Here is a 98,511-nt window from a genome sequence, read left to right as displayed (position 1 = left end):
GTTCAAGGATGACGCGGACATGCAGAGTGTGGCCGCTCTGTACGCGTCCGATCATCTGGGGAAGCGGGACCTGCCGTTGGCGAAGGTGCTGGCCGAGGTTGTCGCGGACGAGCACGTGCCTTTTCTTGCGGCGCTTCGGTACAAGGACACGGGGCTGCGCAAGCGTGAGGAGTGGGAGCAGGTCTGGGAAGTCCAGCGCGAGGAGGACCGGACGGGCAAGCGGCTCGACATCGCGGTTCCGCCGAAGTACGCGCCGAAGGACTTCCAGAAGACGTCGTATTGGTCGCAGCGCGGGAAGCTTGATGTGCCGAAGGAGCGGTTCATTTCGTATCCGGGGGCTAGTCCGGATGCGGATGATTCGTTGCTGCTCGGGTGGGCCGGCTGGGATCACAAGGATCAGGCGCAGGCGCTTGCCAACCTTGTGAATGATCGGGCTGAGGTTGGGGCCTGGGATGCGGAGAAGCTGACGCCGTTGCTGGCCGGGCTTCTTGAAGTGTTGCCGTGGGTGAAGCAGTGGCATGGCGAAGAGGACCCCGAGTGGGGCGGTGTTCCGGCCGACGAGTTCGAGGCGTTTCTTCGTGAGCAGCTCGGGCGGTATGAGCTGTCGGAGCAAGACCTCAAGGGGTGGCGTCCGCCTGCTAAGGGGCGTGGACGCAAGAAGGCGTGAGGCCCGGCAGACGGGAGCCGCGTGGCCCGGAGGTGCGAGGAAGTCTCCAGGCCGCGCGGCGGGTTTGAGTTATCGGTAGTTGCGGGCCTTGAGGATCTGTTGGACGAGGGTGTCCGGGTCTTCGGCGTTGACGATCTTCCACTGTGTGCCGCCGGGGACGATCGCCCACCATTCGTAGGTGTAGATGCCCCACCAGCAGACGACACCGGCGAACCGTTCCTGAAGTCCGGCGATCGTCGCCGCATGGGAAGGGTCCGGCACGGCCGGGGGAGTAGGGCGCCGTGGTTTGGTTGTCTGCGTCTGGTGCGACCGGGCGGCTCGTACGGCCGTCACGTACGGGATGAGGATGCGGGTTATCTGCTTGGCCGCCTGGATCGGCTTGGTGTGCGGTGCGAGATCCTCGCCGGTGCTCGATCTGAACCACCACACGTCCGGGGTCGGGCCGGGGACGAGCCTGACGCTCTCGCCGAGTTCCGGGATGTCGCGGTCGAAGACGTGGATGAGCGGGTGCGGCTCGTCGTATCGCTGGGTGACCTGCCATCCTTCCCGGGCAACCTCCTCGGTGAGTCGGTCGAGATGGGCCATTTTGGACGAAGCGTGAACGTCGATGTTCCAAGGCTTCGGATCGATCCACCTAATCACCAGCGCACCCACTTGATGGGTTCGGACATTGCGTTGTGGGTTGCGCGATTGAGTTCGACGGTCAGCGCCGTGTGTAGCTCTTCTGCGGTGTTACGTACAACGGTCGCTTCTACACCGGCCTTTGGGTCGTGCAGAGTGGCGACCCAGTCGCCGAGCATTCCGTCGTGGCGTGTCGCGCGCCAGATGCGGTGTCCATGAAACTCCTTGCGGAGCCGAGCCAACGCCTGGTCAGCAGAGTTGTCGGACGTGTCCATGATCAATTGAGCTTCCGTTGCGGTTTCTCTCCGTTACCGCTTCCCACCTTCCTGTAATCGGGTTATCTTCGGGAAGAGCAAGAGCGCCGTCGAAAGAAAGCCTCGGGTGCGATTAGAAAGTCGCGCCAGTTTCGGATCTTGGAGTTCCCATGCCTCGCCGCCCTCGCGACCCCGGTGTCCCGTCCTCGCCATCTGAATACTTCGGTACTGAGTTGCGCGCTAGGCGGGAATTGTCCAAGTTGTCGCGCCCACAGCTCTCGGAGAGGCTCGGCTATTCACCTCAGTGGATCGGGCAAATCGAGTCGGGTGTTGGCGCCCCGTCCGAGGACTTCGCCAACGACTGCGACGCCTTCTTTCAAACGAGTGGGGCCTTTTACCGCATCTGGGAGTGGATGCAGGAACTCGGCAAGGTGCAGATCCTACCGCCGGGCTTCCCCGACTTCATCGAACGGGAGCGGGAGGCCGAGGTGATCTACATCTTCGAGACCATGCTCGTCACTGGCCTGTTCCAGACGCCCGAGTATGCGTACGAGGTGCTCAAGCTGGGGAAGACGCCCGACGCGGTGGAGCCGCTCGTCGCGACTCGGATGGAGCGGCAGGAGATCCTCAAGGAGGAAGACCCACCTCACGTGGTCGCAGTCTTCGACGAAGGCGCCATCCGCCGTCCGATCGGAAACCAGGAGGTGATGAAGGGGCAGATCCAACACCTCATCGATCTGTCGGAGCTGCCTCACGTCACGGTCCAGATCGTTCCTGCCGCCACGGGAGCCTATGTGGGATTGGCTGGCGCATTCACGATCTTGAGTTCTCACGACGAGGCAGATGCCGTGCGCGTCGAAGGTCACGTGGGTGGACAGCTAGTCGATCAGTCTGCGGTCGTCCGGAAGTATGGAGTAAGTTTCGATTTGATCAGGGCTTCGGCGATGAGCGCCGAAGACTCCCTGAACTTCCGGACGATCTTGGAGAGCCTATGAGTACGCAGGACCCGTGGGCTGTGCAATGGCGCAAGAGCCACCGCAGTACCAACACTGGCGGACAGTGTGAGGTCGCGTTGGTGCCGTCACGGTGGCGGAAGAGCAGGTACAGCACTCACACCGGTGACCAGTGCGTTGAGGTGGCGCCGATGGTGCCGATGGCCATCGCCGAATGGAAGAAGAGCAGCCGGAGCACCGACACCGGCGATCAATGCGTCGAGGTGGCGGACCTGGTGTCAGCGGTAGCCTTCCGGGATTCCAAGGACCCGGACGGGCCGAAGTTGGTGTTCGGTCCAGCCGCTTGGGAGGCGTTCGCAGCCGAGGCCAAGTCAGGCGCCCTCGACCTGGGCTGAGACCAGTAAACCGAGAGCCCCGGCCCGTCGAGCAGACGGGCCGGGGCTCTCGGTGTGTGTCCGTCCCGGCTGCGTGCGGTTCCTCCCGGCGCTGCCGGGCGAGGGATTGCGGCCCGGCGTGTCACCGGTCGCGCGTCGAAGCGCCAGGTAGGGAAAGCGTTCGGCGCTGATCAAGGGCGGGTCCGCAACCTGGCCTGAGTCGAATCGGCCGAGAGTCCCGGCCGTCAGGTTGACGGCGGGGCTCTGCATGTTCCGGCGCTGTATCGCTGCGACCCGACGCAGCCCGTCCGGCCGCTGATCATGGCGCGTCGGAGCGTCCACTCATGGCCTGGACCGGGCACCGCATGTGACGCCACCTTGTTTCGTCGGCTTGCTGCCTGTCGGTGTCCTTGCGAGCCGCCAGAATCTCGGACGTGCCGCAGGTCAACGATGGTCGTGCCGCCGGACGTGGTCGGCGTTCGCGACTCGCGTCGGAGGCCCGCGCGCTCAGTTCAGCTTGAACTGATGGCGCGGACGGGCACGCTCGTCCGCCCGCAACGGAGGAGCGACTCCACTCATGGCGGGGAACTCGGCCCGGGAGGATCAGCCTCTTCCGATGCGTGTGGGATGGGCCCGTCGCTCAGCACGGACGCCACGTCTTCCCGCCCGGCGCATAGCAACGCGGTCCTGTATAGCCCGGGTAGCCTCCGCCTCCGCCGTTGCCACTGCCGTCCGACCTCGACGGGGGGTTCGGTGCCTTCACCGGGCGCTTGGGCTTCGGCTTCGGCTTGGGCTTCGGAATCCCGACCTTCCATTTCTTCTTGCCGTGGTGAAGGACCACCCTGCTCCCGCTCGCGATGCCGGCCGCGCAGAAGCTGATGCTCCCGGTCCCTTCGTCACCGGGAAGGATGCGCCCGTCGACCGTTAGGGACTTCACTACTGAACGAACCTTCTTCCCCTTGGCGTTCACCAGGCTGAATGGGGTAGGGAAGCTGTGGTGCGGCCCGAAGCCAAGGGTGGTGACCCTGTTGTTGGTCACCACGACTTGCGCGATCACGCAGTTGTCGCCGTCCACCCGCTTGCCCTTCACAGAGGTGACGGCGTACACGAGAGGCTCCGGCCACGAGCTGGGCGACGCGGTCGGTGTCGTCACCGCGCTCACACCATCGCCCGACGAGCCGTCGCCCATGCTCGCCACGCAGCTCGCGAGAAGAACGAAAACACCGATGAGCGAAGCGATCAGTGCGAATCGCTCCTTCTTGGAATTCACAGCGGGAGCGTAGCGGTCGGCGGTGGGCCCGTCCCGCCGGAAACCGGGTCCTGAACTGGCCAAATTGTGCCTCGCCGCACAAGAGTGGAGCTCCGCGGCAACACAGAGGACTTCGAGCAGACGCGCGCGTTCGCCGACCGTCCCGGCGGCTCCTTCGTGGACGTCGGGGCGGGCGAACCCGTCAGCGGCTCGCTCACCAAGAACCTGGTCGACCCCCAGGGGCGCGTGCGCGGGCCGCGAGTGGACACCGCAAGCCCTACTGAGTCGCGATGGTTCTGGAGATGACGTCCGGCCGCCGGTGGGACCGCAAGGGCGCCGAACGCGACCGCGGGCCCAAGCGCCGGGGCCACGCCGCGGCCGACATTCCGCTGTACCTGCTGCTCGATCGGCTGGACGGCAAGGCCAAAGTCTTCTCCGAGCCGCGCGGCGACGACTACGCGCCGCACGCGCACAGCGAGCCTTTCCATCTTGATCGGACTGGTCACAGCATCGTTGCGGTAGGCGGATTCGGCCGGTGACACAGCGAGGCCCCTGGTGAATGCGAAGTCGACCAGAACAACCGCCTTGCCAGGAGCTGTCGCCCGCGACCCCTGCCTTCGTGGCCGACCTCATCACCGGCCACCGCCGCCGGAACGGTTCGCGGTGGCGAGTGCTGCCGCCGGGCCGTCAGGCCCTGCCGGTGCTGGTGCGCCCTGCGCTGCAACGAGACCTTCGAGCGCCTGGCCGCCGCGTTCGAGGTCGGTACGGCGACCGCGCACCGCCATGTCAGCGAGGTCGTCGCCCTGCTCACCGAACCGGCGCCCGACCTGCGCGAGGCGATGCGGACCGCATAGCGCAAGGCGTTGGTCATCCTGGACCGTCACTGGTGCAGTCGATAGCGGCCGTTGCAGCCGATGGCGAAATCACCGGTAACCAGCGCATCAACACCTTCACGACCGAGCAGGCCCCGGCGGCTTCAGGGGTTGGGGAACGGCCAGTCATTCCCCCTCGACAGCGTCGGCGGGACGGTGACGGCGGCCAAGAAGCGCGTCGCCCGTCTCGGAGCCATCGACAACTACAATATTGGGATCTGGGCCGCGGAGAAGGCGCCTACGGAGGAGCACGAAGCCAACCCGGACTGCACCAACTTCATTTCCAAAGCGATGCACCGCGGCGGAGGCGTTCCGGAGAGGGATGGGGACAGGAAGAGCGACAAGGCCTGGTGGGAGAACAGAAGAACCAAGGTTTTCTGGTGGAAAGACTCCTACACCTGGTCTGCGGTGATCAACCACCACCGCCCATTTCAATGGCCAAGGCCGCGTCTACTGGGAGAAATCTTACAGTGAGGTGAGTGTCGGCGACTCGATGTACTGGGAGAGCAAGGCGGAGGGGTATCTCACTCACGCGTCCATCGTCTCCCAGGTCACGGGCCCTGATCAGTACTCGATCTACTACGCTCAGCACAACTCACCTGACCACGACACCTACAAACCTCGGTGGAAAGGGCTGGCTCCTATCGGGCATGTGAGGTGAATCCGTCATCGGCGCGGTGGACAAAAGGGTATCCTTTCATAGTTCCAGTGTGCTCGCTGTTCCTGGCCCTCTTCTTGCTCACTCCGGCCATTTGGCAAGTACAGGAGTACGACGATTATCCCGGCACGGATATCTCGACACTCAACGCTCCGTGCGGCGGGTGATCGGCGCCATGAGCTGCGGTGGTGTCGGTCCCCGAGGGAGCCATCGTATTGACGCTTGCCCTCCTGCTGGGTTCTTTGGCCGGGATGGTCGTCGCCGTGATGCGGTCGCGCGCGGCATCGTGGCGGTGGTTCGGCATGGACGGCGTGCGCGAGCCGGGCTGCTATGCCACCTCGACGGTGTCCGGATCGTGAACCCGGTCGCGGGACTGCTCGGCGGAGCGGGGACCGTGGGCGTCGTCGCGTCGGCGGTGGTCGCAGAACGGCGGCCCCGCAGGTCCGAGGACCGGGTCAGCGCCGAAAACACGGCATGAGCTCCCGGCCGACGAGCACCATTTCGGGTCACCCTGCCGAGGTCATTCATGTCCTCTAGAACCACGAGCTCCGCGCACACTTAAGGGCTTCAATGGGTGCGAGCTGCAAACTCGCCTTTCTGGCCGGATTCGGCTACTCGCAGGAGTGGACACGCGTGACGGCGCGGCTACCGTTGATGCACCTGCCGGAAGGAGCGGATATGAGCAGGCTGCCCTTGGGGCCCTATCCAGGGATCGGGTACGGGCATTTACTGTCCACCAATCCCGGTGTCGTCGTCACCAGGCACGAGTGGCTCGTTCATCCCATCCCCGTCGAGCGGCCAGAGCGTGGCTATGAGGACGTGCGGATGGAGTGCCCCGTCTGCGGCAGAACGTTTACCGTGCGAGTGTCCTCGTTAGCGAGGGCCAGGCAGCGGCAACAGATGTTGGAGTGGGGGTGGAAGGTGAGCCTGGCGATCACCGTGCTCTGCGGGCTGCTGATAATCCCCGCTGGAGAAGGGCTGCGGGCTCTCTTGTACCTTCTCCTGGGGCTCGGGGGCACCCTCGCGTTATTCATGTACATGCGCTTGGGCCTGACGGACGGGGTGTTCATACGCTGGCCGACGTGGACTCGCATGCGCGGTCACATGCTCCGCTGGCCTCCCGGGACCCCCAGGCGGTGGCAGCGCTGAATCGGGCGGCCGAAAACCGCGGGCCCGGTCGACCGTAGGGCGGCGGATAACGGTTCGGTGTTGCATACTCCCTTTCCGTAGGCCCCGTTCGGGCCATTCCCTCTAAATTCCGTGGTTAACGGGAGAAGGGGCGTATGGCTTTGATGGAGGGTCCGGAATGGTCGCAGCGTGGGATCGAGCAACGGGCGGGACGGTATCCGCTGCGAGTGGAGGCGCCGGTCCTGCGTGCGATCGAACTGCTGGTCCCGGGGATCTCGTCGGTGACCCGGTACGTCCGCTACTACGCCCTGTACGCCGCACTCGGCGCCCACGCGGCCGAGCATGACCTGGACGGCGCGGCGAGCCTGCGGCTGTTGCGGCGCAGCGAGGTCGTCCTTGCCGGAGTCTCGCGCCTGCACGACGCCCCGGACGCCTGGCCGGGCATGGCGCACGCCGTCGACGAGGTCAGGCACTCGCTTCACGCCGACGTCCTCCACGTCGGCGCGGCGGCGAGGATGGACGGCGACCAGCCGTACTCGCCGCGGCGCTCGGGGTTCTGGTCCCAGTACCTCGGCCCCAGCACGGTCCTCGGCACGGCCGTCAACGAGGACGACGCGCCGCGCCCCGGCAGGCACGCCTGCCCTCCAGATGTCGCGGCGCTGTTCGCGCCGCTGTGGAGCGACGCCGGCGCGGACGTCCTTGACGGTGCCCGGCTGGAGGCGCTCGCACCGCTCGCGATGCAGGCCGCCGAACGCCCGGAGGTCCGCTGGATGCGCGGGTTGTTCACCGCGACCCGGAACGGGCGCCACGACCCGGAGGAGTGGGGGCCCGACGACCACCGGCGCCGGGCGACGTTCCGGATGCTCGCTCGTGCCGTGCACCTCCACGGGGGCGACGCGGCCCTCGGCTGGGAGGTGTGCGCCCGGTCCGCCGTGGCCTTCGGGCCCGAGGCCGAGACCGATCCGGTGCTCAGGCACGTGGACAACGTCCTCGGGTGGCGCGGACTGCTGCTGCGGAACTACTCGGTCAGCGCATGGCGGCGGCTGTGGGCGGCGCTCGTCCGGTCGATCGGCTCGCAGGACGGCGACGCCGACCGGAGTCTGGACGAGCTGCGCGCATGGCTGGCCGACCCGATGCCCGCCACGTCCCTGCGGGCCTGCATCGGCGAACTGCCCGACACGATGGGCGGCGGGCAACCGGCACCGGCCGAACGCCAGATCATGCAGGACGCCGACCGGCGCGATCCTCTCGTGAACGTGAAACTGCTGCTGGTCGGCGGGCGCCGCACCGGCGAGCTGTCCGGCGAGGCGCGGACCACATTCCTGGGGACGCAGCACGACATCCTCAACCCGCTGTGGGTCGCCCGGCTGATCGACGACTTCGCGGACCGGCCGATGCGGGACCTGGCCGTCCGGCTCGTGGACGACATGCTCGCGCAGGCCCGCCGCGTCGCGCTGGCCAAGACCCATCCCGACGCCAACGGGCGGATGAAGGTGTTCTCCCGCGTCCACGAACGCGGCGGCCGTTACTACAAGACCGGCGACGAGGGCGACGGCGACATCGGCACCCGCCTCCACCAGGCCGGGGACTTCGCCCAGCAACTCGGCCTCCTCGACCATCGCGCCGAGGACGGAACCGCGTCGCTCACGCCCCTCGGCGCCGACCTGCTGGAGGTGGGCGAGTGACCTGGGAGTTCACCTCGCCGCTCACGCTGCTCGGCGAATGGCGCGACCGCACCGACGAGGCCGAGCTCCACGAGCTCCTCCTGCTGGGCTTCACGGTCGACCTGCCGTTCCTGGAGAAGACGCTGATCCCGACCGCGCGTGCGCTCGGCGCCCGCATCACGGTGATCGGTGACGCCGGGCAGGGCCTGTACGACCCGGTCGACGTGCGGATGGCCGGACGGTCCTACTTCCATGGCCTCGCCGCCTGCCGCGGCTCGTTCCACCCGAAGCTCGCCCTGCTGATCGGCGCGCACGAGGCCGTCGCGGCGGTCGGCTCGGGCAATCCGACCATGGCCGGGTGGGGGTACAACGACGAGTTGTGGACCGTCCTGCGCGGTCACGAGACCGGCGCCCCCGAGCCGTTCCGCGAGCTGAGCCGGTGGCTGGCCGCGCTGGGCGGCCCGGTGGCGGTGCCGCATTACGCGACGGAGCTGCTGAAGGAGATCGCGACCCGGCTCGCGGAGTTCCCCATCGCCTCGCGTCCGGCGCGGGTGCTGCACAACCTCGACACCGGGCTGGTCGACCAGCTGCCCGCCGGGCCCGTCGAGGAACTGCACCTCTACGCGCCGTTCATCGACCAGAACGGCCGCGCTCTGGCCCGGATCGTCGAGCGGCTCGCACCGTCCCGGGTCGTCCTCGGTGTCCAGGAACGCTGGAGCAGTTACGACGGGGACGCCATCCTCGAAGCGCTCGCCGGTTCGGACGCTGAGCTGCGGCTGCTAGCGGAGCAGCGACCACGCCACGGCAAGCTGCTGGAGTGGCGGACCGGCGGCCGATGGACGGCCCTGACGGGCAGCTCCAACCTCACCGCCACCGCGCTGCTGGACACCGTCATGAACGGTGGAAACTGCGAACTGGGCGTCCTCACCGAGGTCCCCTCACCGCTCCTGCCGGAGGGCACCGCCACCTCCGTCACGCACCTGCGAGGGCGGCGCACCGTCCGGCCGGTGGAGGGACGCCCGGGCCTGCTCGTCCTCGGCGCGCTGCTCACCGGCGCGGGCCTGCTCCAGGTCACCCTGGCGCATCCCTATGACGTGGACGTCGCCGTCGAAGTGTCGCCGGACGGCTCGCCCGGGTCGTGGACCAGGATCGGCACCGTCCCCGCCGGGCGCACCGCGCAGGAGTTCGCCGTACCCGAGTTCGCGGGCGCGGTGGTGCGGATCGTCGACCCGCGCGCCGGTGGCCGGACCGAATCGCCGCCCGTCTTCGTCGTCCACCCCGCGCGCTGCGCCCGCCGCCAGGCGGACGAGAACCGCCCGCGCCTCCGCCACGGGTACACGGAAGAAGAGATCTTCACGGATGAGGAACTGGGCCGCCGGTTCCGCTATGACCTGCTCCGGCTGTCCGACCTCGTCGCCGAACATCGCACCGCGCTACCCGCCCGGTCCGTGGCGCCGTCCGCGCAGGCGTCCGCCGTCCACGACCGCTACGCGGCCTACCTGGACGAATGCGAGCGGACCATCGGACGGCCCCTCACCCTGAAACTGTTCGGCGGGGCCGGCGCCCCTGATCTTGCCCTGGGGCCGCGCTGGGGGCTGACCGCCGACGCCGCCGTCGACGACGACCCTGACGGCCCGGACGGCGACGCCGAGGACACCGGGCCGGGGGAGATACCGCCCGACCGCAAGCGCGAGTGGCGGCAGTGGGCCATCCGGGCCGTGGACCGGACCGTCCCCGGCGGACGGGAGCCGGCGCCGATGATGTTGCGCGTCCTCGTGGCCCGCCTGTTCGTCCAACTCCTCGGGCACGGCGTCTGGGAACTCGACGACGACACCTGGCGCGCGCCGCTCGCCCGGCTGGCGGAGGGCCTGGCGCCCCGTCCCGAGGACGACGTGCCGGACGAGGCCGTCCAGCACGTGACGGCGGTCACCGCGGTCTGCATGGGCCTGCTGCTCGGAGGAGCCTCGCTCACCGGCGGAACTCTCCACGACCTGCTCGCGGCCCGTACCTGGCAGGCCGTCAAGGACCGGGTCTCGGTCGCGGAGACCGACGTGGTGGGCGATCTGCTCATCCCGCCCCGGCTGGCGCATGCCAACGTGCTGAGCCGCTCGGGGTGGGAGCGCCTGCTCGACCTGGCCCGTTCCGACGACCCGGTGGCCCTGATCACCGCGGAACTCGCAGCGGACGAGCTGATCCTGGAATCCGATCGCGGGATCTACCGGGTCACCGGGAGGTTCACCAACCCCGTCCCTGTGGCGGCACGCGTCGCGACGCTCCTCGGACGGCATCTGGAGACCGTCCTCGTCCACGCCGTCACCGGCGACCGGTGGACCTTGGTCGCCTGGCGCCGGCCCCACCTCGTCGTCGCCGGTTCCCGGGCCATGTGGCCGGGATGGCGTGTGTACCGCGTCCCGCCGTCGGGCACCCCGGAGTCGCGCCTGACCGGGGGCGAAGGTCCGCCGCGGGCCGGTCTCGTCGCCGGGCCGGTGCCCCTCGGCCGGACGCCGCCGCCGGGCGCGCTGGACGTCCTGGAACTGGCCGGAGCCGACCCCGCCGACCTTCTGCGGAGGCTCCGCGACCACGGAACGTGACCGGCTTCGGCCAGCCGAGCCCGGCGGGCCCGGAACGGCACGGGAATCGGGCGCGCGGGGTCCGGGAGAATCCCGCACGGGCACTATCTTTGAAGCTCGCGGCAAGGGCGTGCGCGCAGGTGAGGCGAGGGGAGTCGACGGGTGACGGAGCGGGCGGCGGAACTGTACCTGCGAGACGTCCTGGACATCCCGGAGGAGGTCCTCGCCGGCGACTACAAGGTCGAGCTGACCGGCGGATTCGACGAGGCCGACCAGCGCATCGACGAATACGTCGTCACCGACCAGCTCAAGAAGGCGTTCCGCGACTCGCTGAACCTGGTGAAGGCGTCGGTGCGGGGCGGCAAGTCGAACGCCGCCTACCTGCACGGGTCGTTCGGCTCCGGCAAGAGCCACTTCATGACCGTGCTGCACGCGCTCCTGGAGAACCATCCGGCGGCGCGGCGCAAGGCGGAGTTCCAGGACCTCGTCGCCGAGCACGACGAATGGCTCCGCGACCAGAAATTCATGATGGTGCCGTTCCACCTGGTCGGCGTCACCGACCTCGACTCGGCGATCCTCGGCGGCTACGCGGCCGAGGCGCGGCGGCTCGGCCTGTCCAGCCCGCCCGTCCACCGGTCCGACGCGATGCTTCGGGACGCGCGCAGGCAACGCGAGTTCCTCGCCGACGACGCCAAGTTCGCCCAGTGGCTCGGCGGTTCCGCACCGGCCCGGCCCGAACCCGACGACGACCTCCCGAACCTCGACCTGGGCGGTGCGTCCGGCTCCCGGTGGGGCAGCGCCGAACTCGACCGGGCGCTCGAAGCGCCGCCCGGCGACCCGCTGCGCGCGGCGCTGGAATCCGCGCTGCTCGACGGCCCCTTCTCGACCTACGCCTACGGCGCGCGCGGCGCCGCCGAGACCTACCTGCCGCTGGAGAACGGCCTCGCGGTGATGAGCCGGCACGCCCGGCAGCACGGCTATACCGGGCTGATTCTTTTCCTGGACGAGCTGATCCTGTGGCTGCAGGCGCACATGTCCAACCAGGAGAAGGTGAACAACGAGGTCGGCAAGCTCGTCAAGCTGATCGAGTCCGGCGACGCCGACCGGCCGGTGCCGATCGTGTCGTTCATCTCCCGGCAGCGGAACCTGTCCCAGCTCGTCGGCGATGACGTGGTCGGCGCCGACGTCAAGAACCTCGAGGCGGCCGTGCAGTACCTCGCCGGGCGGTTCAAGGTCGTCACCCTGGAGGACACCAACCTCCCCGAGATCATCAAGAAGCGGATCCTGCGCCCCAGGACCGGCATGGAGTCCGCCCTTGCCGAGGCGTTCGCCAAGGTCGAGTCATACAACGCGGCCGTCAAGGACGCGCTGCTCGACGCGCACGGCGCCACCCAGGCCGACTGGAACGACTTCCGCGACGTCTACCCGCTGTCACCGGCACTGCTGAACGTCCTCGTCGCTCTGGCGGGGGCGCTGCAGCGGGAACGCACCGGGCTGAAACTGCTCAACACGATCCTGTCGCGGCGCCGCGACGACCTGCGGCTCGGCGACCTCATCCCGCTCGGCGACCTCTGGGACGTCCTCGGCCGCGACGTCGGCGAGGCGTTCACCGACCACCTCAAGCAGGAGGCCGAGACCGCCCGGCACTTCCACGCCAAGGTCCGCGCGCACCTGCGGGAGAAGTACGGCTCGGAGGAGCACAAGGACTTCCGCGCCGACGACCGGATCGTCAAGACGCTGATCCTGTCCGCGCTGGCGCCCGACGTCTCCGCGCTCAGCAGGCTCACCGGCGCCCGGCTCGCCGCCCTCAACCAGGGCTCGATCCAGTCCCGGCTGTCCACGCCCGGCAGCGTCGTCGGCACCCGGCTCCGTGAGCTGATCGCCGCCGGGTTCGGCGAGATCCGCGCGGACGGCGACCGCGACCCCGTGTTCACGCTGCACCTGTCCGACCTGGACGTCGAGCCGCTGCTGGAGCAGGTCGGCGAGCAGGACAACCTCGGTGCCCGCCGCATCTGGGTGAAGAACCGGCTCTGGGACCTGCTCGGCGTCAGCGACACCGGCGCGTTCGTCTCCGAACGCGACATCGTGTGGCGGGGCAGCAGGCGTACGGTCGAGTTCGTCTTCGAGAACGTCCGTGACCCGGCCGCGCTGCCCGCCGAGCAGTTCAGGCCGTCCGTGGAGGGGCGGATCCGGTTCGTCGTGGACTATCCGTTCGACGTGCACGGCCAGTACCCGAGCGACGACGCCGGGCGGGTCGACGAGCTGCGCCGCGGCGGCTTGGAGGCCGACTCCCTCGTCTGGCTGCCCGACCATCTGTCCACGCAGAAGGCCAACCAGCTCGGACGGCTCCTGAAGATCCGGTACCTGCTGGAGCGCGACCGGCTCGACGACTACGCCTCGCACCTGGCGTCCGACCAGCGCATCCGCGTCCGCCACCAGCTCCAAGCGCAGGCGGACAACCTCGCCTCGCAGCTCACCGCCCTCCTCCAGCAGCTCTACGGCATCTCCGGGGGCGACGACGGCAACGTTTCCGCCGAGGTCAGGGACGGGCAGCACATCCTGCCGCTGCAACCCGGCCACGACCGGCCGCGCCTGCAGGGGGGTGCCGGGTTCGAGTACAACATGCTCGCCTTGGCGGACGGCCTGTACTCCAGGATCTATCCCAAGCACCCCGACCTCGACCTGACGCACACGCGCAAGGCCGTCACCGCGGGCGAGCTCAAGATCGTCCTTTCCTGGATCGCCAAGGCGATGGAGGACCGCTCCGGCCGGACGGTCGTCGACCGCGACCGGCTCGGCCTGCTCAAGCGCATCGTCCACCCCCTGGAACTCGGCGAGGTCCACGACGGGCCGCTGAACGTCTCCTTCGAGTGGCGGCGGCGGATCGACCAGCTCGCCGCCCGTCACGGCCGCAACGGTGGCGACTACCCCGTCGAAGAGATCCGGCAGTGGATCGCCGAGTATGGCTGGACCGGGCTCGACAAGTCCGTTTCCAGCCTCATCATCGCCGTCTACGCGCTCCTCGCCGACCGTGACTGGGTGCTCAACGGAGGCAGGCCCGAGCAGTTCCCCGGGCTGGAGGCGGTCGGCAGCGGCTGGGCCCTGCGCGACCAGCCCAAGCCGTCCGAACAGCAGTACGCCAAGGCCCGTGCGCGTGCCGCCGCCCTCTTCGGTGTCAGCGTTCCCGAGATCCTGTCCAGCCGGAACGTGCGCAACCTCGCCGAGCAGATCCGGGAAAAGGCCAGGGAACTGGAAGCGCCCGTCAACGACGTGCGCAGGGCGCTGGAGGTCCACGCCCCGTCCCTGGGCATCCAGGACCCGGACACACCGCGCCGCCGCTCCGCCCGGAACGCCGCCGACCTGCTCGCCCGGCTCTCCGCCGTCCGCGACCAGAGCACCCCGCTCGTCCAGGCGCTCGCGGACGCCGACTACGACATCTCCGACCAGGTGCTCGGGTCCGCCCTGGTCTCCGCCCCGGCCGTGCACCACGCCCTTGACGGCGTCCAGTGGAGCGTGCTGGACGGCGTCGCCGCCTTCGCCGGCCGTGGCGACACCGTCGGCGCCCGAGCCGAACGGCTCGTCCAGGACCTCACCGAGACCGCGCGGACGGACGAGTTCGTCCGGAGCCTTCCACCCGTGCTGGAGGCCGCGAACGAGAGGGCCGTCGCACTGCTCACCGAGGCGAGCAGGCAGGCCCGGCCGGAGCCCGAGCCGCCCCGCCCGCCTGGCGGCGTCCCCGTCCCCGTCCCCGGGCCTGGTGACGCCGGCCGGGTCAGCCTGACCGACCACGGCGACCCGGCGATCCCGTCCGGCCCCACCGGCGGCGGGGAGGCGGCCGGGGTGCCGGATCCGCGGATGCCCGGCGCGGGCACTCCCAGTCACGGCCGCAGGCGTGTCGAGTCCGCTCACCTCGAACAGGCGCTCACCGAAGCCGTCGCGGGCATCGAAGCGGAAGTACGGGCCTTCGCAGCGGCCAACCCGGGCGTTCCCATCGACATCGCCTGGCAGCCCGCCGACGATCCTGACGGCGTCGACGGAGGGCCCGGCAGATGAGCACGCCCCCCGTTATCGACCGGCGGGTGCTGGAAGCACTGCTCGACATCGAACTGCCCAGACGGAACGCCCGCGACACCGCCCGGCTCGTCGTCGTCCACGGCCGGTACAGGGACGGCGCGCCCACCGAGTTCAGCATCCGGTTCGGTGAGCGGCAGCGCCGCGTCCGGGTGAGCGACCAGACGTCCGTTCTCGGGGCCGTCGACGCGTGGGAGACGCACAATTCCGCCACCGAGCCGGGCGCCATCCTGGTCATCACCACGGGCGTGGACGACCACGACCTCGGCGCGGACCTGCGCGCCCACGCCCTCGGCCGCCGCGCGCTCAGCGTCGACCGGGCGGAGATCGTGAAGCAGCGGTTCGGCGCGGCGGACCTCGACCCGCGCATCCGCCAGGAACCATGGCTGATCGACGCTCTGCTCGAAGCCGAGCCGTCCGACGGCTGGCGGGCGCACCCCGCCGGGGCGCCTTGGCGGCGCAGCGGCGGCTCCGTCCTGACGCGAGACGCCGCCGTCCACGCCCTCGTGAATGCCCGGCTCGACCTGTCCGGCGAGCTGCCGGGCCTCGGTGACGGCTCCGGTCACCGCGACCTGGACGTCGACTCCCTCCTCGCCTGGTCCCGCACGCCTGGCGCCGCCGTCCGCTACGCCGGACTGGCGGCCGGTGAGCGTGCGGGCATCGCCGCGTGGCTGCGGGAGAAGGTCGGGGACGCCGCCGCCGTCCTGCTCGCACTCGTGGAAGCGGGCAAAGGCGAGGACGCGATGGCCCTCGGCGTCGTCGCCGCCATCCTCACCGACTCGGCACGCACACCCGAGGCGGCGCTCGCCGTCGGCGGCCTGTTCGCCGGCGTCACTCACGACACCGGCGAACTCGGCGCGTTCGCGTCGGCCGTCCAGGGCACCCTCGCGCGCTGGATCGGCGAGGCCGGCCCGGAACGGCGCGGGCACCAGGCCGCCCGCGAGCGGGTAATGGCCGTGTTGGACCGTGCCGACGAACTGGCCGCGGACGCAGGGCTCGGACACGCCGTCGCCGGTCACCCGTTCCTGCCCTCCGGACTCGGCGCCAGGCTTCGCGCCTTCGCCGCCGCGCTCGCCGAATCGCCGCAGGCCGCCGGTGATGCGCTGAACGCCGTCATGGACCACCGTCTCGCCGACCTGTTCGCGGACCGCTGCGGCGTCGCGGCGATGGCCGCCCGCCTGTCCCGCTGGCTCGACGCGCCCGGCCCGGCCGAGATCCCCTCCGTCGGTGCCGGTGTGGCCGGGCAGATGCGGGACTGGGGATGGGTCGACCGAGCCCTCAACGTGCTCTGGGGAGGCGACCCCGGGAACGACCCCGTCCTTGGCCGGGCCTACCGGGAGATCCACGAGGCCGCGGTGAGCCGCCGTGCGGCGCTCGACGAGATCTTCGCCTCCCGGTTGCGCGAATGGACCACCACGGCGAGCGCCGAAGCGCCCGGCGGCGCCCTCCTCGTGGAGTCCGTGCTGGACGAACTCGTGCGGCCGCTCGCCCGCGAGGCCGCGCCACTCGTCCTCGTCCTCGACGGCATGAGCGCCTCCGTCGCCGCCCAGTTGGGCGAGGAACTCGCGCGGGGTGGCCGCTGGCTGGAGGTTTCCGTAACTCCCGGCGCACGCCGCGGTGCGGTCTCGATGATCCCGTCGGTGACCAGGACGAGCCGCGCCTCCCTGCTGTGCGGGGCACCGGCCTCCGGGGGGCAGGCCGCCGAGAGCGCGGGCTTCAGCGCCTTCTGGAAACGCCGCCGCATGCAGGCGGCGGTGTTCCACAAGGCCGATATCCCGGGCGGACCCGGTCAGCGGCTCGCCCGGCCGCTCCTCGACGCACTCGCGGGCGAAGCCGTCGTCTGCGCCGTCCTCAACACCATCGACGATGCCCTCGACCACGACAGGGAAGGCGACCGGACAGGCTGGCGGACGTCCGACATCACCTTCCTGACCGACCTGCTGAACGCCGCCCGCGACTACAGGCGCCCCGTCGTCCTCGTCTCCGACCATGGACACGTCCTGGAACGCGGCGGAAGGGAGTTGACCCCGGGCTCCGACGCCGGATCGGTGCGCTGGCGGACCGGCGAGCCGGGGGAGGGCGAGATCGAACTCGCCGGGCCCCGTGTCCTGGAGGGCGGCGGCCGGGTCGTCGTCCCCTGGCGCGAGGACATCCGGTACCTGCCGCGCAGGGCCGGCTACCACGGCGGTGCGAGCCTCGCCGAGATGACCGTTCCCGTGCTCGTCCTCGTTCCGTCCGTCGACCTGGTGCCCCAAGGCTGGTCGATCCTGCCGCCCGAGAAGACGGTCCCCTGGTGGTGGGCGAACCAGGAAGCGCCGGACGTCCTGCCGGAGACCACGACCCCGAAGAGCAGAACGCGCCGCACGTCGACGCAGAAGGAGGCCCTCTTCACGGTCGGTGAGGTCGCTCCCGCTGCGGCGGATCCGGCGGCCCCCGAGACACTCGGGGCCCGTGTCACCCGCTCGCCCGTGTACGCCGACCAGAGGAAATACCTGCGCAAAGCCCCGGAGAGCCGCCAGGTCGCCGCGGTCATCGATGCCCTCGCCGACGCCGGAGGCCGGCTGTCGGCCGCCGCGGTCGGCGCCGCGGCGGCGTCGGCCGGCGGACGGGCGCCGCGCAATGCCGACCTGTTCGTCACCGCCCTGCAGCGCCTGCTCAACGTCGAGGGCTACCCCGTCCTCGGACTGATCGACTCCGGTGCCACCGTCACCCTGGAGACGGCACTGCTGCGCGAACAGTTCGGAGTGGACCGGTGACGGACCCACGGACGCAGGTCAGCGCCGTCCGCCGCCGCGAGGTCATCGACGCCCTGCGGCGCGGCACCGTCCCGCGCGCCGGACTCGACCTGTTCGCCGTCGGGCTGGACCGGTTCGCGGGCGCTCTGGACGAGGAGATCGCCGCGGTCGGCACGGGAAGCTCGGCCTTCCACGCCATCCGCGGCGAATACGGCTCTGGCAAGACGTTCTTCGCACGCTGGCTGGGGGAGCGGGCCAAACGTGCCGGGCTGGCCGTCGCCGAGATCCAGATCTCCGAGACCGAGACACCGCTCCACCGGCTCGAAACCGTCTACCGGCGCCTCACCGAGCGCCTCACCACCGCCAGCCACCCGGCCGGCGCGCTGCGGCCCGTGGTCGACCTGTGGTTCTACACCCTCGAAGAGGAGGTCCTGGACGCCGGGCAGGCCGCCGAGGACGACGCCGAGGGGCTCGCCCGCGCCGTCGACACCCTGATGGAGCAGCGGCTCGCCGACGTCGCCCGCACCACCCCGGCCTTCGCCGCCGCGCTCCGCGGCTACCGCAAGGCGAGCGAGACCGGCGACACCGCCACGGCCGAGGCGCTGATCGCCTGGCTCGGCGGGCAACGTTCGGTCGCGGCGTCCGCCCGCCGCGCCGCCGGTGTCCGCGGAGACCTCGACCACTTCGGCGCCCTCGGCTTCCTTCAGGGCCTGCTCATCGTCCTGCGCGACTGCGGCCATCCCGGTCTCCTGGTCGTCCTGGACGAGATCGAGACGTTGCAGCGCGTCCGCGGCGACGTCCGGGAGAAGGGCCTGAACGCGCTGCGGCAACTGCTGGACGAGATCGACGGCGGGCGGTTCCCCGGCCTGTTCCTCGTCATCACCGGTACGCCCGCCTTCTTCGACGGCCGGCAGGGAGTCCAGCGGCTCGCGCCGCTCGCCCAGCGTCTGGCCACCGACTTCGCCACCGACGCGCGCTTCGACTCGCCCCGCGCCGTCCAGCTCCGCCTGACCGGCTTCGACCTGCCGAAACTGGAGGAACTCGGACGCAACGTCCGCGACCTGTACGCGGCCGGCGGCTCCGCGCGGATCACGGCCCGCGTCGACGACGCCTACGTCGCCGACCTCGCCGCCGCGGTCACCGGCGGCCTCGGCGGCAAGGTCGGCGTCGCGCCCCGCGTCTTCCTGCGCAAGCTCGTCGCCGACGTCCTCGACCGCGTGGACGAGTTCCCCGACTTCGACCCGCGCCGTGACTACGCGCTCACCGTCTCCGCGTCCGAGCTGAACGAGACCGAGCGCAACGCCGCGGGAGACGTGCCCCTGGACCTGCCGTGACCGCGCCTGCCGACCGGCTCTCACCGGCGCTGATGCACCACATCGTCAACACCCTCGGCTGGCGGTCGCTGCGGCCTCTGCAAGAAGAGTCCGTGGGGCCGGTGCTCGACGGGGACGACGCGGTCCTGCTCGCCCCGACGGCGGGCGGAAAGACCGAGGCCGCCGTGTTCCCGCTGCTGTCCGCGATGGACGCGGGCAACTGGACCGGGCTGTCGGTCATCTACGTCTGTCCGCTGAAGGCACTGCTCAACAACCTGCTGCCACGCCTTGAGAGCTACGCCGGCTGGATCGGCCGCCGCGCCGCGCTCTGGCACGGCGACGTCCCGGAGACGGCCCGCCGCCGGATCCTCACCGACCCACCCGACATCCTGCTCACGACCCCCGAATCGCTGGAGGCGATGCTCCTCAGCGTGAAGGTCGACCAGCGACGGCTCTTCGCCGACCTCCGCGCGGTCGTCGTCGACGAGGTCCACGCCTTCGCCGGCGACGACCGCGGCTGGCACCTGCTGGCCGTCCTCGAACGCCTCACCCGCCTCGCCGGGCGCCCCATCCAGCGCATCGGGCTGTCCGCCACGGTGGGCAACCCGGCCGAACTCCTGACCTGGCTCCAAGGCTCCAACCGCGGACCGGCGCGCGTCGTCGCGCCAGAGGCGGCGACCGCCCAGGACAACGCCATCGAACTCGACTACGTCGGCTCGGTCCCCAACGCAGCGACCGTCATCGCCGCGCTTCACCGCGGGGAGAAACGCCTTGTCTTCTGCGACTCCCGCCAGCTCGTCGAGGAACTCGGCGCCGCCCTGCGCGCTCGCGGCGTCACCACTTTCCTGTCACACGCGTCCCTCTCCCTCGACGAGCGCCGCCGCGCCGAAGAGGCGTTCGCCGACGCCCGCGACTGCGTCATCGTCTCGACCAGCACTCTCGAACTCGGCATCGACGTCGGCGACCTCGACCGCGTCATCCAGCTCAACACCCCGTCCACCGTCGCCGCGTTCCTCCAGCGTCTCGGCCGCAGCGGAAGACGTCCGGGAACCACTCGCAACTGCCTTTTCCTGGCCCTCGACCAAGACTCGCTCGTCTCTGCGGCCGCCCTGACCCTGCTGTGGAGCCGCGGGTACGTCGAACCGGTGCAGGCGCCTCCGGAACCCCGCCACATCGTCGCCCAGCAGTTCCTTGCTCTCTGCCTGCAGGAGCACAAGGTCGGAAACCGGCTGTGGGCCGAACACTGGAACGGGCTGCCGCCCTTCGACCGCAGCGCCGAGCCGATCGTCCGCCACCTCGTCGAGCACGGATACGTCGAGCAGGACGGCGAGTTCCTCTTCATCGGCCCTGCCGCCGAGGAGAAGTTCGGCCGCCGCCACTTCATGGGCATGACCGCCGTCTTCACGGCGCCCCCTGAGTTCACCGTCCTGTCCGGCCGGCAGGAGATCGGCCGGACCGACCCGATGCTCCTCACCGAACGTGTCGAAGGCCCGCGCGTCCTGCTCCTCGGCGGGCGCAGCTGGCAGGTCACCTGGATCGACTGGAAACGCCGCCGCTGCTTCGTCGAACCGTCCGACCGTCCCGGAAAGGCCCGCTGGTACGGGACGGCCTTCACCGGCTCCGGTTTCGCGCTCACCCGTGCGTGCCGGGAGGTCCTCCTCGGCGCCGACCCGCCCGTGACCATGACGGAACGGGCCGTCCGCTACCTTGCCAAGACCCGTGACGCGGCCACCCCCACGGTGCATCCCGGTGGCACCGTCATCGCCCGCGACGGCGACGACGTCCGCTGGTGGAACTGGGCCGGCTACCGGGCCAACGCCGCCCTCACCGCGACCCTCTCCGGCCTGACCGACGAGAAGCAGCGCTTTGAGGACGAATGGGTGCGCCTCCGCCCCGACCTCACCCGCGACATGTGGAGGTCCGGCACGGCCGACGCCGCCGACCGGCTCTGCCTCCCCGACATCGACGAACGCGCACTGCGCGGCCTCAAGTTCAACGAGGCCCTACCGACCCGCCTCGCCCTCGCCACCCTCGCCGCCCGCCTCGCCGACCCGGACGGCGCCCTGACGGCTCTCACCGACCCCGTCCGATTCACCACGACATAGCGCCCTGCCGTAATGAAGCCGGACGCCCTCAGCATTGAGCCGACTTCCGGCGCATGACGCGGCGTTCCAGCAGCCGGTCATCGCGGGGCACCCGCGCCCCTTGGCCACCAGGTAGCTGAACGTGAAATAGGCACTTTCCGGCCCGGAATGCCCGGTTGAGCACCCCGCGGGTGAGGTCGCGGAACCGCCGCAACAACGCATTCGCTGACAATCTTGGGGAGGTGTCAGTATTCGGTTCCAGACGATGAGCCGAGGGCTGCGGCGCAGGCCGAGATCACGAAGAAGAGCAGCAGCAGGACGACGCACCCGATTCCGATCGAGCGTGCTAGGACCAGATCGGACTTCTGCCGAACGAACGGGACATGTCCCGGGGGTCGCATGCCGGGCCTCGGCCCCGCGTACGGTGGCAGCCCGCGGGGCGGCCCGCCGGGTACCCAAGGTGGCGCCATAGGTCGCAGGGGCGGGCCCGCCGGCGGGAAGAACACCTCCCCGGCGGCTCCATTGGGACCGCTCGACGCGGCTGGATATGGGCCCGTGCCTGCCGGGTGGGGCGCGGGTGAGCCGGCCGCGTGTGCCGGGACCCATGGGACGTCGGGACGGGAACCCGGCCGGACGCCCGGCCATGTCGGGCTCGGCGGGATACGCGGAGCGGGCGCGGACGGCGGATGTCCACGCGGGTTCGGTGTCGGCCCGCGCCGTTCGGTACCCGAGGCCCGCGCATCCGGGATGAGCGGCACGAGCGCGGACGCGTCGGTGGCCGTGGTGCGGTCGGTTTCGCAGACCATGCAGCTGTTGTCGTCCGGCGCGTTCCAGACATCGCACCGCAGGCAGCGCCAGTTCGGTGCGGCGATCTCCTCAGCGACCGTCATGGGCCGTCACCTCCGCGGCCGCGGCGCGCAGGCGGTCGTGCAGGACCTCCAGCAGCGCCTCGGTGTCGGGCCGGGGCCGGAAACTGATCCAGTCGGTGCCGTCGGTTCGGGGCCCGGCGCCCTTCTCCGCCGCGGCGGCGTCCGGCAGCCCACCGCGCCGTCGGCGTCGTATGATCACAGGCTGTTCACAATGGTGTTGACGATCTCGTCCATCTCGAACTCCTCCAGTCCCGCGCCGGCGGCGGACGGGAACAGCAGCGTCTGGTTCCACTCCTCGACCAGGTCGGCCCAGGGCTCGCAGTCGGGCGCGAACAGTACGAGGCGCTTGGCGCTGTTCTCCATGGTCGCGGTGGTGCTGCTCGCGTAACCCCACCGCTCGAACAGGTCGTCCAGGTTCGCCGGAACCTCCGGCGGGTAGGTGTGGGCGGCGCGCGACCGGGGATCGCCCAGCGGGTGCGCCGGGGCATCGGTGAACATGACGATGATGTGCCGCCTGCGGTCGAGGCCGCGCTCCCACGGTGAGGCGATGGCGAGAGCGAGCGCTTCGAGCCCGGATTCGGGAACGTCCCCGCCGCCCAGGGGCAGCAGCCGCCGCACGAAGGCGTCGAACTCGGGGGCCTGGTCGGGGAAGACCAGGAACCCGGTCTGCTCGATGGCGCTCTCGGGATGGTCGCCGAAGTCGCGGAAGGCGATGACACGGAGCCGGAGTTGGCTGATGGCCTTCCCCTTGTCGGCCATGACGCTGTCGAGCCGCTGGTGGAACGACATCGCGCTCTTCTTCACCGCGTCGAGCACCGGCCACATGCTGTCGGTGACGTCGATGCACAGGACGATGTCGACCGCGTACTGCAGGTTTCCCGCGCTGCTATAGGTCATGGAAGGGTCCCTTCTGTATGTCTTGAGAGCCCGTGCCTCCCTGCCCGGACGAGCCGGCCTCGTCTGGGCGCCGGCCGGGCTCCGCACCGCCCCGGTCGTGAGCGCCGACCCGGATCCGGGAAGGGCGCGCGACGGTGGTCCGGCGGTCCAACAGGCAGATGTTCGGGTCCCGCAGCGCCTCGAAGAACGCGCCGGTACCGGGCCGCTGCTCCGGGTCGCCCGTCGTCATGGCCTCGATCAGCTCCCGCATGACCGGGGCCAGACGCTCGTCGGCGCGCAGCGGGGCGCCCGCGTCCACGGCCTCGGCCGGCGAAGCGTGGGCGCCGGTGTCGTACGCGGGCAGCGCGCCGGTGAGGTAGAGGTGGGTGATCAGGCCTAGCGAGAACACGTCGCAGCCGGTCGTCAGCTCGGCCGGGTCGGTCGCCGTGTCCGAGCGCAGGTAGCGCAGCCATTCGGGCGCTCCGTACATCGAGTCGCCCGCGATGACGCCGGGCGCCGGCGGGCTCCCCGACAGGTATGCGTCGTCGAAGTCGATCAGCTTGGCGGTGTGGAACGCGTTCGCCGCACGCTGCTGCACCAGGACGTTGGCGGGTTTGAGGTCGCCGTGGACGATTCCGAGGTCGTGCAGCAGCCGCAGGCTGAGCGCCAGCGTGCGCAGCAGGACACTCTTGTTGCGGGTGTCGAGTGCGTGCGGCTTGGTCATGGACGCGGTGTCCACCCGCTCGGTCACCTTGTAGTAGCTCGACCGCTCGTGGAAGAAGTCGACCGCCAGTACCAGGTTCCCGGCACCAACCGCGTCAGGCGTCAGGCGCTCCATGATCGATCGGTGCCGGTCCTCGAACTCCGCGCATTCCCGCATGCGGGCCCGCCTGCTCGCTTCGCTCCCCCCGCCGCCTCCCCGCGGCCGCTTCGGTTCCAGGAAGCGTTTGACGAAGTACACCCGGCCCTCGCGCTCGGCGAACGCCCAGACGCATTTGCCGCCGCCCTCGTTCGTCGGCTCGGTGGTGATGTGGTAGCCGTGCATGACATCGCCCGCCTTCATCGGCGACCTCCGTCCGGCCGCGCGCCCGGCAGGGCCGGCATCAACCGCTCGTAGCCGGGCCGATACTCGTGCCAGGACCGGGACCGCCACGAGCGGAACTGCGGTTCCGTGAGCCGCGGGCCGTCCGGCCAGTGGGCGCGCAGGACATCGTTCGTGCGGCGCGAGAAGGCATCGCGTAGATGCTCGAAGTCGCGGTAGCCGATGGCCACCAGGCTCAGCGACGCGTCGTCGGCGGTGTAGCCGGTGACGCGTGCGGAGAGCAGGTCGGCCCAGTCGGCGGCGTCCCTGGCGTCACGGAGTTCGCGCAGCAGATGGCACTCGAAGTGAGCGGGCGTGTCGACGTAGCCGAAGAAGCCGTCGGTGGCGCAGACAAGGACGGACGGCAGGGGGATTTCGCTGTCCGCCTGGTCGAGGCGGAACGGCCGGTCGGCGCAGATCACGTTGGTCATCGGCGGGTCCTGGAGGAGTTGCTCCAGCGCGTCGGCCTCGTCGGTGTGGTCGCGGGTGAGCGCCTGGAGTCCAGCCTCAGGGGTCAGCAGGTAGGCGCGCGAGTCGCCCGCCCACAGCGCCCGGCACTCCAGAGTCCCGCCGCGCCGCCGGTAGCGGAGCGCGGCCATGGTGGTCGGCAGTTCCCGGCGGACCCGGCCGACCAGCCGGGGCGCCCGGGTGGGACGCATGAGGGATAGCGACCGCGCCAGCCGGTTGGTCAGTGCGGTGGCGTCGCGGTCCAGCCCGCGACCGGCCGCCGTCTCACCGAACCAGGTCTCGAACGCGGCCCGCGCGACCCGCGAGCCGACCCAGGCGCCCGTCCTCGGCATCCCCGCCGCGGACTCGTGGGCGATCGCGGCTCCCGAACCGCCGGAACCGTCGAAGACGGCGATGAGGCCGGTTTCCGTCGGCCTGTGGTGCATGAGGAGCGGCTCGGCGTCCTCGCCGGCGTCGGCACGGCGCTCCGTCCAGACGCCGACCGCCGTTAAGGCCGCGTCCTGGTGGTACCAGACTGCATGACCGGGCCCGGCCCCCGTGCTGGACGCTATTCTCATCGGTTCCTCCTCGTCACTCCGTCGGCCGTGCGCCCCGGACGCGCGAACGGGGCGGGCCCGCGTCCTCTCGGGGCGGTTCGAGCGGCTCGTCCTCGGGGGGCCCGGGCGGCTGCGATGGGCCGGCCGGGTACCTGCTCTGCGGTGAGGCGGGCGCCTTGGCCGCGTCCACCGGCCCGGTCCGCGGCGTCTCCGGTGGCCGGGGCGGCAGGCTGCCGCGGACCCGACTCACCCGCCGCGTCCCGCCGAACGCCACACTGGACCCGCCGGTCAGCCGGTCCACGACCTGGCGCTCGGCCTCAAGATGGTCGAACGGCTCGCGGTCGACTCCGGCGCGGTTCATCATCTGCTGGAAGAGCCTGAGCAGTTCGGCGCGCTCGGTCGCCTCCGCATGCGCGATCCAGTCCAGCACCTTGGACGGCCCCTCGCGCTCGAAGATCTCGGCCAGCATCCCCTCGGTGCCCTCACGGCGCATCATGTCCAGATGGCGGTCGCGGCGCATTGCGCCAAGCCGGGTCTCGCGGGTGACCTCGCGGTAGGAACGGGCGGAGTTGGCGACCTCGTCCTCATCGGGCAGTAGCTCGACGGTGGCGTTGCGCAGGCGCAGCGCCGAGTCGCCGTGGAAGTCGCCGAGCACGGTGTTCAGCGCTTCGTCCGCCTGGTGGAACTCGGCGATGTCGAAGTTCCGTGCGACGGGCCGCAGCATGTGCTTGATCGGCTCGTAGAGAGTGGCGCCGACGTCGCGTATGCCGCGCGACACGACCAAGGCGGGTTCCCCGACGTGGACATGGACGATGACCCGGCTGCGGAAGACGAACCCCGGGTCGCGGCTGACCAGCGCGATCTCGAACGCCAGCGCGTGCTCGGCGAGCGTGACCAGGCAGCTGTACTGGTGGACGCCGTAATGGGCGGCGGGCACCGGCTCGCCGTGCCGGACGGTGATCGGCGCCCCCTCCCGGGGGACGAGTACGAGCGCGGTGCCGGGCGCCGGAGCGCGCAGCGGGCTCAGCAGCCTGAGCATCGAGACCGGCTTGTGCTCGATGAGGGGGTCGAAGGTCGAGTATCTCGGTTGGTACACGGGACGTCCTTAGAGTCGGCCGTTGAAGTCGTGGGCGGGGCGGCGATGATCGGGCCGGGCGGTCAGGGCGCGGCGCAAGGTCGCGGCGGAGCGCGACGGCCGGTCGGGATCGCTCTCCCAGCGGCCGAGGTACCACTCGAGCCGCCGGTGGTGCCGTTCCCCCCGGGCGGCGACGCCGACGAGGACGGTCCGCATCGCCGCCAGGGCGTCCGGCTCCCGATCCGCGTGCTCGTCGAGAAAGTCGCGGAGCGCGTCGAGCGCGTGCGTCTGGGCGGGTTTGCGGGCGAGCGCGCGGGCCCAGAGCTCCTCGATGTGACGGTGGTGCCGCCTGTTGTCGGCGATCAGCAGCGGGCGCCCCGGTACCCCTCCGGGGACGTGTGTCCACGGGACGGGCGCAAGCAGGGTGAACACGGACACTGAGAGCGCCTGCGCCACCATGGCCGAGTCGTCCTGGGGATGCGACCACTCCAGCAGGGCGCCCAGAACCTCGTCCTCGCGCCCGAGTTCGGTCAGCCGCAGCACGCTGAGGCCGACAGCGGCCAGGCCGCGCCACTCCGGGTCACCGAGCACGCGGGCTAGCAAACCCAGGGACCGCTCTGGCCGGACGGCGCCAAAGGGGCTGCCGACGGTGTCGGCGGCGGTAAGTCGCAACCGGTTCTGGAAGCCGGAGCCCCCTTCGCGCGACCAGGACTCCAGCAGCTCCCACACCGGCTCGTACAGCTCCGGCTCACTCGCCACGATGCCGAGCGCGGCGGCCGCGGCCTCGCGCGTCTTCCGCTTCTCGTCCCCGGCCCAGCTCCGCAGGAACCGGTGCATGGCGTGGTCGAAGTCATCGCGTGCGATCAGCCCGGCGCTGACGGCCGCGCGGGCCCGGACACCGATGTCGCGATGGTCGGTCAGAGCGCGCAGCCAGCGCAGCAGCGCTGTTCGGCCGCCGTCCAGGAAGGACCAGGCGTGGGTGAGCACGGCCGCCTGGAGCAGATCACTGGTGAAGCGGACGCTCGGCCCCGACGGGCGTCCCGGATCGGTTCCGCCGCCGCCGGGTACCAGTTCGATCCAGGCGTGGTCAGTCCTGAGGCGCTCACGGAACCTGAGGTCGAGCGGGTACACGGCTTCCGGCTCCAGCAACCGATAGAGATCGACTGCGGCGTCGGAGACGGTCAGGTAGCCGGCGCCTTCCAGCGCCGCTGTGGCCAGCGCGAAGCAGATCGTCTCCGCGGCCCGGTGCTTCTCGAACCAGGCGTGCACCTGCCCGGTCGGGTCGCGTAACGCCTGCACCGCCGCCGCCAGGTCGCCCTTGGACGCGTACGCGGAGGCGAGCCGGACGGCGGTGCGCGGCCCTGGGTGTTCGGCGAGCAGCTGCGGCGCGCCCGCGCCATCGAGTTCGGCGCGCAGCCCTGCCAGGGCCGCCGCGTCGGGTTCTGGACCGAGCACCCGGCGGATCAGCACCGCCACGGGGTCGAGGTCGCCGAGTGAGACCATCACGTGCGGTGAGTGGGCCGCGGTTTCGATGAGCGCGCCGCGGGGCGGCCCGGTCAGCACGACCAGGAAGCCGCCGGCGGCGGTGACACGCGCGGCCGTCGCCTCGATCCAGGACTCGTCGATGCCGCCCGCGGCGAGCGCTCCCCCTCCCTTGGCCAGGACGTCGAGATCGACGAGGTACCCGGCGCCGGGATCCGGTGGCGTCCAGTCGCCCGAGTGCACGACGCCGAGGTCGGTGATCTTGTAGCAGCGTGGTGCGCCGGCGTCGGTGAGCAGGTTGATCGCCGCCGCGTTACGTCCGGTGCCCGCCGGGCAGGCCAGGACGAGCAGGTGCAGGTCGGTGAGCCGCCGCACCGCGTCCGCGTAGTTCGCGGGCCGGACGTAGTGGTCGAGATGCGTCCGGAGCGTCATCTCGTCGAGCTTGACCAGCTTCCGCTCGGTCCCGGACCTGGCCTCGGGGCCTGAACCGATGCTGAAGCCGCCATCGACGCCCACTTGGCCGTTGAACATCGTGAGCTTGTCGATGTAGAGGTCACCGCGCTCGCGGAAACGCTCCAACCGTTCCCACGCTTCGGCGAGGATCTCGCCCCGCCGGGCGTTGTCTGCGCGTGCCTCCGCCTCCTCCGCGCCGTGCAGTTCGCGGGCGGCCTCGGACACCGGATCGCGCCGCTCCTCTCCTTTCCCGGCCGCGGCCTTGCCCGCGTCGCGGTCCCCGTCGCCCTCGAACGCCGGTCCGTGCTCCGGGCCCGGTCTTGGCCGTTCGCCCTTCTCGGCTGCTCCGGGGCGCGGCCCGGGCGGTACTCGGGGGTCGGCCTCGTCGGACCTGCCGTCCGCGCGATCGGTCATCGCTGTCTTCCTCCGTGCCGGGGACGCCGGCGGTCGCGTCAGTTGATGACGAAGTCGCCAGAAATGTGGACATCGCTGGTGAAGACGCTGGACTTGCTGATCGACTGGGCCTGGATCGAGACCGAGCCGCGCTCGTCTCGTACGGGCGTGGGCGTGGCGAGAGCCCGAAGCTCCGCCGCGAACTCGGCGTCTCGAGCGATCGCGGCGAGCAGGGCTCTCTCCAGCGCGGCGAGAGCGTCGGCGTTGTACGGTTCCCGCACCAGCCAGGCCAGCGCCGCCTCGGCCGGGGTGTCCTGCTCGAAGCGCTCCCGCAGCCTGCCGATGAGCACCGTCCCGGACGAACCTGTCCCGCCGCTCCTGCTCGCTTCGGCGACGAGGCGCGCGACGGTTCCGGCGAGCTCGTGCCCGGTCTCCTCACCTGGCTGGTCGTCGTGGTCGGGGGTGGTGGTGGAGGGCATCGGTGCTCCCAAAGGTGCAGGTCGGGGATCGTTGAGCGTGGGGTCATCGTTCAGGACACGCTGGTGCATCCGGGTGAGCTCGGGGGCAGGGTCCTGGCCCAGCTCGTCGAGGAGGCGACGGCGCGTCAGGCCGAAGACTTCGAGTGCGTCACCGCGCCGTCCGGCCCGGACGAGGGCGTGCATGAGCAGTCCGGCGACCCGCTCGTCCAGCGGCGCCGCGCGGAGCAGGCGGTCCAGTTCGGGGATGAGCCTCTGCTCGTGGCCGCCGACCCGGATCTCGATCTCAGCGCAGGTCGTCAGGGCCTCGCGGTGCCGGTTGCACAGGGCGGTACGTTCGATCTCGGCCCACGGACCGGGCAGCCCGGCCAGCGGCTCTACGACCCAGGGGCCGGACGCGTCGGACGGCCACTCGGCAAGGGCGGCTCGGTACAGCTCGGCGGCCCGCGCGGGCTCCCTCGTGACATGCTGCTGAGCCTGGTCCGCCGTGTCGAGGAACCGGTGGGCGTCCACCCGGTGGCGCGGGACGAGCATCCGGTAGCCGCCATCGTGGGGAGGCAGGAGCGCGCCGGCCCCCGGCACCGCGGTGTTCAGATGCCGGCGTAGCTTCTTGAGGTAGTCGCGGGCCAGATCCGGGGCGGTCTCAGGCGGCTCCTCCCAGAGGCGTCCGGCGAGTTCCCCAGGCGTCAGCGATCCGCCGGGGGCGAGCAACAGCGCCGCGAGCGCCAGCCGGTCCATCGGTCTGCCCAGGGCAGCGGGGCGCCCTCGCACCAATGCTTCGACCTTGCCGAGCAGGCGGAATTCCATATCGTCGCCAGGCATCCCCATCGCGCTCACCCCCACGAATCAGCTCACGAGCGTTCCGGCACGCGATAACGGTGCACCGGCCGCACTTACCGGAGGCCGTACCGGGAACCGGCCCCCTTCCTTTACCGCCTTTCTTACCGGGTCCGCTTTCCATGCTTGAAGCAGAAGAAGCAAGACACCGTCAATCGGAGAGAGGACGACAATGAACGCGCTGCACAAGCTCATCAAGGAGGCCGGCTGGACCAAGAGCTCGCTCAGCGAGGGCGCCGACGACTGCGTCGAGGCGAGCCTGCTGACGGCCGTGGTCCTGCGCGACTCCAAGGACCCGGAGGGTCCGTGGCTGGTGTTCACCGTCGCGGAGTGGGTCGCGTTCCTCGCGGGCGCCCGGCTGGGCGAGTTCGACATCGCCCGGCTCGGCGACGCCATGAGCTGACCCATCGGAATGGAGGGCGCCGGGACGTGCGGTCCCGGCGCTCCCCACGGCCACGCGCTGGAAGCCCCCGTCATGCCTCCTCCCGCATCGTGTTCGCGAGCCGGGCAAGGAAGGCGCGGGCGTCGTCGCCGAACAAGGCCATCCGCGACAACAAGGCCCAGCGGCGCCGGTAGAGCTCGACGTCCTCGGGCCCGGTGATGCTGAGCTTGGCGTGGGCCGCCTCGACCGTGACCTGCGCCTCGTTCTCCGCACCGCCATAGGCGATGACGAACCCGTGCGAGAGGTAGGTGAGCGCCTCGGCATCACTCGGTACGACCCCGATGCGCACGTTCTCCAGCGTGCTCAGCGAGGCGATGCGGTCGATCTGCGCCCGCAGCAGAAGTGCAGGACCGGGCCGCCAGCGCAACGCCGCCTCGGTGATCACGAATTCGAATCGCCGTTCTTCCTGGTAGAGGGCGAGTTGGCGGTTCAGCCGGCTGGCGACGGCGGCAGCCAGTTCCTCCTCGCCATAGGGGACCTCGTCGAAGAGGGCGAAGACCCGGCGGGCGTATTCGGCGGTCTGCAGGAGACCCGGCACCACGGACGGCTGGAATGTCTGCGATCTGCTGGTCCGGTTCTCCCTGTCGAGCACCTGGTCCTGAAGGTGTGGCCGGTCGCGCAGTGCGGTGCGCCAGGCGCTCACCTCGGTGAAGGCGGCCTCGGTGAGGGCCACCAGCCGCCGCGCGGTCTCCTCCGTGGAGTCCATTGCCGCCGCCCACCCGGTGACCTCTGGGAGCGAGGGCATCGTTGCGCCCGACTCGATCCGGGAGACCTTCGACTGGCTGATGCCGAGCCGCTGGGCGAGGTCGCGTCCGGACAGTCCCGACAGGGCGCGCATCCGCCGCAGCTCGGAGGCGAGTCGCTCGCGGGTGCTCCGCGCCTCGTCCTGGTGATCGCTGGCCATGACCATCCAGTGATCCTCCTCGCGCCCGGAGATCCGCAGGTGTGATGCAAAATGATTCAGAATGACCTAGAATGATGCCAGGCGCTCACGAGGCGCGTCAAGTCGTTCCGGCCGGCCGCATCTTCAAGATCGAAAATAGGCCGCGCCGGGTGTTCTTCACCGGCCGGGTCAGAGAATGTCAGGGAATTGCGGCGCTCACTCCGATTTCCAGGGAAAAGGTAGCGGTCGCCAACAGGAGAGGTGATCTTCAGTGCGCGATGCCCGGGTCTCCGCGCGCCCGGCTGGCCAGCGCGCCATCCTCGCGTGCGACATCGTCGCCTTCGGCGCACGTCGCGGGCACGTCCAGCGGTATCTCCGTGAGCAGCTCTACTCGCGGACGCGTGCGGCTCTCGACTCGACCGGCATCCCTTTCGACGAGTGCTATCACGAGGACCGCGGCGACGGCCTGTTCCTCGTCCCACCGCCCCGCTCCTCAGTGGAGGGCCTGGTGACGAGTACGGTCGATCGGCTGGAAGACGAGATTCGGCGCCAGCACGACCTGGCCCGTCCCGGCGCGCGCCTGCGGTTACGCGTGGCGCTCGATTTCGGCCTAATCCTCTCCGACGAATACGGCGTGCTCGGCGACACCGTGATCCGGGCCTTCCGGCTGTTGGATGCACCCCTCTTCAAGCGGCGTGTACAGCAGTCGGGCGCGCGCCTCTCGGTGATCCTCTCGGACCGGCTCTACGAGGACGTCGTACGGCCTGACCTGGGAGGTCCGGACCCGTCCGATTACGAGCGGCTCCGCATCCGGTCGAAGGAGACACGGACCCGGGCCTGGGTTCGCCTCCTTGGCGTCCCGCCGGACCGCGCGCCCCGGTCGGGCGTCGCCTTCGAGGACGTCTCGGCCGTCGCCGCGCACCTGCTCGGTGCCTCCCCACTCGATACCGCCGAGGGACGCGACGCACTCGTGGCCGCCCTCCCTTTCGATCTCCGCGCCGTTATCCTGCGCCAGCCGGACGCGATGATGGACGCCTACTGCATCCTTCGTCCCTGCGTGGACGACGACCGCGGCCGATCCGCTCTTCTGTACGCCCTGGGCGGACTATCCCTCCCTCATCCGGCATTCGACGACCTTCAAGAGGCCATTTCCGAACTGCCATGACTTCCCTCAACAGCAGGGGCCAAAGGCGGCCAAGTCTTGGATCTCCGTACCTAGCGAGGACGCAACTGGCAAGCACTCCATGCACTGGTGCTTAGCCTGCCCGAACAGTGGTCCGCTGCCTGCACTCGGCAACTCCGGAGAGCGTCACGACCACTCGGCTGTACGCCATCGTGATCTACAGGCTGCGCTACCGCCTCATTGTGGATATCCGAACTGCGGGAAGAGCTGAGCGAACTGTAGGAGTTCAGCCAGGTTCCGACCCGATTCGGCCGCATCTCGAGGCGGGACAGATAGCGGTTCGGTTTGGTAGGTCCGACGTTGCGGGTGCCTTCTGACCTTTCCGTCTGAGTTGCCTTGCAGGACGGAGATGGGGAGCGAATGGTTTCTGTGGAGGGAGCCTGCTGAACCCAGCAGGGATCGAGTAGCGATCGGGACGGTACCCGCTACGGGCGGAGTCGCCCGTCCTGCGGGTGGCTACTGCTGCTGCCGACTATCTCCTCGGTGACTCGGTACGTCCGCTCATGCGCCCGCTACGCGACCCCGCGGCCGCGCGGCGGAGCACGCGCACCTGAGAAGCCGGTTCTGGTCGGGTGTGGTGCCGTTGCCAGGGCGTGAACGCGATCGGGCGGCTGGCGGAATGTCCAGGTGACACGGTTCGCGGGGTGTGTCACTATTGTCCGCGCTCGGCGGCCGGTACCGGCGCCTTTTGGCCGGGCGGCGGGGGATGGGGAGGTCAATGCACCGGACGGTCGTCGCGGGTGTGCGTGGGAGAGGACGGGCCTACTGATGGCCCATGCGCGTCCTCCCTCTGGATCTTCTGCGCGGCGGCGGTACGTTGTGCTCGGCGTCGTCCTTGCGATCGTGCTCTTCGTGGCCGTTGGATATGCGGCCGCTCGGCCGTCCGATTCCTCGGGGCCGTCTGCTGCTCCGGCGACGACCGGTGTGGATCCGGATGTCGGGAGTCGGTCGCAGAGCCCGGCGCCTCCGGATTCGGTCGGGGTGGGGCGGAACAGTACCGCTACGCCGTCCGAGACGCCGTCGACGTCATCGCCAACGCCGTCGACTGCCACGCCGACGGCGTCCACTACCGGACGTGTCACGCCGACGCCGCCGCCGAGGAGAAGGCCCGGCGCTGCCGCATGGACGCCCGGCGTCTACTACCGTCCCGGCGACGCGGTGACCCACCGCGGCGCGGACTATGTCTGCCGGCAAGCGCACACCTCACAGGCCGACTGGCAACCCCAGGACACCCCCACGCTCTGGCGCGCGACGTAACCGCCCCTCGACAGGTCCTCAGGGGCCGGAGCTCAATGATTCGGCTGAGCGCAGGTGGGGTGGAGGGCTATATTGCCGTTCAGGCAGATCACGCCTGCCGGTCTGAGCATCGAGTGCCTACGCCGCTGGTGTGCCGACGACAAAGCGTCTCGGACGACGCGTGACACCCCCGGTTCGCGTCGTCCGACGGTGTGCGTAGGACTCCGTCCAAGGACGCCATGACCGCAGAGCCCCGCCGTCGCCCATCCCGTCATCAGCAACGTCGTATTCGTCGCCGCCAGGACGCGACCGGCGAGCCCTATCTGGTCGCGGCCGCGGCCGTCGAGGAGGAGTGGGCACGAGGGCAGCGCTACCTCGCCGACCCGTCGGTGCCCGCCGAAGTGGCCGCCGCCGTCCGCCGGGCCGGGCTCATTCCTCTTGAGGCGCTGGACCTGTCGATCCACTGGGAATGGTGGTGTCGTTGCCGGTGGTGCGGCCAGGTCGTCGAAGTGCGTCCCAAGGGGCACGGGTATCAGAGTCCTGGACGCTGCCCGTACTTCCTGCACGAGTACAAGCACAAAGCCGGTCGCTGTACGCGGCCTACCCCCGACCTGGTGGTGTGGGAAGGGTCGTTGAGCACCGAACGTCTCGAACAGCTGTGGCCGCAGAGGGCACATCGTGTGGACCCGAGGTCGGAACCTCCAACCTCAGATTCTCGACCCAGCCGGTAAGGGATGAGGCCGGCTGCTACGGCATTTCCCACCCTCGCGCGGGGGGCGATTCTTGCTCTGGCGTGGCGATGCCGTGACCATCTCATGAAATGGCGGGGGTTCTGTAAGGGTTGGCTTTGTTTATTGCCGTGGTCGTGGCAATGGGGAGATCTCCCGGCAAGCGTGTGCTCAGATTGGGGCGGCAGAAGAGGTCGCTTCAAATCTGTGTGGGGGAGCAGCGGTATGAGGCATCGGTGGGCTCGTGTTGCGGTGGCGGTCGGGGTCGGTGCTGTCGCCGTCGCGTCTGTCGGGCAGGCGTTGGCTTCGGAGCGCGCTGCGGGGGCGATTCTGGTCGAGGAGGCGTTCACTCTGGGCACCGCGGATGCGCGCTTCATCGGGTACGGGGCGGCCTGCCTGACGGGGGCGCCGCGAGGAGAGGCGGAGGCGGAGGCCACGAATCACCCGCTCAGAGGGTGTCGTCGGGATCCGGTGGGTCCTGTGCCGCCGGGCGACGCGGCGCCGCATGGGTACCTTCAGCTCACGGACGCCCGCGATGAGGTGACCGGCGCTGTGTTGTTCGACTCGCCGGTTCCGGCGCGGGGTGGGCTGGAGGTGGTCTTCGAGCAGTGGCAGTACGGGAACACGACGCGGAGGCCCGCGGACGGGATCTCGTTCTTCCTGACGGACGGCGCCCGTCGGCTCACCACGCCGGGTGCCTTCGGCGGGAGCCTCGGTTATGCGCAGAGGAGGCCGGGTGGCGCACCCGGCGCCCAGTTCGTTCCCGGTGTGGACGGTGGCTATCTCGGCATCGGGCTCGATGTGCTGGGCGAATACTTCGGTGACGGAGAAGGGCGCGGGAATGGTTGCGTGCGGCGGTCTCCGGCCGGGACGGCGTTTCGTTCGCCTGCCCCTGGCCCAAACGTCGTCACCGCCCGCGGCCCTGGGGACGGTGTCACCGGGTACTGCCTGCTCGACGCCACGACCACCGACGAAAGGAAGAACGGGCCCTGGCCCTCGTCGCTTCCCGGACGGCTGCACGGGAAGCTGAAGAAGATGCCCGCCAATGTCACGCCTCGTCGGGCCGAACGGCGGCTGGAACCGGTGAAAAGGGTCGTCAGGGTGGCGGTGTCGGCTGGACGGGATCCCGTTGTGACGGTCGACATCGACTTCCGGGACGACGAGGGCTTCCAGCGGGTTCTGAGGTTTCCCGCTCCCGAGCCCATGCCGGACACCTTCAAGTTCGGCTTCGCCGCGTCCACGGGGCCTCTCACCGATGTGCATCTCATCCGCAGGGTCGTCCTGCGTTCCAAGCAGACGGTGGAAGAGTGATGGCCGATCAGGTGCGGCCGGTGTCTATTACGCAGAAGCGGTTGCCTTCGGGGTCGGCCAGGACGATGAAGTCGGGGTCCTCGGGATAGAGGTCCCAGTCGACGTGGGCAGCGCCCAGGGAGACGAGGCGTTCCACCTCGGCCGCTTGGTCGGCCGCGTTCTCCGCGTACAGATCCAGGTGGACTCGGGGATGCCTTTGTACGGGACTCTCGCTCAGGCCGAGCGCCAGGCCGGGGCCGTTCCCGTCCGGCGGGACCAGGACCGTCCAACGGGGATCTATTTCGTCGCGTGGGACGTATCCCAGGGCCTCCATCCAGAACGCGGCCGCACGTCGGACGTCCGACGCACCTAGAACTATGGATCCGATGCTGAGCATGCGCTAAGCCAAGCAGATCTGGTCGTCACAGGGGCGAGGGGACTGGACGGATCGTGAGGGTGTTGACGTCGACGCCGTGCGGCTGATTGATCGCCCACACGATGGCGGCCGCGATCTGGTCGGCGGTCATCATCGCGCGGTCCGGCGGGCCGCCGCCGGCGTCGAAGAAGTTGGTCTCGGTGGCTCCGGGGTTGACCAGGGTCACGCCGATGCCGTCGTCCGTCACCATGCGCCTGGTGTTCTCGGCGAGGCCGGTCACCGCCCATTTGGTCGCGCCGTAGATGTTGCCCGGGCTGTAGACGACGCCCGCGACGCTCCCGATGAGCACGATCCGTCCGCGGGTTTCGCGCAGGGCCGGGAGGGCGGCCCTGATCAGCAGTGCGGGGCCGAGGACGTTGGTCAGCACCATGTCGCGCCACCCGGCGGGGTCCCCGTCGGTGACGTGGTCGAAGGAGGCGAAGCCGGCGTTGGCCACGACGGTGTTCAGCCGTCCGAACTCCTCGATGGTGGCGCTGACGGCCGCCTGGACGTCCTGGTAATCGGCCGCGTCCCCGACGACCCTGAGCAGGCCCGCAGGCTCGCCCAGTTCTTCGGCGAACCGGCGCAGGCGGTCGGCGCCGCGTCCGGTAACGGTCACCCGATGCCCCTGGTCCAGCAGGTGCCGGGCGGTCGCCGCCCCGATGCCGCTTCCGCCCCCGGTGATGAGGGCGACAGGAGAGTCGGTCACGTGCGGCCTCCCAGAGTCGCGTGATCCGTGCAGGTCTCGATCAACTCACGGACAGGCTACGCATGGACGGACGGCGGCGTCCGCCCCAAGTCGACCCAGCGCGTCACCCGTCGGCGCCGTTCTGAGCGTGTTCGGTTTTTGTTCGTCGGCGTCCAGGTCGAGTACGAAGTCATTCCCGAACGAGTACGGACGCCCCTAATGCAGGAATTGGTCAGTTCTTGTTGCAGCCCGAGTGCTGCTTGAAGTACACCGGTTCGCCGAGCGGGTCGTCCAGGTGGATCTGGTGGTTCTAGAATGGGGACGACAACCACATCGTCGACATTGCGGGCGATGGCGAGCAAACTGAACACCTGGGTGGTCGACGGCCGACGTCCGCATGGTCGGTCGGCGTCGGACACCGGGGTCCGCGTCGCAGAGGTCACGGAGGCCGCGTCGTGAGCATCGTCGGCGTGACGGCCGCCCATCGGGCGCGGGTCTCCGGCCGGACGGGCGGTGCCTGACATGGCCGCGCCGGTGCTGGAGTTGCGCGGGGTGTGCAAGACGTTCGGCGGGGCCCATGCGCTGACCGACGTCGATTTCACGTTATCGGCGGGTGAGGTCCACGCAGTTGTCGGTATGAATGGCGCTGGAAAAACCACGCTTGTGGAGACGATGTGCGGTGCCATTGTTCCCGATCGGGGTGCCGTCCATGTCGCCGGACGCCGCCACACCGCCTTAACACCGAGGCGTGCCCATGCGTCCGGAGTGAGCATTGTTCATCAGAAGCGGTCGCTGGTCCCGGGGCTGACCATCACCGAGAATCTGCTTCTCGGACGCCTTCCCACTCGGTTCGGTGCGGTGTCGTGGGGAGAGGCGCGGCGCAAAGCGGCTCGGGCGCTCGGGGAACTCGGTATCGAGATCGACGTTGAGCGGGTCGCCGCCACCCTTGGTCCGGCCGAGCAGACTCTGGTGGAGATCGCGCGGGAAGTGCACCGGGGCCGGCGCATTCTCATTCTGGACGAACCCACCGCGTCACTGAGCGCCGCCGACGCCCAGCGAATTCACCGGCTCGTGCGCACTCTGCGCTCTCGCCGCACCGGTGTCGTCTATATCTCCCACGACCTGGACGAGGTCCTCGATCTCGCCGACCGGATCACGGTGCTGCGGGACGGCAAGCGGGTCGTCACCGTCCCGGCCGCGGACGTCGACCTGCCCGCCCTCGTCCGGGCCATGGCCGGCGACGACAGGCTCCGCACGATGGACCATGACACCGCCCGAATCGCCGGTGAGCCGGTGCTGGAGCTCACGGGACTGACCGCCGGACGCCTCCAGGGGTTCGATCTGGTGGTCCGAGCCGGTGAGATCACCGCGGTGCTGGGACCGTCCGGGGACGGGCAGACCGAGCTGTTCCCGCTGCTCAGCGGGCTCCGCGGGCTGCGCCGGGCCGAGGCCGGACGGGTGCGGATCGGCGGCCGCGACGTCCCGTCCGGCAGTGTCGGCGCGGCGCTGGCGGCGGGGATGCGGTGCGTGACCGGCGACCGGCTCGGCCGCGGTCTGGTCCCGGGGCTCGGCGTGGACGAGAACCTCGGCCTGGTCCGCCGCGGGCTCGGCCGCCCCTGGCTGGTGCGGTGGAGCAGGACGCGCGAGCACGCGCGCGCCGTCCGCGACCGGTACGGCATCACGGCCATCCACGCGGACCCGCCCGTCGCCGCGCTCTCCGGCGGCAACCAGCAGAAGGTGCTGCTCGCCGCCTGGCTCGACACCGAGGTGACCGCGTGCCTGCTGGAAGAGCCGACGGGCGGGGTGGACGTTGCGGCGAAGGACGACGTCCGGCGGCTGGTCCGCGGGCTGGCGGCGCGCGGGGCCGCGGTCCTGCTCGCGTCCAGCGACGTCGACGAGGTCGTCGGGCTCGCCGACCGGGTCGTGGTCGTCCGCAACGGCCGGACGGTCGCGGACCGCCCCATCGCCCAGGTCACCCGCGACGAGCTCGTCGCACTCACCGCGGGAGGACGGACGACGCCATGACCGCCCTCGGCATCCTCCGCGACCGCGTCGGCGTGAACCTTCCCGCCGGGCTGACCCGGCATCTCGGGCTGCTGTCCGTCCTGCTGCTCATCGGCCTGATCACCGCGCTGAACAGCTCCGCGTTCCTGACCGGGGCGAACCTGCTCAACGTGTCGCAGCAGGTCGCCGTCACCGCCGTCCTGGCCGCCGGGCTCACCCTCCTCATGACCGCGGGCGGGATCGACTTCTCGCTCGGCTCCATCGCGGCCGTGACCGCCGGCGTCGTCGCCCGGCTGATCGCGTCCGGGACGGGGGAGTGGACGGCGGTGCTCGCGGGCCTGGCGGTCGGCGCGGGGATCGGCCTCGTCAACGGCACGGTCGTGACGGTGTTCCGCGTCGCGCCGTTCGTGGCGACGCTCGCGACGTCCACCGTCCTCGGCGGCGCGGCGCTGCTGATCATCGACGGGCAGAGCGTGTCGATCGGCGACCACCTGGCGGGGCTCGGGTTCGGCGAGGTGCTCGGCCTCGTCCCGGCCACGGTCGTCGTCGCGGCGCTCGTCTGCCTGGCCGCCGGGCTGATCATGCGCTGGACGGCGTTCGGCCGCAACGCCTTCGCCATCGGCGGCAACGAGAACGCGGCGCGGCTGGCGGGCATCCCGGTCGCGCGTACCAAGCTGCTCCTCTACACGCTCGCCGGTCTGCTCGCCGGGCTCGGCGGCGTCATGCTCGTGGCCCGGCTCGGCGCGGCGAGCCCCGGGACCGGCGGGCTGCAGCTGGAGCTGACCGTCGTCGCCGCCGTCGTGATCGGCGGGACCGCGCTGCACGGCGGGAGCGGCACCGTCGTCGGGACGGTCCTCGGGGTCGTGCTGCTCGGCGTCGTCGCCAACTCCCTCAACCTCCTCCAGGTGGACGCGCATTTCCAGGACGTCGCGGTCGGCGGCGTCCTGCTGATCGCGGCCATCACCAACCATCTGCGCGGCCGATTTCGCTGAAAGGGTCCTCATGCTGGAGTTCTCACGCGGACATCTCCGCTCGGCGGTCCCGGCCGCCGCGCTCGCCGTCTCCCTCGGAGCCGCGGGCTGCTCGGTGGACGACGGTGCTGAGAAGAACGCCGTCCCGTCCGGCGAAAAGATCACGATCGGGTTCGTCAACGGCAACCGCGTGCAGTTCCACATGTGCCTGCAGAAGGCGCTGCAGGGGCGCGCCGCCAAGAAGGGCGTCGAGGTCCTGACGGCGAACTCCGCGATGGACCCGGGCAAGGAGCTGTCGAACATCGACGACATGATCGTCAAGAAGGTCGACGTCATCGTCGTCCAGACCGTGAACATCGACTCGCTCCAGGGCGGCGTCAGCCGCGCCAACCGGGCGGGCGTCCCGATCTTCCTGACGGGCGTCGCGTCCGGCGTCGACCAGTCGAAGATCCTCGGCGCGGTCGTCGCCGACGTCGAGCAGGTCGGACGCTCGCTCGGCGCCTGGCTGGTCAAGGACAGCGGCGGAAGCCCCGCCGAGGTCGCGATCATCGGAGGCGCCCCCGGCGCCGCCGCCGACCTGATGACCGGCGCGTTCAAGAAGAGCATCGGGACGCGGGCGGACGTCGTGTTCGAGCAGCCCGCGTTCTGGCAGCGGTCCAAGGCGCAGGACGTGGCGGAGAACCTCCTCCAGGCCCGGCCGCGCGTCAAGTACGTCCTCGTCCAGAACGAGGACATGGCCTTCGGCGCCGAGGCGGCGTTCCGGGCCGCGCGCCGCACCGACATCAAGATCCTCACGAACGGCGGGACGGCCGAGGGCGTCCAGGCGGTCAAGGCGGGACGGTTCGCGGTGACGGTCAGCAACACGCCAAAGGACGTCGGCGAAATGGCTGTGGAGAACGTCGTCGCGCTGCTCCGCAAGGACTCGTCCGCAAAGAAGATCGCGAACGTGCCCGAAACCGTCGTCACCAAGGACAACGCGGATAAGGCACCGCCCTACTGCGTCTAATTGCTGGCCGACGCGTTCTCCTCCCAGGTGCTGTCACGTTCGAGGACCCGGCGGTGTCTTCATGTCGACCAGCCAGAACGCACACCTAGAGGGAGAACGTCGTGGCGTTGCGCGTACCGAAGGCCGAGCTGCCCGCCGAGGTCAAGGAGAGCATGATCGAGCAACTCGGTGACGTCCCCGAGAACGTCGAAGTGCTGTGGCACAGCCCCGCGCTCGCCCGGGACAACCTGGAGTTCGGCGGCAAGGCGGGCGCGTGGAGCGCGGCCGGCAAGAGCCTCAAGTCGTTCGCGCACATGGCCGTCGCCGCGCAGGTCGGTTGCAGCTGGTGCCTCGACGTCGGCTACTTCCAGGCGCACAACGACGATCTGGACCTGGCCAAGGCGAGCCAGGTGCCGCGCTGGCGGACCTCGGACGTGTTCACCCCGCTGGAGCGGGACGTGATGGAGTACGCCGAAGCCATGTCGAACACGCCGCCGACCGTCACCGACGAGCAGTACGCGGGGCTGCTGGAGCGGCTCGGCCCCGCGGCGATGGTCGAGCTCACCGTGCACATCGCCTACGTCAACATGGCGACCAGGGCCAACGTGGCGAACGGGGTCACCTCGCAGGGCTTCTCCGACGCCTGCGAGATCCCGCTGGCCGAGGTCCAGGAGAAGCCCGGTACGGCGTCCACGGCATGATCGGGGACGCTACGCCCGAAGACCCGTTCCTCACCCACCGCAGCCTGCTGTTCACGGTCGCCTACGAGATGCTCGGGTCGGCGGCCGACGCCGAGGACGTGCTGCAGGATTCCTGGCTGCGGTGGGACGCCGTCGACCACGCGCAGGTGAGCGACCCCCGGGCCTACCTCATCCGGGTCGTCACCCGGCAGTCGCTCAACCAGCTCCGCACGCTGTCGCGCAGGCGCGAGGACTACGTCGGCGAGTGGTTGCCGGAACCACTGCTGACCAGCCCTGACGTCGCCGAGGACAGCGCCCTTGCCGAAAGCGTCTCGATCGCGATGCTGACCGTGCTGGAGACCCTCGCTCCGGTGGAGCGTGCGGTGTTCGTGCTCCGCGAGGTCTTCGAGGTGCCCTACGGCGAGATCGCCGTGGCCGTGGACAAGCCCGCCGCCACGGTCCGGCAGATCGCCCGGCGGGCCCGCGAGCGGGTGGCGGCCAGGCGGCCCCGGGTACGGGTGAGCCGGACGGAGCAGCGGGCCGTGGTGGAACGGTTCCTGGCCGCGGTCCGCAACGGGCAGGTGAAGGAGCTGATCGAGGTCATGGCCCCGGACGTGGTCCTGATCAGCGACGGCGGCGGCCTCGCTCCCGCCGCGCGGGCTCCGGTCCACGGGGCCGAACTCGTCGCGGAGTCGCTCGCGCGCCCGGGCCGGACGGTGTCGGTCGTCTGGCTCAACGCCGCGCCCGCCGGCCGGATCGAGGTCGACGGCCGGGTGGCCGCGGTGAGCCTGGTGGTCGAGGACGGCCGGGTGACCCGGATCCACGCGGTGGCGAACCCGCAGAAGCTGACGCGCTTGGACGAGCCGACCGACCTCGCCAGATAGCCCGCCCGCCGGAGCCGGGTTCGGGGCCGCCGTGAGGGGGGAGGGCGGTCCTTGCCGTCTCACCCGTTCTTGGGCGGCTTTTCGACGCGGTCGGCGAGCTTCTGACGTCCCGGCCCCGAGAGTTCCCGGACGATGCCGCGCCGTCCCGCGATCACCATCAGCAGCGCCTCGGCCGGGCCCCGGACGTCCGGTCCGGACCCTCTCGACCAGTCGAGGTCGGTGGCCACGAGCCGCACGCCCCGCGCCCTCCAGAAGCCGCCGATCACCGGGAACTTCAGCGCGCCCCGCAGCGCGAGCAGCAGCCGCTCCGCCGGGATCTCGCGGGAGGTGCCGAGCGGACGCCGGATGTCCTGATGGTGGATCACGGCGTCGGTCAACGCGATCAGGCCGCTGAACCCGGTGGTCAGCCCCGTGGGCTGGAGGCGCTTCCGCAGCATCGCCAGGAGCTCGTCCGGAGCGAGCGCGCTGGAGTCGGCGACGCCCACGGCGTTCGTCCGGCTCAGCGTGAAGCGTCCCTTGGCGAACCGTCCCGCCAGATCCCGGACGCTCAGCTCCTCATAGCTGATCATGTGGGCGACGACGTCCCGCACCCGCCATCCCTCGCACAGCGACGGCGCCTCCCACTGCTCGGGCGTCAGCGTCGCGAGGAACGCCGCGAGATCGGCCCGCTCGTCCCGCGCCAGCGGCTTCAGATCCATGAGCACCCTCCTTAACGCACACCCGCGCGTCCCGGCAACCTGCGGCCTGCCCAGTGCCGGGCGGACGCGGCGGCGCCTTTATGGCGCTAGCTGTCAGTGAGGGGCGAATCACGGAAGAACACTCAAGTTGATCTTTAAAACGGACGTCCGGTAAGTTCCGTCGCGGTGGACCAAAAGTCCACGATTTCACAGTGGGACAAGGAGACTACGTGAAGCAGCGGATGGGCCGGATTCTCGCGACGGGACTCGTCGCGACGTCGCTGACCGGCCTCGGCACCCTCGTGCTGGCAGGCCCGGCCAACGCCGAAGCCAGGTGCGCGACCAGCTCGAAGGAATACCCGACCAACGGGTTCAACGCCGACATCAAGGTCGAACTCTGTTTCAACCGGAACTGGGGCGGCCCAGGCGGCAGCAACAGCTACAAGTGGGCGACCGCCAAGGTCACCTGGGGCGACTCGGGATCGGGCAAGTTCGAGAATTTCGACGTGCAGGTCCGGATCGAGCAGAACGACACCGACGTGAAGACGAAGACCTGCGACTTCACCGCCGAGATCAACGGCAGCAGCTCCGGCTCGAAGACGTGCAGGCTCCCCGATTCGGGGTCTTACGTGAACATCAGCGGCAACACCGCCGACGGACACGTCGTGGCCAACGTCAACGACGACGGTGACGGCAACAAGACCTGGGGACTTCAGGGCACCGCGAAGCTCTGACCCGTCGCGAAATAGCAAGCGGCCCCGTCCGGACTGTCCGGACGGGGCTTTCCTGCTTCATGACGGTCATCGACGGGAGCGGGCCTGGATGATGGCCCGAGCGAGGCCGGAAGGGTCCTCCGCGTTGACGATCTGCCACTCCGTTCCGCCGGGGACGATGGCCCACCATTCGTAGGTGTACGCACCCCACCAGCAGACGACGCCGTCGAACCGTCCTTGCAGTTCGGCGATCGCGGCTCCGTGCGAGGGATCCGGCCGGGCCGGGGGAGTGGGGTGCGGCCTGCCTGCCTCCGCCCCCGGTCGGCGGTGCGACTGGGCCGCGAGGATCGTCGTCACGTACGGGATGAGAATCCGGACCACCCTCGCCGCGGCGACGTCCGGCTTGGTGTGCGGGGCCAGGTTCTCACCAGTGCTCGACCTGAACCACCACAGGCTGGACCTCCCTCCTCCAGGGACGAGTGTGACGCTCTCACTGAACTGCGGGACGGACGGCTCCATGACGCGCACGAGCGGCTCCGGCCCCTCGTAGCAGGGGACGGCCTTCCACCCTTTTCGCGTGAGTTCTTCTACGAGTCGGTCGAGATGGGCGGTTATGGGCGTGGCGGGAACGGCCGCGTCGACGCTTAGCGGTCCGTTCCATCGGACTACCAACGGTCCCACTTGCTGCGCTGACCCGTGGGTCGACCGGTGGCGCGACTGAGTTCGACGGCCAGCGCCTTACGAAGCTCTTCTGCGCTGCTACGAACAATGGTCGCGTCTACGCCGGCCTTTGGGTCGTGCAGAGTGGCGACCCAGTCTCCGAGTAGTCCGTCGTGGCGTGTCGCGCGCCAGATTCGATGACCCCGGAAGTCCTTGCGGAGCTGGGTCAACGCCTGGTCCGCGGCGTTAACGGGCAAGTTCATGATCGGCTGAACCTTCGTTGCGGTTGCTCTCCGTTACGTATTCACACCGTCTCGTAATCGGGCTATTCTTCGGAAGTGCGGGAGAGAAAGTATAGGAAAACTCGGACCCGTCGTTAGAAAATGATCTTATTTTCGAATCATCGGAGGTTCCCTTGCCTCGCCGTCCCCGTGACCCCGGCGTTCCATATTCACCCATCGAATACTTTGGTGCCGAGTTGCGCGCCAGGCGAGAAATGTCCAACTTGTCGCGACCGCAGCTGGCCGCGAGGCTTGGCTACTCTCCTCAGAGGATCGGGCAGATCGAATCGGGCGGAAGTGCCCCCTCCGAGGTGTTCGCCCAGGACTGCGACGCATTCTTCAATGCGAACGGGACGTTCCATCGCATCTGGAAGTGGATCCAGGACGTCGACAAGTTGCAGGTCTTGCCGCCGGGCTTTCCCGACTTCATCGAACGAGAGCGGAAGGCCGATGGCATGTACATCTTCGAAGCTTCGATGATCACGGGTCTGTTCCAGACGCCCGAGTACGCGTACGAGGTGCTCAAGACAGGGCGAGCAAAGGAGGAGGTCGAGCAGCTCGTTGCGACGAGGCTGGAGCGCCAGGAGATCCTGCAGCGAGATGATGCACCACGGCTCGTGGTCGTGCTGGATGAGGCGGCTCTCAGGCGCCCATTCGGAGGCAGCGAAGTAATGGGTAGGCAGATCGAACATCTAATTGAGGTGGCTCAACTGCCGAACGTTACGCTTCAGCTCGTGGCGCTAAGTCGGGGCGCGTATGCCGGTGTCATGGGGGCGTTTACGATCTTCGAGTTCAACGAGGAGCAGGCGGTGGCGTACGTCGAAGGGCATCTCGGCGGGCAGATGATCGATCACGTATCTGCCGTCCGTGGGTTTGCGGTACGGTTCGATTTGATCAGGGGAGCGGCGATGTCCGACGATGATTCCCTGAGACTGCTTCGCGCAATGTTGGAGAGCCCATGAACACGGCGTATGTTTCGGCAGTGAGGTGGCGCAAGAGCAGCCACAGCGGCGACACCGGTGGTCAATGCGTTGAGGTTTCGTGGCTGGAGCCGGTGCCCGCTGCTGAGTGGGTGAAGAGCAGCCACAGCACTGGTACCGGCGACCAGTGCGTCGAGGTAGCGCCGATGGTGCCAGTCTCGTCCGCGGAATGGCAGAAGAGCAGTCGGAGTGACAACACGGGCGGGGCGTGCGTCGAGGTGGCGGACTTGGCGGCGGCGGTGGCCGTGCGGGACTCGAAGGACCCGGACGGGCCGAAGCTGGTGTTCGGCCCGGCCGCGTGGCAGGCGTTCGCGTCCAAGGTCAAGTCCGGAACCCTAGACCTGGCGTAACCCCCCGACCAGACAGCGCCCCCGGCCTCCGTCCACCCGACGGACCGGGGGCTTCGTACGTGGAGATCGTCCCGCCGGACCGCCGAAGAGCTCAGCCAGGAGGGCAGCCGATGACGGCAACGCATGAGGTCCCGGAGGAGCCGCCGCGCGTCCACGCCGACCTGCGGGAGGCGTTCGCGGCGCTCGACGTGAAGCCCGGTTTCCGCGCCGAACTCGTCGACGGAGAGATCAGCGTGTCCCCGCCTCGGGACGGGCGGCACGAGACCATCGTCGTGGCGGTCGATGACTGGGTGCGCGAGGTTCACCGGTTGAGGTTGCACCGCAATCTGACGCTGATCAGCCCCGAAGGCGAGTACGTGCCCGACGGGATCGCCGCACCCAAGGGCGCGTTCGCCGGACGTGAGTGGCACAGCAAGCCCGATGGCGTGGCGATGGTCCTGGAGGTGACCTCCGGCGGCTCACGGGACCGCAAGAGCGCTGAACGCGATCGCGGGCCCAAGCGCCGGGGATACGCCGCCGCCGACATCCCCCTGTACCTGCTGATCGACAGGCTGGAGGACAAGGCGACGATCTTCTCCGAGCCTCGCGGTGACGACTACACGCACAGCGCCTCGGTCGTTCTCGGTGAAGACCTTCGCATTCCCGCGCCGCTTGAAGGCGTCCTGCCCACCGGGGAGTTCTGAGCCTCCGCCGTCCCGTAGGCGATCGCGGTGTCGATGAGCGTGACGCCGGCGTCCAACGCCGCCCGCAGCGTCGCGTCCCCGATTCGCCGCTGATGTCCGGCCCGCTGGCGCTAAGAAAGACCTGACCTTCTTCGGGGGGCCGGGGATGGGATGGGACAATGGGGTCATGACGGAGCGAAAGCCCACGGGGCTCAGCTTTGAGTCTTGGATCGACGGGCAGATCCGCGAGGCGGAGGCGCGCGGCGAGTTCGACGGGCTGCCGGGCTCGGGCAAGCCGCTGCCGGACGCGGGCAGGCCGCTGGACGACAACTGGTGGATCAAGCAGAAGCTGGCCAGCGAGGGGCTCGTGGCCATGATCCATCCGACCCTGGCGCTGCGCAAAGAGATCGAGGACGTTCTGGAGGAGGCGCTGGCGGCGCCGTCCGAGCGGAGCGTGCGGCGGCTGCTGGAACCGGTCAACGAGAAGATCGCAGCCAACCTGCGGATGCCTCCGCCGGGCCCCGCGCTCGGGTACCGCCTGATCGACATCGACGAGGTCGTGGCGAAGTGGCGGGCGGCCCACAGCGCGGACGTGGAGCGGCCGCAGGGCGCCAAGGGCGAGAGCGGCGGCAAACCGAGCAGTGGCAGGTGGAGGTTCCGCCTTCGGCGGCGGCGTCACGGCTGAGCTGGACGGTCTGGCCGGGCTGGACGGGCGGTGCCGTCCGGGCTCGATACTTTGCTCTTGCGCTAAGTGTCTTGGTGCGTAATACTTAGCCTCATGGCACAGTATTCGGCGGAGATCGACGGTGTGTTCGTCGCGCTCGCCGACCCGACGCGGCGCGATGTCATCCGGCGGCTCGGACGCGGCCCGACGAGCGTGGGCGAGCTGGCCCGCGAGTTCCCGATGACCCTTCCGTCCTTCATGAAGCACGTGCGGACGCTGGAGGCGAACGGCCTGATCCGCACGGTCAAGGCCGGACGGGTGCGCACCTGCGTGCTCAACCGCGAGCGGCTCGCCCTCGTGGACGACTGGCTCGCCGAGCAGCGCCGGATCTGGGAGGGGCGGACCGACCGGCTCGAACGCCTCGTCACCGACACGAAGGAGGAGACCGATGAATCCGGATCTTGACCTGGCCCTGGAGCGGGTCATCCGCGCGCCGCGCGCCGTGGTGTGGAACGCGTGGACCGATCCGTCCCGGCTGGAGAAGTGGTGGATCCCGGCCCCGGCGGTGTGCCGGGTGGACCGGCTGGACGTCCGGCCCGGCGGGGCGTTCGTGACGCTGATGAGCGAGGACGGGACGGGATTCGTCCCGCAGATCGACGCGATCTTCCTGGTCGTGGACGAGGGCGAGCGGATCGTGTTCACGAACGCGATCGACAGCGCCTGGCGTCCGGCCGATCCGGCGCCGGTGCCGATGACGGCCGAGATCACGCTGGGCGACCATCCGGACGGCACGGACTACCGGATCGTCGTCCGGCACGGCGACCCGGAGGCCCGCGCCCGCCACGAGAAGCTCGGCTTCGCCGAGGGCTGGGGCACGGTCGCCGGACAGCTCGCCGGGTTCGCGGAGAGCGAGGCGTCGGAATGAAGGTCGTGCTCACCGAGTTCGTCACGCTGGACGGGGTCAGCCAGGGGCCCGGCTCGCCGTCCGAGGACACGAGCGACGGGTTCACGCGGGGCGGCTGGCTCGTGCCGCACATGGACGAACTCTTCGTCCAGCGGACGTCCGAGTGGCTGGACCTCGCGGACGGCCTGCTGCTCGGACGCCGCACCTACGAGGCGTTCGCCCGGGACTGGCCGCAGATCACCGACCCGGACGACCCTTTCACCGAGCGGATGAACTCGCTGCCCAAATACGTCGTGACCAGCACCTTGCGCGAAGGGAGCTGGAAGCCGACGACGATTCTGCGCGGCGACCCGGTCCAGACGGTCGGAGAACTGAAGGCGCGGCCCGGACGTGAACTCCAGATCCACGGAAGCGCGCGGCTCGGCAACGCCCTGCTGGCGGCCGGGCTCGTCGACACGCTCCGGCTCGCGGTCGCGCCGACCGTGATCGGGTCCGGGCGGCGGCTGCTCGATCATCCGAGCCCGCCCGCCGGCCTGCGGCTCGTCCAGCATGAGGTGACGGTGAACGGCGTGCTGCTGCTCCAGTACGAGGCCATCGGCGCCGCCCCCGTAGCGGAGTACGAGGGCGTAACGGCCTTCGTCTGACCGGCCTAAGCGGCACGCTTTTGTGGGACCCCTCCCGGGAGCGCGGACGAACAATGGGCGAAATCCGCGGCTGATGGGAAGCGCCCATGATGGATCGTCCGATGTACGCCTCGCCGGAACCCGCGCCGCCGCCGGTGCGCGTCCACGACCCGCTGGCCGTCGCGATCGGCAACGCCTCTCTGCTGGGCGTCGGATATCTCATCCTGGGGCGGCGCAAGACGGCCGTGAGCACCGGGATCATCACCCTCGTTCTCCTCTCAATTCTTATCTCGGCTGCTCAGTGGTGGTGCGAGGCCCTTCTGCTGCTCTGGTGGGCGGCCGTCATAGCGCATGGATGGTCCGCGGCGGGCGGACGCGCCGGACGGGTCACGGTCGGCGGGCAGCGGATGGTCGCCTTCGGCGTCACGGTGCCGGTCTTACTCGCGGTGGGACTTCTGCGGTTCGACGCGTCCAGGATCGAACAGCGCGTAGCCGAAGCCCGCGAGGACGGCGACTGCGCGCGGGTGCTGAGCGACGGCGCGGGCGCCTGGTTCGGACACCGCACAGCGGGCGCCCCGATGATTTCAAGCAGCGATGAGGCCGTCGAGGCATGCCGTCGGCTGCGAACGGCCGAGGCGAAACTCACCGCCGGGCTGGCCACGGGGGACACCAATTCCCTGAATGCGGGATTCGACATTCTCACCTCGGTCCTGGCCGAACCCGGCAATAAGAGGACGGTCGGGACGGCCCTCGACGGATTCCTCGGACGCCTGCCCACACCGGACGCGTGCCGCACGGTAACGGTCACGGACTGGCTCCGAAACCGGCGTCCCAGCCCTGACCCGCTCGACCGGTCGGCGGCCGCCGTCACGCGGACCGCACCGGCGGCGCTCGTCGGCTGCGGTGACAATCTCATGCAGGCCAAGGAATGGACGAACGCACGCACGCTATACCAGCAATTGCTCGACCAGTACCCCCAGGACGGAGGCACGGAGGCGGCGAAGAAAGGAGTCAGGCAGGCCACGCTGTCGATCGAGCTGGCGAACGTCCGGAGCCTCCTCGAAGGTTCGTCCGACGAGCAACCCGTTTATTGCACCTCACCGGCGAAGTACAGCGGCGCCGCCCCGTACGGCAAGGGAGTCAATCGGGCCCTGTTCTACGGAAATGACGAGTACACGGACGACCTCCCCGGCAGATGGAAGGCCAAGAACGCGGCCGACGCCGAACTCATCGTCTGCGTCGGGGAGCGGAAACAGGGAAGCACCGTCGAGACGTGCACCTATCGGAGCAAGAGCTCCGGCAAGCTCTACCAGGTGAGCTTCCACAAGATCTCGCTCCCGGTGAAGGTGTACGAGCTGCGGACCGGAAAGCTCGTCGTCAATCGGAAAGTGCAGATCGGCGGCAGGAGCTGCCCGTCCGTCATCAAATACAGCTCGTCCTTCCTTGACGATTTCGGCCCGGACCCCGACCGCTACGTGAACCCGTCCAAGACCGACGTCCGCGCCGCCTTCGAGTCCCTGATCGCCCGCTGACGCGCGGACCGGTCACCCCATGGTGACCGAGGGTGGCTGGATGCGGTCAGTTGGTGAGGGTGGTGCGAGTTTGTCCGGAGGTGTGGTTACCCTGCCGTGATCTGGTGGTTCACGTGGTGTCCGGGTGGGGTGCATGGGCGAAGAGGCGGCGGGACGGGTCATCGGGCGGGTGCTGGGGACGCAGTCGGCCACGCCGCTGTCGTTCTGGGTCGGGCTCGAACCGGGGACGGTCGTCCAGCTGGACGAGGTCGTCGCGGCGACCCGGGAGGTGCCCGGACGCGGCGAGGTGCTCATCGCCGGGGTCGTCACGAACGTCGAGGCCAGGCACGAGGGCGCCGCATACGACTCGGACGTGTTCCTGATCGTGCAGGGCGTCCTCCCTGCGGCGGTCGTGGAGTCGGCCGAAGTGACGGTGACGCGGGTCGAGCCCGAGGTATACGTGCCGCCGCTGCCCGGCGCGGTCGCGCGCAGGGCGGGCGAGCAGGAGCGGGAACGGGCGCTGTACTTCGACGTGATGGAGCGGCGGGTGCCGGTCGGGCTGGGCCGGGACGGCGAGCCGATCCACGTGAACCTGGAGTTCCTCGACGGGACGCGCGGCGCCCACGTGTCGATCTCCGGGATCTCCGGCGTGGCGACCAAGACGTCCTTCGCGACCTTCCTGCTGTACTCGATCTTCAACTCGGGCGCGCTGGGCGCCGAGGCGCACAACACCAAGGCGCTGATCTTCTCGGTGAAGGGCGAGGACCTGCTGTTCCTCGACCACGCCAACAAGCGCCTGGACGACACCGCGCGGGCCGCGTACCGGAAGCTGGGCCTGCAGCCGGGGCCGTTCCGCAGCGTGCACGTGTTCGCGCCGCCGCGTCCGGGCGACCCCAACGGGACCCCGCACGTCTCGGCGCGCACCCAGGACGTCAGCCCGTTCTACTGGACGCTCGCGGAGTTCTGCCGGCAGGAGCTGCTCCGGTTCGTCTTCGCCGACGCCGAGGACGAGCGGGCCCAGTACACGATGCTGATCGGGCAGGTCGCGGCCCGGCTGGCGAGGCTCGCGGAGCCCGTCGGCGGCGCCGTCAAGCTGCGGAGCTCCGACGACGCGGAGCCCGAGGTCTGCCGCACCTACGACGACCTGGTCCGGTTCATCGAGGAGACGCTGACGGACGAGGGCACGCGGCACGGGTGGGGCGCCGGGCTCATGGGCCTCGGGACGGTGAACGCGTTCCTGCGGCGGCTGCGGTCGTCGGTCCGGGCGCTGTCGCCGATCGTCCGGGGCGACCTGTCGTCCGACGCGTCGATCGACACGGGCGCGCAGGTCACCGTCGTCGACCTGCACAACCTGCCCGACCGCGCGCAGCGGTTCGTCGTCGGGGTGGTGCTGCGCGGCGAGTTCGCGCGCAAGGAGAGCACGGGCAGCGCCCGGCCGCTGCTGTTCGTGGTGCTGGACGAGCTGAACAAGTACGCGCCCCGCGAGGGCGGCTCCCCGATCAAGGAGATCCTGCTGGACGTGGCGGAGCGCGGCCGGTCGCTCGGCGTGATCCTCATCGGCGCGCAGCAGACGGCGTCGGAGGTGGAGCGCCGGATCGTGGCGAACTGCGCGGTCCGGGTCGCGGGGCGCCTGGACGCGGCGGAGGCGGCGCGCGGCGAGTACGGCTGGCTGCCCCCGGCGGCGCGGGCGCGGGCCACGATCGCCAAGCCCGGGACGATGTTCGTCGGGCAGCCGGAGATCCCCGTGCCGCTCGCCGTCGACTTCCCGTTCCCCGCGTGGGCGACCCGTCCGGCCGAGGCCGAGGCGCGCGAGCCGTCGCGATCGGCGGCGCGGCCGGGTCCGGCGCGCGATCCGTTCGCGGGGCTCGGCGACGCCGGCGACGACGACGAAGTTCCCCCCTTCTGAGGCACCTGGAGCGGACATGAAGTTCCTGCACACCGCCGACTGGCACGTGGGCAAGGTGCTCCGGGGCCGGTCGCGGTTCGACGAGCACGTGAAGGTGCTGGACGAGCTGGTCGGCGTCGCCCAGGAGGAGGACGTCGACGCGGTCATCGTCGCCGGGGACGTGTTCGACGGCGCCGTCCCGACGCCGCCGTCGCAGGCGCTGGTGATGAGGACGCTGATGGCGCTCCAGGAGGGCGGCCGGGAGGTGGTCGTCCTCGCCGGGAACCATGACGACCCCCGGCTGCTGGACGACGTGTACCGGCCGGTGCTGCGGCAGCTCGGCATCCGCGTGATCGGGCGGTTCCGGCGGCCGGACGCGGGCGGACTGCTGTCCTGGACGGCGAGGACCGGCGAGCCGGTCAGGCTGGCGGCGATGCCGTTCCTGTCGCAGCGGTACGTCGTCCGGGCGCTGGAGGCGCTCACCGGCACGCCCGACCAGCACAATCGCGACTACGCGCACCGGTTCGCCCAGCTCGCGGAGGCGCTCACGGAGGGCTTCAGGGCCGACACCGTCAACCTGATCGCGGCGCACGGCACGTTGCCCGGCGGGAGGCTCGGCGGCGGCGAGCGCGAGGCGCAGACGATCTTCTCGTACTACTTCGAGCCGGCGGCGTTCCCGCCGTCCGCGCACTACGCCGCGCTCGGCCACCTGCACCGGCGGCAGCGGATGCCCGGCCCGTGCCCCATCTGGTACAGCGGGTCGCCGATCGCCGTCGACTTCGGGGAGGAGCTGAACACGCCGGGCGCGCTGGTGGTGGAGGCCGCGCCGGGACGTCCCGCCGACGTCCGCGAGGTGACGCTGAGCAGCGCCCGCGTGCTGCGCACGGTCACCGGCACGCTCGGCGAGCTGGAGGCGATGGCGGACGGGCTCGGGGACGCCTGGCTGCGCGTCGTCGTCGCGGAGAAGCCGCGCGCCGGGCTCGCCGACGACGTCCGGGAGGTGCTCCCGAACGCGCTGACCGTGGACGTCGACGAGGCGTTCCGGCCCACGGCCGCGCGCCGCCGCGCAACCGTCACGGGCGCCGACGCCCCGACGCCGCGGGAGCTGTTCCGCGCCTACCTCGACCACAAGGGCCACGAGGACGGACGGGTCGTGGCGCTGTTCGACCGGCTGTACGACGAGCTCGACGACCGGGAGGGCTGATGCGTCCGCTGTGCGTCCACATGGAGGACTTCTGCAGCTACCGCGAGCCGACGTCCGTCAGCCTGCACGACGTCGACTACTTCGTCCTGGTCGGGCCCACGGGCGCGGGGAAGAGCACGGTCATCGACGCGATCTGCTTCGCCCTGTACGGGTCGGTGCCCCGGTGGGGGAAGGAGAACGTGATCCGCCTGGCGCTGGCGCCGTCCGCCAACTCCGGCCGGGTGGCGCTGGTGTTCGAGGCGGCGGGACGCCGGTACGGGGTCGTCCGGGCGCTGGCCCGCACCAAGCAGTCGGTGACGACGAAAGAGGCGCGGCTGGACGAGCTGGACCCGTCCGTCGACCCGGCGGACGGCATCGAGGAGATGCTGGCCGCGCAGGTCCGGACGATCGCCGACGGCGACCGGGTGACCGATGCCGTCGAACGCGTCACCGGCCTGGAGTTCCGCTATTTCACGCAGTGCGTCGTCCTTCCGCAGGGCCGTTTCGCCGACTTCCTGCAGGCCGAGCCGAGGAAGCGGCAGGACCTCCTCGTCCAGCTCCTCGACGCCGGGACGTTCGAGGTCATCATGCGGCGGGCGGGGGAGGAGGCCAAGGCCGCCGAGGCGCGGGCGCAGGCGGCCGAGGCCCAGCTGGCGAAGCACAGCGGCGCGGACGAGGCCGCCGAGACGGAGGCGAGGCAGCGGGTCGAGCGTCTGAAGATCCTCGATGACCAGGTCCGTTCGGCGCTGGACGAGCTGCGGCGCACGGACGAGGAGATCCGCGACCGGAACGCCGAGGCCGCCGACGCGGCACGCTCGCTCGACGCGCTGACCGCCCTCGCCATGCCCGCTGACGTCCCGACCCTGGCGGACGACCTCAAGGCCGCGACCGGCGAGGCGGAACGGCTCGCACGCGAAGCGGCCCGGTACGAGGAGGCTGAGTCCGCGGCGCGCGATCGGCTCGCCGGGCTCGGCGACAAGGCCGTCCTGGACCTGGCGGCGAGGGCGCACCGCGACCACGCCCGGCTCACCGCCGAGATCGAGACCGTCCGCGCCGAGGCGGAGGAGGCGCGCAGGGCCGCCGCCGACGCGGAAGCGGACGTCACCGTCGCCAAAGCGAACCTCGAACAGGCGCAGGACGAGCTGCAGCGCACGCGCGACGCCCACACCGCCGCCGATCTCGTCCAGCGGCTGGCCGTCGGCGAACCGTGCCCGGTGTGCCTGCGCGAGGTCACCGAACCCCCGGAGCGGCACGCCCCGCCGGCGCTCGGCGCGGCCGACCGCAACGTGAAGGCCCGCACCCGCGACCTCGAGACCGCGCAGAACGAGCACCGGAGGCTCGAACGCGAAACGGACCGGCGCGACGAGAAGCTGGACGGGCTGCGGCGCCAGCTCGACGCGCAGGCCGAGCACATCCGCACGCACCCGGACGCGGACGACGTCCAGCGCCGCCTAGCCGAGATCGGCAACGCCGAGGAGGAGGCCGGACGGGCACGGCGGGAGCTGCGCACCGCCCGCGACGACCTCGCCAAGGCCGAGCGGCGCCTCGCCGGGCTGACCGGCGAGGCGGGCAGAGCGCAGCGGGAGCTGGACGAGGCCCGCGACACCGTCGTCGCGTTCGGCGCCCCGGCGGTCGACCGGGCCGACCCGCACGCCGCCTGGACGGCCCTGCTCGGCTGGCGCGACCAGGAGGCGGCGCGGCGCGGCGAAGCGGCCGAGGCCCTGGCGAGCGAGCTGGCCGGCCTGCGGGACCGGCGGGACGAGCGGCGCCGCGCGCTCACCGCCGAGCTGGACGCGCACGAGATCGCCGTGCCCGCGTCCATCGACGCGGAGACCGTCCGCGAGGCCGTCCTGAACGCCCGGAACCGGGCGGACAACCGGCTGGCGGACGTGCGCCGCGACCGGCGGCGCGCCGAAGAGCTGGCGGACGAGGCCCGCGGGCACCGGCAGGACGCCGCCGTGGCGCAGGAACTCGCCCGGCACCTGCGCGCCAACAACTTCGAGAACTGGCTGTGCGGCGAGGCTCTGGCGCTGCTGGTCGAGACCGCGTCCGCGACGCTGCGGGAGCTGTCGGGCGGGCAGTTCGAGTTCGTCCTCGACGACAGGAACGCGATCGAGGTGACCGACCACACCGAGGCCGGGCTGCGGCGCAGCGTCCGGACGCTGTCCGGCGGCGAGACGTTCCAGGCGTCCCTCGCGCTCGCGCTGGCCCTCTCGGACCAGATCGCCCGCCTCGGCGGCGGCGCGGCCCGCAGCCTGGACTCGATCTTCCTGGACGAGGGCTTCGGCACCCTCGACCCGGCGACGCTCGACACGGTCGCGACGACGCTGGAACGGCTGACGTCGGGGGGTGACCGTATGGTCGGCATCGTGACGCACGTTCCGGCGCTCGCCGAGCGCGTTCCCGTCCGGTTCGACGTGTCACGCGACCACACCGGCTCGCATCTGGAGAAGAAGCTCACGTGACCACGGCACCGCCGGCCGGGACGGCCGCCGCCATCACCGTCGACCCCTGGGACCCGGGGTATGCGACCTCGCTGACCGCGGAGGCGATCGGCGAGCTGGACGCCACGTCCGTCCGGCTCGACCTGGACGTGGAGCTGCCGTCCGGGCGGTGGCGCCCGATCGCCCCGGCCGCCGAGGGCCTCCCGCCCGCCGGGCTGATCGTCGCCGACGGGGTCCGCCGCGTCGAGGCCCGCGTCTGGGTGAGCGGGCCGGACGGCGACATGCCCGCGCCCGGCATCGCCGCGTCCTGCGCCGCCGGGCTGGTGCGCTGCACGCCGGACGGCCCGGCCGAGCTGGCGGAGGTGGACGTGCGCCGCTCGCTGTTCACGCCGTCCCCGCACGCCGCCGACCTGGTCACGTGGGCGGGCACGTACGCCGCGGTGCGGGCCGGGGGCGGGACCGCCGAGCAGCTGTCCCTGGCGTTGCAGCGGCAGCTGTCCGACATCGAGGTCGGCCTCGCCACCCGCTACCGGACGGCGTCCGGCCACGACGACGACCTGCTCATCGTGGACGGACCGCTCCGAGGCCGCGCCCACCTGCCGCGCACCATCGGCTACGTGAAGACGCACCACGCCGCCTACCTGACCGGGGCGGAGACGGCCGTCCTCACGGCGCTGCGGCCGGGCCAGCGCACGCCCGTGTTCCTGATGACGACGGGCTGGGCGCGGCATTCGTGGTATCTGCGGCTGCCGACGCCGTCCACCGCGCCGTGGGCGGGCATCGCGCGCTGCGAGGCCGCGCCCGACCTGTCCCGCGACGCGGTCGTGGACCTCGCCGACCACAGCGCGGCGATCATCCCCGCGCTGGCCGGGGTCGACTACAAGGACCCGCGCGCGCCGCAGAACCTCGTCCCGATCGGCGGCCTGGAGAAGCTCCTTCGCCACCGGCTCGGCGACGCCGGGCTCCTCTACCGGGCCCTCCGCACCGCCACCGGCCGCCACTCCTAGCGGGCCGGCCTCCACGTGGGTTCGATGCCGCCGTCGTCCGCCGTCGGTGACGTGCGGCGCAGCGCGGACTCGGCGCCGCCCCCGCCCGCCAGGCGGACGGCGATCTCGTCCTCGATGTCCTTGGGGGCGCTTCCGGAGTAGCCGTTGAAAACGCTGGAGAAGACAAGCGGGCGGCCGTCCGGGCCCTGGACGTAGCCGGACAGGGCCGTGACGCCGGTCAGCGTGCCCGTCTTCGCGTGGACGTTCCCCTCCGCGGGGGTACCCCTCATCCGTTTTGAGAGCGTCCCGCCGACCAGGCGATCGGGCTTCCCGGCGACGGGCAGCGAGGCGTGCCAGGCGGGGAACCACGCCTGTTCCCGCGCGTTTCGCAGCAGGGTGCTGAGCTGCATGGCGGTCGTCCGGTTCGACCGGGCGAGGCCCGAGCCGTCCGTCATCGTGATCTGCGACGTGTCGACGCCGAGCCGCCCGGCGTAGGCGGTGACCGCGGGCAGCCCGGCGGCCCAGGTGCCCTTGCCGCGCACCTTCCGGCCGATCGCCTTGACGAGGGTCTCGGCCATGACGTTGTTGCTCAGCTTCATGAACGGCTTGGCGAGCTGGGAGAGCGGCATGGACGTGCGCGTGGCGATCGTCTTGGCGCCCGCGGGCGTCCGGCCCCGCTCGGTCCTGCCCGCCACGCGGACGCCGTGCGCCTTCAACGCCCGGCGGAACACGTCCGCCGCGTAGAGCGTGGGGCCCGCCACCGTCCGCAGGACGCCGGCCCTCGGCGCACCCGCCGGATGCCTGCCCGTGATCTTGATCGTGTTGGAGCCGTTGCGCCGCGTCACCGCGAGGGTCGACGCCGAACCGGCCGCCCCGGTCACGGCCCGGTTGTCGATCTTCACCACCCCGGTCGCCGGACGCAGGCCGACCCTGACCGGCCTGCCCGGACGGGTCGCGGCCACGGTGACCTCGATCGAGCCCGCGTCGAAGTCGGCGTTGGGGGAGACGGTGAGCGCGGACGTCTGCCCTGCGTAGGCGTACTGCAGGTCGGCAGGTTCCCAGCCGTCCGGGACGCGGTCGGCGTCGAACCAGGTGTCGTCCGCGACGAGATCGCCCTTGACCTCCCTGACGCCCTTCCCGGCGACGGACGCGGCGAGCCGGTCGTAGTCGGCCGCCCGCATGGTGGTGTCGCCGGTTCCCTTGAGGTAAAGGTTGCCGCTCTTGGCGCTGACCGTCGTCCGGAACCTGTATTCGGCTCCCAGGATGCCGAACGCGGCGGCGGACGTCGTCAGCTTGTTGTTCGACGCCGGCATGGCCTTCTCGCCGCCGTTCCGGTCGTACAGCACCCTCCCGGACCGCGCTTCCCGGACGACCACGCCGACCTTCGCGCCCTTGAGCCGCGGATCCTTGAGAATGGCGTCGAGGTCGCTTTTCAGGTCCCCGGCGAGGCTCTCACCAGGGGCGGCGCCGGCGGGGAGAGCGGTGGCGCCTCCGACGATCACGCTTCCGGCGAGCACCACGGTCACCCCGAGACTACGGATGATCATGTCGCCGCAGTCTAGGCGTCCCTCTTCTACTCCGCGTGGTGAGCGCGCAGACTTGGCAGAAGGAGGGCAGGCACATGGACGAAGGAGAGAGGATTCAGCGACCGCACGTCCTGTTCGGCTTCGACGGGACGGCGGACAACGACGCCGCGCTGCGCTGGGCCGTCGACGAGACGGGGCGGCGCGGACTCGACCTGGTGATGTGCCACTGCTGGCACTGGCCCTACGCGAGCGGCCACGTCGACCGGGACGCCGAGGCGATCAGGAAGCGGGCGGGGGAGAACCTGCTGGAGCAGGGCGTCCGCCGGGCGCGGGAGCTCGGCGCGCCGGGAGCGGTGCACGGGCGGCTGATGCGCGGACCGGCGGCGGAGGCGCTGCTGGACGCGTCCGGCACGGCCGAGATGATCGTGATCGGCGCGCGCGAGCGGCCCGACGACAGGGCGACGGCGCTGGAGGTCCCCGCGCGGGCGGACCGGCCGGTCATCGTCGTCCCGGACGGCGGCGGCGACCGGCGCGAGCTGGTCGTGGCGGGCGTCGACGGGACGGAGCGCAGCGAGGCCGCACTCGGGTTCGCCTTCGAGGAGGCGGCCCTGCGCGACTGGGACCTGCACGTCGTCTACGGCTGCTGGGAGCCCGGCGCGGTGATCGACTCCGAGCTGGCGCTGTTCAACGACCGGGAGCTGCTGGAGAAGACGCGCGCCGCCGAGCTGGAGGAGGCCGTCGCGCCGTGGCGGGAGCGCCATCCGGCGATCGGCATGCGGGTGTCGCTGCTGCTGGAGCGTCCGTGCGAGGCGCTGCGGGACGCGGTCGAGGACGCCGGGCTCCTGGTTCTCGGCGACCGCGGGACCGGCTCGGACCCGCTCGGCGCGACCAGTACCCGCATGCTCGGCCACGCACGGTGCCCCGTCGCGATCGTCCCCGGCCGCTGGGCCGCCCGGTGACGGCCGGGCGGTGACAGCCGCTCGCAGGCTCCGGGCCTAGAGCTTGCGGAGGACGCCGCCGTACTCGGTGAGGTCGCGTCCGAGCTTCGACGCGCCCGCGTACGGCCGCAGCTCGGCGGGGACGGGCGCGAGCGGCGGCTGCTCCGGGTCGGGACGCCACTGGACGATGTCGACCAGGCCCGGCTCGACGGCCTTCAGCCCGTCCGGGATGAGCGCGGCGGTCTCCGCGCGGTCGCGGGTCCGCCAGCGCAGCCCGGCGCCGTTCGAGCGGGCGTCGATGTCGGCGGCTCGCTCGGGGTCGGAGCAGACGATCTGCGTGAACGCCAGGTGGCTGCCGGGGACGGCGCGGTCGATGACGGTGCGCAGGATGCGGCGCGGGTCGTCCTCGTCGAGCAGGTGGTGGCCGACGGACAGGAACAGCACGGCGAGCGGCTCGTCGAAGTCGATGAGGCGCCGCACGTCCGGGTGGCGGAGCAGCTCCTCCTGGTCGCGCATGTCGGCGGTGATCACGGCGGTGGAGCGGTCGGCGGCCAGCAGCGCGCGGGCGTGCACGAGCACGATCGGGTCGATGTCGACGTAGACGACGCGGGCGTCGGGCGCGAACTTGCGCGCCACCTCGTGCACGTTCTCGTCGGTCGGCAGCCCGCACCCCATGTCGAGGAACTGCCGGATGCCGGCCTCCTCCGCCAGGTACCGGACGGCCCGGTACAGGAACTGCCGGTTCTGCCGGGCGAGGTCGATGAACTCGGGGAACTCCGGCAGGTTCTGCAGCATGAACTGCCGGTCGGCCTGGTAGTTGTCCTTGCCCCCGAGGGCCCAGGCGTAGATGCGGGCGGCCGTGGGCACGTCGTGGTGGATCTCGGCGGGGATGACCTCGTCTGCGGCCACGGCGTACTCCTGAGACGTCCGAAAAGCGAATTGTCCAGCATCTCAGAATAGCGGGCCCTGCCTCGTTCCATTGGGAAACGGGCAAGAAACGATCATGGTTTTCCGACGAGCGCGGCGGTCGCGTCCAGGGCCGGGTCGGCGGGCAGGCCCGGGTCGAGGATCAGCTGCAGCATCAGGCCGTCCAGCAGCGCGGTGACGAGCATGGCGGTGCCCTCGCGGCGCTCCAGGGGCCAGTCCGGGCACAGCTCCGCCAGGCGCGCGGCGACCCGGCCGCGGACGGCCCGCGCCCAGTCCCGCCGCTCGGCGCTCATCCGCGGATCGCGCAGCGCCCTGACCAGCAGCTCAGCCGCCAGCCGCAGCTTCCGTTCCCCGGCGATCATGTCCGGGACGAGATCGCGCAGCGCCTGCACCGCGGCCGGCGTGTCCGGCGCGGCGAGCAGCGCGTCCACCACCGGATCGATGATCATCTCGCCGGCCCGCTGCGCCACCGCGACGTGCAGCCCCGGCAGCCCGTTGAAGTAGTGGTGCAGGAGGCCCGGCCTGATCCGCGCGCGATCGGCGACGGCCCGGGCCGTGATCGCGGGCCAGCCGCCCTCGGCGAGCAGATCGAGGCCGATCCGCACGAGCTGGTCGCGGCGCGCCCGCCCGCGAGGAGTCGCCGGGCGGCGCGCGCCGGGCGGGTCCTCGTCGGTCATGCCGCCCAAGCTATCCCAACGGTTGCACCGTGCAAAGATCGTCGGCGGTGAGTCGGCCGGCCGCCGTCGCGGGCGGCGCACGCCGCGACCTGTGCGCGACCTGGACGGAAGCCCGCTCGCCTGAACGGGCTCCCGCGCCCGTTACGACGCGCGGTCGCGTTCGGCGGCGAGCTGCAGCGCCACGTCGATGATCATGTCCTCCTGGCCGCCGACGTAGCCGGCCTCGCCGACCTTCTGCAGGATCTCGTGCGCCGGGACGCCGTAGCGCTCGGCCGCCCGCTCGGCGTGCAGCAGGAAGCTGGAGTACACGCCCGCGTAGCCCTGCGTGATCGCGCCCCGGTCGGCGAACGGCAGCCGGTGCAGGAACGGCTTCACCACCTCGTCGGCGGCGGCCATCACGCCCTGCACGTCCACGCCCGTCGGGACGCCGAGCCGCTCGAACGTCGGGACGAGCACCTCGGTCGGCGAGTTGCCCGCGCCCGCGCCCAGCGCGCACAGCGCCCCGTCGATCTGCAGCGCGCCGTTCTGCTGCGCCAGGACGGAGTTCGCCACACCCAGCGACAGGTTCTGGTGCCCGTGGAAACCGACCTGCGCCTCGTCCCCGATCTCCTTCACCAGCGCGCTGATCCGCTCCTGCGCGTCGCCGAGGACGAGCGCCCCGGCGGAGTCGACGACGTAGACGCACTGCGCGCCGCCGTCCACCATGATCCGCGCCTGCTTCGCCAGCTCCTCAGGCCCGACCCGGTGCGACAGCATCAGGAAACCGACCGTCTCCATCCCGAGGTCGCGGGCCGCGGCGAAATGCTGCAGCGACACGTCCGCCTCGGTGCAGTGCGTCGCGATCCGCGCGACGGACGCGCCCGCGTCATGCGCCAGCTTCAGGTCCTCGACCGTGCCGAGCCCCGGCAGCAGCAGGACGGCGATCTTCGCGCGGGTCGCCTCGTCCACGGCGGCGGCGACGAGCTTGACGTCGTCCTCCAGCGAGAAGCCGTAATTGAACGACGAGCCGCCGAGGCCGTCGCCGTGCGTGACCTCGATGACCTCGACCCCGGCGCCGTCCAGCGCGTGCACGACCCCGCGGACCTGCTCCTCGGTGAAGCGATGCGCCATCGCGTGGCTGCCGTCCCGCAGCGTCGAGTCGGTGATGCGGATCTTCTGCGTGTCGCTCATGCTGTGGCCTTCCTGCGCGCGAGCTGCTCGCCGACGCGGGCGGCGGCCGCGGTCATGATGTCGAGGTTCCCGGCCCACTCCGGCAGGTAGTCGCCGTTGCCGCGCACCTCGAGGAACACGGCGACGCGCGCCATCCCGTTCCAGATGTCGCGGGGCTCGTCGAACTGCGGTTCCGCGCGGAGCGAGTAGCCGGGGACGTAGGTCTGCACCTCGGCGACCATCTTCTCGATCGACGCGGCGACGGCCTTGGTGTCGGCGTCCGGCGGGATCGCGCAGAACACCGTGTCCCGCATGATCATCGGCGGGACGACCGGGTTCAGGATGATGATCGCCTTGCCGCGTCCGGCGCCGCCGACCTTCTCGATCGCGCGGGCCGTCGTCTGCGTGAACTCGTCGATGTTCGCGCGCGTGCCCGGCCCCGCGGAGCGGGACGCGATCGACGCGACGATCTCCGCGTACGGCACCGGCACCACCGACGACACGGCGTGCACGATCGGGATCGTCGCCTGCCCGCCGCACGTGATCATGTTGAGGTTGAGGGCGTCCGACAGCGTGTCCAGGTTCACCGGCGGGCACACGAGCGGCCCCGTCGCGGCGGGCGTCAGGTCGATCGCGGTGACCCCCGCCTCCGCGTAGCGCGGCGCGTTCGCCAGATGCGCCTTCGCGGACGTCGCCTCGAACACGATGTCCGGGAGCGTCGGCTGGGACAGCAGCCAGTCCACCCCTTCGGCCGACGCCGGGACGCCGAGCTTGCGGGCGCGTTCCAGGCCGTCCGACTCCGGGACGACCCCGACCATCGAATGGACGTCGATCAGCTCGCTGCGCATCAGCTTGACCAGCAGGTCGGTGCCGATGTTGCCGGGCCCGACGATCGCCGCGGTCAGTCTGCTCACGATGCCTCCTCCTTTCCGAACTCTCCGAATCTGGCGGTCACGCTGCCTATCCCGGCGAACTCCGCGGTGAGCGTCTCGCCGGGCGCGACCGGCACCGCCGCCGTGATCGAGCCGGGCAGCACCACGTGCCCCGCCTCCAGGGTCACGCCGCGCTCGCCGAGGACGTTCGCCAGCCACACCAGCGCGTTGATCGGCGACCCGAGCACCGCGCCGCCCGCCCCGGTGTCGACCAGGTCGCCGTCGCGGCGGAGCAGGCAGCCCATCAGCGACAGGTCCAGGCCGTCCAGCCGGACGGGACGGGTGCCGAGCACCACCCCGCCGCTGGAGGCGTTGTCGGCGATCGTGTCCGGCAGCGTGATCTTCCAGTCGGCGATGCGGGAGTCGATGACCTCCAGCGCGGGCAGCACGTACTCCACGGCGGCGACCGCGTCCGCGGCCGTCGCGCCGGGACCGGACAGCGGGCGGCCCAGCACGAACGCGATCTCCGGCTCGATCCGCGGCTGCAGGAACCGGCCGGTGTCGATCGGGGCGCTGTCCTGGAAGAACATCGTGTGCAGCAGGACGCCGAAGTCCGGCTGGTCCACGCCCATCTGGCGCTGCATCGCGGCCGACGTCAGCCCGACCTTGTGGCCCTTGATCCGCGCGCCCGCCCGCGTCCACGCCTCGACCTGCGCGAGCTGGACCGCGTAGGCGTCGGCCACCGTCATGTCCGGATGGCCCGCCGTCAGCGGCGCGATGGGGGTGCGGGTCGCGTACGCGTCGAGCAGCGCGGCCGCGGCCTTCTCCACGGAACCCGGGTCCATGGACCGTCCTTTCGTCGTCGCGCGTCGTCTGGGTGCACGGCGAGCCTTTCCCACCTGGGGCGATACGGGCAACGCACGCGTCCCGCGTGGTGGGACACTTCTTGTATGGAGGCTCCATGACGTCCGGCGACGACTCGTTCCTGCGCCGCGCCGTCGCCGTGCTGGCCGCGTTCCGCCCGGACGACGACGGCCTCGGCGCCGCCGAGCTCGCCCGCCGCAGCGGCCTGCCGAAGTCGACCGCGCACCGGATCGCGCTCGACCTGGTGGAGGCGGGCCTGCTGGAGCGGCAGGGCACGCGGGTGCGGCTCGGCCTGAAGCTGTTCGAGATCGGGCAGCGGGTGCCGCGCCAGCGGGTGCTGCGGGACGCCGCCGTCCCGTACATGTCGGACCTGCGGGAGGCGACGCGGCAGACCGTCCACCTGGCGGTGCTGGAGGGCGGCGAGGTCGTCTACGTGGAGATCCTCGGCTCGGCGGGCGGGCCGCGGCTGCCGTCCCAGGTCGGCGGGCGGCTGCCCGCGCACGTGACGGGGGTCGGGAAGGCGATCCTGGCGTTCTCCCCGCCGGACGTGGTCAAGGGCGTCCTGGAGGCGGATCTCGTCAAGACGAGCGAGCGGAGCGTCACCGCGCCGGGCCTGCTCGCGAAGGAGCTGGAGAGGATCCGGCGGGAGGGCGTCGCCTACGACCGGGAGGAGTCGGGGAAGGGGATCGTGTGCGCGGCGAGCCCCGTCCTCGGCCCGGACGGCCTGGCGCTCGGCGCGCTGTCGGTGTCGGGCTGGTCGGCCAAGATGCGGCTGGCCGTGGTCGCCCCGGCCGTCCACACGGCGGCGCTCACGCTGTCGCGCACGCTGGGCGGGGAGCCCTAGCCGTCCTTGTCCGGGAGGTGGCGGGCGAGGAGTTGTGCGAGGTGCTCGCCGTCGCGGTCGGAGAGCTCGCGGAGCTGGGTGCGGCAGCTGAACCCGTCGGCCAGGACGACGTCGTTTTCCCCTGTTTTCCTAACGGCCGGGAGCAATTGCTGTTCGGCGACCGCTACCGACACGTCGTGGTGGCCCTTCTCGACGCCGAAGTTTCCGGCGAGCCCGCAGCAGTTTCCGAGCCGGTCGACGTGGGCGCCCGCTTTCTTGAGCAGGGCGGCGTCCTTCGTCCAGCCCATGACGGCGTGGTGATGGCAGTGCGGCTGGGCGATCCCTTCGACGCCCGACAGGTCGGGTGGCGTCCAGTCGGGCGTCTCGGCGAGGAGTTCGGCGAGGGTGCGGGTCGCGGCGGCCACCTCGCGGGCGGCGGCCGCGTCCACCCCGCTGAGCAGCTCCTCCGCGTCGGAGCGCAGCACGCCGGTGCAGGACGGCTCCATCCCGACGACCTTCGCGCCGCGCCGCACGTGCGGGAGCAGCGCCCGGACGGTGCGCCTGGCCTGCGCGCGCGCCCCGTCCAGCTGGCCGGTCGAGATCCAGGTGATCCCGCAGCACACCGGTCGCTCGGTGACGGACACGCGGTAACCGGCGTGTTCCAGGACCTTCACGGTCGCCTTGCCGACGTCGGGGGAGAAGGCGTCGGTGAAGCTGTCGACGAACAGGACGACGTCGCCGTTGCGCCCCTCGGCGCTGCCGTGGGACGCGAACCAGCGGCGGAACGTCACCGGCGCGAACGCGGGCAGCGTGCGGCGGCGGTCGATGTCCGCACCCCACGCGACCAGGGGTTTCAGCGCCCGCGCCCGCATCGCCGCATTCATGATCTTGATCGCGGCCGGGGTCCTGGCGGCGAGGCGCGTCCAGCGGGGGAGCCAGCCCAGCGCGTAGTGGGAGCGCGGCCGGATCTTCCGCCGGTACCGCCGGTGCAGCGCCTCCGCCTTGTAGGACGCCATGTCGATCCCGGTCGGGCAGTCGGACGCGCACCCCTTGCACGACAGGCACAGGTCGAGCACGTCGTGCAGGGCCTCGGACTTCCAGCCGTCCGGGCCGAGTTTCCCGTTGACGACCTCCTGCAGCACCCGCGCCCGTCCGCGCGTGGAGTCCTTCTCCTCCTTCGTCGCCAGATAGGACGGGCACATGACGCCGCCCGCGCCGGTGTTGTCGGCGCGGCATTTGCCCACTCCCGTACAGCGGTGCACGGCCCGGGAGAGATCGCCGCGATCGTCCCGGAAGGCGAGGCCCAGACCGCGTTTCAGCGGGACGGCCTGCGCCGGACGCAGATCGGCGTCCACCGCCGCCGGACGGACGATGATCCCAGGATTCAGCAGGTCGTCCGGATCGAAGACGTCTTTGACGGCCGAGCACAACGCCAATGCCTCCGCCGAATACATGTGCGGGAGCAATTCGCTTCGGGCGCGTCCGTCGCCGTGCTCGCCCGACATGGTGCCGCCGTGCCGTGCCGCGAGCGTCGCGGCCTCGTTCAGGAAACTCCGGAAAACACGCGTCCCCTCTTCGGCGTCGCGGCCGAAGGGGAAGTCGATGCGGACGTGGATGCACCCGTCCCCGAAATGCCCGTAGGGAACGCCGAACAGGTCGTACCCGTCCAGCAGCGCCTCGAGTTCGCGCAGGTATTCGCCGAGCCGTTCCGGCGGGACGGCCGAGTCCTCCCAGCCGGCGTGCGCCTGCTCGCCGCCGGGCGTCCGCGCCACGAGCCCGGACCCGTCCTCCCGGATCCGCCACAGCGCGTCGCCGAGCGCCATGTCCTCGACGAACATCGAGTCGACGCAGCCCGACTCCTTCACGACCCGCCGGGCGGTGGCGCGCAGGGCCCCGATCTCCGCCCCGGCGAGCTCCACGAGCATCCACCCGGACCCGCGCGGCAGCGGCGGCACCGCGTCCGGCCCGCGCCGCTCCCGCACCACCCCGGTGATCCGCGAGTCGAGGCCCTCGCACGCCACGGGCCCGAACGGCAGGATCGCCGGGACGGCGTCGGCCGCCTCCGCCATCGACCCGTACCCGAGGACGACCAGCAGCCGGCACGCGGGCTCCCGCACCATCCGGATCCGCGCCGCCGTCGTCAGCGCCAGCGTCCCCTCGCTCCCGACCAGGGCCCGCGCGACGTCGAACCCGTTCTCGGGCAGCAGGTGTTCGAGCGAGTAGCCGGACACCTGCCGTCCGAACCGCCCGAACTCCGTCCGGATCACCGCGAGCCGCTCACCCACGAGCCCGCGAAGCCGCTCAAGGCTCGCGCTCTCGCTCCCGGCACCCGGCATGTCACCGAGCCGCAGCCGTTCGCCCGACCCAGCTACGACGTCGAGCCCGAGCACGTTGTCGCTGGTCCGCCCGTAGCCGAGCGCCCGCGACCCGCACGCGTTGTTGCCGATCATCCCGCCGAGCGTCGCCCGCGTCCGCGTCGACGGATCGGGCCCGAACCGCAGCCCGTGCACCGCCGCCACCCGATGCAGCCGCGCCTGGACGATCCCCGGCTCGACCAGCGCCGTCCCCGCCTCCGGGTCGATCTCCAGGACGCGGTTCAGGTGCCTGCTGACGTCCACGACCACGCCCGGCCCGACCGCGTTGCCCGCGATGGACGTCCCGCCGCCCCGCATCGTCAGCGGCACGCCCGCGTCCCGGCACACGCCGAGCACCGCCGGCAGCTCGCCCGCCTCCCGCGGCGTCACCACCACCCGCGGCGGGACGCGGTACAGCGAGGCGTCCGAGGAGTACATCGACCGGGCGAGCGGGGAGTCGTCCACCCCGCCGACCGCGGCCCTTCGCAGCGCTGCCGCCAGCTCGCCGCGCTCGGTGCTGTTCTCGGGACGATCGGTCACGGTTCCAACGGTAGGTCACCCTGCGGGGTAGAGGCCCCGCACCTGCGCGTTCAGCCGGGCGAGTCCGAGCAGCGCGTCGGTCGACGGCGTCGGGACCCCGACCTCGCGGGCCAGCTCGGTCACCGACGTCACCAGCGCGTCCAGCTCGACGGCCCGGCCGGCGTCGGCGTCCTGGAGCATCGACGTCCGGACGGCGCCGAGCCCGCGGCTGATCGCGTGCCGGTCCTCGGGGTCGCTGTAGATCGGGAGCCCGATCCGCGCCCCGACCTCCGCCGCCTCCCGCATGCACGCGGTCGCGAACGCGCGCACGAGCGGGTCGTCCAGCATCCGGTCCATGGTCGCGCCGGTCAGCAGCGACAGCGGGTTCAAGGTCATGTTGCCCCACAGCTTGAACCACACACTGAGCTGGATCCGCTCGGCGACCTCCACGTCGAACCCGGCCCGCCGCAGTGGCGCGGCGATGGACTCGCCCCGCTCGGACCAGCCCCCGCCCGGCTCGCCGAGGATGACCCGCTCACCCGCCGTATGCCGGACGACGCCCGGCTCGGGGCACGAGGCCGCCAGATGCAGGACGGTCCCGACGACCTGCCGCGGCGGCAGCATGACCGACACCACCCCGTGGGGGTCGGTCGAGTTCAGCCGGATGTCCTGGTCGAGGCCGTGGAAGAACCACCAGGGGACGCCGTTCATGGCGGGCACGATCACGCTCCAGGCCCCGACGAGCTTCGCGATCGCACCGGCGGCGGCCGGCAGCGCGGGCGCCTTGACCGCGACGACCACCACGTCCTGCGGGCCCAGCTCGGCGGGGTCCTCCACGACGTCCACCGGTATGGGGTCGGACCGTCCGGCCTCGTCCACCAGCACGAGCCCGCCCCGCTTCCGGACGGCCCGCGACGTCGCCCCGCGCGCCACCGCCACCACGTCGACGCCGGCACGAGCGAGCCGGGCCGCGACCAGCCCGCCGATCGCACCCAGCCCGAACACGCAGACCTTCATGGGACGCCCTCCTCAGCTCGACGGCGCCGGGGGGCTGCCCGGCCGCCGCCGATCACCCGCCCGACCTCGGTCAGGAATTGGTGCGGGGACTGCACTGCCAGGACCCGTAGCGGGTCCCGTCCTTCTTCCGCACGATGCAGACGCGGATTCCCTGGTCCTCGCCGAACGAGTAATCGCAGTGACTTTCGGGGCTGCCGATGCTGGTCGTGTCGTAGCAGCCGGTCCGGAAGTCCCGCCAGTCCCAGATGTCGCCGATGTTGATCTTCGTCCAGCGCTGGAGCTTGGCGTGCACGGAGTAGCCGTCCGCGTCTCTTCCGCCTGACATGCCACTCTCTTCCGGAGCCTCCCGTTTCATGATCGCCAGCATCCAGGGCGAGCCCCACCCCGTCAACGCCCTGTTTCCAGGGGTTTCGAGACCCGTCGGTTGACCTCAAGCGACCCGTTCCCGATCGAGATCCTCTGGGAGCACCTTGAGGTGGCTCCTCGCGTGTGACCTTCACCAGTGCGCTTGAGGTCGATGGAAAATATTGCGGTATTATTTTCCCTGTGACGCAGCACGCCGACGCCGACACGAGACGGGGCCAGGTCGCGGCCGCGCTGGTCAGTGTGGTCGCCGAACGGGGGCTCGCGCGGACCACGCTCGCCGACGTGGCGCGGACGGCCGGTGTGTCCGTGGGGCTCGTCCAGCGCTACTTCCGCTCAAAGGACGAACTGCTCAGGTTCGGGATCGAGTACGTCTACCGGCGTGCCGAGGAGCGCACCGCGGCCGTCCCGGTCCAGCCGCCGATCCGCGAGTTCGTCGTGCGGCTGATGGAGACGTTCCTGCCGCTGACGGACGAGCGGCGCGCCGAGCTGCGGGTCTGGTTGAGCTTCGTGCAGGCGTCGCTCACCGACGCCGGCATGGCCGCGATCCACCGGGACGCCACGACGCGGCTCCTGCGGGGCGTCGAGGAGGCGCTGTGGGGCGCGCAGCGGGCCGGGGAACTGGCCGCGGGCGTCGACGTCGAGGAGGAGGCGGCGGCGCTGGTCGCGTTCGTGGACGGCCTGTGCCTGCACCACGCCGCGACGGGGGAGGGGTTCGACGCGTCCCGGATCGCGACCGCCCTGCGCGCCTACGTCGACCGGCTGTTCGGCCGATGAGCGCGACGCTGGCACTGGCGCTGACCGGGCTCGGGCTGCTGGACAGCACCAGCTTCGGCACCCTGCTGATCCCCATCTGGCTGCTGCTCACCCCGGGCCGTGTCCGCACCGGACGGATCGCGGTCTACCTGGCCACGGTCGCGGCGTTCTACTTCTGCGTCGGCGTCCTGCTGGTGCTGGGGGCCGATGCGGCGCTGGACGCGGTCCGGGAGGCCTTCGACGGCGTTCCCCCGACGCATCTGCGGCTCGCGCAGCTCGTTCTCGGTCTCCTCGTCATCGCCTGGAGCTACCGGCTGGAGGCACGCGCCCGCGGCAGGGCGGGCGAGCCGGGCCGGTTGCAGCGCTGGCGGACGGCGGCCATGACGGGCGCCTCCCCGGACGGCGACGGCGGCGCCGGCGGACGGGGCGTGCGCGGGCTGATGAGTCTCGCGCTGGCGGCGACGGCGCTGGAGGTCGTCACGATGGTGCCGTATCTCGCGGCCATCGGGCTCATCGCGAACGCCGATCTGAGCTGGCAGGTCACCGGCGGGGCGCTGGCCGGGTACTGCGTCGTGATGATCCTCCCGGCCGTTCTGCTCGGCGCCGTCCGGATCGCCGCGCACGACCGGGCGGAGCCGGTGCTGCGGCGGATCAACGACTGGTTCACCCGCAACACCGCCAAGGCCCTCGGTTGGACGGTCGGCGGGATCGGCATCGGGTTGGTCCTCAACGCCGTGGTCGAACTCCTTGCCGGACCCGCCTGAACGTCCGGCTAGGCCCGCTCCTCCACCGGCGGTGCCTGGGACGCCTCCGGGAGGAGGGTCTCGCGGGACACCTGTCCGGCGGCGGCGAGGGCGCGGCCGACCGGGTAGGCGTGGGCACTTGCCGGGAGGACACCGCTGTGGCCGCTGAGCATCACGTCGACTCCGCCGACGGTGCCGTCCGGGACAGCGGGCCGGGGCAGACGCCGCAATGTCTGGCGGGCGACCGCCTCCGCGCTGTCGTAGAGGGCCGTGCCCGCGGGCAACCGCTGCAGGATCTCCGGCGCCACCAGGGGATAGTGCGTGCAGCCCAGGACCACGGCGTCGCAGTGGTGGGGGGTCCGTCCGGCCGCGTCGTCGATCGCTTCGGACGCGGCGGCCACGTCCCCGTGATCGATCGCCTCGGCCAGGCCGGGGCAGGCGACCTGCTCGACCGGCTTGCCGTTCGCGAATTCGGCGATCAGGCGGGCCTGGTAGCTGCTCGCCGTCGTCCGGACCGTCGCCCACACCGCGATGCTCCGGCCCGCCGCCGCGGCCGGTTTCACGGCGGGAACGGTCCCGATCACGGGGACCCCGGGCTCGAACTCCTCGCGCAGGACGTCGATCGCGGTGACCGTGGCGGTGTTGCAGGGCACCACGATCGCCTCCGCGTCCCGCTCGACCGCGGCACGGGCGGCGCCGAACAGCCGGTCGGTGATGAAGGACGTCGTCCGCGGCCCCCAGGGCGCCCCTTCGGGGTCCATGAGGAGGAGCAGATCGAGCCGCGGAGCGAGGTGCCGCAGCCAGCCGGCGGTGGAGAGGAGCCCGAGCCCCGAGTCGATCAATGCCACCTTCACGCCGGTCAAGCTATCAAGCCCGCGATGAGCCGGGACGAGGGCGTGTTGATCACGGGCGTGACATCGTCAGGGAGGTATCCCCCCGAATGTCACCTAGGAGTGACCATGTCTCCACGTCCTACGCCCCTGTTACTGGTGCACGGTTTCTGGTTCGGTTCCTGGTGCTGGAGCGAGGTCATCGCCCGGGTGGCCGCCGCCGGCCGCGTGGTGCAGGCGGTCGACCTGGCGGGTCATGGGCTGCGGGCCCGCCGGCCCGCGTGCCTCGTCAAGCGTCCGTTCGATCCCGATGAGCTGGCCACCGAGGTCTCGCCCGTGTCGGACGTCGACCTGGACGAGGCCGGAGACCTGCTGGTGTCGCAGCTCAGGCGGCTCGCCCAGGACGGGCCGGTGACGGCGGTGGCCCACAGCATGGGCGGGGCCGTCCTGACGCGGGCGGTGCAGCAGGTGCCGGAGCTGGTGGCGCAGGCGGTGTACCTGGCCGCCTTCATGCCCGGCTCCGGCGTCCCGTCCGACGTCTACGCCCGGTCGCCCGAGAACGCGGACAGCGTCGTCACGCAGGTCATGCGGGGCGATCCGGGGGTGATCGGCGCGCTGCGGCTCGATCTGGCCTCCGCCGACGACGGCTACCGGCGGCTGCTCCGGGCCGCGTTCTTCGACGACCTCGCCCCGGACGCGGCGGAGGCGGCCATCGGGCTGCTGACGCCCGACGGCCCGCTCGCCATGCAGCTCGATTCCACCCGCCTGACCCGCGACGGCTGGGGCTCGGTGCCGCGCACGTACATCGTCTGCGAGCAGGACCGGGCGCTCCGCCCGGCCGTCCAGCGGAGGCTCATCGCCGAGGCCGACGCGGCGTTCCCGGAGAACCCGACGTCCGTCGTGACGCTGGATTCCTCGCATTCGCCGTTCCTGTCGCTGCCCGGCCGGGTCGCGGAGATCCTCGCGAAGCCGCACTGACCCGTCCGGCGGGACAGAGAAGGGCCCGGCCGTAGCGCGGCCGGGGCCTTGACCAGCCATGCCCTGTCGTGCACACTCGCTTCAACAGGCGCACAACTGTGCGTCAGGCGAACTATTTTCGATAGTCCACCCCTCGTCTTCATCCCCCGACATCCGTCCACGTGAAACGAGTCCCATGGCATCCCACGGTGCGACGCGGGGCGGCCGGAGGGTCGCCGCACCGCCTCATCCGGACCCCAAGGTCCCCGACCTGCGGCTGCCGCCGCGAAGCTGCGACGCGCACTGCCACATCTTCGGCCCCGGCGACGTCTTCCCCTATCCCGAGGACCGGGCCTACGACCCGCCCGACGTGTCGAAGGACGACCTGCGCCGCCGGCACGACCTGCTGGGCCTGGACCGCGCCATCATCGTCCAGTCCGCCGCGCACGGCACCGATCACTCGGCGCTGCTGGACGCGCTGCGCACCTACCCCGACCGGTACCGGGGCGTCGCGCTGCTGACCCCGCGGAGCACGCCCGCCGAGGTCGCCGCGCTGCACGAGGCGGGCGTCCGCGGCGTCCGGGTGCAGTACATGCCGCATCTGGGGCCCGGCTTCTCGCCCGACGAGCTGCGGGCGGTGCTGGACCTCGTCCGCCCGTACGCCTGGCACGCGGCGTTCCACATCGGCGGCGACGCGGTGATCGACATGTACGACACGCTCCGCTTCACCGGGCTGCCCGCCGTCATCGACCACATGGCGCGGGTCGATCTCGGCACCGGGCTGGACGGCGAGCAGGTGCGGGCGCTGCGGCGGCTGCTCGACACCGGGGACGTGTGGGTCAAGCTCAGCGCCCCCGAGCGTCTCTCCGCCGAGGGCGCGCCGTACGCGGACGCGGTCGCGCTGGCGCGCCTGCTCGCGGCGCAGGCGCCCGAGCGCTGCCTGTGGGGCACCGACTTTCCGCATCCGAACGTGCGCGAGATGCCCGATGACGGGATGCTGGTCGACCTGATCGAGCAGATCGTCCCGGACGAGGCCGACCGGCACCGCATTCTCGTCGCCAACCCGGCCGGGCTGGCCGATTTCCCCGCGGAGCCGCGATGACGCCGGACCCGCCCACGCGCCTGCATCCGCGCGGCACGGTCTTCACCCGCGCGCCCCGGCCGCCGGACGAGGTGCTGCGGGCCTACGACGGGCTGGCGGTGGCGTCCGTCCATGAGGCGATGGGGCAGCGGAACCTGCTGCGCGGCGTCCGTCCGCTGGCGCCCGGGACGCGCGCGGTCGGGCGGGCGGTCACGGCGCTCGACCTGTCCGGCAGCAACCTCACGCTGCACGCGATGCTGGAGGTCGCCGGGCCCGGCGACTTCCTGGTGTGGACGTCCCAGCACGGGCCCGTCGACTCGGCGGTGTGGGGCGCCAACGTCAGCGAGTCGGCCGCCGCGCGCGGGCTCGCGGGCGCGGTGATCGAGGGGCACGCCCGCGACGTCGCGGACATCGAGCGGGTCGGGTTCCCGCTGTGGGCGCTGGGCGTGACCCCGGCCGCGACCGGCAAGACCCGCGCCGGATGGGGCAACGTGCCCGTCGTGTGCTGCGGCGCGTACGTGCGCCCCGGCGACCTTGTCGTCGCGGACGCGGACGGCGTCGCGGTCGTCCCGCTGGAAGACGCCGCGAGAATCGCCGACGCCGCGGCCGCGCGGGACCTGCGCGAGACCACGACGCTGACGCCGCGCGTGCGCGAGGGGGAGTCGCTGTTCGCGGTGCGCGACTGGGCCGGAAACTTCCCCGCCGACGGCGGACGCTTCGTCGACGCCGCATGGGACGGGTCCACGACCGAGAGAACGGAGAGCCGATGAAGGCCGTCGTCGCCCAGGAGACCGGACCGCCCAGCGTGATGACGTGGACGGACGCGGAGCCCCCGAAACCCGCGCCCGACGAATGCGTGGTGAAGGTCGAGGCGTGCGGGGCCTGCATGCACGAGGTGCTCGTCCGGCGCGGCCAGATGCCGGGCACTTTCCCGATCATCCCCGGCCACGAGGTGGTCGGCGAGGTGGTCGAGACCGGCGCCGACGTCGTGGACTTCGCGGTCGGCGACCGGGTCGTCACGAACCAGCGGCAGCGCGTCTGCGGCAAATGCCGGGAATGCCGCATGGGACGGGAGACGCGCTGCCCGCGCAAGGTGTTCCTCGGCGACGTCGGCCTGAACGGCGGCTACGCCGAGCTGGTGGCGGTGTCGGACGGCAGCCTGGTGAAGGTGCCGCCGGGCATCACGTCTCCGCACGTCGCGATCGCGTCCTGCGCCATCGGCACCCAGCTCAACGCGCTGCGGGACGTCGCGCGCCTGGAACTGGGGGAGACGGTACTGGTCACCGGCGCGGGCGGCGGGGTGGGGCTGCATGCCATCCAGCTCGCGAGGGCGTCGGGGGCGCGGGTCGTGGCGCAGACCACCTCGCCGAAGAAGGTCGAGGCCGTCCGGGAGGCGGGCGCGGACGAGATCGTCCTGGTCGAGCGAGGCGTCGACTACAGCAAGGACGTCATGGCCGTCACCGATGGGCGGGGCTGCGACGTCGTCCTGGAGAACGTGGGCGCGGCGTCGTTCGCGTCCAGTGTGAAGACCGTCGCGCTGCACGGACGGCTCGTGCTCGTCGGCGAGGTGCAGAAGACGCCGCCCCGGGTGGACGCGGACCTGGTGGGGTGGCGCCGCCGCGACATCTCGATCAGGTCGGCGGCGAGCACCACCCGGCGGCAGCTGGAGGACGTGCTGTCGCTGATGGAACGGGGCGTGGTCACCCCGGTGGTGACCGATGTGCTGCCCATGTCGGAGGCGCCGCGAGCCCACGAAATCCTGGAGAGCGGCTCGGCGACCGGGCGGATTCTCCTCGTCCCCGACACCGCCGGATGAATTGCGGAAGGAATCGAAGATGGGACCTCGTAGAGCGGGCTCTCTGGCGTTTCGCGTCCTGGTGTCGTCCGTGGCGGTCGCGCTGGCGGCGGCCGGGTGCGGCGACGGCGGCGGCAACTCCAAGGAGACCGGCGAGAACCTGCGCACCGTCAAGGTCGCCCTGGCCATCAAGGCGATGAACTCCAGCTTCGCCGCCATTCCCGTGGCCCGCTACCTCGGCTACTTCAAGGAGGAGGGCCTGAAGATCGAGACGACGTTCACGCCCGGCTCGACCCAGGCGATCCAGGCCGTCGCCGCCGGGCAGATGGAAATGGCGGCTCCGGTCCCGCAGTCGCTCATTCCGGACGCGGTGAAGAACAAGTCGGACCAGCGGATGTTCTTCAACTGGGCGCGGTCGCAGGTGGCCAGCTTCGCCGTCGAGTCCGGCAGCCCGATCCAGAACTGGGCCGACTTCAAGGGCAAGAAGATCGGCGCGCAGAGCCTCGGCAGCGGGACGATCCCGCTGGCCAAGGCGCTGCTGCGCGAGCAGGGCCTGAACCCGGACACCGACGTCCAGTTCGTGTCGGTCGGGCTCGAGGCGGGCGCCTATCACGCGCTGAAGGCCAAGCGGGTCGACGCGCTGATGCTCTTCGACTCGCAGTACGCGGCGATGGAGAATCTCGGCGCCAAGCTCCGCTATTTCAAGTCGGCACTCGGCCAGCAGCTCTTCTCGACCGGGTTCTCCGCGAAGCAGTCGTACATGAAGGCCAACCCGAAGGTGATCGAGGGGTTCGGGCGGGCGATGGCGAAGGCGAACGTCTTCGCCACGGCCAATCCGGAGGCCGCCATCAAGATGATGTACGAGGTCTACCCGAAGACGAACATCCCGGGCGTCCCGGAAGACAAGAAGATGGAGGACAACAAGCGGATCCTCGCGCTGCGGACCCAGCACATCACCAGCGGCGACCCGGACGCCAGGAAGACCTGGGGCGAATTCCCCGAGTCGGGCATCAAGGCGTGGAGCGACTTCTCCGTCTCGACCAAACTGACGCCCACCGCGTTCAAGGCCGAGGATTTCGTGACCAACGAGTTCGTGAAGGCGTTCAACACTTTCGACAGCCAGCAGATCAAGAACGCCGCCAAGAACTACAAGTTCGAGGGCTGACATGAGTACCGAAGACCATGCGGTCGAGTTGGCCGGGCTGCGGCACGTGTTCGCCGGACGGGGACGCGGGCGGCGGGCCGTCCGGGACGTCGAGGCGGTCAAGGACGTCGACCTCACCGTCGAGCCGGGCGAGTTCGTGAGCATCGTCGGGCCCAGCGGCTGCGGCAAGAGCACGATCCTGAAGATGATCGCGGGCCTGCTGCGTCCCACCGAAGGGTCCGTGCGGGTGTGGGGGGAGCCGGTCACCGGGCCGCGCCGCGACATCGGCATCGCGCTGCAGGACGCCACCCTGCTGCCCTGGCGGGACGTGATGTCCAACTGCCTGTTCCCCGTCGAGCTGCACGGCAAGGTCACCGACGCCGCCCGCGAACGCGTGTCGGGCCTGCTGGAACGGGCGGGCCTGGCGGGGTTCGAGTCGCGGCGTCCGAAGGAGCTGTCCGGCGGGATGCGGCAGCGCGTCGCGATCTGCCGGGCGCTCGCCGACGACCCGGGCTTGCTGCTGCTGGACGAGCCGTTCGGCTCCCTGGACGCCCTGACCAGGGAGCAGATGAACATCGACCTCAACCGCATCTGGCGGGAGACCGAGAAGACCGCCCTGCTCATCACGCACGGGATCGACGAGGCGGTGCTGCTGTCGACCCGCGTGGTGATCCTCTCGGAGCGGCCGGGGACCGTGGTCGAGGTCGTCACGCCGCCGTTCCCGAAGGAGCGGACCAAGGACCTGATGGCCACCCCGGAGTTCGCCGAGGTGTGCGGGCAGGTCCGCGACCGCCTGTTCGCCTCCGAGGTGGGGGTCGGCGGATGACCGCCGGACCGGCGACCGGCCCCGGCCGTCCGGCCGCCGCACCCTCGCGGGGCGGTGCGGCGGCCCGGTGGGGCGGGCTCGCGCTGGTCACCGCCGTCCTGCTCGTCGCCTGGCAGGTCTTCCCGTCCGACGTGCAGGGCGACGGCAGCTCGGTGCCGAAGCTGGACGCGGTCGTCAAGGCGCTCGGGCCGTCCGGCGAATGGGGCGAGTACCTGACCGCGCTGCGCACCACGCTCGGCGAGGCGTTCTTCGGTCTGCTGATCGGCTTCGTCCTCGGCGTGGTGCTCGGCGTCCTGCTCGGCGAGTCGCGGATCCTGCGGCAGGGCTTCTACCCGTACGCCCTGGCCCTGCAGGCGCTGCCGCCGATCGCGCTCGCGCCGATCTTCGTCATCTGGTTCGGGCTCGGCATGGAGTCCAAGATCGGGCTGGTCGGCGCGGCGACGCTGTTCCCGATCCTGGTGAGCACGATGGCGGGCGTGGCGGAGACCGACCGGGGCCGGATCGAGATGGCGACCGCGTTCGGCGCGTCCAAGGCCCAGATCCGCCGCAAGATCGTCTTCCCCGGGCTGGTGGTGCCGATCTTCTCCGGCCTGGAGATCTCGGTGGTGCTGTCGTTCCTCGCCGCCATCGCGGGCGAGCTGATCAGCGCCAACGCCGGCGTCGGCGTGATCCTGCAGGTCTACCAGAGCGAGTTCCGGCTGGCCGAGGAGTTCGCCGTGCTGATGATCCTGGCCGTGGTCGGGCTGGCGCTGGCGCTGCTCGTCCGCCTCGCCCGGCATTTCGTTTTGGAGCGCATGCCCAATGAATAAGGTGACCGAGGCGCCGGACCGACGCGTCCAACGGCAGGAGGCCCCCGCGCCCGGGCGGCCGTTCCGCTCCGGCCCGCTGGCCAGGGCCGCGTTCCTGCTGCTCCCGCCCCTGGTGGTCGGCCTGGCCGGCGTCCTGCTGATCCAGCTCGTGATCTCTAGGTTCGAGATCAGCGGGGTCGTGATCCCCGCGCCGACCGACGTGTTCGAGGTGATGCGCTCGGACATCTTCCTGGAGCAGGTCGGGCAGAGCACCTGGGAGACGTGGAAGGCCACCCTGATCGGGTTCGTGCTGGGCGCCGGGTCGGGCGTGCTGCTCGGCATGCTGATGGCGGAGTCGCGGCTCGTCCGGTTCGTCCTCTACCCGTACGTGGTCGCGTTCCAGTCGCTGCCGAAGATCGCGCTGGCCCCGGTGTGCGCGCTGTGGCTGGGCTTCGGCCTGACGATGAAGTTCAGCTTCGCCGCGATGCTGGCGTTCTTCCCCGCCGTGATCGCGACGCTGGCCGCGCTGTCCACCGTGTCGGAGTCGCGGCTGGAGATGGCGACGGCGTTCGACGCGAACCGCCGGCAGCGCTTCTTCCGCATCTCGCTGCCGTCCGCGGTGCCGGGCATCGTCTCCGGGCTGGAGATCAGCATGGCCTTCGCGCTGATCGGCGCGATCGTCGGCGAGTTCGTCGCGCCCTCCGCGGGCGGCCTCGGGCAGCTCCTGCTCACCTACAGCGAGGCGATCAACGTCGCCGCCGAGTTCTCCGTGCTGACCGTGCTGATGCTCCTCGGCGTCCTGCAGAACAAAATCCTCTTCAGCGTGCTCCGCTTCGGCACGGAACGCTTCTTTGAATCGTCTCGATGAAGTAGTTCTGTTCGACTGCAGATAAAGAACAAGCCGTTTCGGCTTTTTGTGCGATAAGGCTTTGCTTCTGGTTGGTTTGGAACGTGCCTACAGTGTTTTCCGGCTAGGTGACCTCAGGTTCGGAGGCCGAGAGCGCTGGTCAGCAGCCGGGTTGGCCGAGGCTGCTACCTGCACGGACATCAATAGCCGCCGCCATTCTGAATTCCCTTTCAGCCTGTAACTCGCATTGTCGATCGGGTCAAGGCATCTGTCACATACCAGGGGGCGAGGACCGCGCCCCCGGTGGCTGACGTGTCCGAACCTGGCCACGACCCCCTTGATCAGGTGCGAGATCACCATTCGAGTGTTGGATTTTCGAACGCGCTCTTGCATTGTCCTGTCCATGATCAGATGCTTCTCGCGTTTGCCTCGGCGGAAACACCCGCCACGACCAGGAGGTCGCCGCGATGAGCGTCGGAAAGCGTCAACTGCTGCGCCTGGGCCGCCCGCTGCGTGCGGTGGCCGCGACGATGGCGGTCGTCCTGGCGGCCGGGCTCGCCTCGGCGGCGCCCGCGCTGGCCGATCCCGAACGCGACGGCCGTCCGAAGGTCGCCGACCACGAGCGGCCCGTGCGCGGGAAGGACGCCAAGACCAGACCGCGCACCCCCGACCCGGCGGCGCGGGCCGGCGCGGCGGCGCGGGCGTCCTGGCCCGCGCCCGGGAAGGCCGAGGCCAAGGCGGCGGGCGGCGGCGGGTCGGCTCGCTCCACGGCGGGATGGACACGAGCCGGGGACCTGCCGATCTGGCTCGGGCCGCCCGCCGTCCAGAAGGACGGATCGGACCGGCGGCCCGCGCTGACCGGCCGGGTGGAGGTCGAGGTCCTGAGCCGCCAGGCCGCCGGGCGCGCGGGCGTCACCGGGCTGATGTTAAGCCTCGCACCCGTCGAGGACGGCGCGTCCGGCCGGGCCGGTGTCCGCGTGGACTACTCGGCGTTCGCGCAGGCGTTCGGCGGCGCGTACGGCACCCGGCTGCGGCTGGTGCGGCTGCCCGCGTGCGCGCTCACCGCCCCCGCGAAGCCGGAGTGCCGGACGTCCACCCCCGTGCCGTCGGCCAACGACGGCGAGAAGCAGACCCTGACCGCCGACGTCGAGCCCGCCGCCCGGGCGGCCGGGCCGACGGTGCTCGCGGCCGTCGCCGCCCCGGAAGGGTCGCAGGGCGACTTCAAGGCCACGAAGCTGGACGCGTCCGCGACGTGGAAGGTCACCGCCAACACCGGCGACTTCACCTGGTCGTATCCGATGCGCGTGCCGCCCGTGCCGGGCGGGCTCACCCCGAAGGTGGACCTGGTCTACTCGGCGCAGAGCGTGGACGGCCGCACCGCCAACACCAACAGCCAGCCGTCCTGGGCGGGCGAGGGCTTCGAGCTGTCGCCCGGGTTCATCGAGCGCCGGTACAAGTCGTGCGAGGACGACGGCGTGCCGCCCAACGCCGACGGCAAGATCCCCGGCGACCTGTGCTGGGGATACGACAACGCCACCGTCACCTGGAACGGCAAGGGCGGCGAGCTGATCAAGGCCGCCGACGGGACATGGCGGCTGCGCAACGACGACGGCACCAGGTTCGAGCGGCTGACCTCCCCCTACGTCCAGAACGGTGACGACGACGGGGAGTACTGGCGGGTCACCACGACCGACGGCACCCGCTACTTCTTCGGCCGGAACCGGCTGCCGGGCTGGGGCTCGGGCGGCCCCGAGACCAACTCGGCCTGGACGGTCCCCGCCTTCGGCGACGACGCCAAGGAGCCCTGCCACAAGGACTCCGGGTTCGACGACTCGTGGTGCCAGCAGGCGTGGCGCTGGAACCTCGACATGGTCCTCGACCCCAACGGCAACTCCGTCATCTACCTGTACGAGAAGGAGACCAACCACTACGCCCGGAACCTCGTCCACACCACCCCCTACACCAGGGGCGGGTACCTCACCGGGGCCGAGTACGGGCTCCGCGGCGACAACGTGTTCGCCGGCGCCCCGCCCGCCCGCGTGCAGTTCGACACGGCCGAGCGATGCATTCCCGACGCGTCCTTCGACTGCGCGCCCGCCAAGATCTCCACCAACCCGGAGAAATGGTGGGACGTGCCGTGGGACATGAACTGCGACGCGGGCACCGAATGCCGCGACGGGCACGGCGGCCCCTCGCCGACGTTCTGGTCCCGCAAACGGCTGACCAAGGTCACCACCAGCCACGACCGGGGCGCCGGATGGGGCTACCGGAAGGTGGACTCCTGGTCGCTCGACCACCAGTGGGGCGCCGTCAACGACGAGCGCGACCTGCTGCTGAAGGAGATCCAGCACGCCGGGCTGGCCGGTCCGGCAGGGGCGGAGAGCATCGCGCTGCCGAAGGTGACGTTCAACCACGTCCCCAAGGCGAACCGGCTGGACCAGGCGAACGACGGCGTCCCGCCCTACACCCGCTACCGCGTCGGCAAGATCTTCGACGAGTCCGGCGGCGAGATCGACATCGCCTACTCCGGAGTGGACTGCTCCCGTGCCGATCCGCCGGCGCCGGAGAGCAATACGCGGCGCTGCTACCCGTCCATCTGGCATCAGCCGGGGCAGACCACCCCGATCACCGACTGGTTCAACAAGTTCGTGGTGACGTCCGTCGTGCAGCGGGACCGCACCGGCGGCTCGCCCGACATGGCCACGAACTACGCCTACCTGGACGGCGCCGCGTGGCACTACGCCGACGACGACGGGCTGACCCGCGAGAAGTACAAGACCTGGTCGCAGTGGCGCGGCTACGGGCACGTCCGCGTCACCACCGGCGGGCCAGGCGACCCCAAGTCGCAGACCGACACCTACTACCTGCGCGGCATGCACGGCGACCGCGCCGGGCCGGCCGGCGGGAGCAAGAACGTCCAGGTCCCCGACGGTGAGGGCGGCACGCACACCGACCACGAAGGGCTGGACGGGTTCGAACTGCGTACCGTCCAGTACACGGGACCCGGCGGGTCCGTGCACGGCAAGAGCGTCAGCACGCCGTGGCGTCTCGTCACCGCGACCCGCGACCGCTCCTGGGGCACCGTCCACGCCGCGGCCGTCAACGTCGGCACCGCCCGCACCTGGACGGCGATGGGCGGCGGCACCTGGCGCGAGACCAGGACCGACACCGAGTACGAGACCGAGTTCCTCGGCGTCGGACGCGTGAAGAGCGTCAACGATCTCGCCGACGTCTCCACCGCCGCCGACGACCGGTGCACCCGCACCGAGTACGCCGACGACAAGTACTCGCATAAGTACGACTACCCGTCGCGGGTGGAGACGGTATCGGTGGCATGCGCCGCCGAGCCCGACCGGACCAAGGACCTGGTCTCCGACACGCGCACGTACTACGACGGCGGCGGTTTCGGCGACCCGCCGACCAGGGGCAACGTCACCAAGACCGAGAGGGTCGCCGATCACGACGGCGCGAACGCGCGGTACGTCACCGGCACCGAGTCGACCCACGACCGCTACGGCCGCGTGCTGACCTCCGCCAACGCGCTCGGGCAGATCAACACCACCCGCTACACCGAGACCGCCGGGCTGACCACCCAGACCGCCGTCACCAGCCCGCGCGCCCGCGACGGCGACGCCTCGTCCGCGCTGACCATCACCACCCAGCTCGACCAGGCCTGGGGGCAGCCGATAGCGGTCGTCGACGCCAACGGGCTGCGCACCGACCTGGCCCGCGACGCGCTCGGCCGGCTCACCAAGGTGTGGCTGCCCGACCGGGACAAGGCGAGCGACCCGGTGCCGAACGCCGAGTTCGGCTACCAGATCACCGACGGGAAGATCGTCGCCGTCACGACGAAGACCGTCACCGAGGGCGACGGGCAGCGTCCGATCGTCGAGCTCTACGACGGCTGGCTGCGCAAGCGCCAGACCCAGATCGCCGGGCCCGGCGGACGGCTGATCGCGGACACCTTCTACGACGACCGGGGCCTGGTCGCCAAGGAGTACGACGTCCACCCGGCCACCGGCGCGCCCGCACCCGTCCTGTTCGCCGCCGACCCCGCCGGCGTGGAGACCCAGAGCCACTTCGGCTACGACGGCCTCGGCAGGCAGACCGTGGAGCGGCTCGTCACCGGCGCGACCGGCGAGAAGTGGCGCACCACCACCAGCTACGGCGGTGACTGGACGGCCGTCGACCCGCCGTCCGGGGGCGTCCCGACCGCCGAGTTCACCGACGCCCGCGGGCAGGTCACCGAGCGCCGCCAGTACAGCGGCCCGGAACCGAGCGGGCCCTACGACGCCACGAAGTACGCCTGGGACGGCGCCGGGCGGATGACCGGCATCACCGACCCGTCGGGCAACAGCTGGAAAACCACCTACGACCTGCGGGGCCGCAAGGTCAAGACCAGCGATCCCGACCGGGGCGCGGCCACCTTCGGCTACGACGACCTCGACCGGGAGACCTCCGCCACCGACGCGCGCGGGAAGACGCTCCACACCGCCTACGACGGGCTGGGCCGCAAGACCGACGTCCGCGAGGAGTCGCAGACCGGGAGCCGCCTGATCTCGTGGGCCTACGACACCGCCCCGCGCGGCAAGGGCATGCTCGCCTCGGCGACGCGGCACCGCGACGACGGCGATTACACCAGCCGTGTCACCGGCTACGACGTGCTGGGACGCGGCGAGGGCGGCACGATCACCGTCCCGTCCTCCCAGGGAGCCCTGGCCGGGACCTACGCCTTCGGGCAGACCTTCAACCCGGACGGCACCCTGGCCACCCAGACGCTGCCCGCCGCCGGCGGCCTGCCCGCCGAGACGCTGGCGGTCTCCTACGACGCCTACCGGCATCCCACCCGGCTGACCAGTGGTCTCGGCACCTACGTCAACCACGCCGAATACACGCCGTCCGGCAAACCCAAGCTGGTGGAGCTGGGCGCCTCGGGCAAACGCGTGTGGAACGCCCTGACCTGGGAGTACGGCACGCAGCGGCTGGAGTCGTCGCGCACCTACCGCGAAGGCGTCACCGGCGACCCCCGCCGCGCCGCCTACCGCTACGACGACGCGGGCAACATCCTGTCGATCTCCGACGTCTCCGCCGACGGCACCGACAACCAGTGCTACACCTACGACCACCTGCGCCGGCTGACCGGAGCCTGGTCCGAAGGCGACACCGCCTGCTCGACCACACCCACCGCGGACGTCATCGGCGGGCCCGCGCCGTACTGGCGCACCTTCACCTACGACAAGGCCGGAAACCGCAAGACCGAGACCCGCCACGGCGTGGGCGGCAAGCCCGACACCAACCGCACCTACGCCTACGAGCCGCCCGGCCAGGGCAACCGCCTCACCAAGATCACCCAGACCGGGGGCGAGGGCGACCGCACCGACACCTTCGCCTACGACGAGGTCGGCAACACCACCGGCCGCGCCCTGGGCACCACGCGCCAGACCCTGGACTGGAACAGCGAGGGAGACCTGGCGACCGTCACCCAGGACGGCGCGACCACCCAGTTCATCAACGGCCCCGGCGGCGACCGGCTGATCCGCAAGGACCCCGGCGGCACCACCCTCTACCTCCCGGGGACCGAGCTGCGCGCCGAGCCCGGCGCCACCACCCCCACCGCGACCCGCTACTACACCCACGGCGGTGAGAACGTCGCGCTGCGCACCACCGCCGGCGGCCTCACCTTCCTGACCGGCGACCACCAGGGCACCGCCCAGGTCGCCATCGCCGCCGCCGACCTGAAGTCCACCGTGCGGCGCTTCACCCCGTTCGGCACCGAACGCGGTACACCCGGCGACGCCTGGCCCGACGAGCGCGGCTTCGTCGGCGGCATCAAGGACCCCACCGGGCTGACACACCTCGGCGCCCGCGACTACGACCCCGAGACCGGCCGGTTCACCAGCGTGGACCCGCTCATGAAGCCGTCCGACCCGCAGCAGCTCAACGGCTACACCTACGCCGACAACACCCCGGTCGTCTCCAGCGACCCCGACGGCCTGCTCCGCGACGGCGGCGGCCAATGCGGCACCATCCCCGAAAACCCCTGCACCGGCGGCCGAAGGTTCAACCCAGGCGTCAGCAAGGCCTACGACAAGGCCTGGGAAAAGGCCGAGGAGACCCGCCGGAACACCTACGGCGCCCCGGCCGCCCACTGCTACATGAATCCGATGCGCGGCGGCTGCCCGATACCGGACACCAAGATGGGCGACGCCGCCGTCACGGAACTGGCGCTCCAGCTTTATGAAAGGGCGCACTGGGGCTTCGTCCAGCGCACTTTCAAACAAAAGCTCAAGGACATGGGCACCTTTAGCGGGACGGTCCTGCTGATGATGGTCGGCGGGCCCGAGGAGATCCTCGGCTCGGCGCTGCTCAAGGGCCTGATAGGGCTGGCCAAGGCCCTCCGGGCGAAGAAACTGAAGGACAAGGCCAATGGCCTTCCCAAACCCGACGGCCCGCCCAGAACTCAGAATCCGGGGTGCAGGAGCAGTTTCTCGCCGGGCACCACGGTGGTGATGGCGGACGGCACCCGGAAGCCGATTCAGGAGATCAGACCCGGCGACAAGGTCGCGGCGACCGACCCCGCCACCGGAGCCACCCGGCCGCAGGTCGTGGTCGACACCGTCAGAAGCACCGGCGTCAAGACCCTCGTCGCGGTCACCGTCGACACCGACGGCGCACGCGGCGGCAAGACCGGCGTCGTCCTCGCCACCGGCGAACACCCCTTCTGGGTCGCCGGCGACATCGGCCGATGGGTCAAGGCCGAGAACCTCGAACCGGGAATGTGGCTCCGCACCAGCGCGGGCGCCTACGTCCAGGTCACGGCACTCAAGACGCGGGTTCGGCCGTTCCAGACCGTCCACAACCTCACCGTCGCCAACGCCCACACCTACTACGTGGCCGTGGGCACGGCGACCGTACTCGTCCACAACGACGACTGTCTGACGGCGGCGGCCCGCGCCGCCGCGGCGGACGCGCCGGACGATGCGGAGAAAGTGGCGGCCGCACGGCTCATCGACCGGGGCGACGGGCAGCCGGGGCCCATCGTGACCGGACTCAGCGGCGCCAGGCATGGAGATCCCTATTACGAGGACGCCCTTACGGAACGCGCGGACCTCGGCGGCCAAGGGTTCTGGTCCTGGGACAACTGCGCGGAGATCAGGGCCTGCAACGGGGCTTTGGCGACCGCTTTGACGGACGAAGCGGCGGATTTGCGGAACGTGGAATTCGCGACCGTGCAGAGAAGTACAGGTGTTAGTGTGGCCCCCTGCCCAGAATCCTGCCTTCCGATCCTCATCGGCGGAGGGGCGAGGTATGTGGGATGAAAGGGGGGTGCGCCGTGCGATTCGACGGGCTGAGCGAAAGAGCGCGCGATGGGCTTGTCGCCGCCGGATGGAGTGAAGACCGGACGTTCGAAATCCCCGAGGAGTACGTGTCCCTGTGCGCCCAGGTCGGCTATGCCGACATTCCCTGGGACGTCGGCCAGTTCATCAGATCGCTCAACGGGCTGGAACTGGTGCACCCCCACTTTTCGATGAAGGACACCGAGATCAGCACCATCTTCGATTCGGTGGCGACACTGAGCGACATGAGCTGGACGGTGCTGCGCAATGAATACGAACCGGCCGCGGAGGACGGGCCGCTCTACCCCTTCGGACAGACGCCCTACGGCCTGTACTTCATGGCGAGCACCCGGCAGCGCGTCTACGGCGGGTACAGCCCCTATCTGGGATTGTTCGGTCTCGACTTCGTCGACTACCTGAATCGCCTGTACGACGACCGCGTGCCGGAGACCATCAAGCGATGAGAAACCCCTAGACGGGGAGGGTCAGGCGGTGGGGTGGCGGCCGAAGCGGGATTGGAGGTCGGCGTCGACCTGCTCGAAGTCGCGTCCCTTCGTCTCGGGGACGAAGCGGGCGACGAACAGCAGGCCGAGCAGGGAGATGGCCCCGAAGATCCAGAACGTCTCGCCCTGGCCGATCGCGTGGGCGATCGGCAGGAAGACGAGGCTCACCACGAAGTTCGACGCCCAGTTCACGGCCGTGGACGCGCTCGACCCGGCCGCGTGCGCGCGGGGCGGGAAGATCTCGCCGATCAGCGTCCAGAACACCGGGCCGAGCCCGACGGCGTACCCGGCGATGTAGAGGACCATGAACACCAGCGACAGCACCGAGGAGAAGTCCGCCACGAACGCCAGGCCGAGCAGCGCCATCGTCACCGTCATCGCCGCCAGCGAGAGCAGCATCAGCCGGCGGCGGCCGGAGCGGTCGATGGCGCGGATCGCCACGATCGTCATGACCAGGTTGATGACCCCGATGGCGATCGAGTAGACGATGGCGTTGGACGCCGTCAGCCCCGTCTGCTCGATGATCGTCGGCGCGTAGTAGATGATCGTGTTGATCCCGCCGAACTGCTGGAGCGCCGCGAGCGCCAGCCCGACGACCAGCGCGGGGCGGACCTGGGCGGCCAGCAGCGCGCGCGCCCCCTCACGCCGCCGGGCGTCGCGGCCCTGGAGGGCGTCCTGGCGGCGCTCGGTCTCCTGGCGGCGCTCGAACCGTTCGATGAGCCGGTCGGCGGTCGCCAGGTTGGTGACCGAGGCGATCAGCCGCCGCGCCTGCCCCTTCCGGCCCCGCGTCAGCAGCCACACCGGCGATTCCGGCAGCGACCACAGCGTGGCCGCGACGATCACCAGCGCCGGGACGGCCCCGGCCCCGATCATCGCCCGCCAGTTCCCCGCGCCGGAGAAGACGACGTTCACCACGTACGCGGCCAGGATGCCGATCGTGATCATCAGCTGGTTGAGCGAGAGCATCCGGCCGCGGACGTCCTTCGGCGAGATCTCCGACAGGTAGATCGGGACGGTCGCGGACGCGGCGCCGACGGCCAGGCCGAGGACGAGCCGTCCGGCCAGCAGCGTCCCGTAGCCGGGCGAGAAGGCGGCGACGGCCGTGCCGATGAGGAACACCAGGCCCTCCAGGCGGAGCGCCTGCCGCCGCCCGAACCGGTCGGCGAGCCGCCCGGCCAGCAGCGCCCCGACCATCGCGCCCAGCACCAGGACGCTGACCACGCTGCCCTGCTCGAAGGAGTTCATGTCGAAGTCGGACCTGATGAACAGCAGCGCCCCGGAGATCACGCCGGTGTCGAAGCCGAACAGGAACCCGCCGACCGCGACGAGGAACCCCCACAGCCGGATCCGGCGCAGGCCCGCGGCGGGAACCTCGGTCAGCGGCCCCTCCCTGATGGGGGCACCGGAAAAGCCCTGCACATCATCCCCCGTGATCGGCCGACGTCCGCTCGCCCGGCTTTTACCCCCAGCCGCTCAAAAGAGCTATTTCGTTGGAATGCGATGCACAAAGCATTCTTGGGCTCGCCGATCAGCCGCACCACCAGGGTCTGCATCAGCGCGGCGATGACGCCGGCGACCGCCAGCACCGCCACGATCCCGCCGGGACGTCCGGCGGGCGCGCCGGCGCGTGTGGGGTCGTCCACGTGTGTCTCTCCAGGTCCGGTGCCGGGGCATCGCCCGCAGGTTCCGCATCACCGCCGGCGGCGAGCGGCACCTCGCCGAGCACCGCGACGGCGTCATCCGCAGCCTGGACAAGGTCCTGGCCGATTGGACGCCCGACGACGTCGCCGACTTCGCCGCCTACCTCAAGCGGTTCAACACCGGCATCGAGCGCCTCTCCGGACGCCCTGGCCCCGCCCCGAGTGAGCCCGGCCCGCCCCGAGTGAGCCCGGCCCGAAGCCGATCATGGTTATCCGCGACGAGCTTCGGGAAGATCCCCGGCGACCGAGGTGGGTGATCGCGGAAACGGGGCGGCACGGTGACGAGGACGCGGCAGGAGACCGGGCCCGGACCGGCGGGGCCGGGACGGTCCGGCGCCGGCGCGCGGCCGATGGTCATGCTGGCCGTGGCCACGATCGGGTTCGCCGTGAACTTCTGGGCGTGGGCGCTGCTGAGCCCGCTGGGGCCGCGGTTCAAGGATTCGCTGGAGCTGTCGTCGTTCGAGCAGTCGCTGCTGGTGGCGGTGCCGGTCGTGGTCGGGTCGGTGGGACGGATCCCGGTGGGGGCGCTGACCGACCGGTTCGGCGGGCGCGTGATGTTCCCGGTGGTGTCGCTCATCACGATCGTGCCCGTCCTGTATCTGGGGCTTCTGGGGCATTCGTCGCTGGCGGCGCTCCTGGTCGGCGGGTTCTTCCTCGGCGTCGGCGGGACGACCTTCGCGGTGGGCGTGCCGTTCGTGAACGCGTGGTTCCCGCCGGAGCGGCGCGGGTTCGCGATCGGCGTGTTCGGGGCCGGGATGGGCGGCACCGCGATCAGCGCGCTGACGACGGTCAAAGAGGTCGACCGCTACGGCATGGAGTTCCCGTTCGAGGTGATGGCCGTCCTGCTCGCGCTGTATGCCGTGGTGTCCTGGTTCGTCCTGAAGGAGGCGCCCGGACGGACGCCGCCCGGCGAGCCGCTCGCCAAGCGGCTGGCGGCGACGGTGCGGCTGGGCGTCACGTGGCAGATGTCGGCGCTGTACGCGGTCACCTTCGGTGGCTATGTGGCTTTCTCGGTGTATCTGCCGACGTATCTGAAGACGCAGTACGGGCTGTCGCAGTCGGACGCGGCGGACCGGATGGCGGGGTTCGTGCTGCTGGCGGTGGTGATGCGTCCGGTCGGCGGGTGGCTGTCGGACCGGATCGGCGCGGTGCGGGTGATGCTCGTGTCCCTGGCGGTGACGGTCGTGGGTGCGGCGGTCCAGGCGTTCGCGCCGCCGCTGATGCCGCTGGGGACGATCGCGTTCCTGACGATGGCGGCGGCGCTCGGCGCGGGCAGCGGTGCGACGTTCGCGCTGGTGGCGCGGCTGGCTCCGGCGAACAAGGTCGGGGCGGTCACCGGTGTGGTCGGCGCGGCGGGTGGTCTGGGCGGGTTCGTCCCGCCGCTGGTGATGGGCTCGATCTACGGGGCGTACGGCTCCTACGCCGCCGGTCTCGCGCTGCTCGCGGTCGTGGCGGCGGGGGCCGCGGTGTTCACCGCCACGGTCGTCCGGCGGGCCGCCGAAGGCCACCGGGCCGTCGCCTAGCGGGCGAGAAGGGATTCGAGAGTGGGTTCGAGCGAGCACGACGCCGCGCAGGCGAAACCGCCCGGGCATCCGGGGTTGGACGGGCCGCTGGAGGACGCGCTGGTGAGCACGCGCAGGTTCTTCACGCGCGCGCGGGTGTCGCCGGATCTGCGGACGTTGACGAAGAAGGGCGGGCGCGAGGCGGACGCGTTCTACCGTGATCGCTGGTCGCACGACAAGGTGGTGCGGTCGACGCACGGGGTGAATTGCACGGGTTCGTGTTCGTGGAAGGTGTACGTCAAGGACGGCATCATCACCTGGGAGGCGCAGCAGACCGACTATCCGTCGGTGGGCGCGGACCGTCCGGAGTACGAACCGCGCGGCTGCCCGAGGGGCGCGTCGTTCTCCTGGTACACCTACTCGCCTACACGCGTCCGGTATCCGTATGTACGCGGTGTGCTGCTGGAGCTGTTCCGGGAGGCGCGGGCGCGGACGGGCGATCCCGTGGCGGCGTGGCGGGACGTGGTGTCCGACCCGGAGAAGGCCCGCGCGTACAAGGAAGCGCGGGGCCGCGGCGGGCTGGTCCGGGCGACGTGGGACGAGGCGACCGAGATGATCGCCGCCGCGCACGTCCACACGATCAAGGAGTTCGGGCCGGACCGGGTGGCGGGGTTCTCACCGATCCCGGCGATGTCGATGGTGTCGCACGCGTCGGGCGCCCGGTTCGTGTCGCTGATCGGCGGGACGATGCTGTCGTTCTACGACTGGTACGCCGATCTTCCGGTGGCGTCCCCGCAGGTCTTCGGGGATCAGACGGACGTGCCGGAGTCGGGGGACTGGTGGGACGCCGGGTACCTGATCATGTGGGGCTCCAACCTGCCGGTCACGCGGACCCCGGACGCGCACTGGATGACCGAGGCGCGCTACCGGGGCCAGAAGGTCGTGGCGGTGTCCCCGGACTATGCCGACAACGTCAAGTTCGCCGATGAATGGCTGGCCGCCCAGCCGGGGACGGACGGCGCGCTCGCGATGGCGATGGGGCACGTCGTGCTCAAGGAGTTCTTCGTCGACCGTCAGGTCCCGTACTTCGCCGACTACGTGAAACGCTACAGCGACCTGCCGTTCCTGGTGCGGCTGGAGCGGCGCGGCGACGCCTTCGTGCCGGGCAGGTTCCTCACCGCCGCCGACCTCCCGGGCGCCGGGGCCGAGTCCGAGCATGCCGCGTTCAAGACCGTGATCCTGGACGCGGCGACCGGCCGCCCGCTGGTGCCGAACGGATCGCTGGGCTTCCGGTTCGGCGAGTCGGGCCAGGGCAAGTGGAACCTGGATCTCGGTGACGCCGACCCGCTGCTGTCCTGCGAAGGCGGCGAAGCGGTGGAGGTCGAGCTGGCCCGTTTCGATGCTGCCGGTGGCACGCCCGGGACGGTGCGCAGGGGAGTACCGGCGCGAGACGTCGGAGGCCATCTGGTCACCACTGTGTACGACCTGCTGCTGGCCCAGTACGGCGTCGGACGGGACGGCCTGCCGGGCTCATGGCCGTCCGGCTACGACGACGCGTCCCAGCCGTGCACCCCGGCGTGGCAGGAGGGCATCACGGGCGTCCCGGCGCAGGCCGCCGAGCGCATCGGGCGGGAGTTCGCCGCGAACGCCGAGGAGTCCCGCGGCCGCTCGATGATCATCATGGGGGCGGGGACGAACCACTGGTTCCACTCCGACACGATCTACCGGGCGTTCCTGGCGCTGACGACGCTGACCGGATGCCAGGGCGTGAACGGCGGCGGCTGGGCGCACTACGTCGGGCAGGAGAAGTGCCGTCCGGTGACCGGGTGGGCGCAGCTCGCGGGCGCGCTGGACTGGTCGCGTCCGCCCCGGCAGATGATCGGGACCGCGTTCTTCTACCTGCACACCGACCAGTTCCGCTACGACCATTTCAGCGCCGGCACCCTCTCGGCGGCGACGGGCGGAGGGCAACTCGCAGGGCGTTCGACGGCCGACGTCATCGCCCAGGCGGCGCGGCTGGGCTGGATGCCGTCCTATCCGACGTTCGACCGCAACCCCCTCGACCTGGCCGACGAGGCGGAGGCCGCCGGGAAGCAGGCCGGCGACCACGTCGTGGACGAGCTGAAGGCCGACCGCCTCAAGTTCGCCTGCCAGGACCCCGACGCGCCCGAGAACTTCCCGCGCGTGCTGACGGTCTGGCGGTCGAACCTGCTGGGCTCGTCCGCCAAAGGGGACGAGTACTTCCTCAAGCATCTGCTCGGCGCGGGCGACGCCGTCCGCGCGACCGAGGCGGCCCCGGACGTCCGGCCGAGGGAGGTCGTCTGGCGGGACGAGGCGCCGGCCGGAAAGCTCGACCTGCTGCTGTCGCTGGACTTCCGGATGACCAGCACCACGATCTACTCCGACATCGTCCTCCCGGCCGCGACCTGGTATGAGAAGCACGACCTCAACACGACCGACATGCACCCGTTCGTGCATTCGTTCAACCCGGCGATCGCGCCGCCGTGGCAGACCCGCAGCGACTGGCGGGCGTTCCAGGACATCGCCACCGCGTTCAGCCGTCTCGCCGTGCGGCATCTGGGCGTCCGCAAAGACGTGGTCGCCGTGCCGCTGCTGCACGACACGCCGGACGAGATGGCCACCCCGCACGGCCGCGTGGCCGATTGGGCGAAGGGGGAGTGCGAGCCGGTCCCGGGCGTGACGATGCCGAAACTCGTCACCGTCGAACGCGACTACCCCGCGGTCGCGGCGAAGATGACGGCCCTCGGCCCGCTCGCCGAACGGCTCGGCGCCACGACCAAGGGCGTCACCTTCGACCTGGAACGGCAGGTCGAGTACCTCAAGAACACCAACGGCGTGGTGCGCGGCGGCCCGGCGGACGGACGCCCGTCCCTGCGCCGGGACGTGCAGGCCTGCGAGATGATCCTGGCCTTCTCCGGGACGACGAACGGGCACCTGGCCGTCCAGGGGTTCCGCACCCTGGAGCGGCGCACCGGCACGCGGCTCGCCGATCTGGCCGCCGAGCACGAGGGCACGCAGATCACGTTCGCGGACACGCAGGCCCGCCCCGTCCCGGTGCTCACCTCACCGGAATGGTCGGGGTCGGAAAGCGGCGGGCGCCGCTACTCGCCCTTCACCATCAACGTCGAACGCCTCAAGCCCTGGCACACCCTCACCGGACGCCAGCACTTCTACCTCGACCACGACTGGATGGCCGAGCTGGGCGAGCAGCTGCCGACGTTCCGGCCGCCGCTGAACATGACCGCGCTGTTCGGCGAACCCGAACTCGGCGAGACGGGCGAGCTCGGCCTGACCGTCCGGTACCTGACCCCGCACAACAAGTGGTCGATCCATTCCGAGTACCAGGACAACCTGTTCATGCTGTCGCTGGCGCGCGGCGGCCCGGCGATCTGGATGAGCGGCGCGGACGCGGCCAAGATCGGCGTGCGCGACAACGACTGGATCGAGGCGGTGAACCGCAACGGCGTCGTGGTCGCCCGCGCGATCGTGTCCCACCGCATGCCGGAGGGGACGGTGTACATGTACCACGCCCAGGACAAGCTGATCGACGTCCCGCGCGCCGAGACGTCCGGGCGGCGCGGCGGCATCCACAACTCCCTGACCCGGTTGCTGATCAAGCCGTCCCATCTCATCGGCGGGTACGCGCAGCTGTCGTTCGCGTTCAACTACCTCGGCCCGACCGGCAACCAGCGCGACGAGGTCACCGTGATCCGCCGCCGGTCGCAGGAGGTGACCTACTGATGCGGGTCATGGCGCAGATGGCGATGGTGATGAACCTCGACAAGTGCATCGGCTGCCACACCTGCTCAGTCACCTGCAAGCAGGCGTGGACCAACCGGTCAGGCGTCGAGTACGTGTGGTTCAACAACGTCGAGACCCGTCCCGGGCAGGGCTACCCCCGCCGCTACGAGGACCAGGAACGCTGGCGCGGCGGCTGGACGCTCAACAGGCGCGGGCGCCTCGCGCTCAAGGGCGGCGGCAGGCTCCGCAAGCTGCTGACCATCTTCGCCAACCCGAAACTGCCGGGCATCGCCGACTACTACGAGCCCTGGACCTACGACTACGAGACCCTCACCAACGCCCCGCTGCAGGAGCACACCCCGGTCGCCCGCCCCAAGTCGCTGCTGTCCGGCGACGACATGAAGATCTCCTGGTCGGCGAACTGGGACGACGACCTGGGCGGCTCGCTGGAGCACGGCGACCAGGACGTGGTGCTGGCGCGGATCTCCGACAAGGTCAAGCTGGAGTTCGACCAGACGTTCATGTTCTACCTGCCGCGGATCTGCGAGCACTGCCTCAACCCGTCCTGCGCGGCGTCGTGCCCGTCCGGCGCGATCTACAAGCGGACCGAGGACGGCATCGTGCTGGTCGACCGGGACCGCTGCAGGGGCTGGCGGATGTGCGTGTCCGGCTGCCCCTACAAGAAGATGTACTTCAACCACCGCACCGGCAAGGCGGAGAAGTGCACGTTCTGCTTCCCGCGCGTCGAGGTCGGCATCCCCACCGTCTGCTCCGAGACCTGCGTCGGACGGCTGCGCTACATCGGCCTGGTCCTCTACGACGCCGACAAGGTCCTGGAGGCCGCGTCCACCCCCGATGACACCGGCCTGTACGAGGCGCAGCGCGAGGTGTTCCTCGACCCGTCCGACCCGGAGGTGATCGCGGCCGCCGAACGCGAGGGCATCCCCGGCGACTGGATCGAGGCGGCACAGCGCTCCCCGGTGTACGCACTCATCAACACCTACAAGGTCGCGCTGCCGCTGCATCCCGAGTACCGGACGATGCCGATGGTCTGGTACATCCCGCCGCTGTCACCGGTGGTGGACGTCGTCCGCGACACCGGCCACGACGCCGAGAGCGCCGGGAACCTGTTCGCCGCGATCGACGCGCTGCGCATCCCCGTCGAGTACCTCGCCGAGTTGTTCACCGCGGGGGACACCGCGCCGGTCGACGCCGTCCTGCACCGCCTGGCCGCGATGCGCGCCTACATGCGCGACCTCAACCTCGGCCGCGACCCCGACGAGGCCGTCCCCGCCCGCGTCGGCATGACCGGCGAGGCGATGTACGACATGTACCGGCTGCTGGCCCTGGCCAAGTACGACGAGCGGTACGTCATCCCCACCGCGCACGCCGAACAGGCCCACGACCTCGAAGAACTCGCCACCGACTGCGCGCTGAACTATGAGGGCGGGCCCGGCATGGGCGGCTCCGGCAGCGGCGGCGGGTCGGGGCCGTTCGGGGAGACGTCCGGCGGCGCCAACCCGATAGCGGTGGAGAACTTCCACATGCTGCGCCAGCGGCAGACCGCCGACCACCCGGCCGACCCGGCCGACAAACGCCACCGTGTCAACCTCCTCAACTGGGACGGCAAGGGCGCCCCCGCCGGGCTCTTCCCGGCACGCACGAAGGACCAGCGGCCGGGCCCGGACGACACCTATCCGCCCGCCGACGCCGGCCACGCCGAAACGGAGCCCGAACCGTGAGGATCAGACCCGCGAGCAAACCGGGCTTCACCGACCGCCAACTGGCCACGGCGTGGCAGGCCGCGTCCCTGCTGCTCGGCTACCCCGACGAGGAACTGCTGGGACAGCGCCCGCTGCTGCGCCGCGCCGCCGACACCCTGCCCGCACCGGCGGGCACGCCCCTGACCCGCTTCCTCGACCACCTGGACGCGACACCGCCGTCCGAGCTGACGGCCGACTACGTCGCCACCTTCGACCACCGCAAACGCTGCTGCCTCTACCTCACCTATTACGCCTACGGCGACACCCGCAAGCGCGGAATGGCGCTGCTGCGATTCAAACAGGCCTACGCAGCGGCCGGGCTCGTCCTGGACGACGGCGAACTCCCCGACCATCTCGCCGTCGTCCTGGAATTCGCCGCCACCGGCGACCTCGCCCAAGGCCGCCGCCTCCTCCTCGAACACCGCGCCGGACTCGAACTCCTGCGCCTCGCCCTCACCGAAGCCGCCTCACCCTGGACGTCCGTCCTGGCCGCGGTCACCGCGACGCTCCCGCCGCTCACGGGCCGCACCGAACAGGCCATCGCCCGCCTCATCGCCGAAGGCCCGCCCGAAGAACAGGTCGGCCTCGCGCCCTACGGGCCGGGCGGCTCCGGGCCCGTCCTCTTGGGGATGCCGTCATGACCGGCGTCCTGCTGTGGGTCGCGCTGCCCTACGTCACGATCGCGGTGTTCGTCCTCGGGCACATCTGGCGGTACCGGTACGACAAGTTCGGCTGGACGACCCGCTCGTCCCAGCTCTACGAGAGCCGCCTGCTGCGTATCGGCAGCCCGCTGTTCCACTTCGGCATCCTCGTCGTGCTGCTGGGCCACATCGGCGGCATCCTCATCCCCGAGAGCTGGACGGAGGCCGCCGGCATCGGCGAGACCGCCTACCACGCCATCGCGCTGGCCCTCGGGACCGTCGCCGGGGTCTGCACCCTCGCCGGCCTGGCGATCCTCGTCTACCGGCGGCGGACCGTCGGCCCGGTCTTCTCCGTCACCACCCGCAACGACAAGCTCATGTACGCGGTGCTGACGCTGACGATCGTGCTCGGGCTGTCCGCGACCGTCGTCGCGAACCTGCTCGGAGGCGGCTACAACTACCGCGAGACGGTCTCCCCGTGGTTCCGGTCGATCTTCTACTTCCAGCCCGACCCGGACCTCATGACCGGTGTCCCGATCCTGTTCCAGCTCCACGCCCTCAGCGCGCTCGCGCTCTTCTGCATCTGGCCCTTCACGCGCCTCGTGCACATGCTCACCGCGCCGATCGGCTACCTGACCCGCCCCTACATCGTCTACCGCAGCCGCGACGAGCAGCTCGGCATGCACCGCACCCCGCGGGGCTGGGAACGGATCACCTGACGCGTCCGGCGCGTCCGACCGGATTCCCCGGGGGTGGTGCGGGACGCGGCGGATGCGGGCGATAACGTCCCACCCGTGCTTGCCGTCACCGCCGCCGACGTCCGGATCTTCCTGCACGTGCTCGCCGCGACGATCTGGGTCGGCGGGCAGATCACGCTCGGCGCGCTGGTCCCGGCGCTGCGCGGCTACGAGGGCGTCACCAAGGTCGCCGCGCGCCGCTTCAACACGATCGCCTGGCCCGCGTTCGCCGTCCTCGTGCTCACCGGCGTCTGGAACCTCACCGAGGGCGACCTTGGCGACGCCGCGCAGCGGACCCTTGAGGTGAAGCTGGTGTTCGTGCTGCTGTCCGGGGTCGCCGCTTTCCTGCACACCCGCGCCACGTCCAAGGCCGGCCTCGCCGCCTGGGGCGCGCTCGGCGCGGCCGGCGCGCTCGCCGCACTGTTCTTCGGCGTCCAGCTCGGCTGACCGGGGACACGGAACGATCGTCTAGGTTTGCCCCATGAGCGACTCTGTGGCGGTGGGGCTGGTCGGGGCCGGGCCCTGGGCCGGGATGGTGCACGCGCCCGTGCTGGCGGCGGGGCCGTCCACCCGGCTGGCGGGCGTGTGGGCGCGGCGGCCGGACGCGTCCGCCGCGCTGGCCGGCGAGCACGGCGCGCCCTCGTTCGCCCGGATCGAGGAGCTGTTCGACGCGTGCGAGGCCGTCGCGTTCTGCGTCCCCCCGGACGTGCAGGCCGACCTCGCCGCGCGCGCCGCCCGCGCGGGCAAGGCCGTCCTGCTGGAGAAGCCCCTCGCCATGGACCTGGACGGCGCCCGCCGCCTGGCCGGCGCCGTCGCCGAGGCGGGCGTCGTCTCGCAGATGGTGTTCAGCCTCCGCTATTCGCGCGCCGCCCGCGCCTTCGTCGACCGGGCACGGGAGCTGGAGCCGTTCGGCGGCTTCGGCACGTTCATCGCGTCGGCGCTGAAGGGCGGTCCTTTCGCCACCCCTTGGAGGCTGGAGAAGGGGCCGCTGCTCGACTACGGCCCCCACATCATCGACCTCCTGGACGCCTCGCTCGGGCGGGTCACCGCCGTCCATGCGCACGGTGACCGGCTGGCCTGGGTGGCGCTGACGCTGGAGCACGAGGGCGGCGCGACCAGCCAGGCGGCCCTGTCGATGGCGCGGGCGGACGACCCCGCGCCGCCCCGCGTAGAGGTCTACGGGCGGAAGGGGACCGCGCAGATCGACTGGAGCGAACTGGACGACGACGCGTTCCCGGTGATGGCCGCCGAGTTCGCCGCCGCCGTGCGCGGCGGGCCCCGGCCCCCGCTCGACGCCGCGCACGGCCTGCGCGTCCAGGAGATCCTCGCCGCGGCCGAGGCCCAGCTCGGCGGCTGAGGCGCGGCTCACTGGCTGAGGCACGGGCTGAGGCGCGGCTCACAGGCCGGCGCCCGCCGGGATGCCATGCTTGACCTCATGGCTCGAACCATCGATGAGGTCCTCGCCGGCGCGCGCGAACGGCTCGAACGCCTCGACCCGGCCCAGGCCCACGCGGAGACGCTGGACGGCGCGGTGCTGGTCGACATCCGTCCCGCCGCCCAGCGGGCGGACGAGGGCGAGGTGCCCGGCGCGCTGATCGTGGAACGCAACGTCCTCGAATGGCGGTTCGACCCCGCGTCCGAGGCCCGGCTGCCCCAGGCGACCGGGCACGGGCTGCGCGTCATCGTGCTGTGCTCGGAGGGCTACACCTCCAGCCTGGCCGCCGCGTCCCTCCACGACCTCGGGCTGACCCGCGCCACCGACGTCGTGGGCGGCTTCCGCGCGTGGCGCGCCGCGGGCCTGCCGACGACCGGCGGCACCACCGGTGCGCCCACGACCGGTGCCGCCACGGCGACCTGACGGGGCCTAGGCGCGCGGGAGCGGCCGGGTCCCGGGGCCGGTGCAAGGGAGTGGATCATCCACCTCGGGACCTGGCCGTCCCACTGTCCTCGCGGTGCTGGGTCGCCGTGTCGGAACGACCGGGGGCGTACGGCCGGAATCCTCCTGGACGAACGCGAGGAATTCAGAGCCTAACTCCGGCCGTCAGCGCTGCGTAATGACACGGTGCTTACAGTTGTTTCCCACTGGTGTATAGGGCGCG

General features: G+C 70.9%; 84 protein-coding genes and 1 pseudogene. 57 read left to right on the top strand and 28 right to left on the bottom strand.

The window, feature by feature from the left end:
* A pseudogene (locus E1287_RS00960) lies at window positions 1-667 on the top strand (SAM-dependent methyltransferase); the annotation flags it as partial.
* A 69-nt stretch (window positions 668-736) separates the two neighbouring features.
* Here E1287_RS00960 and E1287_RS45330 read toward each other — a convergent pair.
* Entirely contained in the window at window positions 737-1,252 is a 516-nt protein-coding gene (locus E1287_RS45330) for a hypothetical protein (RefSeq protein WP_243718460.1), read from the bottom strand.
* A 53-nt stretch (window positions 1,253-1,305) separates the two neighbouring features.
* Entirely contained in the window at window positions 1,306-1,563 is a 258-nt protein-coding gene (locus tag E1287_RS00950) for a hypothetical protein (RefSeq protein ID WP_131962505.1), read from the bottom strand.
* 149 nt (window positions 1,564-1,712) lie between these two features.
* Here E1287_RS00950 and E1287_RS00945 point away from each other — a divergent pair, with 149 nt between their 5' ends.
* Complete coding sequence (locus E1287_RS00945; protein WP_131962503.1) at window positions 1,713-2,537, top strand: helix-turn-helix transcriptional regulator; 825 nt, start codon at window positions 1,713-1,715, stop codon at window positions 2,535-2,537.
* Window positions 2,534-2,890, top strand: coding sequence for a DUF397 domain-containing protein (locus tag E1287_RS46555; protein WP_131962501.1), 357 nt, complete (start codon window positions 2,534-2,536; stop codon window positions 2,888-2,890). Before E1287_RS00945 ends, E1287_RS46555 begins: the two co-directional genes overlap by 4 nt.
* Before the next feature lie 619 nt (window positions 2,891-3,509).
* On the opposite strand, the gene E1287_RS00935 is transcribed toward E1287_RS46555, so the two are convergent.
* Window positions 3,510-4,139 carry a hypothetical protein gene (locus tag E1287_RS00935; protein ID WP_131962499.1) on the bottom strand — a complete coding sequence of 210 codons (630 nt, stop codon included), beginning with the start codon at window positions 4,137-4,139 and terminating at the stop codon, window positions 3,510-3,512.
* Between the two features lie 84 nt (window positions 4,140-4,223).
* Here E1287_RS00935 and E1287_RS00930 point away from each other — a divergent pair, with 84 nt between their 5' ends.
* Window positions 4,224-4,424, top strand: a complete 201-nt coding sequence (locus E1287_RS00930; RefSeq protein WP_131962497.1) for a hypothetical protein — start codon at window positions 4,224-4,226, stop codon at window positions 4,422-4,424.
* Window positions 4,409-4,657 carry a hypothetical protein gene (locus E1287_RS00925; RefSeq protein ID WP_131962495.1) on the top strand — a complete coding sequence of 83 codons (249 nt, stop codon included), beginning with the start codon at window positions 4,409-4,411 and terminating at the stop codon, window positions 4,655-4,657. The genes E1287_RS00930 and E1287_RS00925 overlap by 16 nt, the downstream gene beginning before the upstream one ends.
* Window positions 4,658-4,750: 93 nt before the next feature.
* Here E1287_RS00925 and E1287_RS00920 read toward each other — a convergent pair whose 3' ends face one another.
* A complete protein-coding gene (locus tag E1287_RS00920; protein WP_131962493.1) occupies window positions 4,751-5,002 on the bottom strand; it encodes a hypothetical protein in 252 nt (83 codons plus the stop codon).
* Window positions 5,003-5,146: 144 nt separating this feature from the next.
* On the opposite strand from E1287_RS00920, the gene E1287_RS00915 reads away from it, so the two are divergent.
* The 8 genes from E1287_RS00915 (at window position 5,147) to E1287_RS00885 (ending at window position 21,234) form a co-directional block, all read left to right on the top strand.
* Complete coding sequence (locus tag E1287_RS00915) at window positions 5,147-5,464, top strand: amidase domain-containing protein (protein ID WP_165968834.1); 318 nt, start codon at window positions 5,147-5,149, stop codon at window positions 5,462-5,464.
* Window positions 5,465-5,863: 399 nt separating this feature from the next.
* Window positions 5,864-6,007 carry a hypothetical protein gene (locus E1287_RS43440; protein ID WP_207933943.1) on the top strand — a complete coding sequence of 48 codons (144 nt, stop codon included), beginning with the start codon at window positions 5,864-5,866 and terminating at the stop codon, window positions 6,005-6,007.
* A gap of 924 nt (window positions 6,008-6,931) precedes the next feature.
* Complete coding sequence (locus E1287_RS00910; protein ID WP_131962489.1) at window positions 6,932-8,461, top strand: hypothetical protein; 1,530 nt, start codon at window positions 6,932-6,934, stop codon at window positions 8,459-8,461.
* Window positions 8,458-11,031 (top strand): hypothetical protein, encoded by a 2,574-nt coding sequence (locus E1287_RS00905; protein ID WP_131962487.1) that lies wholly within the window; start codon window positions 8,458-8,460, stop codon window positions 11,029-11,031. The genes E1287_RS00910 and E1287_RS00905 overlap by 4 nt, the downstream gene beginning before the upstream one ends.
* A 141-nt stretch (window positions 11,032-11,172) precedes the next feature.
* Window positions 11,173-15,063: a PglY protein gene (locus tag E1287_RS00900; RefSeq protein ID WP_131962485.1), complete on the top strand. Its 3,891-nt coding sequence runs from the start codon at window positions 11,173-11,175 to the stop codon at window positions 15,061-15,063.
* Window positions 15,060-17,837, top strand: a complete 2,778-nt coding sequence (gene pglZ, locus E1287_RS00895) for a BREX-2 system phosphatase PglZ (protein ID WP_131962483.1) — start codon at window positions 15,060-15,062, stop codon at window positions 17,835-17,837. Before E1287_RS00900 ends, pglZ begins: the two co-directional genes overlap by 4 nt.
* Window positions 17,834-19,150, top strand: coding sequence for a BREX system ATP-binding protein BrxD (gene brxD, locus E1287_RS00890; protein ID WP_131962481.1), 1,317 nt, complete (start codon window positions 17,834-17,836; stop codon window positions 19,148-19,150). Before pglZ ends, brxD begins: the two co-directional genes overlap by 4 nt.
* Window positions 19,147-21,234, top strand: a complete 2,088-nt coding sequence (locus E1287_RS00885; protein WP_347813942.1) for a DEAD/DEAH box helicase — start codon at window positions 19,147-19,149, stop codon at window positions 21,232-21,234. Before brxD ends, E1287_RS00885 begins: the two co-directional genes overlap by 4 nt.
* An 855-nt stretch (window positions 21,235-22,089) precedes the next feature.
* On the opposite strand, the gene E1287_RS00880 is transcribed toward E1287_RS00885, so the two are convergent.
* Genes E1287_RS00880 through E1287_RS00850 form a run of 7 tightly spaced genes read right to left on the bottom strand, consistent with a single transcriptional unit; the run spans window position 22,090 to window position 29,744 of the window.
* Window positions 22,090-22,281, bottom strand: coding sequence for a hypothetical protein (locus tag E1287_RS00880; protein WP_131962479.1), 192 nt, complete (start codon window positions 22,279-22,281; stop codon window positions 22,090-22,092).
* Window positions 22,278-22,979, bottom strand: coding sequence for a vWA domain-containing protein (locus tag E1287_RS00875; protein WP_131962477.1), 702 nt, complete (start codon window positions 22,977-22,979; stop codon window positions 22,278-22,280). Before E1287_RS00875 ends, E1287_RS00880 begins: the two co-directional genes overlap by 4 nt.
* Window positions 22,969-24,021, bottom strand: coding sequence for a lipopolysaccharide kinase InaA family protein (locus tag E1287_RS00870; RefSeq protein WP_131962475.1), 1,053 nt, complete (start codon window positions 24,019-24,021; stop codon window positions 22,969-22,971). Before E1287_RS00870 ends, E1287_RS00875 begins: the two co-directional genes overlap by 11 nt.
* On the bottom strand, window positions 24,018-25,064 hold the full coding sequence (locus E1287_RS00865; RefSeq protein ID WP_207933942.1) for a hypothetical protein: 1,047 nt from the start codon (window positions 25,062-25,064) through the stop codon (window positions 24,018-24,020). The genes E1287_RS00870 and E1287_RS00865 overlap by 4 nt, the downstream gene beginning before the upstream one ends.
* A gap of 13 nt (window positions 25,065-25,077) precedes the next feature.
* Window positions 25,078-26,139, bottom strand: a complete 1,062-nt coding sequence (locus E1287_RS00860) for a hypothetical protein (RefSeq protein WP_131962473.1) — start codon at window positions 26,137-26,139, stop codon at window positions 25,078-25,080.
* A 9-nt stretch (window positions 26,140-26,148) separates the two neighbouring features.
* Window positions 26,149-28,467, bottom strand: a complete 2,319-nt coding sequence (locus E1287_RS00855) for a hypothetical protein (RefSeq protein ID WP_131962471.1) — start codon at window positions 28,465-28,467, stop codon at window positions 26,149-26,151.
* Between the two features lie 38 nt (window positions 28,468-28,505).
* On the bottom strand, window positions 28,506-29,744 hold the full coding sequence (locus E1287_RS00850) for an AfsR/SARP family transcriptional regulator (RefSeq protein ID WP_165968832.1): 1,239 nt from the start codon (window positions 29,742-29,744) through the stop codon (window positions 28,506-28,508).
* Between the two features lie 187 nt (window positions 29,745-29,931).
* Here E1287_RS00850 and E1287_RS00845 point away from each other — a divergent pair, with 187 nt between their 5' ends.
* Window positions 29,932-30,162 (top strand): DUF397 domain-containing protein, encoded by a 231-nt coding sequence (locus E1287_RS00845; protein ID WP_131962467.1) that lies wholly within the window; start codon window positions 29,932-29,934, stop codon window positions 30,160-30,162.
* Window positions 30,163-30,232: 70 nt separating this feature from the next.
* Here E1287_RS00845 and E1287_RS00840 read toward each other — a convergent pair whose 3' ends face one another.
* Window positions 30,233-31,105, bottom strand: coding sequence for a helix-turn-helix transcriptional regulator (locus E1287_RS00840; protein WP_131962465.1), 873 nt, complete (start codon window positions 31,103-31,105; stop codon window positions 30,233-30,235).
* A gap of 250 nt (window positions 31,106-31,355) precedes the next feature.
* Here E1287_RS00840 and E1287_RS00835 point away from each other — a divergent pair, with 250 nt between their 5' ends.
* Complete coding sequence (locus E1287_RS00835) at window positions 31,356-32,249, top strand: hypothetical protein (protein ID WP_131962463.1); 894 nt, start codon at window positions 31,356-31,358, stop codon at window positions 32,247-32,249.
* Between the two features lie 2,234 nt (window positions 32,250-34,483).
* The gene (locus tag E1287_RS00825; RefSeq protein WP_131962459.1) at window positions 34,484-35,542 is read left to right on the top strand and encodes a hypothetical protein; all 1,059 of its coding nucleotides are present in this window, start codon (window positions 34,484-34,486) and stop codon (window positions 35,540-35,542) included.
* A gap of 7 nt (window positions 35,543-35,549) precedes the next feature.
* Here the strand turns inward: E1287_RS00825 and E1287_RS00820 are convergent, their stop codons facing one another.
* The gene (locus E1287_RS00820; RefSeq protein WP_131962457.1) at window positions 35,550-35,918 is read right to left on the bottom strand and encodes a VOC family protein; all 369 of its coding nucleotides are present in this window, start codon (window positions 35,916-35,918) and stop codon (window positions 35,550-35,552) included.
* Between the two features lie 25 nt (window positions 35,919-35,943).
* Window positions 35,944-36,645, bottom strand: coding sequence for an SDR family oxidoreductase (locus E1287_RS00815; protein WP_131962455.1), 702 nt, complete (start codon window positions 36,643-36,645; stop codon window positions 35,944-35,946).
* 501 nt (window positions 36,646-37,146) lie between these two features.
* Between E1287_RS00815 and E1287_RS00810 the strand changes: the two genes are divergently transcribed.
* From E1287_RS00810 to sigJ, 5 genes are all read left to right on the top strand, one after another.
* Window positions 37,147-38,649, top strand: a complete 1,503-nt coding sequence (locus E1287_RS00810; RefSeq protein WP_131962453.1) for a sugar ABC transporter ATP-binding protein — start codon at window positions 37,147-37,149, stop codon at window positions 38,647-38,649.
* Complete coding sequence (locus E1287_RS00805) at window positions 38,646-39,620, top strand: ABC transporter permease (RefSeq protein WP_131962451.1); 975 nt, start codon at window positions 38,646-38,648, stop codon at window positions 39,618-39,620. Before E1287_RS00810 ends, E1287_RS00805 begins: the two co-directional genes overlap by 4 nt.
* Window positions 39,621-39,630: 10 nt before the next feature.
* The gene (locus E1287_RS00800; RefSeq protein WP_131962449.1) at window positions 39,631-40,605 is read left to right on the top strand and encodes a sugar ABC transporter substrate-binding protein; all 975 of its coding nucleotides are present in this window, start codon (window positions 39,631-39,633) and stop codon (window positions 40,603-40,605) included.
* 101 nt (window positions 40,606-40,706) lie between these two features.
* Entirely contained in the window at window positions 40,707-41,285 is a 579-nt protein-coding gene (locus E1287_RS00795) for a carboxymuconolactone decarboxylase family protein (protein ID WP_131962447.1), read from the top strand.
* The gene (sigJ, locus tag E1287_RS00790) at window positions 41,282-42,148 is read left to right on the top strand and encodes an RNA polymerase sigma factor SigJ (protein WP_131962445.1); all 867 of its coding nucleotides are present in this window, start codon (window positions 41,282-41,284) and stop codon (window positions 42,146-42,148) included. Before E1287_RS00795 ends, sigJ begins: the two co-directional genes overlap by 4 nt.
* Window positions 42,149-42,207: 59 nt before the next feature.
* Here sigJ and E1287_RS00785 read toward each other — a convergent pair whose 3' ends face one another.
* Window positions 42,208-42,846, bottom strand: coding sequence for a maleylpyruvate isomerase family mycothiol-dependent enzyme (locus tag E1287_RS00785; RefSeq protein WP_131962443.1), 639 nt, complete (start codon window positions 42,844-42,846; stop codon window positions 42,208-42,210).
* 209 nt (window positions 42,847-43,055) lie between these two features.
* Between E1287_RS00785 and E1287_RS00780 the strand changes: the two genes are divergently transcribed.
* Entirely contained in the window at window positions 43,056-43,559 is a 504-nt protein-coding gene (locus tag E1287_RS00780; protein ID WP_131962441.1) for a hypothetical protein, read from the top strand.
* A gap of 66 nt (window positions 43,560-43,625) precedes the next feature.
* Here E1287_RS00780 and E1287_RS00775 read toward each other — a convergent pair whose 3' ends face one another.
* Window positions 43,626-44,066: a hypothetical protein gene (locus E1287_RS00775; RefSeq protein WP_131962439.1), complete on the bottom strand. Its 441-nt coding sequence runs from the start codon at window positions 44,064-44,066 to the stop codon at window positions 43,626-43,628.
* Window positions 44,067-44,613: 547 nt separating this feature from the next.
* On the opposite strand from E1287_RS00775, the gene E1287_RS00770 reads away from it, so the two are divergent.
* The 12 genes from E1287_RS00770 (at window position 44,614) to E1287_RS00710 (ending at window position 56,692) form a co-directional block, all read left to right on the top strand.
* Window positions 44,614-45,441 (top strand): helix-turn-helix transcriptional regulator, encoded by an 828-nt coding sequence (locus E1287_RS00770; protein WP_131962437.1) that lies wholly within the window; start codon window positions 44,614-44,616, stop codon window positions 45,439-45,441.
* On the top strand, window positions 45,438-45,809 hold the full coding sequence (locus E1287_RS46550; RefSeq protein WP_131962435.1) for a DUF397 domain-containing protein: 372 nt from the start codon (window positions 45,438-45,440) through the stop codon (window positions 45,807-45,809). The genes E1287_RS00770 and E1287_RS46550 overlap by 4 nt, the downstream gene beginning before the upstream one ends.
* A gap of 110 nt (window positions 45,810-45,919) precedes the next feature.
* Window positions 45,920-46,492, top strand: coding sequence for a Uma2 family endonuclease (locus tag E1287_RS00760; RefSeq protein WP_131962433.1), 573 nt, complete (start codon window positions 45,920-45,922; stop codon window positions 46,490-46,492).
* A gap of 166 nt (window positions 46,493-46,658) precedes the next feature.
* Window positions 46,659-47,156, top strand: coding sequence for a DUF1992 domain-containing protein (locus E1287_RS00750; protein WP_131962431.1), 498 nt, complete (start codon window positions 46,659-46,661; stop codon window positions 47,154-47,156).
* A 93-nt stretch (window positions 47,157-47,249) separates the two neighbouring features.
* A complete protein-coding gene (locus E1287_RS00745; protein ID WP_131962429.1) occupies window positions 47,250-47,600 on the top strand; it encodes a metalloregulator ArsR/SmtB family transcription factor in 351 nt (116 codons plus the stop codon).
* The gene (locus E1287_RS00740) at window positions 47,584-48,060 is read left to right on the top strand and encodes an SRPBCC domain-containing protein (RefSeq protein ID WP_131962427.1); all 477 of its coding nucleotides are present in this window, start codon (window positions 47,584-47,586) and stop codon (window positions 48,058-48,060) included. Before E1287_RS00745 ends, E1287_RS00740 begins: the two co-directional genes overlap by 17 nt.
* Window positions 48,057-48,683, top strand: coding sequence for a dihydrofolate reductase family protein (locus E1287_RS00735; protein WP_131962425.1), 627 nt, complete (start codon window positions 48,057-48,059; stop codon window positions 48,681-48,683). The genes E1287_RS00740 and E1287_RS00735 overlap by 4 nt, the downstream gene beginning before the upstream one ends.
* Before the next feature lie 86 nt (window positions 48,684-48,769).
* Window positions 48,770-50,194 (top strand): hypothetical protein, encoded by a 1,425-nt coding sequence (locus E1287_RS00730; RefSeq protein ID WP_131962423.1) that lies wholly within the window; start codon window positions 48,770-48,772, stop codon window positions 50,192-50,194.
* Window positions 50,195-50,327: 133 nt separating this feature from the next.
* Window positions 50,328-52,079, top strand: a complete 1,752-nt coding sequence (locus tag E1287_RS00725; RefSeq protein WP_131962421.1) for an ATP-binding protein — start codon at window positions 50,328-50,330, stop codon at window positions 52,077-52,079.
* Between the two features lie 16 nt (window positions 52,080-52,095).
* On the top strand, window positions 52,096-53,262 hold the full coding sequence (locus E1287_RS00720; protein WP_131962419.1) for an exonuclease SbcCD subunit D C-terminal domain-containing protein: 1,167 nt from the start codon (window positions 52,096-52,098) through the stop codon (window positions 53,260-53,262).
* Window positions 53,262-55,706, top strand: a complete 2,445-nt coding sequence (locus tag E1287_RS00715) for an SMC family ATPase (protein ID WP_131962417.1) — start codon at window positions 53,262-53,264, stop codon at window positions 55,704-55,706. The genes E1287_RS00720 and E1287_RS00715 overlap by 1 nt, the downstream gene beginning before the upstream one ends.
* Window positions 55,703-56,692 carry a hypothetical protein gene (locus tag E1287_RS00710; protein ID WP_131962415.1) on the top strand — a complete coding sequence of 330 codons (990 nt, stop codon included), beginning with the start codon at window positions 55,703-55,705 and terminating at the stop codon, window positions 56,690-56,692. Before E1287_RS00715 ends, E1287_RS00710 begins: the two co-directional genes overlap by 4 nt.
* Here E1287_RS00710 and dacB read toward each other — a convergent pair.
* Window positions 56,689-58,218, bottom strand: a complete 1,530-nt coding sequence (gene dacB / locus E1287_RS00705; RefSeq protein WP_131962413.1) for a D-alanyl-D-alanine carboxypeptidase/D-alanyl-D-alanine-endopeptidase — start codon at window positions 58,216-58,218, stop codon at window positions 56,689-56,691. The genes E1287_RS00710 and dacB overlap by 4 nt on opposite strands.
* A 74-nt stretch (window positions 58,219-58,292) precedes the next feature.
* On the opposite strand from dacB, the gene E1287_RS00700 reads away from it, so the two are divergent.
* The gene (locus E1287_RS00700; RefSeq protein ID WP_131962411.1) at window positions 58,293-59,156 is read left to right on the top strand and encodes a universal stress protein; all 864 of its coding nucleotides are present in this window, start codon (window positions 58,293-58,295) and stop codon (window positions 59,154-59,156) included.
* 36 nt (window positions 59,157-59,192) lie between these two features.
* Here E1287_RS00700 and E1287_RS00695 read toward each other — a convergent pair whose 3' ends face one another.
* The 5 genes from E1287_RS00695 to E1287_RS00675 form a co-directional block, all read right to left on the bottom strand.
* The gene (locus tag E1287_RS00695) at window positions 59,193-60,044 is read right to left on the bottom strand and encodes an SAM-dependent methyltransferase (RefSeq protein ID WP_131962409.1); all 852 of its coding nucleotides are present in this window, start codon (window positions 60,042-60,044) and stop codon (window positions 59,193-59,195) included.
* 92 nt (window positions 60,045-60,136) lie between these two features.
* The gene (locus E1287_RS00690) at window positions 60,137-60,739 is read right to left on the bottom strand and encodes a TetR family transcriptional regulator C-terminal domain-containing protein (protein WP_207933940.1); all 603 of its coding nucleotides are present in this window, start codon (window positions 60,737-60,739) and stop codon (window positions 60,137-60,139) included.
* Between the two features lie 141 nt (window positions 60,740-60,880).
* A complete protein-coding gene (gene dmpG, locus E1287_RS00685) occupies window positions 60,881-61,909 on the bottom strand; it encodes a 4-hydroxy-2-oxovalerate aldolase (RefSeq protein ID WP_131962407.1) in 1,029 nt (342 codons plus the stop codon).
* Complete coding sequence (locus E1287_RS00680) at window positions 61,906-62,802, bottom strand: acetaldehyde dehydrogenase (acetylating) (protein WP_131962405.1); 897 nt, start codon at window positions 62,800-62,802, stop codon at window positions 61,906-61,908. Before E1287_RS00680 ends, dmpG begins: the two co-directional genes overlap by 4 nt.
* On the bottom strand, window positions 62,799-63,605 hold the full coding sequence (locus E1287_RS00675) for a 2-keto-4-pentenoate hydratase (RefSeq protein WP_131962403.1): 807 nt from the start codon (window positions 63,603-63,605) through the stop codon (window positions 62,799-62,801). The genes E1287_RS00680 and E1287_RS00675 overlap by 4 nt, the downstream gene beginning before the upstream one ends.
* A 116-nt stretch (window positions 63,606-63,721) precedes the next feature.
* On the opposite strand from E1287_RS00675, the gene E1287_RS00670 reads away from it, so the two are divergent.
* The gene (locus E1287_RS00670) at window positions 63,722-64,468 is read left to right on the top strand and encodes an IclR family transcriptional regulator (protein ID WP_131962401.1); all 747 of its coding nucleotides are present in this window, start codon (window positions 63,722-63,724) and stop codon (window positions 64,466-64,468) included.
* Here E1287_RS00670 and E1287_RS00665 read toward each other — a convergent pair.
* The 3 genes from E1287_RS00665 to E1287_RS00655 form a co-directional block, all read right to left on the bottom strand.
* The gene (locus E1287_RS00665; protein ID WP_243718437.1) at window positions 64,465-67,341 is read right to left on the bottom strand and encodes an FAD-binding and (Fe-S)-binding domain-containing protein; all 2,877 of its coding nucleotides are present in this window, start codon (window positions 67,339-67,341) and stop codon (window positions 64,465-64,467) included. The two genes, E1287_RS00670 and E1287_RS00665, sit on opposite strands and share 4 nt — an antisense overlap.
* A 15-nt stretch (window positions 67,342-67,356) precedes the next feature.
* Complete coding sequence (locus E1287_RS00660; protein ID WP_131962399.1) at window positions 67,357-68,337, bottom strand: 2-dehydropantoate 2-reductase; 981 nt, start codon at window positions 68,335-68,337, stop codon at window positions 67,357-67,359.
* Window positions 68,338-68,407: 70 nt separating this feature from the next.
* Window positions 68,408-68,662, bottom strand: coding sequence for a hypothetical protein (locus E1287_RS00655; protein WP_131962397.1), 255 nt, complete (start codon window positions 68,660-68,662; stop codon window positions 68,408-68,410).
* A gap of 221 nt (window positions 68,663-68,883) precedes the next feature.
* On the opposite strand from E1287_RS00655, the gene E1287_RS00650 reads away from it, so the two are divergent.
* Both E1287_RS00650 and E1287_RS00645 read left to right on the top strand, forming a co-directional pair.
* Window positions 68,884-69,477 (top strand): TetR/AcrR family transcriptional regulator, encoded by a 594-nt coding sequence (locus E1287_RS00650; protein ID WP_131962395.1) that lies wholly within the window; start codon window positions 68,884-68,886, stop codon window positions 69,475-69,477.
* A complete protein-coding gene (locus tag E1287_RS00645; RefSeq protein ID WP_131962393.1) occupies window positions 69,474-70,220 on the top strand; it encodes a GAP family protein in 747 nt (248 codons plus the stop codon). The genes E1287_RS00650 and E1287_RS00645 overlap by 4 nt, the downstream gene beginning before the upstream one ends.
* A gap of 8 nt (window positions 70,221-70,228) precedes the next feature.
* Here E1287_RS00645 and E1287_RS00640 read toward each other — a convergent pair whose 3' ends face one another.
* A complete protein-coding gene (locus E1287_RS00640; protein WP_131962391.1) occupies window positions 70,229-71,053 on the bottom strand; it encodes an aspartate/glutamate racemase family protein in 825 nt (274 codons plus the stop codon).
* A gap of 105 nt (window positions 71,054-71,158) precedes the next feature.
* Here E1287_RS00640 and E1287_RS00635 point away from each other — a divergent pair, with 105 nt between their 5' ends.
* The 10 genes from E1287_RS00635 to E1287_RS00590 all read left to right on the top strand — a co-directional run bounded on the left by E1287_RS00635 (window position 71,159) and on the right by E1287_RS00590 (window position 86,268).
* Window positions 71,159-72,007 (top strand): alpha/beta fold hydrolase, encoded by an 849-nt coding sequence (locus E1287_RS00635; RefSeq protein WP_165968831.1) that lies wholly within the window; start codon window positions 71,159-71,161, stop codon window positions 72,005-72,007.
* 175 nt (window positions 72,008-72,182) lie between these two features.
* Window positions 72,183-73,088 carry an amidohydrolase family protein gene (locus tag E1287_RS00630; RefSeq protein ID WP_131962387.1) on the top strand — a complete coding sequence of 302 codons (906 nt, stop codon included), beginning with the start codon at window positions 72,183-72,185 and terminating at the stop codon, window positions 73,086-73,088.
* Window positions 73,085-73,837 (top strand): RraA family protein, encoded by a 753-nt coding sequence (locus tag E1287_RS00625; RefSeq protein WP_131962385.1) that lies wholly within the window; start codon window positions 73,085-73,087, stop codon window positions 73,835-73,837. Before E1287_RS00630 ends, E1287_RS00625 begins: the two co-directional genes overlap by 4 nt.
* The gene (locus E1287_RS00620) at window positions 73,834-74,883 is read left to right on the top strand and encodes an alcohol dehydrogenase catalytic domain-containing protein (protein WP_165968830.1); all 1,050 of its coding nucleotides are present in this window, start codon (window positions 73,834-73,836) and stop codon (window positions 74,881-74,883) included. The genes E1287_RS00625 and E1287_RS00620 overlap by 4 nt, the downstream gene beginning before the upstream one ends.
* Window positions 74,884-74,902: 19 nt before the next feature.
* The gene (locus E1287_RS00615) at window positions 74,903-76,027 is read left to right on the top strand and encodes an ABC transporter substrate-binding protein (RefSeq protein ID WP_165968829.1); all 1,125 of its coding nucleotides are present in this window, start codon (window positions 74,903-74,905) and stop codon (window positions 76,025-76,027) included.
* 1 nt (window position 76,028) lies between these two features.
* Window positions 76,029-76,832, top strand: a complete 804-nt coding sequence (locus E1287_RS00610; RefSeq protein WP_131962379.1) for an ABC transporter ATP-binding protein — start codon at window positions 76,029-76,031, stop codon at window positions 76,830-76,832.
* Window positions 76,829-77,641, top strand: coding sequence for an ABC transporter permease subunit (locus tag E1287_RS00605; RefSeq protein WP_131962377.1), 813 nt, complete (start codon window positions 76,829-76,831; stop codon window positions 77,639-77,641). Before E1287_RS00610 ends, E1287_RS00605 begins: the two co-directional genes overlap by 4 nt.
* Window position 77,642: 1 nt before the next feature.
* Complete coding sequence (locus tag E1287_RS00600; RefSeq protein WP_131962375.1) at window positions 77,643-78,488, top strand: ABC transporter permease; 846 nt, start codon at window positions 77,643-77,645, stop codon at window positions 78,486-78,488.
* Window positions 78,489-78,934: 446 nt separating this feature from the next.
* Window positions 78,935-85,786: a polymorphic toxin-type HINT domain-containing protein gene (locus E1287_RS46205; protein WP_131962373.1), complete on the top strand. Its 6,852-nt coding sequence runs from the start codon at window positions 78,935-78,937 to the stop codon at window positions 85,784-85,786.
* 14 nt (window positions 85,787-85,800) lie between these two features.
* Window positions 85,801-86,268 (top strand): hypothetical protein, encoded by a 468-nt coding sequence (locus tag E1287_RS00590; protein ID WP_131962371.1) that lies wholly within the window; start codon window positions 85,801-85,803, stop codon window positions 86,266-86,268.
* A 21-nt stretch (window positions 86,269-86,289) separates the two neighbouring features.
* On the opposite strand, the gene E1287_RS00585 is transcribed toward E1287_RS00590, so the two are convergent.
* Both E1287_RS00585 and E1287_RS00580 read right to left on the bottom strand, forming a co-directional pair.
* Window positions 86,290-87,726, bottom strand: coding sequence for a sugar porter family MFS transporter (locus tag E1287_RS00585; RefSeq protein ID WP_131962369.1), 1,437 nt, complete (start codon window positions 87,724-87,726; stop codon window positions 86,290-86,292).
* The gene (locus E1287_RS00580) at window positions 87,684-87,950 is read right to left on the bottom strand and encodes a hypothetical protein (RefSeq protein ID WP_131962367.1); all 267 of its coding nucleotides are present in this window, start codon (window positions 87,948-87,950) and stop codon (window positions 87,684-87,686) included. The genes E1287_RS00585 and E1287_RS00580 overlap by 43 nt, the downstream gene beginning before the upstream one ends.
* Window positions 87,951-87,952: 2 nt before the next feature.
* Between E1287_RS00580 and E1287_RS00575 the strand changes: the two genes are divergently transcribed.
* The 9 genes from E1287_RS00575 (at window position 87,953) to E1287_RS00535 (ending at window position 98,270) form a co-directional block, all read left to right on the top strand.
* Window positions 87,953-88,264 (top strand): hypothetical protein, encoded by a 312-nt coding sequence (locus tag E1287_RS00575; protein ID WP_131962365.1) that lies wholly within the window; start codon window positions 87,953-87,955, stop codon window positions 88,262-88,264.
* Window positions 88,265-88,285: 21 nt separating this feature from the next.
* The gene (locus E1287_RS00570; protein WP_243718435.1) at window positions 88,286-89,530 is read left to right on the top strand and encodes an MFS transporter; all 1,245 of its coding nucleotides are present in this window, start codon (window positions 88,286-88,288) and stop codon (window positions 89,528-89,530) included.
* Between the two features lie 102 nt (window positions 89,531-89,632).
* The gene (locus E1287_RS00565) at window positions 89,633-93,271 is read left to right on the top strand and encodes a nitrate reductase subunit alpha (protein ID WP_243718471.1); all 3,639 of its coding nucleotides are present in this window, start codon (window positions 89,633-89,635) and stop codon (window positions 93,269-93,271) included.
* Window positions 93,271-95,013, top strand: coding sequence for a nitrate reductase subunit beta (gene narH, locus E1287_RS00560; protein ID WP_131962363.1), 1,743 nt, complete (start codon window positions 93,271-93,273; stop codon window positions 95,011-95,013). The genes E1287_RS00565 and narH overlap by 1 nt, the downstream gene beginning before the upstream one ends.
* Window positions 95,010-95,675: a nitrate reductase molybdenum cofactor assembly chaperone gene (narJ, locus tag E1287_RS00555; protein WP_347813941.1), complete on the top strand. Its 666-nt coding sequence runs from the start codon at window positions 95,010-95,012 to the stop codon at window positions 95,673-95,675. The genes narH and narJ overlap by 4 nt, the downstream gene beginning before the upstream one ends.
* Window positions 95,672-96,394: a respiratory nitrate reductase subunit gamma gene (gene narI, locus E1287_RS00550; RefSeq protein ID WP_131962361.1), complete on the top strand. Its 723-nt coding sequence runs from the start codon at window positions 95,672-95,674 to the stop codon at window positions 96,392-96,394. Before narJ ends, narI begins: the two co-directional genes overlap by 4 nt.
* A gap of 75 nt (window positions 96,395-96,469) precedes the next feature.
* A complete protein-coding gene (locus E1287_RS00545) occupies window positions 96,470-96,859 on the top strand; it encodes a hypothetical protein (RefSeq protein WP_131962359.1) in 390 nt (129 codons plus the stop codon).
* Between the two features lie 34 nt (window positions 96,860-96,893).
* Entirely contained in the window at window positions 96,894-97,769 is an 876-nt protein-coding gene (locus tag E1287_RS00540; protein ID WP_131962357.1) for a Gfo/Idh/MocA family oxidoreductase, read from the top strand.
* A gap of 78 nt (window positions 97,770-97,847) precedes the next feature.
* Complete coding sequence (locus E1287_RS00535) at window positions 97,848-98,270, top strand: rhodanese-like domain-containing protein (RefSeq protein ID WP_243718433.1); 423 nt, start codon at window positions 97,848-97,850, stop codon at window positions 98,268-98,270.
* The last annotated feature ends 241 nt before the right edge of the window (window positions 98,271-98,511 follow it).

It is taken from the genome of Actinomadura sp. KC06 (assembly GCF_004348735.1).
Lineage (GTDB): Bacteria > Actinomycetota > Actinomycetes > Streptosporangiales > Streptosporangiaceae > Spirillospora.
Note: the sequence above shows the minus strand (reverse complement) of the source record. Positions and strands in the feature narration are given on the sequence as shown.

Bases quoted from the DNA above. Each gene is read 5' to 3' on its own strand.
- E1287_RS00715 (WP_131962417.1), top strand. From the start codon at position 53,262: ATGCGTCCGCTGTGCGTCCACATGGAGGACTTCTGCAGCTACCGCGAG.
- E1287_RS00800 (WP_131962449.1), top strand. From the start codon at position 39,631: ATGCTGGAGTTCTCACGCGGACATCTCCGCTCGGCGGTCCCGGCCGCC.
- E1287_RS00740 (WP_131962427.1), top strand. From the start codon at position 47,584: ATGAATCCGGATCTTGACCTGGCCCTGGAGCGGGTCATCCGCGCGCCG.
- E1287_RS00735 (WP_131962425.1), top strand. From the start codon at position 48,057: ATGAAGGTCGTGCTCACCGAGTTCGTCACGCTGGACGGGGTCAGCCAG.
- E1287_RS00910 (WP_131962489.1), top strand. From the start codon at position 6,932: ATGGCTTTGATGGAGGGTCCGGAATGGTCGCAGCGTGGGATCGAGCAA.
- E1287_RS00540 (WP_131962357.1), top strand. From the start codon at position 96,894: ATGAGCGACTCTGTGGCGGTGGGGCTGGTCGGGGCCGGGCCCTGGGCC.
- E1287_RS00760 (WP_131962433.1), top strand. From the start codon at position 45,920: ATGACGGCAACGCATGAGGTCCCGGAGGAGCCGCCGCGCGTCCACGCC.
- E1287_RS00720 (WP_131962419.1), top strand. From the start codon at position 52,096: ATGAAGTTCCTGCACACCGCCGACTGGCACGTGGGCAAGGTGCTCCGG.
- E1287_RS00615 (WP_165968829.1), top strand. From the start codon at position 74,903: ATGGGACCTCGTAGAGCGGGCTCTCTGGCGTTTCGCGTCCTGGTGTCG.
- E1287_RS00820 (WP_131962457.1), bottom strand. From the start codon at position 35,918: ATGCTCAGCATCGGATCCATAGTTCTAGGTGCGTCGGACGTCCGACGT.
- E1287_RS00660 (WP_131962399.1), bottom strand. From the start codon at position 68,337: ATGAAGGTCTGCGTGTTCGGGCTGGGTGCGATCGGCGGGCTGGTCGCG.
- E1287_RS00785 (WP_131962443.1), bottom strand. From the start codon at position 42,846: ATGGATCTGAAGCCGCTGGCGCGGGACGAGCGGGCCGATCTCGCGGCG.
- pglZ (WP_131962483.1), top strand. From the start codon at position 15,060: ATGAGCACGCCCCCCGTTATCGACCGGCGGGTGCTGGAAGCACTGCTC.
- E1287_RS00750 (WP_131962431.1), top strand. From the start codon at position 46,659: ATGACGGAGCGAAAGCCCACGGGGCTCAGCTTTGAGTCTTGGATCGAC.
- E1287_RS00645 (WP_131962393.1), top strand. From the start codon at position 69,474: ATGAGCGCGACGCTGGCACTGGCGCTGACCGGGCTCGGGCTGCTGGAC.
- E1287_RS00865 (WP_207933942.1), bottom strand. From the start codon at position 25,064: ATGAGAATAGCGTCCAGCACGGGGGCCGGGCCCGGTCATGCAGTCTGG.
- E1287_RS00700 (WP_131962411.1), top strand. From the start codon at position 58,293: ATGGACGAAGGAGAGAGGATTCAGCGACCGCACGTCCTGTTCGGCTTC.
- E1287_RS45330 (WP_243718460.1), bottom strand. From the start codon at position 1,252: ATGGCCCATCTCGACCGACTCACCGAGGAGGTTGCCCGGGAAGGATGG.
- E1287_RS00605 (WP_131962377.1), top strand. From the start codon at position 76,829: ATGACCGCCGGACCGGCGACCGGCCCCGGCCGTCCGGCCGCCGCACCC.
- sigJ (WP_131962445.1), top strand. From the start codon at position 41,282: ATGATCGGGGACGCTACGCCCGAAGACCCGTTCCTCACCCACCGCAGC.
- E1287_RS46550 (WP_131962435.1), top strand. From the start codon at position 45,438: ATGAACACGGCGTATGTTTCGGCAGTGAGGTGGCGCAAGAGCAGCCAC.
- E1287_RS00925 (WP_131962495.1), top strand. From the start codon at position 4,409: ATGGTTCTGGAGATGACGTCCGGCCGCCGGTGGGACCGCAAGGGCGCC.
- E1287_RS00805 (WP_131962451.1), top strand. From the start codon at position 38,646: ATGACCGCCCTCGGCATCCTCCGCGACCGCGTCGGCGTGAACCTTCCC.
- E1287_RS00625 (WP_131962385.1), top strand. From the start codon at position 73,085: ATGACGCCGGACCCGCCCACGCGCCTGCATCCGCGCGGCACGGTCTTC.
- dmpG (WP_131962407.1), bottom strand. From the start codon at position 61,909: ATGAGCGACACGCAGAAGATCCGCATCACCGACTCGACGCTGCGGGAC.
- E1287_RS00950 (WP_131962505.1), bottom strand. From the start codon at position 1,563: ATGGACACGTCCGACAACTCTGCTGACCAGGCGTTGGCTCGGCTCCGC.
- E1287_RS00850 (WP_165968832.1), bottom strand. From the start codon at position 29,744: ATGCCTGGCGACGATATGGAATTCCGCCTGCTCGGCAAGGTCGAAGCA.
- E1287_RS46555 (WP_131962501.1), top strand. From the start codon at position 2,534: ATGAGTACGCAGGACCCGTGGGCTGTGCAATGGCGCAAGAGCCACCGC.
- E1287_RS00745 (WP_131962429.1), top strand. From the start codon at position 47,250: ATGGCACAGTATTCGGCGGAGATCGACGGTGTGTTCGTCGCGCTCGCC.
- E1287_RS00945 (WP_131962503.1), top strand. From the start codon at position 1,713: ATGCCTCGCCGCCCTCGCGACCCCGGTGTCCCGTCCTCGCCATCTGAA.
- dacB (WP_131962413.1), bottom strand. From the start codon at position 58,218: ATGATCATCCGTAGTCTCGGGGTGACCGTGGTGCTCGCCGGAAGCGTG.
- E1287_RS00810 (WP_131962453.1), top strand. From the start codon at position 37,147: ATGGCCGCGCCGGTGCTGGAGTTGCGCGGGGTGTGCAAGACGTTCGGC.
- E1287_RS00535 (WP_243718433.1), top strand. From the start codon at position 97,848: ATGGCTCGAACCATCGATGAGGTCCTCGCCGGCGCGCGCGAACGGCTC.
- E1287_RS00670 (WP_131962401.1), top strand. From the start codon at position 63,722: ATGACGTCCGGCGACGACTCGTTCCTGCGCCGCGCCGTCGCCGTGCTG.
- E1287_RS00870 (WP_131962475.1), bottom strand. From the start codon at position 24,021: ATGAAGGCGGGCGATGTCATGCACGGCTACCACATCACCACCGAGCCG.
- E1287_RS00630 (WP_131962387.1), top strand. From the start codon at position 72,183: ATGGCATCCCACGGTGCGACGCGGGGCGGCCGGAGGGTCGCCGCACCG.
- E1287_RS00675 (WP_131962403.1), bottom strand. From the start codon at position 63,605: ATGGACCCGGGTTCCGTGGAGAAGGCCGCGGCCGCGCTGCTCGACGCG.
- E1287_RS00635 (WP_165968831.1), top strand. From the start codon at position 71,159: ATGTCTCCACGTCCTACGCCCCTGTTACTGGTGCACGGTTTCTGGTTC.
- E1287_RS00875 (WP_131962477.1), bottom strand. From the start codon at position 22,979: ATGACCTATAGCAGCGCGGGAAACCTGCAGTACGCGGTCGACATCGTC.
- E1287_RS00855 (WP_131962471.1), bottom strand. From the start codon at position 28,467: ATGACCGATCGCGCGGACGGCAGGTCCGACGAGGCCGACCCCCGAGTA.
- E1287_RS00725 (WP_131962421.1), top strand. From the start codon at position 50,328: ATGGGCGAAGAGGCGGCGGGACGGGTCATCGGGCGGGTGCTGGGGACG.
- E1287_RS00655 (WP_131962397.1), bottom strand. From the start codon at position 68,662: ATGTCAGGCGGAAGAGACGCGGACGGCTACTCCGTGCACGCCAAGCTC.
- E1287_RS00730 (WP_131962423.1), top strand. From the start codon at position 48,770: ATGATGGATCGTCCGATGTACGCCTCGCCGGAACCCGCGCCGCCGCCG.
- E1287_RS00840 (WP_131962465.1), bottom strand. From the start codon at position 31,105: ATGGCCAGCGATCACCAGGACGAGGCGCGGAGCACCCGCGAGCGACTC.
- E1287_RS00845 (WP_131962467.1), top strand. From the start codon at position 29,932: ATGAACGCGCTGCACAAGCTCATCAAGGAGGCCGGCTGGACCAAGAGC.
- E1287_RS00610 (WP_131962379.1), top strand. From the start codon at position 76,029: ATGAGTACCGAAGACCATGCGGTCGAGTTGGCCGGGCTGCGGCACGTG.
- narH (WP_131962363.1), top strand. From the start codon at position 93,271: ATGCGGGTCATGGCGCAGATGGCGATGGTGATGAACCTCGACAAGTGC.
- E1287_RS00620 (WP_165968830.1), top strand. From the start codon at position 73,834: ATGAAGGCCGTCGTCGCCCAGGAGACCGGACCGCCCAGCGTGATGACG.
- E1287_RS00690 (WP_207933940.1), bottom strand. From the start codon at position 60,739: ATGACCGACGAGGACCCGCCCGGCGCGCGCCGCCCGGCGACTCCTCGC.
- E1287_RS46205 (WP_131962373.1), top strand. From the start codon at position 78,935: ATGAGCGTCGGAAAGCGTCAACTGCTGCGCCTGGGCCGCCCGCTGCGT.
- narI (WP_131962361.1), top strand. From the start codon at position 95,672: ATGACCGGCGTCCTGCTGTGGGTCGCGCTGCCCTACGTCACGATCGCG.